We start from the raw sequence: 83,559 nt of genomic DNA on the forward strand, positions 1-83,559 counted from the left end.
GCGCGACTGCTTCGGTGTCGGCCGCCAGCGCCTCCCGATGGTGCCCGAGGTCGGACAGCCGCACGCCGGCCTCGGTCAAGGCGTGAGCCAGGCCGGGCCGGGCGGCGGGGTCGGCCGCGGCCCGGGATCGGTGCAGAGTGACGAGGCGCTGCGCGATGGCTCCACGGCTTCGCAGCAGCATGGCCGGCGCGAGTTTCTGGTCGAGCCGCGTCATTTCCGCGATCGGCGCCTCCAGCCCGGCGATGAACGTGGCCAGGTGCTCGTCGAGCTTCGCCGTGTAGTGGATGGTCGCGTAATCGATCGCGACGTCCGCGAACTCGGCGCCGCCGGTCTGCCAGACCTGCGCCACGATCGGCAGCGCGCCGGGAAAGACGCTCGCCGCCCGGGTGAGCACCTGGAGTGCGTGCCGCCGCTCGTCCTGGTCGAGGTCGGTGAGCAGCCTCGTCGCCAGGTCCGGCTGCCGGATCAGCCGATCGGCGATGAACCAGTCGCCCAGCAGGTCGGGCTCGAGGCGCAGGGCCGGGTACAGATGCGTCACCCACCGCGCGGCGTTGCGCACCTGCACCTCGGGGGCGTCGGAGAGCTCCGGCACCCGTCGCAGCACCCGCACCGCGGCCTCCTCGCCGGAGCCGCCGCGCAGTGCCATCGCCAGGATGCACCGCTGCCGGGCCTGGCTGCCCAGGGACGACACACCCCACGTCTCGGCCGACGCGGACGACTCCCACCACGCCTCCTCGTGGGCGAACAGCTCGCCGATCACCTCGGCCACCGGCGTGTTCCGGCGGGGTTCGGCGGCGAGCGCTGTGAGCAACGCCCGCGCCTGGAGGACCAGCAGCGTCTCGTGGTTCTCGCCGACGTGGCCGGCCAACGCCGTCGGGGAGGGGGCTCGCACGCCCAGCTGCACCGCGAACCGGCCCACCGCCAGCGCGTACCACCGCTCCCGGTCGCCGGCGCCGCCGAACGCGGCCACGGTCAGCACCGGTTGGCCCCGGGTGAGCCACCGTGCGGTGTCCGGCACCCGCGGCCGGAGCCCGGCCAGCAGGGCCTCGCCGTCGCGCGTGATCAGCAGGATCCGGATCCGGGGCTCGGCGTCGTGGGTGGCGGCCGCGGTGAGGAGGCCGGGCAGGTCGGCTCGGGTGTCCGCGTCGTCGACCAGGATCAACGCGGGATTGCCGGCCGCCGCGATGACCCGTACGGCTGAAGCGCCTTGGTCCGGCGCCAGCCAACCGGCCACCCATGGGGTCGGCAGGGAGAGGCCGAATTCCAGAGCGAGACGGGTTTTGCCCACGCCGGCCGGGCCGGACAGCACCGTCACGGCCAGCGGGACCTCCTGGTCGCACCACGTCGCCAGTTGGTCGAGCTCGGCGACGCGGCCCTGACGTGGCATCACCCGGCGAACCGCGACGAGCAGGTCGAACACGCCGCCGCCCGCGGCCGGCTCCACCGTGGTCAGAACCTGGGTGCGCGCCTCGACGACCGTCGCGCGCCGGTCTCGCGCGCGCAGCCGCATCTCCCAGGCGACCCAGCACCCGGTCAGCACGACCAGCCCCGCGGTCAGGCTCCATGACCAGCCATTGGTGGCCACGTTGGTCAGCGCGCCGACCGCGACACCGAGGAGTGTCGAGACGCCGCCAGGAATTCCGTACCGCTCCCACCGCATCCCTACAGGGTTCACACCGGGCAGCGGGTGCGCGATCGCCCGCGAGGGCAGAAATCGACGGCGGTCATCCGGCGACGCCTGCCGAACTGGCCGCGGTGCTCGCCGGTTTCGCCGCCGACCCACCCGGCCCGGAGATCACCCGCCTGGTGTCGGCTCTGTGCCGCCCGGATTGATCAGCGCCGCCCGGGGCGCACAGTCGGCGACCGCGAGCGGGCCGTGGGCCGTCTTCTCCTCGATCGTCGCGCCGCCGAGCGAGATTCGGCAGGTGATGGTCGCTTTCGCGCCGGTGCTGGTGCTGCGCGCGGTCAGCGTCGTGCCCAGCACGAGATCGGACTGCGGCGCGTCGACCGTCTGCGACCACGGGAGCGTCGCGGTGATCCGGGCCGCCGGCGGGCCGTACGAGATCTCCGCCGTGCCGCTGCCGCTCACCTCGAGCTGAACCGGGATCGGCGCGTCCTGAAGCTTGAAGGTATTTGGCGAGGGGCTCGCGCTCGGCTGAGGCACGGGGCTGCCGCCGCCGCTGCACGCGGCGGTGAACAGGACGGCGGCGAGAGCCACGACAGATCGGCGCATGGCGATCATCTTGACGTAGTGAGGGCCAAACCGCGGTCGTGGGCGGTCTGTTCGAACTCGGCGGAGGTGACGACGGCGGCGAGCGGCAGGCCGGCGCCGAGGGTCTTGGAGAGGGTCAGGATGTCCGGCGTCACGCCGTCGCGCTGGAATGCGTACCACTCGCCGGTGCGGCACAGCCCGGTCTGCGCCTCGTCGAGGATCAGCAGGCCGCACGGTAGGAGTTCGGCGTCGGGATCGCGTAGTTGCCGGGCGCGGCCGGACCGTACCCCTTGCGCCCGGAGCTGTAGGTGGCGCTCGCCGCCGCCTGCGTCATGCCGTGCCAGGACCGGGCGAACGAGATCACCTCGTGCCCGCCGGTGACCAGCTTCGCCATCCGGATGGCCGCCTCGTTCGACTCGGCCCCGGTGGTCAGCAGCAGCACCTTTTCCAACGGCTCGGGTAAGGAGGAAGCGAGCCGGCGAGCGAGGTCCACGACGGGGCGCGACAGCATGCCGCTGAACAGGTGGTCGAGGGTGGCGGCCTGCCGCTGGATCGTGCCGACCACGGCCGGGTGCGAGTGCCCGAGGATCGCGCTCATCTGCCCGGACGTGAAGTCGAGCAGCCGCCGGCCGTCGGCGGTGAACACGAAGCTTCCCTCGGCGCGTTCGATGATGTCCGGGACGAAGCGGCCCGCGCCGGAGTAGCGGACCAGGTGACGCTCGGCGTCAGACCAGAACGATGGCATGTGTACGACGCTAGGAAGCTCCCGGGGATCACGTCCAGCTCAGTCTTTCCGGCATGCACGGGCGCTGACTCAGGCGATTGCCGGTGAACGATGCCCCCGTTGGGTATTGGCAGGCATGCCCTCGTCCCGTACCGCCCGCATGAGCCCCGCTCAGCGGCGTCTCACCCGCGCCGCCCCGAACCCTGCCGAGGGCTTCACCAGCGAGACGGCGACGGTGTGCGACCTGCCGCTGCACATCCGGCAGCGCACCGACCCGGACGGTGCCGCGCCGACGTGGCTGCTGCTGCACGGCCTGGCGGTGTCGCACCGCTACCTCATGCCGACCGCCGCGGCGCTGCCCGGCTCGGTGTTCGTGCCCGACCTGCCCGGCTTCGGGCTCTCCGGCAAGCCGGAGAGCGTGCTGACCACCGAGCAGCATGCCGAGACCGTCGCGGCCTGGATGGACACGTCCGGCCTGGCCGCCGTCGAGGTGCTGGGGCACTCGTTCGGCGCCCAGGTCGCGGTCGAGCTCGCGATCCTTCGTCCCGATCTGGTCGGCTCGCTGACCCTGGCCGGCCCGACCGTCGACCCGGCCGGACCGACCGCCGGCGCCCAGATCCGCCGCCTGATCCGTGATCTGCTCGGCGAGGACCCGCATCAGGTGCCGATCGCGTTTCGCGACTTCTGCGACGCCGGGCCGCGGCGCATCCGGCGAACGCTCGAGTACGCCGTGAACCATCACATCGAACGCCGCCTCCCGCTGGTCGAGGCGCCGGTCCTGATCCTGCGCGGGGCGAAGGACCCGATCGTCCCGGCCGGATGGGCCACCGCCGCGGCCGCACTGGCCGGCGCCGGTCGTTCCGCCGAGGTTCCCGGCGCGGCGCACAACGCCGTGACCACGGCCGGCGCCGCGGTCGCCGCGCTCGCCGTCACCCACGCCGCCGCGCCCCGGCCGGACGACCGCCGGATGCCCCTCGAGCACGGCGCCTCGGCCGCCCAGGCTCGGCGGCTCGCCGAGCAGGTCCTGCACGACTGGAACATGACCGACCGGACCGACGAGGTCCTGCTGGTCACCACCGAGCTGGTCCAGAACGTCACCAAGCACACCACCAACGGAGGCGAGCTGCGGCTGAGCCGCCAGGACGACACCGTGCTGATCGAGGTCACCGACTCGGACCCGCAGATGCCGCACGTGAAGCGGTCCGCCCCGACCGTCACCGGTGGCCGCGGTCTGCTCCTCGTCTCGTCCGCCGCCCGCCGGTGGGGCAGCCGGCCGGTCCGCTGGGCCGGGCGCACTGGCAAGATCGTCTGGGCGGAGATCGCCCGGCGGTTACCGAGCTGACGCCTTCGCGCGTCAGGCGGTCAGAAGGCGGCGCCAGCGCGCTTCGGTGTAGTCGAACCGCGGCGCCGAGTCCAGGAAGCGGTGCAGGCCCGGGAGAAGCCGGCCGGGGGCGGTCTCCTGGGGGTAGTGACCGGCGCCGCCGATCTCCAGCACCTGGCAGTCGGTCAGGGTGCCGGCCACGGCCAGGTGGTGCTGCGGCGGGATGACCCGGTCGTCGCCGCCCCAGGCCAGCAGAACCGGCAGGCCGGCGAGTTGCTTGAGGTGCTGGGTCGCGCTGACCGACTGCCCGCGCCAGTTGATCACGGTGCGGGCGGTGCGGAGGAACGTGCGGCGCTCCCGCCGGTCACCGAGCCGGCGCAGGCCCTCGGCCACCGGTGCGGCGTCGGCCCCGGCCAGCAGGGCGGGCGCGATCGCGGCCACTCCGGACAGCAGCCAGCGGGTGAGCCACTCGGGCGCCCGGGCCGCGGCGGCGATGAAGGCACGCGCGCCGGGCAGGGTGGCGGCGCGCAGGGCCGGGGTGAGCTGACGGCCGAGGCCACCGCTGCTGATCAGGACGAGCCGATCCGTACGCTCCGGGAATTGGTAGGCGAACTGCATGCCGATGCCGCCGCCCAGACTGTGCCCGACGATGGTCGCCGACGGGTGCCCCAGGGCCACCAGGAGATCGCGCAGCGACGCGGCCAGCGCCCCGAGCGAGTAGTCACCGGCGGGCGCGCCGGAGTCGCCGTGGCCGGGCAGGTCGGGAGCGATGACGGTGTGCGTGCGGGCGAGCTCGTCGATCAGGTGGTCCCAGGTGCGGCGGGTCGCGCCGAGCCCGTGGATCAGCAGCAGCGGCTCGCCGGCCCCGGCGATGGTGTAGACGATGTCGCCGTCCCCGACCCGGACCCGGCCCTCGCGACGGGTCGTCGCCGGCCGGATCATCAGTTCTGCTGTCATGCGTCCAGGATTCCGGTTGCGCGGCCCGGCGTCAGGAGTGCAGACGCCCCTGATCATGGTGGTGCTAGCACCCAGGAGCGGTGCGGGCATAACCATGCCCGGTGAAACACGCACCGGCGTGTCGATCCGGATAGAGTCGGCGCATCGGACACGATGCTGCCCTGGTCCTCGGCGGTTCCCCAGACGAGGAGAAGGTGCAGCATGAATATTCGTCCTCCGGCAGCACGCCATGGATGAGCGGATCTTCCAGGTGGCCGGGCTCGTCGCCCGTGAGCCGGCCCGCGCCGGTGACGGCGCCGGGGTGGCGGGCGCATTGCGCCGACTGTGCAGCGTCGCCGAACGATCGCTGACCGCCTCGGGGGTCGGGATCAGCGTGATGGCCGAGAACGGGCTGCGTGGGGCCTCGGCCGCCTCCGGGCCGGCCTCCGAAGCCATCGAGGAGCTGCAGTTCACCTTCGGCGAGGGCCCGTGCCTCGACGCGTTCACGACCCGGCAGCCGGTGCTGGTGCCGAACCTGGCCGATGCGGCGATGCGCCGGTGGCCGGGATACGCGCCGGCCGCGCACGGCCGCGGCCTGCGGGCGGTGTTCGCCTTCCCGCTGCAGATCGGTGACGCGCCGATCGGCGTGCTCGATGTGTTCCGGGACCGGCCCGGCGCGCTGTCGGCCGAGCAGTTCCACCTCGCGCTGACCTTCGCCGATGTGGCCGTCACCGCGCTGCTCGACGGACAGGAACAGGCGACGCCCGGCGCGGTGGCCGAAGGCCTGGACGACGCGATGGGGCAACGGGCGGAGTTGTATCAGGCGCAGGGGATGGTGTCGGTGCAACTGGGGATCCCGCTGGCCGACGCGCTGGCCCGATTACGTGCCTACGCGTACGCCGAGAACCTGGCGCTGGGAGACGTAGCCCGGGATGTGGTCGCGCGTAGGCTCGCGTTTGGCGGCGACCCGACATGACCACCGTCCGACGATCGGGCCCGGCTGAACTTCATGGCCGCCTCCGACCAGAGCGCCCGGCTGCTGGAGCTCATCCAGCTCCAGCACGACGACGGACCCTGCCTGGACGCGTTCCGCACCGCCCGCCCGGTGACCAACGTGAACCTGGCGGCCGCCGCCGGCACGTGGCCGAAGTTCGCACTCCGCGCCACCGAGGCCGGCTTCCGCACCGTGCACGCCTTCCCGCTGCGCCTGCGCAAGGAGGTGATCGGCGCGATGAGCGTGTTCGGCAGCAATACCCAGCTCGACGACGCCGACACCCGGATAGTGCAGTCCCTGGCCGACGTGGCCGTCATCGGCCTGCTCCAGGAGCGCGCCGTCCGCCGCGGCGAGGTTCTCACCGAGCGGCTGCAGGACGCTCTGAACAGCCGGATCGTCATCGAACAGGCCAAAGGCATCGTCGCGCAATCCCGCGGCGTGACCCCCGACGAGGCCTTCGCCCTGATCCACCGCTACACCCGCCACCACGGCCGCCGCCTCAGCGACGTCACCGGCGACATGGTCCGGAACCTGCCCGAGCTCCCGGACCTGGACGTCAAGTAACCGACCCGGGCACGCGCATGCCGTGGCGCTGACGACGGCGATCGAACGGCCGAATGTGTGTTGGCGATCGAGGGCGCTCCTTGATACGGTTCTCTGCATAGTCATGCGGAGGTTGGTATGGGGATCCGGGTCGCGGTTGCGGGAGCCAGTGGTTATGCGGGAGGCGAGCTTCTGCGTCTGCTCGCGGGGCATCCAGAGTTCGACCTCGTGGCGGCCACGGCGCACTCGCAGGCAGGGGCGCCCGTCACCGCCGTACACCCGCAGTTGGCCGGTCTTGATCTGACGCTCGGGGTGACCGATGCGGCTGGCTTGGCCGACGCTGACCTGGTGTTTCTTGCTCTTCCGCACGGGCAGTCGGCGGCCGTCGCGGCGCAGTTGCCGGCGGAGGTGAAGATCGTCGATCTGGGGGCCGACTTCCGGCTTCAGGACGGCGCGCTGTGGGAGAAGTACTACGGTGGCGCGCACGCCGGCGCCTGGACCTATGGCCTGCCCGAATTGCCCGGTCAGCGGGAGCTGATCAAGCAGTCGTCCCGGGTGGCGAACACGGGTTGTTATGCGGCCACCATCACACTCGCGCTGGCGCCCCTTCTTAACGGAGGGCTCGCGAGCCCGGCGGATGTGGTCGTGGTGGCCAGCTCCGGCACCTCCGGGGCGGGGCGCAGCGCCACGGTGAACCTGCTGGCCAGCGAGGTGATGGGTGATCTCTCGCCGTACAAGGTGGGTGCGCACCAGCACGTGCCGGAGATCAAGCAGGCGACCGGCGCGACGTCACTCTCGATGACCCCGGTCCTCGCTCCGATGCCTCGCGGCATCCTCGCCACCGTCACTGCCCGCTTCCTCAAGGACGGCGACCCGCGGCAAACCCTCATCGAGGCGTACGCCGATGAGCCGTTCATCCACGTGCTGCCCGCCGGGCAGTGGCCGCACACCGCCGCCACCTCGGGATCCAACTCCTGTCATCTGCAAGCCACCGTCGACCTCGACTCCGGGCGGATCATCGTGGTCAGTGCCCTCGACAACCTAGGCAAGGGCGCCTCCGGCCAAGCCGTGCAGTGCGCCAACCTCATGTTCGGCCTGCCCGAGACGATGGGCCTGTCCGTGTTCGGAGTTGCACCATGACTGTCACCCACCCCAAGGGCTTCCGGGCCAGCGGTGTCGCCGCCGGTCTGAAGGCCACCGGCAACCCGGATGTCGCCCTCGTCGTCAACGACGGGCCCGATTTCACCGCGGCCGCCGTCTTCACCGGCAACCGGGTGAAGGCCGCGCCGGTGCTCTGGAGCCAGCAGGTGCTCAAGGGCGGCATCGTGCGGGCCGTCGTGCTCAACTCGGGCGGCGCCAACGCCTGCACCGGGTCGCAGGGTTTCCGCGACACGCACGCCACCGCCGAGCACACCGCGACCGTGCTGCGTGGCGGCCCCCGGCCGCAGATGGTCGGGCCCGGCGACGTGGCGGTCTGCTCGACCGGGCTGATCGGCGAGCTGCTGCCGATGGGCAAGCTGCTGCCGGGGGTCAGCGCCGCGGCCAAGGCGCTCGACAAGGACGGCGGCGCCAAGGCCGCCGAGGCGATCATGACGACCGACTCGGTGGCGAAGAACGCGGTCGTGCAGGGTCAGGGCTGGTCGGTCGGCGGCATGGCCAAGGGCGCCGGCATGCTCGCGCCGGCGCTGGCCACCATGCTTGTGGTGATCACCACCGACGCCTCGGCCGACAACGAGGTGCTCGACGCGGCGCTGCGTGAGGCGACCCGGGTCACCTTCGACCGGATCGACGCGGACGGCTGCATGTCGACCAACGACACCGTGCTGCTGCTCGCGAGCGGGGCCTCCGACGTGCAGCCGACGCCGGAGGAGCTGACCGCGGCGGTCACCACCGTCTGCCACGACCTGGCGCAGCAGCTCATCGCGGACGCCGAGGGCGCCACCAAGCACATCGCGATCGTCGTCGAGGGAGCGGACAGCGAGGCCGACGCGGTCGAGGTGGGGCGCACGGTGGCCCGCAACAACCTGGTCAAGACGGCGCTGTTCGGCAACGACCCGAACTGGGGGCGCATCCTGGCGGCGGTCGGCACGACGCAGGCCAAGTTCGAACCCGATCGGATCGACGTCGCGATCAACGGAGTGTGGATCTGCAAGGGCGGCTCGGCCGCCGAGGACCGGTCGAAGGTCGATCTGTCCGGGCGGGACGTGACCATCACGATCAACCTGCGTGAGGGCGCGATGGCGGCGACGATCTGGACGACGGATCTGTCGCACGCCTACGTGCACGAGAACTCGGCGTATTCCTCATGACGACACCGCTGGAGAAGGCCGGCGTCCTGATCGAGGCGTTGCCCTGGCTGGAGCGTTTCCACGGGGCGACGGTGGTGATCAAATACGGCGGGAACGCGATGATCACGCCGGCGCTGCAGAAGGCGTTCGCCGAAGACATCGTCTTTATGCGATATGCCGGAATTAAGCCGGTCGTGGTGCATGGCGGTGGTCCGCAGATCAGCCGGATGCTCGACCGCCTCGGGATCGAAAGCGAGTTCCGTGGCGGTCTCCGGGTCACCACGCCCGAGGCCATGGACGTGGTTCGGATGGTTTTGACGGGACAGGTCGGACGATCGTTGGTCGGGCTGATCAACCAGCATGGACCGTTCGCGGTCGGGCTCTCCGGCGAGGACGCCCGCCTGTTCACCGCGACCCGCCGGGGCGCCGTGATCGACGGGGAAGAAACCGACATCGGCCAGGTCGGCGACGTCACCCGCGTCGACACCAGCGCCGTCGACGACCTGATCGCGGCCGGTCGCATCCCGGTCATCGCCTCCGTGGCGCCGGACAAGGACGGCGTCGTGCACAACGTCAACGCCGACACCGCGGCCGCGGCCCTGGCCGAGGCGCTCGGCGCCCGCAAGCTGGTCGTGCTCACCGACGTCCCCGGCCTCTACACCAACTGGCCGGACACCTCGTCGCTCACCACCCGGATCGACGCCGACGCCCTCGAGAAGCTGCTGCCCAGCCTCGAGGCCGGCATGGTCCCGAAGATGGAGGCGTGTCTGCGCGCCGTCCGCGGCGGCGTGCCTGCCGCGCACGTCGTCGACGGCCGCGTCCCCCACTCCACGCTGCTCGAAGTCTTCACCTCCGAAGGAATAGGAACGATGGTGATCCCCTCATGACCGGGCTCGTCGACCGGTGGTCGCAGTCGATGATGAACAACTACGGGACGCCGCAGCTCGCCCTGGTCCGCGGCGAGGGCGCGGTGGTGACCGACGAGAGCGGCAAGCAGTACACCGACTTCCTCGGCGGCATCGCGGTCAACGCGCTCGGCCACGCCCACCCGGCCGTGGTCAAGGCGGTCACCGACCAGATCTCCCAGCTCGGGCACGTCTCCAACCTGTACATCGCCGAGCCCTGCGTGGCCCTGGCCGAGCTGCTGCTGGCGCTGGCCGGCCGGCCCGGCCGGGTGATCTTCGGCAACTCCGGCGCGGAGGCGAACGAGGCCGCGTTCAAGCTGTCCCGCCTGACCGGCCGCACCCACGTGGTGGCCACCGACGGCGCGTTCCACGGCCGCACGATGGGCGCGCTCGCACTGACCGGCCAGCCGTCCAAGGCGGACCCGTTCCGGCCGCTGCCCGGCGAGGTGACGCACGTCGCGTTCGGCTCCCTCGAGACGCTGGACAACGCGGTCACCACCGAGACCGCCATGGTCATCCTGGAGCCGATCCAGGGCGAGAACGGCGTGGTCGTGCCGCCGACCGGTTACCTGGCCGGCGCCCGGGAGATCTGCACCCGCAACGGGGCCCTGCTCGTGCTCGACGAGGTGCAGACCGGCATCGGCCGCACCGGACACTGGTTCCACCATCAGAGCGAGGGCGTCGAACCCGACATCATCACCCTGGCCAAGGGCCTCGGCGGCGGCCTGCCGCTCGGCGCCTGCATCGCCTTCGGCAAAGCGGCCGACCTGTTCACCCCCGGCTCGCACGGCACCACGTTCGGCGGCAACCCGGTCGCCTGCGCGGCCGGCCTCGCGGTGGTCCGCACGATCGCCAGCGAGGGCCTGCTCGACCACGTCAAGCGGGTGGGGGAGCAGCTGCGGCGCGGGTTGGAGAACAACCCGCTCGTCGACCACGTGCGTGGTGCCGGCCTGCTGCTCGGTGTCGTACTCAAGGCACCGGATTCCAAGCGGCTTGCGGCGGCCCTGCAAGACGCCGGATTCCTCGTCAACGCGCCGCAACCAAACGTCATCCGGCTTGCGCCGCCCCTCATCGTCAGTGCCGAGCAGGCCGACGCCCTCATCGCCGCCCTGGATGGACTCTCATGACCCGCCATTTCCTGCGCGACGACGACCTCAGCCCGCAGGAGCAGGCCACGGTCCTGGAGCTGGCCGCCGAGATGAAAGCCTCGCGGTTCGCTTACCGCCCGCTGGAAGGCCCCCGCTCGGTGGCCGTCTTCTTCGACAAGGTCAGCCTGCGCACCCGGCTCTCCTTCGAGGCCGGCATCGCCGAGCTCGGCGGCCAGCCGATCATCGTGGACACCCAGGCCACCCACTTCGGCCGGGGCGAGTCGCTGTCCGACGCCGGCAAGGTCGTCTCCCGCTATGTCGCGGCCATGGTCTTCCGCACCACCGGCGACGACCGGCTGGTCGACCTGGCCTCCGGGGTGAACGTGCCGGTGGTCAACGCGCTCACCGACGGCTTCCACCCCTGCCAGCTGCTGGCCGACCTGCAGACGATCCGGGAACGCTTCGGATCAACAACCAACCGCAAGCTTGCGTACGTCGGTGACGCCGCCAACAACATGGCGCACTCCTATCTGCTCGCCGGTGCAACGGCCGGCATGCACGTGCGCGTGTCCGGCCCCTCCGGTTTCGACCCGTCTCCGGTGGTCGTCTCCCGGGCGGCCGAGATCGCGGCCTGGACCGGTGGCTCGGTCGAGGTGCTGCGCGACCCGTTCGAGGCGGCCGACGGCGTGGACGTGCTGGCCACCGACACCTGGACGTCGATGGGTCAGGAGGGCGACGGCAAGGACCGGCTGACGCCGTTCTGGCCGTACCAGATCAATGAAAAGCTCCTGGCCGCCGCCTCGCCGGAGGCGATCGTCCTGCACTGCCTGCCCGCGCACCGGGGCGAGGAGATCACCGACGACGTGATGGACGGCCCGCAGAGCGCCGTCTTCGACCAGGCCGAGAACCGCCTGCACGCACAGAAGGCGCTGCTTGCTTGGCTGTTGTCGGTGAACGCGGCATGACCGCCTGCACCGAGCGGCACCGCCGCAGGTTGCCCGCTCAGGCCGCAGGCGAGGGCCAGAAGGGCATGCCTGAGGCAGGCTCAGCATGACCGGGCCGGTGACCCGCGCCGGGCGGCATGCCCGGATCGTCGAGCTGATCAGGGCGAAGCCGGTCCGGTCGCAGACCGAGCTCGCCGAACTCCTGGCGGGCGAAGGCGTGCAGGTCACCCAGGCCACCCTGTCACGGGACCTGGAAGAGCTGGGCGCCGTGAAGGTCAGCGGCGCCTACCTCATCCCGGAGGACGGCAAGCGCCCGCTGCGCGACGCCGAGAACGCCCCGGCCCGTCTCCTGCGGCTGCTTCGGGAGTTGCTCACCGGTGTGGACGCCAGCGGCAACATCGCGGTCCTGCGCACCCCGCCCGGGGCAGCGCAGTTCCTGGCCAGCGCGCTGGACCGCTCCGGACTGACCGATGTCGTCGGCACCATCGCCGGCGACGACACGATCTTCGTGGTGACCCGGGATCCCAGCCCCGGCGGCGGCGCTGCCCTCGCCGACAAGCTGATCGGCTGGAGCCGCTCCGACCTCGACCATCTGGAGAGTCACTCGTGACAGCAGAACCGCAGGACTCGCCGGTCGAGATCCACTTCCCGGACTTCGCCGACCACGTGCAGGGCCTCGTCGGCCACCACGTGGAGTTTTTCCTCGCCTCCAACGAGACGCTGCGCTCGCATCTCAACGAGACGCCGTACGGGCACAAACTGACCTGGCTCGACTTCACCGACACGGCGGAGAAGGGCTGGTCGACCCGGGAGTTCCTCAACCTGTTCAACGTGATCAACGGCATCGCGTTCGGCGACCGGGGCATCCCGATGCCGCAGTGGGTGATGGTCGACCTGATCCTGATGCCGTCGGCCGCGGTGATCGCGAGCCTGCCGCAGGACGCGTTCGCCGAGATGGTGGAGCGCTCGACGTTCCGCTTCGACACCGACGTGAAGCGGCTCCTGCGGGAGGTGCTGGACAGCATGCGGGCCGGCGGTTACACCGGCCCGGTGCCGGTCGGCGGCTACTGTGCCGCGCCGAGCGCCGCCCCCGGCACCTGGGTCGGCTGGTCACTCTGGTCGCTGATGCCCGCGGTCGGCCTCGGCCAGGCGGCCAAGGCGCTCGCGCTCTCGGCCTACCAGGCGAAGAAGCTGGACGGCGTGACCCAGTACGACAACAGCGCGTTGAAGGTGCACACCCGGTTCGGCCCGCTGAAGATCCTGGTCGCGACCGTTCCGTTCCACACGTCGCCCGGCTCGTTCGTCTACGAGAGCGACTTCACCATCCCGCCGGCCGGGCCGGGCATGCCCAAGGCGAGCTTCCTGCTCGACCCGTTCGACTACGAGCGCCAGGCCGCCATGCAGAAGACCATCGAGGCCGGGCAGAGTGAGTTCTACGTGCTGCCGCCCGGCCACCTCGCCATCGACGGCACGACGTACGTGCCCGTCCTCGAACTCTCGTGACCACCGACTACCTGGGACCCATCACCATGACCAAGCGCAAGATCGTTCTCGCCTTCTCCGGCGGCCTGGACACCTCGTACGCCCTCGTCTCGCTGCGCGAGCAGGGGTGGGAGGTGCTCACCGCCAACATCGACACGGGTGGTCTGCACAGCGGCGAGGGTGAGTCGGTGAAGGCCCGGGCCGAGGAGCTCGGCTCGGCGGGGCACTTCATCGTCGACGCCCGCGAGGAGCTCTACTCCCGCGTCATCACGTACGGCGTCAAGGCCAACTACCTGCGCAACGGCGGTTACCCGTCGTGCGTCGGCGCCGAGCGCATGATCCAGGCGGAGAAGGTCGTGCAGGTCGCGATCGAGAACGGCGCGGACGCGGTCGGCCACGGCTCGACCGGCGCCGGCGCCGACCACGTGCGGTACGACGCGGTGATCCGGGCGCTCGCCCCGACCATGGAGATCATCACCCCGATCCGGGACGAGCGGCTGACCCGCGAGCAGGAGACCTCCTTCCTGCAGGAGCGCGGGGTCGAGGTCAGCGCGAAGACCACCACCTACTCGATCAACGAGGGCCTGATCGGCACCACGATCGGCGGTGGCGAGACGTACGGCTCCTGGGATTACCTGCCGGAGAGCGCCTGGACCTACACGAAGTCGATCGCCGACGCCCCCGCCGACGGGGTGGAGCTGATCCTGTCGTTCGAGAAGGGTGAGGTCGTCGCGGCCACCACGGCCGACGGCGTCTCGATCGTCGAGCCCGGCTCGCCCAACTACGCGATCCTCAAGGAACTCAACGACCTCGGCGGCGCGCACGGCGTCGGCCGCGGCATCCACATGGGCTCGACCATGGTCGGCAACCTGGCCCGGGTCGGTTTCGAGGCCCCCGGCATGCTGATCCTCATCGCCGCGCACCGTGAGCTCGAGCGGCTCGTGCTGAGCAATCGCCAGCAGAGCACAAAGCAACAGCTCGGCACGACGTACGGCGATCTGCTGCACGAGGCGGTCTACTACGACCCGATCCTGGACGACCTGCGCGCCTACCTCGACTCGAGCCAGTCCCGGGTCACCGGCGACGTGCGGGTCCGCCTGCAGAAGGGCAACGTGGTGCTGCTCGGCAGCCGCAGCCCGTTCAGCCTGCTGGACGCGGCCGAGCGCCAGGGCGTGGTCTACGGCTACGGCTCGTCGATGTGGACCGGGGAGCAGGCGCGGGCGTTCGCCCACATGTACGCGGTGCCGGGCGCCATTGCCCAGGCGGCAGCATCAGAAAAACCCGTCTAGCCAAGCCACTTCAGAAGCTTGGCGAGACTGTCCCGGATGTCCTGCGCCGGGCAGAACTCGTTGTCGGTGTGCGCCAGCAGGGGATCGCCTGGCCCGTAGTTGACCGCGGGGATCCCCAGCTGCGCGAATCGCGCCACATCCGTCCAGCCCAGCTTGGCCTCGACCACGCCACCCACCGCCTCGACGAACTCGCGGGCGGCCGGCTGGTCGAGGCCGGGCCGGGCGCCGGGAGCCAGATCCTGCACCTCGATCTCGAACCCGGCGAACAGCTCGCGCAGGTGGGCCTCGGCCTCTTCGCCGCTGCGGTCGGGGGCGAACCGGTAGTTGACCCAGACCCGGCACTCGTCCGGGATGACGTTGCCGGCGATGCCGCCCTCGACCTTCACGGCGTTGAGGCCCTCGCGGTATTGCAGGCCGTCGACGATCGGCTGCCGCGGCTCGTAGGCGCGCAGGAGGTCGAGGACGGCGCCGGCGCCGTGGATGGCATTGACGCCACGCCACGAGCGGGCCGAATGGGCGGCCACCCCGGGCACCGTGATCTGGATGCGCATGGTGCCCTGGCAGCCGCCCTCGACGGACGCGTTGGACGGTTCGCCGAGGATCGCGAAGTCGCCGGCCAGCCAGTCCGGATGTTCGCGCACGAGCCGGCCGAGGCCGCTCAGACGGGAGGCGACCTCTTCATGGTCGTAGAAGACGAAGGTGAGGTCGTGCCGGGGCTCGGGCAGGGTGGCGGCGATCTGCAACATGACGGCCACGCCGCCCTTCATGTCGACCGTGCCCCGGCCGTACAAAATGTCGTCATTGATCTTGATCGGCAGGTTGTCCTTGATCGGCACCGTGTCGAGATGACCGGCGAGCACCACCCGCGATGGGCGCCCCAGCGACGTGCGCGCCACCACCGCGTCGCCGTCGCGCAGCACCTCGAGGTGGTCCAGAGCCCGCAGAGCGCTCTCGACCGCGTCGGCGATCGCCTTCTCGTCGCCGCTCACCGAGGGAATGTCGCAGAGGGTGCGGGTGAGGGCGACGACGTCGCCGGTCAGGTCCAGGGTCATGAGAAAACCCTAACGGTAGGGTTCACAGCACGTGAAAGGGGAAATCCGGTGTCGGAAAGCGATGTGCCCACGCGGCTCTGGGGCGGACGGTTCGCGGGTGGTCCCGCCGACGCGCTCGCCCGGCTGAGCGTGAGCGTGCAGTTCGACTGGCGCCTCGCGCCGTACGATCTGCTCGCCTCCCGGGCGCATGCACGCGTCCTGGCCGGGGCCGGCCTGCTCGACGCCGAGGAGCTCGGCCAGATCCTCGCCGCGCTCGACGATCTCGACGCGGCGTGCGCGGCCGGCGAGTTCCGGCCCACCATCGAGGACGAGGACGTGCACACCGCGCTCGAGCGCGGCCTGCTGGAACGCCTCGGCACGCTCGGCGGCAAGCTGCGGGCCGGCCGCTCGCGCAACGACCAGGTCGCCACCGACCTGCGGCTCTACCTGCGCGACCACGCCCGCGGACTGGCCGTCTCGCTGGTCGAGCTGGCCGACGCCCTCACTGAGCAGGCCGCCCGGAACGTCGACACGGCGGCGCCCGGCATGACCCACGTGCAGCACGCCCAGCCGGTCACCTTCGGCCACTGGCTGCTCGCCCACGTCCAGCCGCTGCTGCGTGACCTCGACCGGCTCAGCGACTGGGATTCGCGCGCCGCCATCTCGCCGCTCGGTTCCGGCGCACTGGCCGGCTCGTCCCTGCCGCTCGACCCGGCCGCGGTCGCCAAGGAGCTGGGCTTCACGGCGCCCGCGGCGAACTCGATGGACGCGGTCGCCGACCGCGACTTCGTGGCCGAGTTCCTGTTCGTGACCGCGCTGATCGGCGTGCACCTGTCCCGGCTGGGCGAGGAGGTGGTGCTCTGGACCTCCACCGAGTTCGGCTGGGTGGAGCTGGACGACGCCTTCGCCACCGGTTCGTCGATCATGCCGCAGAAGAAGAACGCCGACATCGCCGAGCTGGCCCGGGGCAAGAGCGGCCGGCTGATCGGCGGCCTGGTCGCGGTGCTGACCATGCTCAAGGGCCTGCCGCTGACCTACGACCGGGACATGCAGGAGGACAAGGAGCCGGCGTTCGACGCGATCGAAACGCTCGAGCTGCTGCTGCCCGCGCTGGCCGGCATGATCTCGACGATGACGGTGCGCGTCGACCGGCTCGCCGCCGCCGCCCCGGTCGGCTTCTCCCTGGCCACTGAGGTCGCCGACTGGCTGGTCCGCAAGGGCGTGCCGTTCCGCGAGGCGCACGAGATCACCGGTCAGCTGGTGGCGCTCTGCTCGGTGCGCGGCTGCGAGCTGGAAGACCTGACCGACGACGACCTGAAAACAGTCAGCGGCCACCTCGACCCGTCGGTGCGCTCTGTGCTGTCGGTCGAGTCGGCCCTGGCCAGCCGCACCACCCCGGGCTCGACCGGCCCCGGCCCGGTCGCCGAGCAGCTGGCCACCGTGCAGCACAAGCTGGACAGCTGGCGCCAGTGGGCGGTCGAAAAGGTGGTCCCCCGCTAGGCGGAGCTGACGTATCAAATTCTGCGGATGGTGGTGGCTATGGCCGCCACCATCCAGCTTTTGTCAAGCGATCGAGATCGCGCTATCAGAAGTGTCGGATTGCTGACTGTTCTGTAAGTGCATTAACTCTGCCTATAGTAGCGCGGGGTCGTTGCCGCGAATTTCGGAGGTCGCCGATGCAGGTCGTATCCGTAATGAACTACAAGGGCGGTGTCGGCAAGACCACGCTGACGGCAAACCTGGCGGCGGAGATCGCAAACGTCGGGCATCGTGTTCTCATGATCGATCTAGACCCGCAGGCCAACCTGACATTTTCCTTCTATACCGTGGATGACTGGACCAGCGAAGTGCGTGAGGCGCGCACTATCAAGCGGTGGTATGACGGCGAAATTCCTGGCCGCGATGTTCCGCTTGATCAGTTGATTCTTACACCCGAGAGAGTGAATGATCGGGTAAAGGAGAACGCTGGGCAACTCGATCTCGTCTCCTCCCATCTGGGCCTGATCGACATCGATCTGCAACTCGCCTCGCGTTTGGGTGGCACCACGCTGGCCGAGTCGAAGCGGAAATTCTTGCAGGTCCACGGTTGTCTCAAGGTCGCACTGCAGGCTCCGGCGTTCCGTGACTACGACGTGATCCTGATCGACTGTGCGCCCAACTTCGGACTGGTCACCAAGACCGCGATCGTTGCCAGTGATTTCGTACTCGTACCGGCCAAGCCGGACTATTTGTCGACTCTCGGTATCGGCTACCTGAAAGGCAGCGTGAAGAAACTCGTCGAGGAATACAACGCCTATGTATCTCACGATCCCGGCGGCCGAGATGGTGCGCGACATATATCTCCAGAATTTGCAGGAATAGCATTCATGATGATGCAGATCCATGCCGGTCAGCCGATCCTGCTGCAACGGACTCAGATAGAGGAGTTGCGAGAGGCGGACATCATGCCGATTCTCGAGACCTCGGTGCGCAACAGCCCTCGATACTTCGCGGAGGCCGGGCCGACGGGAATTCCCGCGGTTCTCCACGGTTCTGCCAATGACCCGGTAAGTGCTGAACTTCGCGCTTTGACCAAGGAATTTGTGCACGCGATCACCGGACGGAGGTGAGCGGAATGGCCGTCGATATGGTCGGCACCATTCGCCTGCTCCACCGGGTGTTCGGTTTTCTCACCGGTCTGTCCGCGGACGAGCTCAAGGACGTTGCGGAGGGCCGCCGTGACCTACTTCTGGATGGTCCGCCGCGCCCAGGGAGTACGCCGGCGGGGGTTCCTGTTCAAGTGCGGGTGCCGGCCAATCCGGCGGCAGGCAAACCCAAGCGGGCTGACGTCGTCGCACCCGACGATGCCGAGTATGAGGAGATTGCCGCCAAGCTCCGCGGATTCACGACGCTGGTAGACGGCGAGACCTACCTCAAGGGCCTGCGACTCCGCGGCCGGAAGCCGCTCAAGGCGGACCTGGTCCGGCTGGGTTCTCAAATGGGACTGACTCTGTCGGAGAGTGCCACGGTCGCCGACCTGCAAGGACGATTGGTGAACCACGCGATCGGCGCGAAGAAGAAGTATGCGGGGTTGTCCCAATGGTGATGGTCGATGCTCCTCGTCGATCGATGCACCTGATGGACGGAAGGCGTGTCACGCTCGGCGACCTCATCGAGGCCAAGCTGCTGAGCGTGGGTGAACGAGTACGGTTCACACGTCCGCGGATGGGCCTGGCGTACAGCGCCGAGGTGACCGAGCCGGGAAGGCTCCGTCTCGACGACGGACTTGAGTATCGTTCGCCGTCCCGAGCAGCCATGATCGCTGCCAACATGCGTGCAGTCGACGGATGGCATGTCTGGATCGTGGAGTCGAGCGGTGCCTCGCTCGATGCGCTTCGCCAGGAACTCCTGGATCGGGTGGTCGTCGGCACGGCAGCGGGCCAGGGCCGAGAATCCGGCGGCGACGAGGCAACGCGTCTCCACGAATGGCTGCGTTCGGTACGCAGCCGAGCGGAAGGCGAGACTCCGGAGCAGGTTTCGGTGCGTGAGCTGCTGTCTCGCTGGGGCGCCAAGGACCGCGGGGACCAGATCAGCCGGATCGAGGCCGACCTTGCGAATCATGGTCTGGCCACCCGTCCGAACTTCCGGAGCGTCACCCTCGAAACCGAGATCGTCATCATTACCGCTGCACAGGAAGCCGAAAAGGAGACACAAGAAACTGGCGACACGGGATCCGCATCATCCGATGACTCCGACGAGGACGACGACCGCTACATCGGACTGATGGTGGGCAATTTGCCATCCGCCCTCGGCGGGATCGTCTCGGTCGCTCCGACGGCGACGCTTCAGGAAGCCATGACAAAGATGCTGCTCAACGACTACTCGCAGCTCGGGGTGTTGTCGGGCAGGCACACGCTGGGCGGTGCGGTCACATGGCAGTCGATCGCGCAGGCCCGTCATCTCGATCCGGACGCTTCGCTGTCGGACGCGACCGTGGGCGCGCGGGACGTCGGCTATCGTACCGACCTGCTGGAAGTCCTTCCTGAACTGCAGAAACGTGGCTTCATGTTCGTGCGGGATGCCAACAACGCGATCGCCGGAATCGTGACGGCGGCGGACGTGGCGGGGCGCTACGGCGTGATGGCAAATCCGTTCATTCTGATCGGCGATCTCGATCGCCTGCTTCGCCGAGCGATCGCCCGGGCCGTACCGATCGCCGACGTAGTCGCTCTATGCGACGCACAAGGTCGCCGAGGGATCGTGAGCCATGACGACATGTCGATGGGTGACTATCAACGGGTCTTGGAGAATCCCCACCTTTGGGCCCGAATGAACTGGGACCTCGATCGGCATGCCTTCGTCGGACGCCTTGCCGAGATTCGCAAAGTCCGGAACGACGTCATGCATTTCAATCCAGATCCGGCGCCGGCCAACGTCGTCGAGCAGTTGCGCTCCATCAACGAGGTACTGCGGCGCTACGCGGCCTGATGAAGCCATCCTGCTAGGTGGGGATCACGGCTGAGTAGTCGACGATGTCGGACGGCGCGGGTTGGCTGATCTCGGGGAAGGCCGCGCCGAACTCGGTGAGCCGGACGTTGATGGCGCCGTTCTCGCCGATCGCGATCGGGTACGGTTCGCCGGTCGCGGCGACGTAGAAGGTCTGCGAGCCGTCGGTCAGGGTGATCGCCGGGACGCCGTCGACCTCGGTGGGTGGGCCGAGCGTCACCGCGGTGTTCGGCTTGAGCACCTCGCTGAGGTCCGCCATGAAGAAGATGCCGGTCACGTCGACGTTCTCGTCGGTGGCCCGGACCCAGCGATCGCCGGCGGTCGCGACGGCCTTCCGGCCTCGGACGGGATCGTCGGCGACAACCGTGGTCCACCAGGCCTCGTTGGGCTTCACGTACTTGATGCCGCCGACCGCGAGCATCTCCACCCGGGCCTGCTCGATCTCGCACCAGCCGCGGAGATCCTCGCCGGCCACCTTGAAGTCGATGACCATCTGGTGGCCATCGGTGTCGGTGTTGTCGATGGCCAGGTGGAACGACTTCGCGCTGTTGAGGGCGTGCCGGGCCCGCTCGAGAATCTGATCGGCGCCGACGGCCGCGGCACCGCTGGCGGAGGGCGCCGGTGCCGGCGCCTCCTTCTTCTGGCAGCCGGTGGCGAACAGAGCTGCCACGGTCAGAACAGCAACGACCTTCATGGATATGCATTAGCGCACGACGAAGCCGCCCCGGGCCAGTGGCCCGGGGCGGTGGTTTCTCAGATCAGATGAGCCAGCGGTTCTTCTGGACGATGGGGAGCTTGGCCCAGATCTTGCCGAGGCCCCAGGTCTGGCCGGCGTAGGTGAGGGCGAAGACGATGGCGGCCAGGCCGTAGATGACGTGGTAGTCGACGATCGGGTTCGAGCTGCCGGAGGCGATGGGCCATTCGGCGAACCACATGAAGGCCATCATCAGTGGTGCGGCGACGGCGGAGACGCGCAGGCCGATGCCGAGGATCAGGGCGAGGCCGAGGCCGAGCATGCCGATCATGAAGGCCCAGTTGGCGAAGGGGGTGCCGGCGATGCTGTGGAAGAAGCTCTTGAGCGGTCCGGCTTCGACGGTGGACAGGAAGCCCTTGGTCGGGGAGCCGCCGTGGATCCAGGCTTTGGCCGACGGGGTGGCGTAGCCGAAGCCGAAGGTCTTGTCGAGGAAGGCCCAGAGGAAGATGAAGCCGGTGCCGATGCGCAGGGTGGCGAGAGCACGGGCGGCGGGCTTGGTGAGGATCGCGCCCGGGGCTTCGACGGTCTCGAGCTGGTGGGCGTGAGCGGCGGTGGTGGTCATCGTTGCCTCCGGGTCTCATTTATCTCTCACCACTGAGACTCCTCTGATCCGGCTGTGCGGACCCGGGCTGAAGTCCCCGAACCGGCGGGACCAAAGTCCCGCGCAGGACACCCGCCAGGATCACCACGAGCACGCCCGCCGCCGGCACCACGAGCAACCCGGCGCGCAGGCTGGTGGCGTCGGCGATGGCGCCGACCACCGGCGGCGACAGCAGGAAGCCCAGGCGCATCAGCCAGGACAGGACGGTGAGGCCGGTTCCGGGCCGCAGGCCGGGCAGTTGGTCGGCCTCGTGCATGGCGGCAGGGACGAGCGTGGCGACCCCGAACCCGGCGGCGGCGAAGCCGAGGATCGTGCCGGGGACGCTGGGGAAGGCCAGCGCCAGGCCCATCCCGGCAGCCACGATCACGCCGCCGGCGCGGGCGACCGTGCGCTGCCCGAAGCGGTCGACCAGCCGGTCGCCGATCAGCCGGCCCACGAACTGGGCGCCGACCAGGGCGATGTAGCCCCAGGCCGCCACCGCGGCCGCGGTATGCAGCGAGCCGGAGAGGTACAGCGCCGCCCATGAGTTGCCGGCGTCCTCGACGACCGTGCCGCCGATGGCGATCAGCACCAGGGCGCCCATGATCAGCAGGATCCGCGCTCCGGGAAGCGACCAGCCGGCCGCCGGGCGCTCGGCAGACTCGGGCTCGTCGGGTCCGGGCAGGCAGAACTGGCGGGCGACCAGCGCCACCGTCACCAGCAGGGCTCCGGAGACGGCCAGATGGAGGCCGACCGGCACGTCGAGGGCGACCGCGGCGGCGGCCATCGCGCCGCCGGTGACCGCCCCGATCGACCAGATCGCGTGGAACGAGTTGAGGATCGATCGGCCGTAGCGGCGCTGCACCCGCAGGCCGTGCGCGTTCTGGGCGACGTCGGTGATCGCGTCCATCGCGCCGGCCAGGAACAGCGCCGCGGCGAACACGACCGCGGCCGGCGCCAGGCCGGCGAACAGGACCCCGGCCGCGGTGAGGAAGGTGCCGGCGGCGGCCGTCGTCGCCGAACCGAATCGGCGGATCAGCACCCCGGCGGCCAGCCCGGCCACGATCGCCCCGGTCGGGAACGCCGCGACCGACAACCCGTATGCCGCGTTGCTGAGTCCGAGATCGGCCTTGATCTGCGGGTAGCGCGGGATCAGGTTGGCGAACAGCGCCCCGTTGGTGAAGAACAGGGCGGCGACCGCGAGCCGGGCGCGCCGGTCGGCAAGATCCGGTGTCATGCGTACGATCGTACACATGGTGTGTACGACCGTACGCATAAGCGGCCTTACTCGCCGGACGGAGCGGTAAGCGTCACGCCGAGTCCGACCGGAGTGCCGAAGCTCGGCGTGCCGTCCGCGTTCCAGGTGAACTTCTGCGCCCGGGTCGACCGGTTGAGATCGCAGTTGCCGGCCGAGTTCGTGGTGGCGTGGTAGACGATCCAGTCCTCGGTGCCGTCCGGCGACTTGAAGAAGCCGTTGTGACCCGGTCCGTACACGCCGGCCGCGTTGTTGCGCTGGAAGACCGGAGTGGCCGACTTGACCCACGCCGACGAGCTCAGCGGGTCACCGCCGTTGTAGGTGAGGATGCCGAGCTTGTAGTCGGGCGTGGAGCAGTGCGAGGCGGAGAAGACGATGAACGTCTTGCCGTCGTGCTGCAACACCTCGGCGCCCTCGTTCACCGCGCCGCCGACGGTCTCCCAGCTGTAGGTGGCGGTGGACAGCAGGTGGCGGGTGCCGGCCGCGGTCCAGGGGTTGGACAGCTCACGGATGAAGTTCGGCTGCGACCCGTTGTAGTACGTGCCGAGCAGGTAGAGCTTGCCGTTCAGTTGCAGGATGCTCGGGTCGAGCTCCCACGTATTGTCGGCGGTCGGGTCGAGCAGATCGGCCTTGAACGTGTACGGCCCGATCGGGTCGGCGCCCGCCGACTCGAGCACGTGGATGCGCTGGGTGCCCAGGTTGTACGGCTCCTGACCGGCCACGTAGTAGAAGTACCACTTGCCGTTGAGCAGGAAGAACTCCGGCGCCCACATGGTGCCCGCGCCGTTCGGCCGGGTCAGCGTGAAGATCGTCTGATCGATGGCCGAGGCGAGCCCGCCCAGGGTCGCCGACTTGCGCATCGTGATCTTGTTGGTCCAGGTGGTGGTGGCCAGGTAGTAGAAGCCTCCGTAATAGGTGAGCCACGGGTCGGGGCCCTGCACTTTCAGCGGGTTCGTGAAAGTCTTCGCGGTGCTCGCCGGGTAGCCGGCCAGCCGCCAAACCCGCCCCGCATCCGTGGTGCACGGCAGTTGCACCAGTCCGGTGCCGGAGGCGGCGGTGGCGACGCACCTGCCGGAATGGACGGCAGCCAGTTGGAAGCCGGTGCCGGACGCCCGCAGCTGGAAGCGCTGGTTGCTCTGTCCGTTGCAGGGCCACTGGATGATCTGGGCGTTGTCGGCGGTGCTCACGCCGGACACATCGATGCAGTTGGTGCCGGCCGGGGTGGCGATGGTGAAGGTGTCGGTCGTGCCGGTGACCGGGGTGAAGGTGAACGACTGGGCGCAGGTCGCCTGGGTGAGCTGCAGGCCGGCGGTGGTGGCGCCGCCGGGGACGGTCACGCAGTTGCCGTTCGGCGCGGCGACGGTGCTGGTGAAAGTGGTTGCGGCCTCGGCGCGGGCCGGTGCCACGAGGGTCAGGAGCAGGGCGGCGGCGAGGACGGCCGCGCCCTGTCGGGGGTTTCGGAGCATGGGGATCCCCTGACGTGAGGACAGGGTGGGGGAGCACCTTCGAAAACCTTTTCAGGACGATAACCCTGCACTGTGCAGCGCCGGAAGGTGCAATGTGGACCGAAAAGTTTTCGGGACCAGGATCTCATTCCGGGATCCGGCGCCGCCCGGCGAAACCCAGGTCGAGGCGGTGGTACCACTCGAGCGCGGTGTCGCCCTCCAGCCAGCAGAGCAGGACCGGCACGTCGTCGAGGTCGGCCGGGAAGTCGACGAGCAGGGGAGCGACCCCCTTCAGCTCGGCGCCGGTCTGCTGCACCTCGATCATCAGCTCGTTGAGCCGGGCCTCGGCCGCCTTGCGCTCCGGCAGACCGCCGAGGGGAGTGGGCCGGCCGCCGGGGGTCAACGCCGCGGACAACTCCACCATGTCGGCCCGCACCACGACGATCTCGTCGAGCACGGGCATGAGCCGCTTCAGTTCCTGTCGAGCCTCTGGCACCGTGAACAGACCCATGTTGATCAGTGTGGCATCACCGATCCCGTGATCATCGGACCGGTGACAAGCCGGTAACAAATGTCGTGGGCGTTCGTGCAATCTATGAAAGAACTTGCGGCAACGAAACCGGCGCGATCGCGGTCGACTCCCGGACGACCAGCTCCGGGCGGAAGAGGTACTCCGAATGCGGGGCGCCATGGCCGTTGATCTCGTCGACCAGCGACCGGCAGGCGGCCACCGCCATCGAGGCCACCGGCTGGCGCAACGTGGTCAGCGGCGGGTCGGCGAAGGCGATCAGCGGCGAGTCGTCGAAGCCGATCACCGAGACGTCCTTGGGCACGTCCAGCCCGCGCCGCCGGGCCGCCCGGATCGCACCCAGCGCCATCAGGTCGGAGGCGCAGACGATGCCGGTCACCCCCTGCGCGAGCAGGCGATCCGCGGCCACCTCGCCACCCTCGACGCCGAACAGGGTGAGGGAGACGTCCGGCTCCTCGACACCGAGTTCGCGTTTCATCGCGGCGCGGAATCCGGCCAGCTTGCGCTGGGTGCTGATGAACCGGTTCGGGCCGGAGATCAGGCCGATCCGCCGGTGGCCGAGCGCCACCAGGTGGCTGACCGCGAGGTCGCCGGCGAGCCGGTCGTCGCACGAGACGAAGGGCGCCTCGATGCCCTCGGCATAGCCGTTGACCAGCACGATCGGAAGTGGACGCTCGAGCAGCCGGCGGTACCGCTCGTGATCGGCGGCGGTGTCCGCGGACAGGCCGGAGACGAAGACGATTCCGCTGACCTGACGGTCGAGCAGCATCTCCACGTATTCGTCCTCGGTGACCCCGCCCGGTGACTGGGTGCAGAGCACCGGGGTGAACCCCTGCTGAGCCAGTGTCGACTCGATGACCTGGGCGAACGCCGGGAAGATCGGGTTTTCCAACTCGGGGACGACCAGGCCGACGAGGCCGGCGGAACGCTTGCGTAAGCGTTCCGGCCGTTCGTAGCCGAGGACGTCGAGCGCGGTAAGAACCGCCATCCGGGTTTCATGGGAGACGCCGGGCCGGTCATTGATGACCCGCGACACCGTCGCCTCGCTGACCTGGGCCTGTCTGGCGATGTCGGCCATCCGTGCACGCATGGCGCACACCGTAGCAAGCGATCAACGAATGCAAGCTCTTCCATAATCTGCAAGTGCTTGCTAACGTCCCGGCAACACGGCTGACACAAGGTGATCAATACCTGTCGCCGTTCGCAAGTTCTTCCGAAGAAATAGACGACAGGAGCCCCATATGCGCATCCGTACCGCGGGTGTCGTCGCCGCTGTCACCGTCTGTCTGCTCGCGAGCGCCGCAGGCTGCGGCGACAAGGACTCCCCGAGCGCGAGCACGCCGTCCGCGAAAGCGGCAACCGGCGAGCTGGTGATCTGGGCCGACGACAAGCGGGCCGCCGCCCTCAAGCCGTTCGCCGACAAGTTCGGCACCGAGAACGGCGTGACCGTCAAGATCCAGGCGATCTCCAAGGACCAGCAGACCACCTTCGTCACCGCGTCCCAGCAGGGCAGCGGCCCCGACGTGATGGTCGGCGCGCACGACTGGATCGGCAACCTGGTGCAGAACGGCGCGATCGACCCGGTGCAGCTGTCCAGCGAGCAGTCGTCCGGCATCGCCGCCAACGCCCTGAAGGCCGTCACCTTCAACGGGCAGACCTACGGCGTCCCGTACGCGACCGAGAACCTCGCCCTGATCCGTAACACGGACCTCGCCCCCGAGGCCCCGAAGACGATCGAGGACCTGGTCTCGACCGGGCAGAAGCTCAAGACCGCTAAGAAGGCGTCCGAGATCCTCGCCCTCCAGGTGGGACAGACCGGCGACGCCTACCACCTGTACCCGCTGTACGCGTCGGCCGGCGGCTACCTCTTCGGCACCAGCGCGAACGGCGACTACAACGCCAAGGACCTGGGCGTCGGCAACGCGGCCTCGCAGGCGGCGTTCAAGAAGATCGCGACGCTCGGGGAAAAGGGCTCGGGCGCCCTCAAGCGCTCAATCACCTCGGACAACTCGATCGCCACGTTCACCGGCAAGAAGAGCGCCTACCTGATCTCCGGCCCGTGGGCGATCACCGACGTCAAGAAGGCCGGCATCAAGTACGACATCACGCCGATCCCGCCGTTCGCCGGTGGCAAGGAAGCGACGCCGTTCCTCGGCGTGCAGACCTTCTACGTCGCCTCCAAGGGCAAGAACAAGGCCCTCGCCCAGGAGTTCGTCACCAACTACGTGACCACCCCGGAGCTGGCCGTCGCCCTCTACAACGCCGAGCCCCGGCCGCCGGCGCTGACCGCCGCCTTCGACCAGGTCAAGGGCAGCGACCCGGACCTGGCCAAGTGGCAGGAAGCCGGCCAGGACGCGATCCCGCTGCCGGCGATCCCGGAGATGGCCGCCATCTGGGACCCGTTCGGCAAGGCCGAGGCCGCGATCATCGGTGGGGCCGACCCGGCCAAAACCATCGAGGCCGCCGGCAAGACCATCTCGGGCTCGATCAAGTAGGAGCGGCTCTCTCGGGTCTGCCCGAGAGATTCCCGGCTCGGACCGCATCCGATCCACCGTCCCGGAGGGAGGCAATCGCATGTCTGATGTCGTCGGCACCGGCACGGTTGCGCTCAGCCGTGGCGAGGATCGTCCTCGCGGCGTTGACGTCGCGGTCTGCGGTGTAGCCGCAGGCCGCGCAGTCAAAGACGCGGATACCCAGCCCGAGGCGTTCCTTGGTTCTCGTTGCGCACTGCGAGCAGGTCATCGTGGTGTAAGCGGGCGGTACCAGCACCACCTTCCGGCCCGCCCGCTTGCCCCTGTTGATCAGCTCTCGTTTGCAGGCGCCGATCGCTGCGTCGGCCGCTTTGCGAGCCATCCGCGACTTAGCCAGAAACGCTGGCTTGAAGTCTTCGATCGCGATCAGCGCGTGGTGGTCGACCACCCTCTTGGCCCAGGCCCGGGCATCGTGGGTGTTCTGTCGAGCCGCTCTCTTCTCGATCCGAGCGGCCTGTCGTTTGGCCGCCAGGTAACCCTTCGACGGTGCGACTCCCGCAGGTCGGCGGCGCCGGGTCATCCGGCGCTGGGCCTTGGCTCGCTCAGCAGCGCACCGTTTGCGGTGGCCGAGGTGTGGCAAATCGAATCGGGGGTCGGTGGTAGTGGCGGTAGTCCTGACGCCCCAGTCGATCCCGATGCCTATCAAGTCGGCATCCGGAATCGATGTGACCTTCCGGCGCACGACGAACGACGCATACCAGTGGCCGAGGTTGTCTCGATAGACCCGGACGCTGGAAGGCGCCGAAGGCAGATCACGCGACCACACGACCGGGACGGTCACCTTGTTCGGCAGGCACAACCGACCGTCCCTCATCCGGAATCCACGTGTTGTGTATTCCAAACTCGGCCGCGCTGTCTTAAGCCTCTTCGCCCTTGGTCGACGGCGGCCTTTGACGGTGAACGAGTGTTTGAGGGCGATCGCATAGGTGCGCAGAGTCTGCTGTTCGGCGACCTGCGACCCCGCCCGCAGCCAGTCGTTATGTGCTCGGACTTCGGTGAGCAGTTTCGACAGTTTGCTGAATGTCGGCCTGCGGCCTGTCCTCTGCTGGTGGACGGCCTCGTTCCACAACCAGCGGCAACGCCCCCATTCGGCGAGCAGTTCCGCCTGCGCCGCGCGGCCGGGCCGCAGCCGGTAGGTGTACCGCACCGTCTCCAGCATGTTGAACATCATACCTACGTACCACCATCAAAAGATGTGCCAAGACTGACGGTCATCATGGAAGGCGATCGATGACGATACAGCTCGGGAGGCCACCCACGCGGGCCCTCCCCGCACCCGAGAAGGACGAGCCCCCGGCTCGCTTAGCTAGCCAAATCATCAAGGTCGTCCTGCTGGGACTGGTTGTCGCGATCGCTGTCTGGGCCGCTTTCCCGCTGGTCGCGAACGAGGCCTGGATCGGGCTCGGCCTGGTGATCGCGACCACGGCCGTGCTGCTCTGGCTCTACCTCACCCCGCGGCACATCCCGGCGAAATATCTCGCGCCGGGCACCCTCCTGCTGATCATCTTTCAGATCTTTCCGGTCCTCTACACGGCCAGCACCGCGTTCTCGAACTACGGCGACGGCCATCGCGGCAGCAAGGACGAGGCCGTCGTGGCCATCGAGAGCGGCTCGGTCACCCAGGTGCCGGGCTCCATCCAGTACGCGTTGAGCGTGGCCACCACCGGCGATCCGGCCACCGGACCACTCGTCTTCCTGATCACCGACCCGGTCACGAAGCAGGTCTCGGCCGGTGACGCGGACGGGCTGAAGAAGATCGACGACGCCACCATCACCAGCTCCGGCAAGGTGACCGCGGCCGACGGCTACACGATCCTCAGCGCCGGTCAGGCCAGCCTGCGCAGCAAGGAGATCACCGCGCTCGCGGTGCCGGTCGACGGCGGCGGGATCCGCTCGTCCGGTCTCTCCCGCGCCTACGAGGGCAAGGCCGGCCGCGCCTACGACCAGGCGTGCGACTGCATCCGGGACACGACCACCGGCAAGACCTGGACGGCGGACGAAAAACAGGGCGCGTTCGTCGCCGCCGACGGTGACCGGCTGGCCCAGGGCTGGAAGGTCGGTGTCGGGTTCAGCAACTTCACCCGGGTGATCACCGACCGGTCCGTCTCCGGCCCGTTCCTGTCGACCCTGGTCTGGAACTTCGCGTTCGCGCTCGGTTCCACCGGCGGCACGTTCATCCTCGGCATGCTGGTCGCGCTCGCGCTGCATTCGAAGAAGGTGCGCGGCCGCAACCTCTACCGGCTGCTGCTGGTGCTGCCGTACGCGATGCCGGGCTTCGCCATGCTGCTGGTCTGGCGGGACATGTTCAACACCGACTTCGGCCTGATCAACAACCTGCTCGGGCTGCACGTCAACTGGATGGGTGAGACCGGCACCGCCCGGCTCGCGGTGCTGCTCGTCCAGCTGTGGCTGGGTTATCCGTACATGTTCCTGGTGACCACCGGCGCGCTGCAGGCCATCCCGGCCGAGCTGAGCGAGGCCTCGCGGATCGACGGCGCCGGCGCCTGGCAGAGCTTCCGCCGGATCGTGCTGCCGCTGCTCATGGTCGCGCTGACCCCGCTGCTGATCTCGTCGTTCGCGTTCAACTTCAACAACTTCAACGCGATCTACCTGACCACCGAGGGCGGCCCGTTCCCGGCCGACAACCCGATGAACGGCGCCACCGACCTGCTCATCACCTACACCTACCGGCTCGCCTTCGGCGGCTCCGGCGCGCAATACGGCTACGCCGCCGCCATCTCGATCTTCATTTTCCTGATCGTCGGCGTCGTCTCGGCGATTGCCTTCCGAAGGACAAGAGCACAAGAGGAGGTGTACGCATGACCGCCTGCACCGAGCGGCACTCAGCCGGACCTGCGGACGGCGTCGCAGGCGAGGGCCAGAAGGGCATGCGAAAGGTGGGCTCAGCGTGAAGCGCTGGATCAAGCAGGTGGGTTGGCGGCACGCGGTCGGACTGCTGGCCGTGGCGTTCTCGCTCGGGCCGATCCTGTTCGTGGTGTCGTCGGCGTTCAACCCGCTCGGCACGCTCTCCTCCAGTGAGATCGTGCCCACCGGGTTCTCCCTCGGCAACTTCAGCAAGTTGCTGACCGACACCGACTTCCCCAAGTGGTTCGGCAACTCGGTGGTCATCGCGGGCGTGGCATCGGCGACGTCGGTGTTCCTGTCGGCGCTCGCCGCGTACGCCTTCAGTCGCCGCCGTTTCCGCGGTCGGCGGGTGGGCCTTCTCTCCCTGCTGCTGATCCAGATGTTTCCGCAGTTCCTGGCGGTGGTGGCGATCTTCCTCATCTTCGGGACGATCACCGATTACTGGCCCGCGATCGGCTTCAACACCTGGTGGGGCATCATCCTGCTGTACCTGGGCGGGGCGCTCGGCGTGAGCACCTGGCTGATGAAGGGCTTCTTCGACACCGTTCCGCGCGAGCTGGACGAGTCGGCCACCGTGGACGGCGCCTCGCACGTGGAGATCTTCTTCCGGATCCTGCTGCCGCTGGTGGCGCCGGTGCTCGCGGTGACCGGGCTGCTCGCGTTCATCAGCACCATCAACGAGTTCGTGCTGGCCAACATCTTCCTGACCGACTCCGGCTCCAAGACGCTGTCGGTCGGCCTGTGGGGTCTGGTCGCGGCCGAGCAGCGCAACACCAACTTCGGCGTGTTCTGCGCCGGAACGCTGCTCACCGCGATCCCCACCGTGCTGGTCTTCCAGCTGTTGCAGCGCTACATCGTCGAGGGGCTGACGGCCGGAGCGGTGAAGGGATGATTCCGCACCACGACGGCTCCGAGCTGTATGTCACGAACCCGGCGCCGGCGCTCGGCGAGACGGTCAGCGTCTTCGTCCGGGTGCCGGCCGGGATCCGGGCGAGCCGAATCCACCTCCGGTGGCTCAGCGACGGCGAGCCGGTCTTCACCTCGGCCGTCGTGGACCGGACGGACAAAAGAGGTGACGTGTGGTGGCGGGCCGAGATGCCGGTGCGCAACCCGGTCACGCCGTACCGCTTCCTGATCCGCACCAGCCAGGGCGTCCGCTGGCTGACCGGCCTCGGCCTGACCCATTACGACGTGCCGGACAACACCGACTTCCGGCTGGTCACGCACCCGGCGCCACCGGCCTGGGCGCGGGACGCCGTGATCTATCAGATCTTCCCGGACCGGTTCGCCCGTTCCGACGCGGCGATCGACCGGGAGCTGCCGGACTGGGCGACCCCGGCCTCGTGGGAAACTCCGGCGCTCCGGGGGTCCACGCAGGTCGTCTACGGCGGCGATCTGGACGGCATCCGCAAGAGACTCGACCATGTCGAGGCGCTCGGCGCCGACACCCTCTATCTCACGCCGTTCTTCCCGGCCCGGTCCGCGCACCGCTACGACGCGTCCAGCTTCGACCGGGTCGACCCGCTGCTCGGCGGCGACGCCGCCCTGACCCGGCTGACGCAGACCGTGCACGAGCGGCGCATGCGGATCCTCGGCGACCTGACCACCAACCACACCGGGATCGCGCACCCCTGGTTCACCGAGCGGCCCGATTTCTATTACCAGAAGCCCGGCGGCGGGTACGAGTCCTGGCTCGGCCACGGCTCGCTGCCCAAGCTGAACTGGGGTTCGGCCGAACTGCGCCGCCGCTTCGTCGAGATCATTCAGCGCTTCTCCGCGGAGCTCGACGGCTGGCGCATCGACGTGGCCAACATGACCGGCCGCCGGGGCGCCGACGACTGGACCTATGAGGTGGCGCGGCTGTTGCGCGAGGCCGACCCGGGTGGCCTGCTGCTCGCCGAGCACGCCCACGACGCCACCGGTGACCTCGACCGCAACGGCTGGCACGGGACGATGAACTACTCCGGCTTCACCCGCCCGGTCTGGGGCTGGCTGCGTGCCGAGGAGCTGCCGTTCGACGACTTCCTCGGCGTGCCGGGGGAGGTGCCGGTCCGGGACGCGGCGGCGACCACGGCCACCATGATGGCGTTCCAGGCGCAGATGTCCTGGCGATCCTGGAGCTCCTCATGGTCGATCCTCGGCTCGCACGACACCGCCCGGATCCGCACCGTGGTGGGCAGCGCCGAGCGGCAGGAGGTCGCGGCCGGGCTGCTGCTGACCCTGCCCGGCACCCCGATGATCTTCGCGGGCGACGAGATCGGGCTGACCGGCGACAACAACGACACCGCCCGGCAGCCGATGCCGTGGGACCGGCCCGAGTCGTGGGACCGTGCCACTTTCGACCGCTACCGCCAACTGATCAAGTTGCGGCGAGCACACCCGGCGCTGAGCCGGGGCGGTCTGCGCTGGGTGGCCGGCGACGCGGACACCCTGCTCTTCCTGCGGGAGAGCGCCGACGAGACGGTGCTCGTGCTGGCTCGTCGTCGGGACAGTGAACCGCTGCGGATCACCGACCTGCCGGCCGGGACTCGCTGGGAGAACCTTTACGGCGGCGCGAAGCCGCTGTACACCGAACCAGATGGCTCCACCACCATCGATGGCTACGGCCCGGCCTTTCAGGTGTGGGCAGCACATAACTAAGGGGACAGTGTGGTCGCGAAAAGGCTGTTAGCTGCCTTATTGAGTTTGTTCCTTCCGTTCCTCGTCGCCGTGCCCGCTCACGCCGCCGCCGATACCGCCAAAGCTCCGAGCGACGCGGTCATCGCCGGTTGGGGCGCCGACCGGCTCACCACCAACGAGCAGTACTACTTCGTCCTCCCGGACCGGTTCGCCAACGGCAACAAGGCGAATGACAAGGGCGGGCTGAGCGGAGACCGGCTGAAGACCGGCTACGACCCCACCGACAAGGGCTTCTACCACGGTGGCGATCTGCAGGGCGTGATCGACAAACTCGACTACATCCAGGGTCTCGGCACGACCGCGATCTGGCTGGCCCCGGTGTTCAAGAACCGTCCCGTGCAGGGCAGCGGCACCGACATCTCGGCCGGCTATCACGGTTACTGGATCACCGACTTCACCCAGGTCGACCCGCACTTCGGCACGAACGCCGACCTCAAGCGGCTGGTGCGGCTGGCTCACCAGCGTGGCCTGAAGATCTACCTGGACATCATCGTCAACCACACCGCCGACGTGATCCAGTACGCCGAGAACAAGTACGACTACATCGACAAGGCGACGTCGCCCTACCAGGATTCACAGGGCCGCGCGTTCGATGACCGCAACTACTCGGACGGCCAGAACGGCTTCCCTTCCGTTTCGGCAGCGACGTCGTTCCCCTACACGCCGGTATTTCCGAATAAATCGGACGCGTCAGCGAAAACACCGAGTTGGCTGAACGACCCCACGATGTACCACAACCGCGGGAACTCGACGTTCGCCGGGGAGAACAGCGAGTACGGCGACTTCTACGGCCTCGACGACCTGTGGACCGAGCGCCCCGAGGTGGTGCGCGGGATGACCAAGATCTACGCGGACTGGATCAACTCGACCGGCGTGGACGGTTACCGGCTGGACACCGTCAAGCACGCCGATCTCGACTTCTGGCCCCAGTTCACCAGCGGCCTGGCGAAGCAGACCGGCAAGAACGTCTTCATGTTCGGCGAGGTCTACAGCGCCGACCAGGAGATCGAGTCGACCTACGTCCGCGAGGGCGGGCTGCCCGCCACCCTCGACTTCTCCTTCCAGGCCGCGGCCCAGGGCTTCGTCACCGGCAACGGCTCCGGGCAGGCTCTCGCCGACGTGTACGCCAAGGATCCGCTCTACACGGCCCGCGACACCGACGCCGACCGGCTGCCGACCTTCCTCGGCAACCACGACATGGGCCGGATCGGCTCGTTCATCGAGTCCGGCAATGCGGATGCGGCCAGCTATCTCCGACGGGACGAGCTCGCCCACGAGCTGATGTTCCTGACCCGCGGCCAGCCGGTCGTCTACTCCGGCGACGAGCAGGGCTTCACCGGCCCCGGCGGCGACAAGGACGCCCGGCAGGACATGTTCGCGTCGAAGTCGGCCGACTACCTCGACGACGACCTGATCGGCACCGACCGCACCCACGCGGTCGACAACTACAACACCCAGCACCCGCTCTACCGGACCATCGCCTCGCTGGCCGCCCTGCGCAAGGCCAACCCGGCGCTGACCAGCGGTGAGCAGATCACCAGGTTTGCGGCTGCGGATAAAGGTGTCTTCGCCGTCTCCCGGGTCGACCGGACCAAGCGCAACGAATACGTCGTGGCCGCCAACAATGCCACCACCGCGCAGACCGTCACGTTCGACACCTCGTCGGCCGGCGCGACGTTCCGTGGCATCTACGGCGGCACCGGCGTGATCAAGGCGGCGGCCGAGGGGAAGCTCACCGTCACCGTGCCGGCTCTGTCCACTCTGGTGCTGCGGGGCGACACGCCGATCGGTATCGGCTCGGCCCCGGCGATCACCATCACCTCGCCGGCCGCGAACGCGCTCGTGCCCACCCGGGCCGCGGTCACCGCCCAGGTCACCGGCGACCCGCTGTCGACCGTGACCCTGGCCGCGCAGGTCGGCGACGGCCCGTGGCAGCTGGTCGGCACCGCCACCAAGGCGCCGTACACGATCTATCACGACCTCGACGGCCTGGCCGGCGGCACGACGGTGCGGTACAAGGCAGTGGTGCGCGACAGCAAGAACCGGCTCGCGTCCACCACCAGCTCGATCGTCGTCGGCACGCCGGTCGTCGGGACCAGTCCCGGCTACGCGGTCGTGCACTACCAGCGGACCAGCGGCAACTACGCCGACTACGGCCTCTACGTGTGGGGCGACGTCGACGACTCGATGGCCACCACCTGGCCCGCCGGGCAGCCGTTCATCGGCGAGGACGCGTACGGCAAGTTCGCCTACGTGAAGCTCAAGCCCGGCGCCAAGACCGTGAACTTCATCGTGGTCAGCAAGGACGGCGTCAAGGACACCGAGGGCGACCGCTCGTTCGACCCCAGCAAGAACGGTGAGGTCTGGCTCAAGCAGGGCGACACGACCGTCGCCACCAGCCAGGACTACCCGGCGCAGGACCAGAACACCGCGATCATCCACTACCACCGGGCCGACGGCGACTACAGCGGCTGGGGTCTGCACGTCTGGGACGGCGCCGCCTCCGGCACCGACTGGGGCTCGCCGCTGCAGCCGGCGTCGACCGACTCCTTCGGCGTCACCTTCCGGGTGCCGCTCGCGGCCGGGGCGACCGGATTGAACTACATCATCCACCAGGGAGACGCCAAGGATCTGCCGGACGACCAGCACCTCGACTTCGCGACCGCGGGCCGGGAGGTCTGGCTGCTCGGCGGGGTCGCCGACCGGCTGCTGCCGATCGTCAAGAAGGCCGGCGCCGGCGGCGTGATCGATCTGACCAAGGAGAGCGCGGTCTGGATCGACCGGTCGACCATCGCCTGGAAGCCGAGCGAAAACACCGACGGCAAAAGATACGAGCTTGCGTACGCCCCGGAAGGCGGCATCGGCGTTGCGGACGGCGAGCTGACCGGTTCGTATTCAACGGTCCCGCTGAAGGCTCGACGCGACGGTCTCACCGAGGCCCAGCGCACGAAGTTCCCGCACCTGTGGCAGCAAGACGCCTTTAAGGCAAATATCGGAAATGTCGGCCAGGTGCTGCGCGGGCAGGTGGTAGCCGTCGAGCGTGACGCTGCCGGAAAACTGCTCTCGGCCACCGGTGTGCAGACCTCCGGAGTGCTCGACGACGTCTACGCCGCGGCCACGAGCGCCCAGCTCGGCCCGGTGGTCGACCGAACCCGCACCACCCTCGCGGTCTGGGCGCCCACCGCCACCATAGTTGATCTTCAACTGTTCGATACGCCGACTTCGGCGGCGCAGAGCGTCGCCATGAGCCGGGATGACCGCACCGGAATCTGGACGGCGCGCGGACCGGCGAGTTGGAAGGGGAAGTACTACAAGTACCGGGTCACCGCCTGGCAGCCCGCCGCCGGCAAGATCGTCACGGCAGCCGTCACCGACCCGTACTCCATCGCCCTGTCGACCGACTCGAAGCTGAGCCAGATCGCCGACCTGAATGATCCGGCACTCGCGCCGGCCGGCTGGTCGTCCTTGCGCAAGCCGGCCGCAACCAGCCCGGCAAAGATCCAGATCTCCGAGCTGTCCGTGCGAGATTTCTCCATGGCGGACGCGACGGTTCCGGCCGCCGAGCGCGGCACCTACGAGGCCTTCACCGACCCGAAGACCGCGGGTATGAAACACCTTGCCGCACTTGCCGCGGCCGGCACCACGCACCTGCATCTGCTTCCAGTTTTCGACTTCGCCACCATTCCGGAGAGCCGGGCGAATCAAGCCACGCCGGCCTGTGACCTGGCATCCCTCCCGCCGGACTCGGAGGAGCAGCAGAAGTGCGTTGCCGCGGTGGCGGCTACGGATGGCTACAACTGGGGCTACGACCCGCTGCACTACACGACGCCCGAGGGTGGCTACGCCGTCAACCCGGACAACCGGACCGCCGAGTTCCGGCAGATGGTGCAAGGCATCAACAAGGCCGGGCTGCGTGTGGTCATGGACGTCGTCTACAACCACACCTCGGCCGCCGGCACCGACCCTAACTCGGTGCTCGACCAGATCGTGCCCGGCTACTACCAGCGGCTGCTCGCCGACGGCACGGTCGCCAACTCCACCTGCTGCGCCAACACCGCGCCGGAGAACGCGATGATGGGCAAGCTGGTGGTCGACTCCATCGTGACCTGGGCCAAGGCGTACAAAATCGATGGTTTCCGCTTTGACCTGATGGGTCATCACCCCAAGGCGAACATCCTCGCGGTGCGCGCCGCCCTCGACAAACTGACGCCGGCCAAGGACGGCGTCGACGGCAAGAACATTTATGTGTACGGCGAGGGCTGGGACTTCGGCGAGGTGGCCGGCAACGCCCGCTTCGTGCAGGCCACCCAGGCCAACATGGCGGGCACCGGGATCGGCACGTTCAACGACCGCCTTCGGGACGCGGTGCGTGGCGGCGGCCCGTTCGACGCGAACCCGCGGATGCAGGGCTTCGCGTCCGGCCTGTTCACCGACCCGAACGGCGACACCGCCAACGGCACCGCGGCCGAGCAGAAGGCCCGCCTCCTGCACGACCAGGACCTGATCAAGGTCGGCCTGAGCGGAAACCTGGCGGCGTACAGCTTCACGGACTCGTCCGGGGCCACCGTGACCGGCTCGCAGGTCGACTACAACGGTTCGCCGGCCGGTTACACGAAGCAGCCGTCGGATGCGATCACCTATGTGGACGCGCACGACAACGAGATCCTCTATGACGCGCTCGCCTACAAGCTTCCGCAAGCCACGTCGGCGGCCGATCGGGGGCGCGCTCAGGCGGTTGCGCTCGCCACGACCGTACTCGGGCAGGGTGTTGGTTTTGTGGCGAGCGGCAGCGAGCGGTTGCGGTCGAAGTCGCTGGATCGGAACTCGTTCAACTCGGGCGACTGGTTCAACCAGATCATCTGGGACTGCAACCAGGGCAACGGTTTCGGCCGGGGCCTGCCGCCCGCCGCCGACAACGCCGACAAATGGGTCTACGCCAAGCCGCTACTGGCCGACGCGAAGCTGATCCCCGGTTGCACGAACATCAACCAGACCGACTCGACCTTCCAGGAGTTGCAGCGGATTCGCAGCTCCTCGCCGGTCTTCGGTCTCCCGAGCGCCGCCGAGGTGCAGAAGCGGCTGTCGTTCCCGCTCAGTGGTTCCGCCGAGACCCCGGGGGTCATCACCATGACTCTGGACGGACGGGGTCTCGACCGGAACTACCGATCGGTGACGGTCGTCTTCAACGCCACCTCGGCGGCCACCAACCAGACCGTGGCCGCGCTGGCCGGGAAGCAGGTCAGTCTGCACCCGATCCAGCGGGCCTCGGCCGACCCGGTCGTCCGCACGGCGTCGTTCGCCCGGTCGACCGGCACGTTCACCGTCCCGGCCCGGACCGTCGCGGTGTTCGTCGAGGGATAAAGACGGGTTAGAGCTGGACGCCGGTCGTCATGCGTTCGATGAGCGTGGCGACCGGCTCCGGCCGGCCCAGGAAATAGCCCTGCGCGTAACGGCAGTCCATCCGGGTCAGCAGGTTGAGCTGCTCCTCGGTCTCGATGCCCTCGACCACGACCTTGAGACCGAGCGTGTGCCCGAGCTGGATGACCGCGCTGACCAGCTCCTGCTGCCGGAAGTTGCCGGCCAGGTCGGTGATGAACGAGCGGTCCACCTTCAGCACGTCGACCGGGATGTCGCGCAGATAGCCCAGCGACGACCAGCCGGTGCCGAAGTCGTCGATGGCGATCTTCACGCCGAGCTCGCGCAGCTCCTCGAGCCGGGCCGCGGTGACCGCGAGGTCGCGCATCAGCACCGTCTCGGTCAGTTCCAGCACCAGGCAGTGCGGCGACAACCCGGTGGTGGCCAGGGCGTAGGCCACCCGGTCGGTCAGGTCGGCCAGCTCCAGCTCGACCGCCGACAGGTTGACGCTCACCCAGGCCGGCGACGCGTCCGGGGCCAGGTCCTGCCAGCGTTTGACGGTCAGGCACGCCTCGAACAACACCCACCGGTCGATCTCGGCGATCAGCCCGGTCTCCTCGGCGAGCGGGATGAACGCGCCCGGCTGCTGCAGCCCGCGCTCCGGGTCCTGCCAGCGCACCAGGGCTTCCACCCCGCCGACCCGCCGGCCCGGCAGCGCCACCACCGGCTGCAGGTGCAGGCGCAGCTCGCCGCGGTGCACGGCGTCGCGCAACCGGCCCTCGAGGTCGAGTTTGTCGAGCAGCTGCTCGTGCATCTGGCTCTCGAAGACCTGGAAGCAGCCCTTGCCCCGGCCCTTCGCCGCGTACATCGCCACGTCCGCGTTGCGCAGCACCTCCTCGGCGTCGGCGTAGCCGGCGATGCCGGTCACCAGGCCGATGCTCACCGACACCACCGCCTTGCGGCCGTGCACGACGAACGGCTGGGTCAGCGCGTCGAGGCAGGACTGCGCGTACTGCTCGGCGGTCGCCTGGTCGGCCCCCTCCAGCAGCACCGCGAACTCGTCGCCGCCGAGCCGGGCCACCGTGTCGTGCGCGCGCAGCGCCGAGACCAGCCGGTCGCCGGTGGTGCGCAGCAGTGCGTCGCCGGCGTTGTGGCCGAGGCTGTCGTTGACCTTCTTGAAGCCGTCCAGGTCGAGGTAGAGCACCGTCGCCGAGCCGCCGGCGGTCCGGGCCCGGCTCATCGCGTGCTCGAGCCGGTCGAGGAACAGCTTGCGGTTGGGCAGGCCGGTGAGTCCGTCGTGCAGCGCCTGGTGGCGCAGGTCGTGCTCGAGGTCGCGCTGCCGGGTTACGTCGCGCAGCACCACGACCGCGCCGCCGTCCTTGGCGATCGGGCTGATCGTGTAGGCGACCCGAACCGACGAGCCGTCCGCCCGTTCGATCATGACCTCGCGCTCGGCGTCGTCGCCGGCCGGCAGTAGCTCCTGGGCGTCCCGGCCGAGCAGGCCCGCCACGCCACGGCCGGTGATCCGGCCGGCCGCCTCGTTGGCGAAAATGATCCGGTTGTCCGCGTCGACGCCGCAAATGCCCTCACCGGCGTTGGCCAGGATGCTGTCGGTGTACTCCTTGGCGAGGATCTCCCGGGCCGAGCGTTCGAGCCGCTCGGTCATGTCGTCGAAGGCCTGCCCGAGCCGGCCGATCTCGTCACCGTCGCGCAGCCCGACCCGGCGCGAGTAGTCGCCGTCCCGGATGACCTCGACGGCCCGGGTCAGCGCCTCGATCCGGCCGGTGATCGACCGGGAGATCAGCAGGCCGAGCAGCATCACCAGCAGGATGCAGACCAGCCCCGCACCCACGATGATCTTCCGGGTGGTCGCGGTGGCCGCCATCATCTCCCGGTAGAGCTGCGTGTACTCGAGGATCACCGCGCCCTTGATGATGTTGCCCGGCCCGCCCACCGGCACGACCACCTGGAGCATCGGCTCGGGACTGTCGTCGCTGTTCTCGGTGAAGATCCGGGTCTTGCCGTCGGTGATGGTGGCCTCGACCTGACCGCCCTCGTCCTCGGTGTAGAGCTTGCCGACCTCGTCCGGCTCCACGTCGGCGAGGATCCGCTCGTACTTGTCGACGACGACCATGTCGCGCTGGTGCAGGTCGTGCATGCGCCGCAGGTAATAGGCGAGACCCCTGGGGTTGTAGAACAGCGGGGTGGCGGTCTCGTCCGAACCGGTCAGCGGCAGGCCGTAGGCGACGTCGCGGGCGATGCTCAGGGCCAGCTGGCCGGCCTCGCTCTCGGCGGCGTGCCGCACCGACAGCGAGTTGGCGCGCAGCACGACCCCGCCGGTCCCGGCCACCAGAGCGGCCGCCGCCAGAAACGCGCCCAGCAGCTTGCGCCGTACGTCCATCCGCCGCCCGTCCGTCCGGTTGATCCCCGTCTTCCTGATCGGCGGACGCGGCCGGGGTTTGAGGAAGATCAGATCTGCGGGACGGTTCGGGGGATCTCGGCCGGGACGGACAGGAGCAGGGCGATGTCCTCGCCGGCCATCGGGCGGGCGAAATGAAAGCCCTGCGCCAGCCGGTAACCCATCTTGTGCAGCCGGTACGCCTGGTCGGCGGTCTCCACACCCTCGGCCACGGCCTCGATCTGCAGGCCCTCGGTGATGCCGATCAACCCGTCCACGATCACCGCCTGGGCGCTCGATCCGGTCACCCCGTCGACGAACGACTTGTCCACCTTCAGGACCTTGACCGGGCAGTCCACCAGCAGGCTCAGCGACGACTGGCCGGTGCCGAAGTCGTCGAGGGCAATGCGAAGACCAAGAGCATGCAGCTCCCGTACGGCGTCGAGCGCCTCGCCGGTGCCCAGCACCGCGGTCTCGGTGACCTCCGCGACCAGGCGGTAGGGGTCGATGCCGGAGCTGCGCAGCAGGTCGGCGACCTCTGCCGGGAAGCCGGGCTCGCGCAGCTGCCGGGCCGAGATGTTGACGCTGACCTTCTCCGGCGCGTTCTCGCCGTACTCGCGCTCCCACTCGGTGGCCTGCCGGACCGCCTCGCGCAGGATCCACCGGCCCAGCTCGACGATGTAACCGTTGCGCTCGGCCAGCGGGATGAACGTGGCCGGGGAGACCAGGCCGTGCTCCGGGTGCCGCCAGCGGACCAGCGCCTCCACCCCGGCGAGCCGGCCGTGCGGCAGCTCGACGATCGGCTGGTAGAGCAGGAACAGCTCGTCCCGCGCGATCGCGTGGCGCAGGTCGGTGGCGAGCTTGGCGTCCGCGTCGGCGAGCTGGTCCATGATCGGGTCGAACCAGGTGCAGCGGCCGCCACCGGTGTTCTTGGCGGCGTACATCGCCACGTCGGCGCGGCGGATCAGCTCCTCCGGCGAGTCGCCGGCCCGGGCGGTGGTGACGCCGATGCTCACCCGCGGCTCCAGGTCGCTGCCGCCCAGCGAGAGCGGCTCCTGCACCCGGTCGAGCACGAGGCGCATCAGCCGGGCCGCGGCCTCGTCGTCGAGACCGGGCAGCAGCAGGGTGAACTCGTCGCCACCCTGCCGGGCCACCGAGTCCTGCGGTCGCAGGCTCTCGTGCAGGCGCCGGCTGACCGTGCGCAGCAGCGCGTCGCCGGTGCCGTGCCCCATCCGGTCGTTGATCACCTTGAAGTCGTCGAGGTCGAGCATCGCCACGTGGAACGGCTCGCCGGTCGCCAGCATCGCGGTGACCTGCTCGGCGAACCGCTGCCGGTTCGCGATGCCGGTGAGCGCGTCGTGGCTGATCTGGTGGTCCAGCTCGGCCTGGTAGTCGCGCAGCTGGGTGAGGTTCGCGTCGACCGTCGCCAGCAGCCGGGTGTTGTCGCGCAGGGCGCTGATCTGCCGGATGACCACGAGCGCCGTGATCGCGGCCACGCACAGCGCGACCGTCAGCTCCTCGGGACCGTCGTCGGACTCGCCGGCCAGCAGCATCGCGGTCATCGCCGCCACCGCGACGTACGGCAGGATGCTGAACCGCAGGCCGGGACGCCGGTCGCCGGCCGGCTCGGCCGCGGCGCGCAACTGCCGCCGGGCCGCGATGACGGTGGCCAGGCACGCCAAGGGCCCGGACAGCAGCGAGGTGGTCAGGTGCGGGTGCTCGGCGAAGGCCGGGCTCAGCGCGCCGCACCCGGCCGCCACCGCCACGCCGGCCGCCAGGATGTTCAGCGCTCCCCGGTCCAGCTCGGCGGTGCCCGCGAAGGTCACCTTGACCAGGGCGGTGACGGAGACCATGGCGAGCGCGCAGACCGCGAGCATCGCCAGGTTCTGCCGGGTCCACTCGCCGCCGGTGTGCAGCCAGAGGCGCCACAGCAGCCCGCCGCAGGTGATCAGCAGAACGCCGGCGTCCAGCGCGAACCGGGTCCAGTCGCCGCGGCCCTGCTGCCGGACCGGCAGTCGCAGCATCGCCCAGATCAGGATGAGCACCACGACGACCAGCAGGCCGAGGGTCAGCGGGCCGATGTACTGGGTCGGCTCCGGGCCGCTGAGCGCGTCGTGCATGTTGCTGATCTCGCCGACGGTGAGCACCCCGCAGGCCAACGCGAGCGCCCGCCAGAACCGGCGGGTTGCCGCGGCGAGATCCATCCGGATGGAGACCCGCCAGCAGGCGTACGCGGCGGTCGCCGCCGTCGTCACCACGGGAACCCACCCGAGCCCCGGCGCCGACCACACGTGCCGCAGCCCGAGGAGCACCCAGGCCGCCTCGAGCACGACCAGCGCCAGGGTCAGCGCGGTCGCACCGCCGATCCGGCGGAGGTGGGGAGCAACGGACACGGTTGCCAAATCGGAGCGATCGCGTCGAATATGAGGAGTTCACGCCCTTGAACAGCTCTCGACAGCCCGGCGAACATCTCTTCGGCGCGCCCTAAGTTACTGGCGAGTCCAGATATATAGAACGGCATGACTGCAAGGCGCTCACCTCCGGTGGGCGCCTTTGCCGTTGGCTGGGTCACAATCGGCACTGGAGATCGCCATACGGAGGCAGGAGCGCTAGTGTACGAAACAGTTTCGTTTCGCATGGCCGTGAAGACGGGGGGTTCGTGATGGCTGAGACCACAGCCGGGCGCACCCGGCGGCTCGACGAGGAGCGGGAGCAGGCGATCCTGCGCGCCACCTACGAGTTGCTCGGCGAGGCGGGCTATCAAGGCCTACGGGTGGACGCTGTCGCAGCGCGAGCCCAGGCCAGCAAGGCCACACTGTATCGGCACTGGCCCACCAAGGCCGGTCTGGTCGCCGACGCGGTGCGGTGCTGCAAGGCCGAGTCGCCGCCGCCCGCCGACACCGGAAGCCTGCGCGGCGACCTGATGGCGTGGTTCGGCGAGATCGGCTGTTTCATCACCGGCGAGGAAGGACCGATCCTGGCCGGGCTGTTCATGGCTCTGCACACCGACCCCGCACTGGCCGCGGAACTGCGGTCGATGCAGGAGTCGAAGGTGCCGTTCGCGGAAGCCATCTGTGAGCGGGCCGAGCGCCGCGGGGAACTGCGCCCCGGCTACGACGCCGGCTTGATCGACGAGATCGTGCCTGCCCTGCTGTTCATGCACTGTTTCGCTCTCGGGCATTCGCTCGACGACGGTTACATCGCCCACGTCGTCGACGACATCGTCCTCCCGCTCCTGACCAGGTCCTGACTCTCTTCCCTGACGGACCCCGCGGCCCTGCATGCCGCGCGGGTGATCTCCGCGTGCCCTTTTAGGGGGAATCTCCATGTCCATCACAGCTTCTGACGCCCGCGTTGCGCCGGATATATCCGGTAAATCACCATCGAAGTGGCTCGCGCTCGCCGTCATCGCCGTGTCGCAGCTTCTCATCGTGCTCGACGCCACGATCGTCAACATCGCCATGCCGACGGCCCAGGTCGCGCTCGGTATCAGCGACGCCAACCGGCAGTGGATCATCACGGCGTACACCCTGGCCTTCGGTGGTCTTCTTCTTCTGGGTGGCCGGATCGCCGACTTCACCGGGCGCAAGCGGGCCTTCATCATCGGCCTGCTCGGCTTCGCCGTGGCGTCCGCGCTGGGCGGCCTCGCCCAGAACGCCGAGACCCTGTTCGCCGCCCGTGCCCTGCAGGGAGCGTTCGGCGCGTTGATGGCCCCGGCCGCGTTGTCCCTGCTCACCGTCACCTTCACCGAGGCGAAGGAGCGGGCCCGCGCGTTCGGCGTCTACGGCGCCATCGCCGGTGGCGGCGGCGCGATCGGTCTGCTGATGGGTGGCGTCCTCACCGAGTACGCCTCCTGGCGCTGGACCCTGCTGGTCAGCACCCCGATCGCGATCGTGGCCGCGCTGGCCGCCGTCCGCTTCGTCGGCGAGAGCAAGGCCGAGGGCAACACCCGCTACGACCTGCCCGGCGCGCTCACCTCGACGCTCGGCCTGGTCTCCCTGGTCTACGGCTTCACCAAGGCCGCCAGCGACGGCTGGGACTCGGCCACCACCATCTCGTTCCTGGTCGCCGCGGTGGTGCTGCTGGTCGGCTTCGTGGTGATCGAGCTGCGCTCGTCGCACCCGCTGCTGCCGATGCGCGTCATCCTCGACCGCAACCGGGGCGGCTCGTACCTCTCGGCGCTGCTGGTCGGCGCGGGCATGTTCGGCGTCTTCCTGTTCCTCACCTACTACCTGCAGCTGACGCTGGGTTACTCGGCCCTGAAGACCGGCGTGGCCTTCCTGCCGTTCACCGCGGGCATCATCGCCGGCGCCGGCCTGTCGGCGCAGATGCTGACCCGGGTCGGCCCGCGCATCCTGATGTTCGCCGGTCTGCTGATGACCGCGGCCGGCATGGTCATGCTGACCCGGATCGGCCTGGACACCGGCTTCTGGAGCCACGTCCTCCCGGCCGAACTGATCATCAGCTTCGGCATGGGCGTGGTCTTCGGCCCGATGTCCAACACGGCATTGGTCGGCGTGGCCGACCATGATGCCGGCGTGGCCAGCGCGCTGATCAACACCACCCAGCAGATCGGTGGCTCGCTGGGCACAGCCCTGCTGAACACCATCTTCACCTCGGCGGTGGCCGGATACATCACCTCGCACGCCACGGATCCCTCGCAGATCCCGGCGCTGCAGGGCGTGGCCACCGTGCACGGTTACACGGTGGCGTTCTGGGTGAGCGCCGCGGTGATCGGCGTGGCCGCGCTGACCGCCCTGGTCCTGGTGAAGGCCAGCCGTCAGGACGTCGCCGCCGCCGACGCCACACACGTGGCGGTCTGACCCGATGCCCCCGCGGCCGGCAGCGTCGCCGGCCGGGGGTCAGCGGGGCAGCAGGGCGTTGACGACGTCGGTGAGCGGGCCGATCAGGTCCTGCTCGTCGGCGGAGGCGATCGGGGTCAGGCGCAGCGACGAGCGCAGCAGCGTGATGCCGATCGCGGTGCTCAGCACCACCTGCGCCCGCAGCAGCCGCTGGTCGTCCACCGGAGCGCCCCCGGCGGCGGCGAGTTTCTCGCTGACCGCCTCGAGGATCTCCCGCCGCATGTCGTTGACCCGCTCATCGCCCGAGGTGCGCAGCAGCAACATCAGCGAATCCTGGAGCCGGGCATCGTCGGTGTCGCCGGCGAGCCGCTTGACGATCCGCTCGGTGATCTGCTCGAGCGTCACGTTCTCGGTGTTGCTCCGGATGTCGTTGACCGCCATGCCCAGGCAGGCCTCGAACAGGCCCTCCTTGGACGTGAAGTAGCGGTTGATCAGGGCGACGTTGACGCCGGCGTCGTCGGCGATGTCGCGAACGGTGGTCGCGGCGTAGCCGTCGCGGATGAACCGGACGCGCGCCTTGTGCATGAGCAGTTGCCGGGTCTGGGCCGCGTTGCGTCGCCGGCGCTCCGGTTGAACGGCCTGGGCGCTGGGCTCACCTGACACGTCGGGCCACCTCTCACTGTTGCCCGCCAGCGTATCCGACAGCCCGGCGCTAAGTAAGCAACCATTTACATATCTCGTCACGCGCCGCATGTGATCAACCACTCGTCAGCATGTAAACGCTTGTTGATGTACCGTGCCGGAGTCATTGCACGTTTACCCAAAGTCAGGTGAAGAGGATGAGCCGCCAAGCCGAGGCAGGGCACGCGCCCGCCACGCCGGCGGAGCTCGATCGGTCGGCGGCGCTCGATCAGTCGGCGGCCGGGCTCGACCGGTCGGCCGCGGGGCTCGATCAGCCGGTCGCCGGGGGAGCGCTGGCCGCAGTTCGTAAGTCGGTGCTGGCCGCGTCGCAGCGCTGGTGGGTGCGGGCGTTGTTCGCACTGGTGGCGGCCCTGATCGTGGTGGTGACGCTGCGCGGGCGCATGCCCGAGCCGGCCGACATCCTCGCGGCTCTGCGCGACACGGACGCCCGGTGGTTCGCGGCCGCGATCGTCCTGCAGGTGTTGTCTCAGGCGGCCTTCGCCTGGCAGCAGCGCGTCATGCTGACCGCCTTCGGGGTGCGGATGTCACCGCCCGTGGCGGTGCTGATCGCACTCGCCCGGTCGGCGATCAGCCTGGCGTTCCCGGCCGGCGGGGCCGTCTCTGCCGCCTACGCGGTCGGCCAGTACCGCCGCCGCGGCGCCGGCCCGGCCGGTGCGGCGACGACCATGCTGCTGTCCGGCGCGGCCTCGGTCGCCGGCCTGCTGCTCACCTACGGCGGCGTGGCCGGCTCCAGCCATCCGGCGACCGCGGTCGTGGTCGTGGTGCTCCTGCTTGCCGCCGGGACATTCGTCGTCGCGGTCGTCCGGACGCGCTCCCGCCGCGCCGTGCGTCCGCCCCGGCCCGAGCCCGCCTTCCACCTGCCCCGTGCGAGGCGTTCCGGGACGGCCGGCTCCGGGCGCGCTCCTCACCTGTCCCGCGCCGGGCGCGCCGTTCCGCCGGTTGAGGCCGGATCTGCTTTCCGGCTGCCCGGGGCGGGGCGGGCCACCGGGGCTGCGTGGCGGCTCTTTCGCGAGGCGCGCGCGGTGCGGGCACGGCATCTTGCGGTGACGGTCGGATTCGCCGTACTCAATTGGCTTCTTGATCTTGCTTGTCTGGTTGCCGCCGCTCGCGGGTGTGGCCTGTCGTTGCCGGTGGCGCACCTGGCGACCGTCTATCTCGCGGTGCAGGTCGTGCGGCAGATCCCGATCACGCCCGGCGGGTTCGGGCTGATCGAGGCGAGCCTGCTCGCCGGGCTCGCGGCCGCCGGGGCGCCGCACGCCGCCGCGGCCGCCGCTGTGCTCGTCTACCGCCTCGCCTCCTGCTGGTTCGTGCTGCCGCTGGGCCTGGTGTCGCACCTGGTCCTGCGCCTCGGCGCCCGTCATCCGGCCGGGGTGTGACGTAAGCAATTGTTGACTTAGGTAGAGTGCTGCCGATAATTAGTCAGCAAGCGTTTACATCGAGCGTGAGGGACCGACATGACGCAAACACTCGAGGCGGACGGGTCGGCCGCCGTCGACCGCCCGCGTGGCGGCAGCATGCTGGTGCTGTACCTGTCGCTGGGCGGCCTCGCCTTCGCCGTGCTCCAATCGCTGGTCGCGCCCGCGCTCGGCACGATCGGCCGCGATCTCGGCGCCGACACCAGCAGCGTGAGCTGGGTGATCACGGCCTACCTGCTGTCGGCGTCGGTCCTGACACCCATCCTCGGCCGCCTCGGCGACATGATCGGCAAGCGCAAGGTCCTCATCGGGGTGCTGATCGCCCTCGGCGTCGGCACCCTCGTCGCCGCGCTCGCGCCCAACCTGGCGGTGCTGATCGTCGCCCGCGCGCTGCAGGGCGCGGCCGGTGCGATCCTGCCGCTGTCGATCGGCATCGTCCGGGACGAGATGCCGCGCGACCGGGTGGCCGTCATCGTCGGCCTGCTGTCGGCGATCTTCGGCATCGGCGCCGGCGTCGGCATCGTGGCGGCCGGCCCGATCGTCGAGCACCTGTCCTGGCACTGGCTGTTCTGGCTGCCGCTGGCGCTGGTCGTGGTCGCCCTGCTCGGCGCGGTCTTCGGGATGAAGGAGTCGCCGGTGCGCACGCCCGGCAAGCTCGACGTGCCCGGCGCCGGCATCCTCTCGGTCGGGCTGGTCGCGCTGCTGCTGGCGATCAGCAAGGGCCAGTCGTGGGGCTGGGGCGAGGCCAAGACCATCGGCCTGCTCGCGCTCGGCGTCGTCGCGCTGGCCGCGTTCGTCCTGGTCGAGCTGCGGGTGCGTGAGCCGCTGGTCGACATGCGCCTGATGCGGGTCCGCGGGGTGTGGGCCACCGACATCGTCTCGCTGATCCTCGGCTTCGCGATGTTCGGCACGTTCCTGCTCGTCCCGACCCTGCTGCAGCTGCCCGCGATGACCGGTTACGGCTTCGGCAAGTCGGTCTCGCAGTCCGGCCTGTTCCTGCTGCCCACCGTCGTGACCATGGTGATCTTCGGGCCGCTGGCCGGCATCCTCAACCGCAAGTACGGCCCGAAGCTGCCGATGTTCCTCGGCGCGGTGTTCGTGGTCGCCGCGTTCGCGGTGCCGGCCGTGGCACACGGCTCGCTGTGGCAGGTCGTGCTCTCCGGCGTGCTGGCCGGCGCCGGCATCGGCCTGGCCTTCGCGGCCATGTCGAACGCCATCATCGAGAGCGTGCCGGCCACCCAGACCGGCGAGGCGACCAGCGTCAACACCATCGCCCGGACGATCGGCAGCAGCATCGGCACAGCCGTGGTCGCCGCGGTCATCACCTCGCACACCACGGCGCAGGGCCTGCCCACCGACGACGCCTTCACCTACGGCTTCGGCGCCTGCGCGGTGGTCGCGGTCATCGCGGTGGCCGCCGCCCTGGCTCTGCCGTCGGCCCGCCGCCGGCACGACCAGGCGGTCGCCGCCGGCGTCGGCGACCTCCCGCCCGAGCCCGCCGAACTGCACGTCCCGCACCTGGGCCGTTAGTCCAGGTACCAGGCGGCGGTCGCGCCCGCGATCGTCTCGGTGCTGACCACCGGGCCACTGGTCAGCACCGGGCGGGCGCCCCGCACCGCGGCCGGCAGCGGGGCCGGGTCCTCGCCTACGTTCACCACGCAGACGAGACCCGGCTCCCGGCGGAACGCCAGCACCTCCGGCGCCGACGGCAGCCAGGCCAGCGGGCCGTCGCCGAGGGACGGCAGCGCGCGGCGGTGGCGTAGCGCCGCCCGGTAAAGGCCGAGCATCGACGCCGGGTTGGCCAACTGCCGCTCGGCGGTGAGAGCGGCCCAGTCCGACGGCTGGGGGAGCCAGGCGGCCGGGCCGGGGCCGAAGCCGTACGACGGTGTCGTCCCGGACCACGGCAGCGGCACCCGGCAGCCGTCGCGGCCCGGCTCGCGGCCGCCGCTGCGCCGGAACTCCGGATCGCGGCGCACCTCGGCGGGCAGGTCCGTCACCTCCGGCAGGCCGAGCTCCTCGCCCTGGTAGATGTAGGTGCTCCCGGGCAACGCCAGCATCAGCAGCGCGGCCGCCCGGGCCCGGCGAACGTTGCCGTACCGGCTGACGTGCCGGACCACGTCGTGATTGGACAGCACCCAGGTCGGCGGCGCACCCACCACCGCCAGCGTCCGGATGGTGTCGTCGATGGCCGTGCGCAGGGCGTCCGCCTCCCACGGCGCCGCCAGGAACGCGAAGTTGAACGCGGTGTGCAGCTCAGCCGGGCGCAGATAGCGGGCCAGCCGCTCGGGGCTCTGCACCCAGATCTCACCGACGAAGACCCGATCCCCGGGGTACGCGTCGGAGATCCGCCGCCAATCGCGGTACACCTCGTGCACCTCGTCCACATCGAAGTGCGGATGGCGGTCTTCGGGTCGAAGAGGTGCATGCGGCGGGTGTCCGCCCAGAACTCGCCCTCGTGGTTCTCGCGCAGCCGGCTCATCGCGTCGATCGAGATGATCAGCTGGCTGCGCAGGGCCTCGCTGTCGAGCTCGGCGAGCTGCTTGGCCACCTCGGGGTTGGCCTTCGTACGCCGCCAAGGCGAACTGGCCGGCCGCATGCTGCTGTCCCTGCTTACCGGCGCCGCCACCGGCGACGACATCACGGTGCCGACCCGCCTGGTGATCCGAGGCTCAACCGCACCCCCGTCCCGAGGCTGACACCGGGGCTTCCGCTGCCTCCCCTCGATGCGCTAGCGTTCTTCTTGAACACGTTCAAATACCGCCGGCGCCGGGACCGCTGGGCCGTTGCCGGTACGGACAAGCGCCGAAACGGGGCCAGACATGGATCACTTGAGCGGGCCTGGTTGGGCCGGGTTGCACCTGGTGGTGGCGCTATGCGTACTGACGTTCGTCCCACTGGGCCTGGGAGCCCTGAGCCCGGAAAAGCTGGGGCTGGGTCGCCTCCTGGTGCGGTGGTGGCCGGCCGTGGCGGTGCCGGCGGCTGGGTCGCTGCTGCTGCCGCGCGGGGCGGTTGCGGCGCTGCTTTGCGTGCCCTATCTGGTGGCCTGCCTGGCGGTGCCGGTGGCGCTGCGTCGCGACCGGCTGGTGGCCTTCGCCGCGGCCTGCCTGCCGGTGGCGGCGGCCGGGCTGCTGGCCGAACGAGCCGGAGTCACCCTGCTCGGATTCCCACTGGGCGTCCTCGGCCTGACCGCCGCCCACTTCCACGTCGCCGGCTTCGGCGCCCTGCTGCTCGTCTCGCTGGCCCGAGGCCCGGCCCGGTTCCTGGCCCCGGCCGGCGTGGCCGTGGTCGGTCTCGGCTTCCTAGCCGGCCGCACCCCACTGGGCCAGGACGCCGGCGACCTGATCGAACTGATCGGCGCCGGCCTGCTGAGCGCCGGCCTATGGCTGGCGATCGCCTCCCGCCGAGGCCGGGCCGCCCGCCTGCTGCTGGCGCTGAGCATCATCACGATGACGCTGGCCCTGCTCTACGCGTCCGGCCAGCTGCTCGACATCCCGCACCTGGGCCTGACCTGGATGGTGCTGACCCACGGAGTGCTGAACACGGCCGCCGTCCTGACCGCACTGATGGTCGCCTGGGCCGACCGCGAGCAGGCACACCACTGGTCGCACCGCATCGGCCAGGGCCGGGACCGTTTCGAGGCAGCCTCAACCGAGCTGCTGACCTGGCAGATGCACCGCCGGGCCGGCGCCGGTGTCAAGCCGGAAACCCCGGAGGCAACGGTGGGCCTGCACATGGTGTCGCAGATCGGCATCGGCCGGCTGCGGCTGGCGGAGCCATGCGAGGTGACCGAGGTGATACGCGACCCGGACCGCACCTCCATGCACTACGTAGCGCTGCCCGGCCACACGTTCCAAGGCGACGAGCGCTTCACCGTATGGCTGGACCCCGACAACCAGGTCCACTTCGAGGTGGACGTGCGCTCCCGCCCCCTGCACCCCTTGGCCCGGCTGGGTGGCCCGCTGACGACGGCCGCGCAGAGGCTCTTCATAGCAAGATGCGCAGCAGCCCTACGCCGAGCACCAGCGCCCGCAACACAGCGGACCTGACTTCCCGCGTGCGCGCTCAGGTCAAGGACTCGCCGGGGCGGACGATCCCGCGTTGGTAGGCCAGCACGACCAGTTGCGCGCGATCGCGTACACCCAATTTTGTCATTGCTCGGTTGACGTGGGTCTTCGCGGTGAGCGGGGAGACGTGCAGGCGTTCGGCGATCTCCTCGTTGGAGAGGCCGTGCGCGACCAGTACGAGGATCTCCCGCTCGCGGTCGGTGAGCGCGGCCAGCCGGCCGAGGTCCGGTTCGGGCAGCGGCTCGAGTTCGGGGCGGCTCAGGAACCGGCAGATCAGCGAGTGGGTGGCGGCCGCCGAGAGCAGCGACTCGCCCGCCGCGACCGTGCGCACCGCGTGGACCAGGTCGTCCGGCTCGACGTTCTTGCCGAGGAAGCCGCTTGCCCCGGCCCGGAGCGCGCGCACCACGTTGTCCTCGTTCTCGAACGTGGTGAGCACGAGAATGCGTACGCCATCGAGGTCTTCGTCGGCAACGATGCGCCGCGTCGCTTCCAGGCCGTCCATCGCAGGCATGCGAATGTCCATGAGTACGACGTCGGCCCGCGTGCTCCGGGCCAGGTCCACCGCCTCGGCGCCGTCGCAGGCCTCGCCCACGACGTCGATGCCGGGTTTGCCGTCGAGGATGAGCTTGTAACCGGCGCGGATCAGCGCCTGGTCGTCGGCGAGCAGGACCCGGATCGTCATGGCTGGTCTTTCGGGGTCGGGGCGGGCAGGACCGCGCGCACCCGGAAGGTGCCGTCGGGCCGGCGCTCGGTCTTCAGGGTGCCGCCGGTGGCGGTGGCGCGTTCCCGCATGCCGACCAGGCCGTAGCCGCCGGCCGTGCCGTTCGTGCCGACCCGGTTGGTGACTTCGAGGACAACGTGGCCGGCGGTGTATTTGATCGCGAGGCCGGCGGATCCGGTGCCGTGCTTCTGCGCGTTGGTGAGTGACTCCTGCAGGATGCGGTAGGCGGCCATGTCGACCAGGGCCGGCAGCTCGCGGACGGCGCCGTGCTGGTGGTGCTCGACCTGCAGGCCGGCCGCGTTCGCCGTGCCGAGCAGCTCGGACAGGCGGGCGAGCCCCCGGGTCGGCTCGGTGACGGCGTCGGGGTCGTCGGCCTCGCGCAGCACCCCGACGACCGACGCGAGCTCGCGGAGCACGGTGTCGGAGGCGCGCCGGATGTGGTCGAGCGCCGAGCCGGCCGCCTCGGGCTGGTGGGCGAGCACATGCCGGGCCGCGCCGGCCTGCACGTTGATCATCGCGATGTGGTGGCTGACGACGTCGTGGAGCTCGCGGGCGATGCGGATGCGTTCCTCGACGACCCGGCGGCGGGCCTCGCCGTCCCGGGTCTGTTCGGCCCGGCGGGCGCGTTCCTCGACCTCGGCGACGTACGCCTGCCTGGTCCGGCTGGCATCGCCGATCGCGGTCGCCAGGCCGATCCAGGCGAGCACACCGAGGTTTTGCGGGGCCCACCAACTGCTGTCCGAGGTGTAGGCGGTGACGGCGTAGAGCGGCAGCGCGACGACCGCGGCAGTGACCCACATGCGGAGCCGGTCGAGGTCGGCGGCAACGGTGTAGACGACGACCACCAGGGCGATCATGAGGTCGGGCTGCTGCGCGTCGGCCCGGAGCGTCATCGTGACCGCGGCGACCGTGGTGATCAGCAGGATCGGGATCGGCCAGAGGCGGCGCACGCCGACGACGGCCCACACGAAGAGGCCGATGTCGATGCCACCCGGCCGTGGTCCGCCGGCGAAGTGGTGAGCGTCGGTCGCGGCGATGAACGCGGGCAGGGCGAGGACGGCGCCGAGACCTGCGTCGATCAGCAGCGGGTGCCGCATGGCGCTTCGGCGGATCCGCGCGGCCACCGTGGTGAACACGGTGACGACGGTAGGCGGTGGGTGGGCGTCACGCGTCCTCCCGAAGTGGTAGCGGGCAGGTGACCGGCCTACCGCGACGGTGGTACGGGGCGGCTCACCGTAACGGCGGTTCCTGGGAGCCAGCTCAAATACTGCGTTCGCAGTATCGACGGGACGGCCAGTTGTCTACGGATGGACGACGCCAGGCATCGACCGTTCGGTCATCGTTATGCCGAGTTCCATACATTCGCCGTTCATGATCTGTTCATGACCGGGGCATCCAAAGATTGGCATCGCATGCGATCGCTGTTCCGCCGTGGCCCGGCACCGCCGGAACCGGCCGTTGATCTCCCGGGCGAGACGGCGGTCGAACACCGCAGTGACGACCACATCGGACACTCGCTGCGGGCGCCGAGCGCGCTACATGCCTTCAACCGCTACGAGATCAAATACCTCCTGCCGAGTACGCGGATCCCCGAACTGCGCGCGGAACTGGTCCACCGTCTCGACGTCGACAGCCACGGTGCCGACGGCGGTTACGGCGTGTGGAGCACCTACTACGACACGCCGGATCTGCGCTTCTACTGGGAGAAGATCGAGGGTCTGAAGTTCCGGCGCAAGCTGCGGCTGCGGCATTACGGTGACCGCTTCTCGGTCGGCGAGCAGAGCACGGTCCACGTCGAGATCAAGCAGCGGGTCAACCGGGTCACCCAGAAACGGCGGGTCGCTCTGCCGTACCGGCAGGCTCTCGAGCTCTGCGACAAGCGGATCATGCCGGACCACGAGCCGGGTCAGCGCGCCTTCCTCGAGGAGGTCCTCGAGCTGGTGTCACTGCTGGACCTGCGGCCGGTGGCGATGACCGGCTACCAGCGTGAGGCTTACGTGGGGAGCGGCGCCGACGAGGGCATCCGGGTCACCCTGGACAGCCGGATCCGCGGCCGGGACCGCGACTTCCACTTCGCCGCCGAGGCGGAGAACCGGCTGGTCGTGCCGGCCCAGCTCTCGGTGATCGAGTTCAAGGCCGACGAGCGGGTGCCGTACTGGCTGACCGATCTCGCCGCCCGGATGAGCATGTCGATCGTCCGGGTCTCCAAGTACTGCCAGAGCGTCGAGGCCTACGGCCGGGCCCCGCGCTCGATCTTCCACATCCCCGATTCCGAGCTCAGTGAGGCCTGACGCCATGCCTTTCGACATTCAAGACCTGTCCGGCACGTTCAGCGTCGGTGACATCGCGATCGCGATGCTGCTGTCGTTCGTGCTCAGCGCCGGGATCGCGTGGGTCTACCGGTTCACCCACCGCAACGTGTCCTACAGCCAGTCGTACGTGCAGACGCTGGTCATCCTCGGCATGCTGATCTCGCTGATCATGCTCGTCGTCGGCTCCAACATCGCCCGGGCGTTCGCGCTGGTCGGCGCGCTGTCCGTGGTCCGGTTCCGCAACGCGATCAAGGAGACCCGGGACGTCGGGTTCATCTTCCTGGTGATGGGCGTCGGGATGGCCACCGGCACCCGGTTCTACACCCTCGCGATCGTCGCGGCCGTTGTGATCTGCCTGGTCATCGTGGTCATGTTCCGCTTCAACTGGTTCGCCTCCAACGTCCAGCGGCAGGTGGTCAAGGTGCAGGTGCCGCCGGACGGCAACTACACCGAGAACATCCAGGACGTCCTGATCGCCCATACCAGCGAGTTCGAGCTGATCAGCATCGAGTCGATCCGCGGCGGCGCCCTGACGGAACTGATGTACACGGTGCGACTGAAGAAGGGCCACGAGCCGGGCGGCCTCATCGCCGCGCTCGGTGAGCGCACCGGCGGCCAGCGGGTGACGGTGCTGACCGGGTACGACCAGACGGATCTGTGATGGCGCTGAAGCACCGGATCCCGGTCCGGATCCGGCACTACTGGAAGCTGCTGGCCACCTGTGCCGCGGTCCTGCTCACCTTCGGGGTCCTGTTCAGCACGGTCCGGGTGGCGCCGCTGGTCACCAGCGCGAGCGACAAGTCCGCGGACGAGGTCACGCAGAACATCAAGAGCTCGACCGACCTCTTCGACGCGACCCGGGCGCACAGCATCGGGCTGACTTTCCGGGACGCGGACTACCAGCGCCTGCTCGACTCCTACTTCAAGGACGGCGACAAGGACTGGCTCGAGGCCGACCTGACCGTCGACGGCGTCACCATCCCGAGCGTCGGCATCCGGCTCAAGGGCAACTCCACCCTCGGCCAGCTCACCCGCAACGGAAAGGCACGCGAGGGCGGCCGCGGCGGCCCCGGCGGCGGCGGACAGCGCCCGCAAATGCCCGGGGGCGGCGCCGCCCCGCAGATGCCGGGCGGAGGCGGGTTCGGTGGGTTCGGCGTCGGCGGCAGCGGTCTGAAGGCGGAGGAGCCGGAGAACCTGCCCTGGCTGATCCGCTTCGACGAGTTCGTCGAGGGCCGCCGCTACGAGGGGCACCGCGAGGTCACGATGCGCGTCTCCGGCATGGGTGGCGGCAAGACGGTCATGAACGAGGCGGTCTCGCTGAACGTCCTGGCCGCCGCGGGCGAGGCCGCCCAGCGGTACGCCTACACCAGCTTCACCGTGAACGACCGGCCGACCGTGGCCCGGCTCGTCGTCGAGCACCCGGACGAGAACTTCGCCGACCGGATCGGCCGGTCGGGCGTGCTCTACAAGAGCCTGGCCACGAGCTCGTTCACGGATCAGGGCGACGACCAGACCGATTACGCCGACGACTTCAAGCAGATCAACATGATCGGCAGTCAGGATCTCGAGCCGGTCATCAAGCTGATCCGCTGGGTGAACACCGCCGGTGACGCCGAGTTCGACCAGCATCTTGCCGAGCACGTCGATGTCGAATCGTTCGCCCGCTACGTGGCGGAACAGAACCTGCTGCTCAACTTCGACGACATGGCCGGCCCGGGCAAGAACTACTACCTCTACTACGACCTGGGGACCAAGAAGTTCCAGGTCGTCGGCTGGGACTACAATCTCACCCTGACCGGCGAAGCGGAGCAGGATCCGACGCAGACGGTCACCATGGGCGGCCGTGGCTTCGGTGGTGGCGGCCAGGGTGGTCTCCCGGACGGCATGCAGCTTCCGGAGGGGATGCAACCGAACAACGCCGGTGGTGGCGGCCGGGGCATGGGCGGCTTCGGCGGCAACAAGCTGAAGGAGCGCTTCCTGGCCAGCTCGGCTTTCCAGCAGATCTATCAGGAGGCATACCAGGACGAGTACCGGAAGATCTACGCGAGCGGGGCCGCGACGAAGGCCCTCGACGCGGCGCTGACGGTGCTCGACGACGTCAAGGGCTACGACCAGGCGGCCGGCGCCACCGAGGCGGACGGCCTGCGCACCCTGATCGACCAGCGCACGAAATTTCTCGCCGGCACTGCAACCGTCAAGGGCTGATGGCCGCGCGCCCCGACGTGCCCCGGCTCCTGCTGGTCGGCGGGGACCGGGACGGCACGCGACATCTGGAGGCGGCGGTGGCCGCCGAAGGCTGGGATGCCTGGACCGTCAGCACCGGGGCGGACGCGGTGACCGTCGCCGTCAGGTTCCGGCCGCACCTCGCCGTCATCGACATGGTGCTGCCGGACCTGGACGGACTGCAGGTCATGCGGCGGCTCCGGGCCGACCGGCCCGACCTGCCGGTGCTGTTCGTGACGACGATCGCCGGCGTCGAGGCCCGGGTGCAGGCTTTGACCGCCGGCGGCGACGACTGCGTGACCAGGCCGTTCTTTCTGCCTGAGCTCGTCAGCCGGCTGCGGGCCCTGCTGCGGCGCTCCCGCCCGGCGAACCCGGCCGCGTCGCTCTCGGTCGGCGATCTCACTCTGCACGAGCCCAGCCGGGTGGTCCGGCGCGGCGGCCGGACCCTCGCGCTGACCATGACCGAGTACGAGTTGTTGCGCTACCTCATGGCCAACGCGGGCCGGGCGCTGCCGCGGGAGCAGATCTTCGAACGAGTCTGGCAGTTCGACCCGAAAAGCAGCTCCCGCACGGTCGACTTCCACGTCGCGCATCTGCGCAGGAAGGTCGACGCGGACGGCCCGCCACTGATCCACACGATCCGCGGCATCGGCTACATCCTCGAGGAGCGCTGATGGACGTACGGATATTGGCAGTAGTGCTGTTATGACCATGTCGCTACGCTGAGTACATGAAATGCACGTTCTCCACCGATCCGGCCGGGTTGAGAAGGCCGTCTGTCGTCGCGGAGCGTGGCCGCCGGGGCTTCGCGTGAGTTAGCCATGCTGCCGCAGTGGTTGAGCGAGCTGATCGGGGAGTCGGGGTCGACCGCCCTCCCCGTCGTCGTCGTGTATTTCAGCTACCGCCTGACCTGCCGGGTGCTGGCGCCCCTGACCATCGCCTCCCTGGTCGTCCTGGTCGGCAGCAAGGAGCGATCCGAGCGAGCGCTGAAGCTGGTCGAGCTCCTCGAGTCGCCGAACGAGCCGTCAGACCGCGGCCTCGGCCGCGGGAGCCTCGGTGATCGCCTGGTCGGCCGAGTTCGGGATGAAGGCGGCCATGGCCAGGATCAGGGCCGCGACGATCACCAGGCCGATGAAGATGCGCTGCACGGCGGTGGTCAGCGCGACCGGCGAGACCGTGGCTGATGATCCGACGGTCGCGTTGGCCACCGCGCCGAAGACGGCCACGCCCACCGAGCTGCCCACCGAGCGCAGGAAGATGTTGCTGGCCGTGACCACCCCGCGCTCCGCCCAGCCCACACTGGACTGCGCGGCGATCAGGGTGGGCGATGCGGTCAGGCCCATGCCCAGGCCGATGATCAGGCAGAAGAGCGCCACCTGCCAGACCGGGGAATGGCCGCCCAGCAACAGCAGCAGGGCGCAACCGGCCAGGACCAGCGTGGTGCCGATCAGCGCGCACGCCCGGAAGCCGAGCCGCAGGTAGACCCGGCCGGCCTGGCTGCCGGAGATCGGCCAGCCCAGGGTGAGAGTGGCCAGGGCGAAACCGGCGATCAGCGGGCCGGTGCCGAGCACGTCCTGCGCGTAGGTCGGGACGTAGGAGCTCAGGCCGTACAGGATGGCGCCGATGCCGACCGAGATCAGGCCGCTGGTGACCAGGAGCCGGCGCCGGAAGATCCAGAGGGGGAGCACCGGGGAGGCGGCTCGTCGTTCGACGAGGACGAAGGCCACCAGGGCGGCGAAGCCGCCGGCGAGGATGAGCACGCCGGTGAGGGAGTCCCAGGCCCACGCCTGGCCGCCTTCGAGGGCGCCGAGGATGACCAGGACCAGTCCCAGGGCGAGCAGCCCGGCGCCCTGGTAGTCGATTGCCGGGTGGCCTCGTTCGACGCGTTCGTGGAAGCGGCGGGCGAACACCGCGGCGGCCAGCAGGCACAGCGGGATGTTGACGAAGAAGATCCAGCGCCAGGAGACGTACTCGCTGAAGACGCCGCCGAGGGTGGGGCCGACGACCGAGGCGATGCCCCACACGCTCGCGACGTACCCCTGGACCTTGGCCCGTTCCCGGACCGAGTAGAGGTCGCCGACGATGGTGATGGTGGTCGGCAGGATCGCGCCGGCGCCCAGGCCCTGCACCACCCGGAAGACGATGAGCGCGCCCATCGACCAGGCGACACCGCACATGATCGAGCCGAGGAGGAACAGGCCGATGCCCCACAGGATGACCGGTTTGCGGCCGAAGAGGTCGTTGAGCTTGCCGTAGATCGGCACCGAGACGGCCTGCGCCAGCAGGTAGATCGAGAAAAGCCAGGGAAACTCCGTGAAACCGCCGATGTCCTTGACGATCGACGGGACCGCGGTCGCGATGATCGTGGAGTCGATGGCGACCAGGGCGGTGGAGAGCATCACGGCGGCGAGGACGGGTCCTCGCTCGGACCGCAGCCCGATGTTGTTTCCCGGCACTCCGATCAAGCTACCCGAAACCCAACCTGGGGCGATTTGTCGGCTTTAGGCTCAACGGGTGGCGCTAGTAGTCGTGGCCGAGGACAACCTCGATCATCAGCGGGTCATCGCCGAGGTCGTCCGGCGGCTCGGCCATGACGTCGTGGTGGCGAACGACGGCCGGACCGGGCTGGCGGCGATCACCAAGCATCGGCCGGACCTGATCGTCGCCGACGTCGACATGCCACAACTGAACGGGCTCGAGCTCTGCCAGGCCGTCCGGGACGATCCGGAGCTGACCACGATCCCGGTGGTCCTGGTCACCGCATATCTTCTACCGGGTGATCCGCGACTGAGCGCGACCGGCGCGGCCGGAGTGATCGGCAAGCCGTTCGGGGTTCCGGAGCTGAGCGAGGCACTCCGTGGCCACCTCAACGCGCTCAAGACGCCGCACGTCGGCCATTCCCTGCTCGATGCGGTCCTGGACTGCGTCGACACCGGGGTGATGGCGTTCGACCTGCGAGGCCGGCAGTTGCTGGTCAACCGGGCGCTCAGCGACGTGTTCGGCGCCGATGACCCGGGCGCTCCGGTCGAGGACGTGGCGCGCCGGCACCGGATGCGCCGGCCGGACGGCGCCGAACTGCCGGCCGAGGAGTGGCCGATCTGGCGGGCCATGCGGGGCGAGGACGTCAGCCACGTCGAGCTGATGACGAGCGATCCGCATGGCCGCCCGCACTGGTATCTGGTCAACGCACGCCCGGTGCGCGATCAGGACGGCAGGATTGTGGCCGCCGTCTCGACCGCTCACGACGTCACCACAAGACATCGGACCCGCCAGTACGAGGTGTGCAAGAACAAGGTCCTCAAGGTGCTGTCCATCCATCCGGACGCGCCCGACGTCGGCGACCAGGTGCTGGCCGCGATCGGCGGCACCCTGGGCTGGCCGTGCCTGCGGTTGTGGCTGGCCGACGAGGAGTCGGACATGTTGCGCCCGGCCGCGGTGCACAACGCGCCGGGGGAGCCGTCGCTGCCGATGCCCACCGCCATCGGCCGCGGACAGGGCCTGGCCGGGCTGTGCTGGCAGAGCGGCGATCTGATCTGGGTCCCGGACCTGCACGCGCCGGACGCGCCGGTGCTCCCGGAGGTCGCCCAGAGCGACGCCTACCGCTCGGGCGGCGCGGTTCCGGTGCGCAGCGGCGAGCGGGTGGTGGGCGCGATGTCGTTCTTCTCGCGGACCCGGCAGGAGGCCGACCCGGCGCTCGGCATGTTGCTCACCGGCATCGCCGCGCTGATCGGCGCGTTCCTGGAGCACCGCCGGGCCGAGGTGCTGGCGCTGCACCTGGCCGCCGCGACCGACGAGTACATGGCGCTGGCCGGGCACGAGCTGCGCACTCCGCTGACGTCGATCGGCTCGTACATCGACCTGATCGCCGAGTCTTCGCCCGAGACGCCCTTCAGCGAGCTGCGGGAACTGTTCGAGGTGGTGCACCGCAACAGCACCCGGCTGCGTGAGCTGGTCGACCGGCTGCTGGACGTGGCCGGCCTCGAGTCGGGTCACATCGTGCTGGAGGAGGAGCCGGTCGACCTGACCGCGGTGGTGACCGAGGCGCTCGCGCCGGCCGGCGCCGGCCGGGACATCACGATCCGGCGGAACCGGATGGACGACGTGATCGTGCCGGGGGACCGCAAGCGGCTGCGGCAGGTGGTGGAAGCGCTGGTCAGCAACGCGGTCAAGTTCAGCCCGGCCGAGTCGACGGTCGGGGTCAGCCTGGTCGACCGCGGGCACGAGGCGGTGCTCACGGTCAGCGACACCGGCGTCGGTGTGCCGGCGGCCGAGCAGCCGCGGTTGTTCCGGCGGCTCTATCGGGGCGGCAACGCCCGGCACACCGGCATCCCGGGGTCGGGGCTGGGGCTGGCGCTGTGCCGGGTGGTGGTGGAACGGCATCGCGGCACGATCGCGCTCTCCTCGGACGAGGCGAACGGCACGACCGTGACGGTCCGCCTCCCGAAATGATGATCACTTAGGGTAGCGCCCGCCTGACACCATGCGGTGGTGACCCCGCAGATCCTGGTCAGTCTGGCGGCGCTGATGGCGTCGATCCTGGCAGTGAGCCTGTCGTCCGGGCTCGCGCTCCGGCAGCAGCGGCTGGCGAAACAGGCCAACCAGCTGCCGGTCGTCGACTATCTGTGGATCATGCGGTCGCCGGATTTCCTGCGCTGCGAGGAACGGCTGTGGGACGAGCTGCCCAAGCAGGACCAGACGCTCCGGTTCGCCGAGCTGCCGCAACCACTGCGCGACGAGACCGAGGCGATCTGCGTCTTCTACCAGAAGGTCGCCTACCTGGTCGGCCTGGAGGTCGTCGACGAGCGCCTGGCCATCGTCCCGCTGGCCTACCGCGGGCCGCGCAGCTGGGCCGCGATCGAGCCGTTCGTGGCCAACGAGCGCCGGGCCCGCAACGACGAGCTGTCCTTCTACAACGCCTTCGAAGACCTGATCTGCCGCATCCGCCGCGCCGACGTGCCCCGCATGTCGAGGACCATGTTCCCGGGCAATCGCCGCTGACGCGCGTGGATCAGCGCAGGAGGCCCTGGGCGGACAACGCCAGCCATAGCTGCACCCGGTCGGCGGTGCGGGTCAGCGAGCGGCCGGTGAGCTTCTCGATCTGGTCGAGGCGGTACCGCACGGTGTTGCGGTGCACGATCAGCCTCTCCGCCACCTGCGCGACCGACCCGTCCGCGTCCAGATAGGCGCGCAGCGTCGCGACCAGCGCCCCGGCGTGCGCGGCGTCGAAATCGCGCAGCGGCCGCAGCATCTCGCTTGCCAGGTCACGCAGCGGCACGTCCTCGCTCGCCACGATCAGCCCGGAAAGACTCATCTGCTCGCGCTGGTTGATCCCGGGCCCGCGGTTCATCGCCTCGTGCGCCTCGTAATAGCTCCACCGCAGTCCGGTCGTCCCGGCATACCACCCGCCGATGCCGACCCGCACGTCCGAACCCTGCCGCCCCAGATAGTCCTGCAACAGCAGCGCCGCCTCCCGCGCCGATTGGCCGGGCTCCAGAACGACAATCAGGCAATCATCGAGTACGGCGGTGGTCGCACCGCTCATCGGCGGGCTGCTCACGAGGCGTTTGCGCAGATCACCGCCGCCGACCGCGGGAGACAAGGTGGCGACGAGCAGCGCGTGCTCATCCTCGGCGCGGATGCCGAACGGGGACAGCCGGCGCTCGGCCTCGGCGCCACCGATGGTGCCCCGCACGAGATCCTCGAGAACCTGTCCGGCCAGGCGGCGCTTACCGGCCAGCTCCGCCTGACGGCGGGCAAGTTCCAGACCGACCAGACTGACGGCGTACGGGAGGACGTCCGCCGAACGACGAGGACGGCGGCAGCAGAGGTACGCGACCACGGTGTCCTCCACACTCACCGGCACCGCCATCGGGGTGTCGCCGCCGGCGCCGGCCTTCGCCGCGAACAGGATCTGCTCGACCGGCCACGCCGCGCTGGCCGGCGCGGTGGCGAGCACCCGCCCGTAGACATCGACGACCATCGCCGGTGCGCCGAGGATGTGGTGCAGCGACCCGATCAGCGCGCCCAGCCCGCGGCCGGACAGCAGCGCGCGGGCCAGCGTGTCGTGCTCGTCGAGCAGGTCGGCGAAGCGGCCGTACTGTTCCTCGAGGACCCGGTCGGCGACGAACCGGTCGACCGCGATGAACGGCGTCGAGTAGGGGATCTCCAGCACCGGCAGCCGGCGGTCGCGGGCCTCGGCAAGGGTGCCGGCCGGGATGCCGTCGTGGGTGAGCCCGATGCCGAAGCCGAGCCCGACCGCCCGCCCCTGCGCGACCCGGGCCACGAACTGCCGCTGTGCCGCGTCGTCGAGCTGACTCAGCCCGGTGGTCAGCACCAGCTCGCCGCCGGAGAGGAACGGGCGCGGATCGGCCAGCTCGGTGACCGCGCACCAGCGCACCGGCTGATGGAGTGCGGCCGGGTCGCCGTCGGCCAGCCGCAGGCTGAGGTCGGGGTCGGCGAGCACGTCGGCCAGGCGCAGGGTCACCGCGCGACTGTACGACTGCACAATGCGCGCGCGTAAGTCCTGTTCCCACGTCCATTTACGGTCGTGGCTGTATCCCAATACGGTGTCCTGCAACACATCGCGGTCGCCCCCGGGGAGGTCTCCTTTTGATGCAGGTGCCGGCCCGGATCGGCGGCCGCCCGGTGAGCGCCGGCGAGTGGATCGAGGTGCTCAGTCCGTGGGACGCGGCGCCGGTCGCTCGCGTCCCGGCTCTGGGCGCCGAACACGTCGCCGAGGCGGTGGCGGCCGCCTCGGCGGCCCTCGCCCGTCGCGACTTCCCGCAGTACCGCCGGGCCGAGGTGCTCGACCGCGCGGCCGAGCTGCTGGCCGAGCGCACCGAGGAGTTCGCGGTCACGATCGCCCGCGAGGCCGGCAAGCCGATCCGGGACGCCCGCGCCGAGACCGCGCGCTGCGTCGACACGCTGCGCTTCGCCGCGGTGGAGGCCCGCAAGCTCGGCGGTGAGGTGATCCCGATGGACGCCTCGGCGAGCGGGGCCGGCCGGCTCGGCTTCGCGCTGCGCCACCCGATCGGTGTGATCGCCGCGATCTCGCCGTTCAATTTCCCGCTCAACCTGGTCGCGCACAAGCTCGGCCCGGCGATCGCGGCCGGCTGCCCGGTCGTGCTCAAGCCGGCCGAGCTGACCCCGGTCTCCGCGATCCGCCTGGTCGACCTGCTGGTCGAGGCGGGCCTGCCGGCTGACTGGATCTCGGTGGTGACCGGCACCGGCCCGGACGCCGGCACCCCGCTGGTCACCCACCCGGTGCCGGCGCTGGTCACGTTCACCGGCAGCGTCCCGGTCGGGCGGCGCATCCAGGAGCTCGCGCCGCACAAGCGGGTGCTGCTGGAACTCGGCTCGAACGCGCCGGTGATCGTCGAGCCCGACGCCGACCTGGAGCGGGTGGTCGCCGGCATCCGCCAGGGCGGCTTCTCCTACGCGGGCCAGAGCTGCATCTCGACCCAGCGGGTGCTGGCCCACGCCGACATCTACGACAAGCTGCTGCACGAGCTGATAAACGCGGTCAAGACGCTGCGAGTGGGTGATCCGCTCGACGAGGACACCGAGGTCGGGCCGTTGATTTCCGAGGCGGCGGCGATTCGGGTCGAGGCGTGGCTGACCGCAGCGAAGAACGCCGGCGCCGGGGTGACCGGCGGCGAGCGCCACGGCACCACGATCACCCCCGCCGTCGTCGCCGATCCGCCCCGCCACCTCGACGTCTATCGGCAGGAGGTGTTCGGGCCGGTGATCACCGTGACTCCCTACTCCTCGCTCCACGAGGCGATCGGGTTCGCGAACGACAGCGATTTCGGCCTGCAGGCCGGAGTCTTCACCGCCAACCTCGCGGCCGCGCTGCGGGCGGCGCGCGAGCTGGAGTTCGGCGGGGTGCTGATCAACCAGGTGCCGACGTTCCGTGCCGACCAGCAGCCCTACGGCGGGTTGAAGGACGCCGGAAACACCCGGGAAGGACCGGCCTACGCCGTGCAAGAAATGACCGAACTTCGATTCGTGATGGTGAGCTCATGACAACGCCGGCAATCCAACTCACCGGTTTGCGCAAGTCGTTCGGTCCGGTGGAAGCCGTTGCCGGGATCGATCTGACGATCGAGGACGGCGAGTTCTTCTCGATGCTCGGCCCGTCGGGCTCGGGCAAGACCACGGTGCTGCGGATGATCGCCGGGTTCGAGCTGCCGACCGGCGGCACAGTGCAACTGAGTGGCCGCGACGTCACCAAACTTGCGCCGTTCGAGCGGGACGTCAACACCGTCTTCCAGGACTATGCCCTGTTCCCGCACATGAGCGTCATCGAGAACGTCGAGTATGGACTGAAAGTCCGCAAGGTGTCCCGCAAGGAGCGCCGGGAACGAGCGGTCGCGGCCCTGGCCTCCGTACGGCTGGAGGGTTTTGAATCTCGCAAGCCGGCGGCAATGTCCGGAGGTCAGCGGCAGCGGGTGGCTCTTGCCCGTGCGTTGGTCAACCGGCCCAAGGTGTTGCTGCTCGACGAGCCGCTCGGCGCCCTCGACCTGAAGTTGCGCGAGCAGATGCAGGTCGAGCTCAAGGAGATCCAGCGCGACGTCGGCATCACGTTCGTCTTCGTGACGCACGACCAGGACGAGGCGCTGACCATGAGCGATCGGGTGGCGGTCTTCGACACCGGCCGGATCGCCCAGGTCGGAACCCCCGAAGAGGTCTACGAGCGCCCCTCCACGCCGTTTGTGGCCGGCTTCGTCGGGACATCGAACCTGCTCACGGGATCGGTTGCCGAGTCTCTCGTCGGAAAAAAGGGGACATTTTCGATCCGGCCCGAGAAGATCGCCCTCGTCGAGGAAGGCATTCCGGGCACCGTCGCCGAGGTGATCTACGCCGGCCCGATCACGCGCTACGTCGTCGATCTGGACGCGGGCGTGCGGGTCACGGTCGTCGAGCAGAACCAGCGCACTCCGACCGCGGCGCTGGCCGAACTGCGGGGGAAGCCGGTTCATCTGACCTGGCACGAAGAGCACGTGATCGAAATTCCCTCTGGTAAGGAGAACGCGGATGCGGCATAGAGGTTTGATGGCAGCGCTGGCGGTCGGCGTCCTCGCGCTCGCCGGGTGCGGCGGCAGCAGCGGCGACAGCAAGGGCTCCGGCCCGGGCGGCCTGACCGTCCCCAAGATCGACAAGCTCGCCGCGCTGGGCGCCGGCGAGGGCGAGGTCAACATCATCTCCTGGGCCGGGTACGTCGAAGACGGCTCCACCGACAAGACCGTCGACTGGGTTTCCGACTTCACCAAGGAGACCGGCTGCAAGGTCAACAACAAGGTCGCGGCCACCTCGGACGAGATGGTCACGCTCATGAAGACCGGCGAGTACGACGTGGTCTCCGCCTCCGGCGACGCGTCGCTGCGGCTGATCTACGGCGGCGACGTGGCCCCGGTCAATACCGACCTGATCGCGAACTACAAAGATGTCTTCGACGGTCTGAAGAACAAGCAGTGGAACTCGGTCGACGGGGTCGCCTACGGCATCCCGCACGGTCGCGGCGCCAACCTGCTGATGTATCGGACCGACACGGTCAACCCGGCGCCGACCTCGTGGAGCGCGGTCTTCGACCCGAACTCGCCGTACAAGGGCAAGGTCACCGCGTACGACTCGCCGATCTACATCGCCGACGCGGCTCTCTACCTGATGAAGACCAAGCCGGAACTGAACATCAAGAATCCGTACGCGCTGGACGACACCCAGTTCAAGGCGGCCACCGACCTGCTCACCCAGCAGAACGCGCTGATCGGCGAGTACTGGTCGGACTACACCAAGGAGGTGCAGGCCTTCAAGGCCGGCAACTCGGTGCTCGGCACCACCTGGCAGATCATCGCCAACCTGGCCGAGGCCGACAAGGCGCCGGTCAAGGCGATCCTGCCGACCGAGGGCGCGACCGGCTGGTCGGACACCTGGATGATCGCGGCGAAGGCCAAGCACCCGAACTGCGGCTACCTGTGGATGAACCACATCATCTCGCCGAAGGCCAACGCGGCCGTCGCCGAGTGGTTCGGTGAGGCGCCCGCCAACAAGCTGGCCTGCCAGCAGACGGCGGACAAGAGCTTCTGCACCACGTTCCACGCCGACGACGAGGCCTACTTCTCCAACGTCTGGTACTGGACCACGCCGATCGCCCAGTGCCTGGACGGTCGCACCGACGTGACCTGCAAGGACTACTCGGCCTGGACCCAGGCCTGGACGACGATCAAGGGATAACGTGTCCACTCTCGTCGAGGGGCCCGGCCGCAAGGCCGGGTCTTTCCTCCACCGCCATCCCCGGCTTCGCCTCGCCGGGCTGCTGTCCGCGCCGCTGATCTGGCTCGTGGTGGCCTATCTCGGCGCGCTGGCCGTGCTGCTGATCTCCGCGTTCTGGTCCGTCAACACCTTCACCGGCCAGGTCGTCAAGGAATTCACGCTGGCGAACTTCCGCACGCTGGTGACCGAGGAGGTCTACCGCAACGTCACGTTGCGCAGCCTCGGGGTGGCTTTCTCGGTCACGGTCATCTGTGTCGTGCTGGCCGTTCCGATGGCTTTTTACATGGCGAAAGTTGCCTCTCCTAAAAGCCGGAAATGGCTGGTCATCGCGATTCTCACTCCACTGTGGGCGTCGTACCTGGTCAAGGCGTACGCGTGGCGGATCCTGCTGGCCAACGACGGGCCGCTCGACTCGATCTTCGGCGGCCCCGGTTACGGCCTGTTCGCGGTGATCCTGGTGCTGTCGTACATGTGGCTGCCGTACATGATCCTGCCGATCTACGCGGGCCTGGAACGGCTGCCCGACTCGATGCTGGAGGCGAGCGCCGACCTGGGCGCGCGGGCCGGCCGCACGTTCCGCCGGATCGTGCTGCCGATCCTGATCCCGTCGGTCTTCGCCGGGTCGATCTTCACGTTCTCGCTGTCGCTCGGCGACTACATCACCGTGCAGATCGTCGGCGGCAAATCCCAGCTGATCGGCAACCTGGTCTACGCGAACATCGGCGCCGCCAACAACCTGCCGTTCGCCGCCGCGATCGCCACCGTCCCGGTCGTGATCATGGTCATCTACCTGATCGCGGTCCGCCGCTCGGGCGCCCTGGAGGAGCTGTGACGCTGTCGCCGTATGCCAGATGGGCGTTGCGTGCCTTCATGGGGCTCGGGCTGCTCTTCATCTACGTGCCGCTGATGCTGGTGCTGGTCAACTCGTTCAACGGCGACCGCACCTTCGGCTGGCCGCCGCACGATTTCACCACCCGCTGGTGGTCGGCGGCCTGGGACAACGCCGGCGCCCGGGAAGCCCTGCTCACCTCGGTCAAGGCCGGCCTCGGCGCCACCGCGATCGCGCTGGTCCTGGGCACGATGGTGGCCTTCGCCGTGCAGCGCTTCAAGTTCTTCGGCCGCGACACCCTCTCGCTGCTGATCGTGCTGCCGATCGCGCTGCCCGGCATCGTCACCGGCATCGCGCTCGACAGCGCCTGGCGCTCGGTGATCGAGCCGCTCGGCATCGGCAAGGGCCTGTTCTCGGTGATCGTCGGGCACGCCACGTTCTGTGTCGTGACGATCTACAACAACGTGCTGGCCCGTCTGCGCCGCACCGGCACGTTTTTAGAAGAGGCCTCGGCCGACCTGGGTGCTTCGCCCGGTCAGACCTTCCGGTACGTGACGTTCCCGCTGATCCGCTCGGCGCTCCTGGCCGGTGGCCTGCTGGCGTTCGCGTTGTCGTTCGACGAGATCATCGTGACCACGTTCACCGCCGGCCCCGGCGTCACCACCCTGCCCATCTGGATCTTCAACAATCTGTTCCGGCCCAACCAGGCGCCGGTGGTCAATGTGGTCGCGGCGATCCTGGTGGTCCTCTCGGTGCTGCCGGTGTGGTTCGCCCAACGGCTGGCCGGTCCCGAGGCGGGCGCAAGCCGCACCTGAGGTCGCCCGATTTGCAACACTTGTCAGCATGGCCGTCAGTTGGCGTTTCGATGGCGATGACCTGCTCAGCGGCGTGGGCGCGGAGTGGGACGACTTCGCGCTGGCCAACGACGGCGACGCCTGCGTGCCGCCGCCGATCGGACAGGGCCTGATCGGCTTCGTCAGCAGCGCCGACCTCTGCGTGGTGTGGCACGCGATCCTCGGCCACACCCGCCGCGACCCCGGCCGGCCGGTGACGCTGACCTACCGGTGCGACGCCCCGGCCGAACGCCGCCTCATGACCGCGACCGTCACCAGCGACGCCCACGCCGAGGTGGAGATCTTCAGCTCGGTGACGCGCCGCGAGCCCCGCGCCGAGGTGCCGCTGCTCGGGTCGCCGGCCGCCCGCACCACCGACATGATCCGCATGTGCGGCTGGTGCTCCCGGATCAGGGTCGACGGCTGGGTCGACGTGGAGGAGGGCTGCCGCCGGCTGGGCCTGCTGGAACTCGAGCCCGGCCCGCTGCCCCGCGTCACCCATGGCATCTGCGACAACTGCCGGGACACCCTGACCAGCGGCATCGACCTGGAACCGGGCCTGCTGAGCCGTTGAGGCCCGGTGGCAAGCTGGGCGGGTGGCGGACAGGATCGCGCGGAGCAGCGGATGGACGCCGGCTTCCGGCGCGCCGCCGGCTATTTGCACGAGTTCGCCGGCTTCGCGGCCCGAACGACGTGAGCTGCTGTGCCTGAGCCACCCGCAATCAGGCGAGCGGCATACCTGCCGATTGGGTGTGGGTCGGCTCCGGGGCGGCGTGGTGGGTGAGGACGGCGGCGGTGGTGAACACGCCGCCGACGGCCAGCGCGCCCAGGATGCCGAGCGAGATCTGCTGCTCGTGGTCGAGCTGGCGATCGTAGTCGTCCTGGTTGATGACGGTGACCCGGCCGTTGTTCTCGATGACGTACTGCCCGTCGCGCATCTCGGCGTTGCCGTCCAGGGCGGCGAAGGCCAGCACCACGGACAGCCAGAAGCCGAAGAAGATCACGCCGGCCAGCATCGACGCCCAGTGCGGGACGTGCGGCGGCACCCACGAGGTCAGGCTCCAGCGCAGGCGTGGCCGGGTGGTCCGGTAGTACCACCGGTTGCCGATCACGCCGGCGATCACGCCGGGCACGGTGAGCAGGGCCGCGATACCGACGGCGGCCGGCGTCGGCACGAGCCGGGCTCCGGCGAGCAGCCCGGCGATCAGCACGGCCGACCAGAGCATGCCGGCGGAGCACATCGCGCTGCACACGACCAACAACCGATGCGGGATCATCACGTCGGACGCTAGCCGCCCGCGCGGTCCCGCGTGGCGGTTTCCCGCCGACCGGGCACTTCGACCGGCTCCGTCAGGCGAGGACGCGAATCTCGATGTTCTTGAAGGACACGCGAAAAGGGCCCTTCTTCGTGGCCGGATCGCTGATCAGGCCGAGGTCGAAATAGCCGCCGGCCAGGTCCTGCGCGTCCGGTAGCGCCTGTTTGCCGACCAGGATGCCGTCGTGGCCGACACCGACCTCGCCCTTCTGCACCACCACCTGCAGACGCAGATCTTTGCCCACCCCACCCGCCACGCCGGTCCACTCGTGCAGGAGGGTGCTGTCGCCGTTGCCCTGGTTCTCGGACCGGAGCTGCCATGTGTTCTGGCAGGCGTCGAGCCGGTATCTCATCGCCATCGTCGAGGCGATCCAGAGGCCCAGGCAGCTGCCGGCCCGCTCGATGCGGCCGGTCACCTCAACGGCGAAGTCGCCCTTGGTCTGCAGCTCCGGCCCCGAGCAGAGCCAGATGCCGGCCACGGTGTTCTGGATCTGCAGCTCGTCGTCGGCGAAACGGCAGTACGTCTTGCCGTTCTGGACCGAGGACGCCTCCCACTTGTACTCGTCGTTCAGCGGGTCGGAGAGCTCGAGGGTGCCGCTCGGCAAAACCATCGCCGCGGGCGCCGTCCCCGTGGACGCGGTCGCCGTGGGCGCCGCCGCCTGGGCGCGCTTGTCCCACCAGGCGCCGCCGGCCCGGCCCGCGAAGGCGAGGCCCCCGGCGAGCACCAGCGCCAGGACCACGACCGTGCCGATCAGGGCCTTGGACCCCCGGTTCCGGCGAGCCCGCTCCGGTACGACCGGGTGCGCGCGCATCTCGTGCACCGCGGTGAGCATCTCGGGCTGCCGCTCGAACACGTCGCGCAACACCGTCGTCCGGTCGGTGTCGGGGTCGAGCAGGACTTCGACCAGCTCCCGGGCCGTCGGCCGCAGCTGCGGTGCCGCGGTCAACGCTCGTTGCACGAGCTTCCGCAGCGGGCCGCTCAGCCCGTCGAGGGTGGCCACCCCGCTCATGATCCGGCCGAAGATCCCCACCGGCGTGTCGGCGTCGAACGGCGGACAACCCTGACCCGCGTACGCGACCACGCACGCCCACGCGAACACGTCCGCCGCCGGGCTGCCGGGCTCACCGAACCGCTCCGGGGCCATGTAATTGATGGTCCCGACGAACTCACCGGTCTTCGTGTGCTGGGTCGTCGGCTCGAGCGCCCGGGCGATGCCGAAGTCGATGACCTTCGGGCTGCCCGGCGCGAGCAGCACGTTGTGCGGTTTGAGGTCCCGGTGGACGACGCCCGCCTCGTGGATCGCGGCCAGCGCCGTCGCGACCCCGATGGCCAGCCCGTGCAGGTTGGCCGGGCTCAGTGGCCCGCGCCGCGCGACCTCCTCGGCCAGCGACGGCCCGTCCACGAACTCGACCACCAGGTAGGGCCGCGCGGCCTCCGGGTCGGCGTCGAGCACCTCGGCGGTGCAGAACGGCGGCACCTGCCGGGCCCGCGCGACCTCCGACCGGAACCGCGACCGGAACTCGGCACTGCCGGCCAGTTCCGCGTGCACCACCTTGACCGCCACGAGCCGGCCGTCGGCCGCCCGCGCCTTGTAGACCACGCCCATGCCGCCCGACCCGAGCCGCCCGACCAGCTCGTAGGCCCCGACGTGCGAGGGATCCTCCGGGACCAACCGGGTCTCGCTCATCTCAACTCCAGCGCTCCAGCGTGGACGATCCGCGCCACCCTACCGGGTCATCCAACGGCCGGAGCATTCTCCGGGCTGGGCCGTCTCGGCCGGCTCTCTGCTTTCCTGGAAGCATGACCTACGCCTGGCTCGGTTCGCCCGCGGCTGCCGTGGCGGAAACGGCGCGCACCCTCCTCGGCTGGCTGGCTGTTGCCAACGGCGTGACCATCCGGATCACTGAAACCGAGGCCTATCTGGGCTTGGGCCAAGACCCCGCCAGCCATGCCCATCGAGGGGAGACCTCGCGTAACGCGGCCATGTTCGGGCCGCCGGGCCATCTCTATCTTTACCGCATCTACGGACTGCACACCTGCGCCAATGTGACGTGCGGTCCGGCGGGGCAGCCGGCGGCAGTTCTCCTGCGTGCCGGGCAGGTGATGCTCGGTGCCGACGTCGCCCGTTCGCGGCGGCCCGCGGCAAAGCGCGACATCGATCTCGCTTCCGGGCCGGCGCGCCTCGTCGAGGCGCTTGGCCTGCAACTCGCGGACTACGGCACATCGGTGGTTGACGGCACGGGCCCGCTGACCTTGCATCCCCCGACCGAGCCGGTCCCCGCCGAGCGCGTCGTAGCCGGTCCTCGGGTGGGCGTAACTGCCGCGCTCGATCTGGCCTGGCGATTCTGGATCGCCGGCGACCCGACCGTCAGCGCCTACCGTCGCCACGTCCCGCGCAGCACACTTGCCAGCAAGCAACAATTGCACAAAAATGAGTAAATGCCGGTAATGCGAATGGCACTGGCCCGCTCCCGCATCTCCCGAGCGCGCCATTACGGCTTGCCGGCGACCACTCCGAAGATGGACGCCTCGACCGGCGTCGGGTGCTCGGTGTCGGAGGGGTCGGGCCGCCACTCGCTGACCGCGACCAGCCCCGGGTCGACCACCTCGAGCCCGGTCAGGAACTCCTCGACCTCGGCCCGGGTGCGCGGGTAGACGTCCGACCGCCCGGTGCGTAGTGCCTCGTCCCAGTTCGCCTTGAGCTCGGGCGTGAGGAAATCGGTGGTGGCGCAGGACATCACCAGGTGGCTGCCGGACGGCAGCGCGCCGAGCAGGGTGTGCACGATCTCGCGGGCCTGCTCCTGGTCGGCCAGGAAGTGCACGACCGCGACCAGGTTCAGGCCGACCGGCCGGCTCAGGTCGAGGATGTCGGCCTGCGCCAGGATCTTCTCCGGGTTGCGCAGGTCTTCCTCGAGGTAACGGGTGAGGCCGGCCGGCGTGCTGGTCAGCAGCGCCCGCGCGTGCACCATCACCATCGGGTCGTTGTCGACATAGACGATGCGCGAGTCGGGGGCGACCCGCTGGGCCACCTCGTGCGTGTTGTCGGCGGTGGGCAGCCCGGTGCCGATGTCGAGGAACTGCCGGATGCCGGCCTCGGCAGCCAGATATCGCACCGCGCGCTTGAGGAAGCCCCGGTTGGCCCGGGCGGCGATGCGGGCCGCCGGGTACGACTTCGCGAGCAGGTCGCCGGACTCCCGGTCGGCCGCGAAGTTGTCCTTGCCGCCGAGCCAGTAGTTGTAGCGCCGGGCCGGGTGGGCCACGCCGGTGTCGAACCTGTCGCTCATGGCGTGGATCCTAAATGGATCTTGCCGATCTCGCGAGGGTCGTTCACATTTTGGCATTCACAGCTAGCGATTGAGTGGTTACTGTGGGCGCACGAGAATCTCGGTCGGGGATTCTCGCTGTCTCGAAAGAGGCGTTCGGATCGTCTCGTTCGAGACACTCAAAAGAACAGGGAGACGCATGTCCGAGACCGGGTCGACCGTTCCCCGCCGCCAGGTCGGCCGCCTGATGCGCCAGCTCCGCGAGCAGGCCGGCATCTCGCTGATGGCCGCGGCCGAGGAGCTGGAGTTCTCCCGCGCCCGGATGTACCGGATCGAGAACGGCGAGGTCCCGGTCCGCAAACATGACGTCATCGCGATGTGCTCGGTCTACTCGGCCACCCAGCGGATGACCGAGGTGCTCATCGGCCTGGCCCACGAGTCGAAATCAAAGGGCTGGTGGCACGCGTACGGCGATATCGTCCCGGCCTGGTTCGAGCTTTATGTCGGGATGGAGCAGGCGGCCAGCCGGCTCCGCTCGTACGCCCCGAGCGTCATCCCCGGCCTCCTGCAGAGCCGGGAGTACGCGGAGTGCGTCTTCGGCCGCTGGATCGGGTCGGACAAGGCCGCCGTCGACACCGCCGTCGCCGTCCGCCTGGAGCGGCAGTCCCTGCTCACCCGCAACCGGCCGCAGGCGCCCCGCCTCGACGTGATCCTCGACGAGGGCGTGCTGCGCCGCGCGATCCCCGACTCGCTGGGCATGCGCAAACAGTTGTCGCACCTGGTCAATGTCTCGACCCGGCCGAACGTGAGCGTCCGGGTCATCCCGTTCGCCGCCGGCCCGCACAAGGCGTCGAGCTCCGGTCAATTCACCGTGCTCGAGTTCCCGGCTGTCGGAACCGCGTCACCCGAACCGACGACCATCTATTGCGAGAATCTCACCGGTGCCCTTTACCTGGATAAACTCGCCGAAGTGGAGACGTACGAGTCGATCTGGGCCGAACTGGAGAACGTCACTCTCAGCCAGGCCGAATCGGACGATCTCATCAGCGCGATCATCAAGGAGGCCGATGATTGACCTGTCCGGTGCCGTCTGGCACAAGAGCAGTCGCAGCGGAGGTAACGGCGGCGACTGCGTCGAGGTCGCGGTGAACCTTCCGGGCATCGTGGCCGTAAGAGACTCCAAGAGCCGAAACGGCGGAACCCTCTTCTTCGCTCGCAACGAGTGGCGGACCTTTGTCGAAGGCGTCCGCGGCGGAGACTTTAGATCTCCATGATCCTTTTCTTAAGGGAGCTTTAGGTGGCGGGTGCGCGCGGGGGCGCGCACCCATAGTTAACGCGCGCCGTCCCCACCGGCGCCGTAACCGTCCACCACCAGCCCCTGAGGTGCCCTGCCGTGTCGATGACCGCCGCCGCTCGTTTCCGCTACACGATGGTGGCCGGCGCCACCGCCGTGGTGATCGGATCCGGGTTCACGGTCCTCGGCCTGAGCCGCCATGCCGATGCCGAACCAGCCGCGGCCAGCGCCGCCGACCAGACCCTGGCCCAGACGGCGGCCGAGGGCGACCAGCCCGTCGACGCAAGCACCTCGACCTCGGCCACGCCCTCGCTCACCCCGTCGGCCACCAAGTCGCCGTCCCCCAGCGCGACCCCCAAGAAGACCGTCACCACCCGTGCGACCGTGAAGCCGAGCAAGACGACGAAGGCCGCCGAGTCGGCGCCGAAGACCGGCGACGCGATCCTGGACGCGGTGCTCAGCCACATCAACGCGGCCCGCACCGACGAAGGCCTCGGCGTGCTGACCCTGGACACCAACCTGTCCAAGGCGTCCGCGCTGCACAACCAGCTGATGATCGGCGGTTGCGGGCTGTCGCACCAGTGCTCCGGCGAGAAGGGCCTCGGCGACCGGTTCAGCGCGCAGGGCGTGAAGTGGAGCTCGGCCGGCGAGAACATCGGCTACGGCTCCAGCGGCTCGAGCAACGCCGAGATCATCAAGGCGGCGAACGGCCTGACCGACAGCATGCTGGCCGAGACCCCGCCGAACGACGGCCACCGCAAGAACCTGCTGAACACCGGCTTCAAGCGGATCGGCCTGAGCGTCGTGCGCGACAGCAAGGGCATCACCTGGTTGACCCAGGACTTCGTGAACTAACCCCGCCAGGCGTGGCCCGGATGCACCAGATCCAGCGCCGCGTCCAGCCAGGCCCGCTGCGCCTCGGTCAGCACCGGCGCCAGCAGCGCGTGGTCCGCCTCGTCCTTCGGCCGGCGATGCTTCGCCTTGAAGAGCAGAACCACCTCGGGGCTGAGGTAGGGAATCCCGTCCCGGCTCAGGCAGACAATTGAGGTGTACGGCCGACGCAGGCTCGCGTGACGCCGAGAGACCCAGGTGTCCCCGTCGTGCGGCTCCCGCATGACGTCGAACCGCCACAATTCGGCCGCCGCGTCCAGCGCCCACGTCTGATATTCGGCGTCGAGCGCATCCGGCGTGGCCGGCACGACGCGCCCGCTCCCGGCGACGTAGAACGCCAGCTCCGGAAACCGCCCGGCGACCTCGGCGAACCGCTCGCGGGGCACCCCGATCTCCAGGTCCTCGTGCTCCCGGGTGGTGCGCCCGAGATGCAGGTCAACCGCCCAGCCGCCGGCCACGTACCAGGGCGTCGCCACCCCGGCGAGCCGCTCGGCGACCACGGCCGGATGCCACGACTGCCATGCTTCGATGTCCGGAGTCACCCCGTGACTCTAGAGTGCAGCGGTGTCCAAGATTCTGAAGTCGCTGCTACGCATGCTGACCCCGGCGAAGCCGGCTCCCACTCGGTCGACGCCGAAGCCGGCTCCCACTCGGTCGACGCCGAAGCCGGCTCCCACTCGGTCGACGCCGAAGCCGGGGCCCAGAGGCCGGCACCTGGAATACGCGCCGAACCCCGACGGCGATGCTGACCCGGGCGAGATCGTCTGGACCTGGGTGCCCTACGAGGACGATCCGGCGCAGGGCAAGGACCGGCCGGTGCTGGTGGTCGGGCGGGAGGGCAGCGACGTGCTCGGCCTGATGCTGTCCAGCCAGAGCGAGCGCGACGGCCAGCGCAACTGGTTCGCCCTCGGCCCCGGCCACTGGGACCGGGAGGAACGGCCCAGCTGGATCCGCCTCGACCGGGTGCTGCACATCGACCACGACGGCATCCGCCGCGAGGGCGCCGTGCTCGACCGCGCCCGGTTCGACCAGGTCGCCACGAAGCTGCGCAAGGAGTACGGCTGGGCGTGACCGGACAGTCGCCCGCGCTCTCCGGATAGCGTTGTCGCATGGACGTGATGGTCGGTTTCGGTGGCAAGCAGGCGTGGCTGGCGGTGGCCGGCACCGACGCCGCCACCCTGTTGAAGGCGTTGGGCCTGCACGATCTGGGCGAGGTGCCGTGGCGGGACGGCATCGACCTGGCCCATCTGACCGACGACCGGGTGGCGGTGACCCCGCCGCTGCCCGGCGCGCGGGAGACGCTCTGGACCTTGGCGACTGGCCGCTATTTGCTCAGCCCGGCGACCAGGACCGATGTGATCGAGCTCTCCGCCACCCTGCACACCGAGGTGCAGTTCTTCGCGACCCACCGGGTCACCGAGCTGCACCGCTGGCAGCGGGCGGTGGACGGCGAGCTGGTCCGGGCGTTCGGCTATGTCGGCCAAACCGGCGAGGTGACGTCCTGGCACGGCGAGCCCGGCCCGGCCGAGCGTGACGCGGGCCTGCCGGCCGAGCTGGACGAGGAAACGACCGTTCTGGTGGACGAGAAGGATGTGCTCCGAGTGGCCGATGCCTGGAGCATCGACCCCACCACCTTGACCGGGCGTCCGGCGTCCGGTCCACTGCGTCTCGGCGCGACCGACTGAGAGAGGCCATCCGATGCGCAAGTTCGTGATCATGGGCGTTCAGGGCAGTGGCAAGGGCACCCAGAGCGAGTTGCTCTGCGACGACCTCAAGCTGGTGCACATCTCGGTCGGCGACATCTTCCGGTGGAACGTGCAGAACCACACCAAGCTCGGCGCCCAGGTGCGCCGCATCATGACCGCCGGCGAGCTGGTCGGCGACGACCTGGTCGAGTCGGTGGTGCGCGAGCGGCTCGACCAGCACGACTGGAACTACGGCTTCGTCATCGACGGCTTCCCGCGCAACGGCCGGCAGGCCGAGTTCTTCATGGAGAGCTACGACATCGACGGGGTCATCCACCTCGAGCTGCCCGAGGAGGAGGTGCGCCGCCGGGTGCTCAGCCGCCGCCTCTGCCCGAACTGCGGGATGGACTACAACCTGATCGCCGACCGGCCCAAGGAGGAGGGCCGCTGCGATATCTGCGGTCACCAGCTGATCACCCGGGAGGACGACACCCCGGAGGCGCTCGACGCCCGGCTGCGCGACTACAACGAGAAGACCCGCCCGGTCCTCGACCTGTTCCGCCGCAAGGAGTTCGTGCACGACATCGACGCGCGCCCGCCGGCCGAGGAGGTCCAGGCGTCAATTCGCGACGCCCTGCACCTCCCGGCCTACAAGGCGACGGTCTGACGCCTTCCACCTCACGATCACCGCGATCGTGGCAACTGCCAGGACCGCCGCGAGGACCCGGTGGCCCACCGCCGTCCCGGCGGTGAAATCGGCGGCCGAGCGCAGCCGAGCCCCAGCCCCGCTCGGGGCCCTCGATGATGCCGTAGAGCAGGGCGAACAACCCGCCGGTGAGCAGCGCCGTGCCGATCGGGTCGACGTTCGCGTCGTGTCGTGGCGCGCGCGGCACCCAGGCCGCGATGCCCGCCGCCAGCAGCAGCGCGACCGGCACGAAAACGCCGAACAACCGCTCGTAGCCCCACGAGCGCAGAACGACACCGGCGACGAGGCGGCAGGCGGTCGGCGCCCTGACTCAGGGCTGATGGCGCTCCTGGAAGTCGACGATCGCCTCGCCGTTGTCCCGGGCCCACGCGGTGAGCATCTTGATCGGCTCGACCAGGGTGCCGCCGAGCGCGGTCAGGCTGTATTCCACGCGGGGCGGCGCCTCGGCGTAGGCGTGCCGCTCGACCAGCCCGTACGCCTGAAGCCGGCGCAGCGTCTGGGTGAGGACCTTGCGGGAGATGCCGCCGATGAGCGTTGCCAGGTCGCCGGGTCGCTGGGGTTCGAGGCTGAGTGCGAACAGCACGATCACCGCCCACTTCTCGGCGATGATCTCGACCGCCAGGCGGGTGGGGCAGTCGGCGAGGAAGACCTGACCGGAGGCGTTGTGCACAAGACCAAAAGTTACCAGCGGGTTCCCATCGGCTCCGTAGCGTCTTTTCTCGAACCCCCTGGGAGCAGAAGGAGCCACCCATGCCACGAGTAGTTGTGTTCGACGAGACCGGCGGTCCGGAAGTCCTGCGCCTCGCCGAGGAGCCGGTCGTCGAACCCGCCGCGGACGAGGTACGCGTCCGGATCGAGGCCTTCGCCGTCAACCCGCTCGACCAGATGATCCGCGCCGGCCAATCACCGCGGCCGGTGCAGTTGCCGCACGCCCGGCTGGGTGTCGAGGGGACCGGTGTCATCGACGCGCTCGGTTCCGGCGTTACCGGCCTGGCGGTCGGCGATCCGGTCCTCCTCATCGCCATTCCCGACTTCGAGACCAAGGGCTCGTACGCCGAATACACCACGGTGCCGGCGAGCCGGGTGGTGCCCCGGCCCGCCGGTCTGGACGCGGTCGGCGCGGCGGCGTTCTGGGTGGCGCACTTCACCGCGTACGGCGCGCTCGTCGAGAGGTCCGGGATGCGGCCCGGCGACCACGTCCTGATCACCGCGGCGTCCGGCAGTGTCGGCCGCGCCGCGATCCAGGTCGCCAACCAGATCGGCGCCGTGCCGATCGCGGTCACCCGGCAGACCGGGAAGGTCCGGAGCCTGCTCGACGCCGGCGCCGCCGCGGTGATCGCCACCGACCGCGAGGACGTGGCCGAAGCCACCCGGCGGCACACCGGCGGGGCGGGCGCCGACCTCATCCTGGACGCCGTGATGGGCCCGGGCCTGGCCGAGCTCTCCCTGGCCGCGCGGCTCGGCGGCACCCTGGTCACGGTCGGCTGGCTCGACCCGCGGCCGGCGTCGTTCCCAGCGAACCCGTCGTTGACCATCCACCGCTACATGGGGTTCGCCGACCTGGCCGACCCGGCGATCGTCCGGCGCGCGGCCGCCTTCCTGGCCGCCGGCGTCCGCACCGGCGTCCTGCGGCCCACGGTCGACCGGGTGTTCGGCCTGGCCGACATCGTCGAGGCGCACCGCTACCTGGAGAAGGGCACCCAGGCCGGCAAGATCGTCGTGACGGTCTAGTTGCGCACTCGCGCGTGCTTCTCGGCGTACATCGCGGCGTCCGCCTCGGCGAGCACGTGGTCGGGGGAGAAGCCGGGGCCGCCGAGCGCGCAGCCGACGCTGCCGCCGACCCGCACCGGGCCGGTGGACAGCGGCACCTCCCAGCCGAAGCACTCGCGGATGGCGGTCGCGACCTCGGTGGCCCGGCCGGCGCCGGTGTGCGGCAGCAGGGCCGCGAACTCGTCGCCGCCCAGCCGGGCCACCGTCGCCTCCGGCCCGCACACGTGGCGCAGCCGCTCCGCGACCCGGCACAGCAGCTCGTCGCCGGCCAGGTGCCCGTAGGTGTCGTTGACCGCCTTGAACCCGTCCAGGTCGACGAGCAGCACCGCGTACTCGTCGTCGGCCGCCTCGGCGAACTGCCGCCACAGCTGCGCCCGGTTCGGCAGGCCGGTCAGCGGATCGTGGAAGGCGGCGTGCTCGAGCCGGTGCTCGTAGTCGCGCTGCGCGGTCACGTCGAGCAGCGCCAGGATCGTCCCGTGCATGGTCGGCACCGTCTCGGCCAGCGCCTCGACGACCCGCCCGTCGGCCCGGGTGATCCGCAGCTCCAGGCCGGACTCGCCCGGCGCGAGCCGGCGCAGATCCACCGCGGTGCCGTCGGCGAGTTCGGCGCGCGCCCCGTCGAGCGGCCCGGTCAGCCCGCCGGCCGCCGGGTTGGCCAGCACCACCGCGCCGTCCGGGCCGGTCACGATGACCGGGAACGGAAGCCGGGTCAGCACGTCGGCGAGCAGATCCTCGTGCCGCTGCTGCTCGATCTGCATCCGCTGGAGCATGCTTCGCATGGCGTACACCAGCGACGGAATGATCACCATGCCGATGTAGAGGCCCACCGGGAGGCGGATGTCGGTGGTCGCGAAACCGGCCACGCAGACACCGATGTAGCCGGCGATCATCGGCAGCACCCGGCGCAGCCGGCCGGTCGCGGCCCGGAACATCAGGATGAAGAAGATCGGCCCGACCACCGGGTCCTGCGCCCGCACCTGGGACAGCATCACCGCCACGGCCGCCAGCTCGAGGATGTCGATCAGAAACGGGACCAGCGCGCCGAGCCGGAACTCGGCGACCCGCAGCAGGAAGACCGCCCCGATCACGGCCGCGCTGATCGCCAGCGCCCCGCGTGACACGTGCGCCAGCTGCACCTGCAGCAGCGAGACCGCGCCGACCACCACCATCGCCGTCAGGAACAGCAGGCGAAGGGAGCGGAGCGGATCCCGGCGGATGAGGGCGGACATGCCATCAACGGTGGTCCGGCCCGGGGGCGGTAGCGGTATCGGGCGGGTAGCGACTCGGTTAGAACGTAAAGCCGCGCTGCGTCAGTTCCGCCTCGATCGCCTCGCAGACCGCCTCCACCACGGCGAACCGGGCGTAGTGCTTGTCGTCGCCGGGGATCACGTGCCAGGGCGCCCAGGTCGGGTCGGTGCGCTCCAGCATCTCCTCGACCGCCGACTCGTACTGCGGCCGCTTCTCCCGGTTGCGCCAGTCCTCGTCGGTCAGCTTCCAGGTCCGCAGCGGATCGGTCTTGCGGTCCTCGAACCGGCGCAGCTGCTCCTCGGGGGAGACGTGCATCCAGAACTTGACCATGATCATCCCCTCGGCGACCAGGGTCCGCTCGAACTCGACGATCTCGCCGTACGCCCGCTGCCACTGCTCCTTGGTCGCGAACCCCTCCACCCGCTCGACCAGCACCCGGCCGTACCAGGAGCGGTCGAACACGCTCATCCCGCCCCAGCCGGGCAGCTTCGGCCAGAACCGCCACAGGAAGTGGTGCCGCTTCTCGTCGTACGTCGGGGCCGCGAACTGCGACACCCGTACGTGCCGGGGGTCGAGGGGGGTGACCAGGCGCTTGATCGCCCCGCCCTTGCCGGACGCGTCCCAGCCCTCGAAGACACACGTCAGCGGCGGGCCGATCCGCTTCTCGCCGATCTGACCGCCGAGGATCAGCCGCAACCGGAGCAGTCGCTGCTGCGCCGCCTCCAGCCGGGCCTCGGCCTTCTTCTTGGAGATCTCGATCGGCGGTGTGGCGCTACCCAGGCGGCTCATCCGTACAGCATGGCCAAACCCGGTTTCAACTGCACGTGCGGGTGCGGGAGAATTCGGGTGTGACTCTCGTAGACGACCTGACGTGGCGCGGCCTTCTCCAGGATTCCACCGACCTGGCTTCGCTGACCGAAGCCCTCAACGGCGGAAACCTCACCTTCTATGTGGGCTTCGACCCCACCGCCGCCTCGCTGCACGTCGGCCATCTCATGCAGGTCATGACCGCCCGGCGGCTCCAGCTCGCCGGCCACAAGCCGCTGCTGCTCGTCGGCGGCGCCACCGGCCAGATCGGCGACCCCAAGGAGTCCGCCGAGCGCTCGCTGAACCCGCCGGAGGTGATCGAGGGCTGGGTCGCCCGCATCCGCGCGCAGCTCCAGCCGTTCGTGACCTACCAGGGCGCCAACGCCGCCGAGCTGGTCAACAACCTGGACTGGACCGGCCCGGCCTCGGTGATCGAGTTCCTGCGAGACGTCGGCAAGCATTTCCCGGTCAACAAGATGCTGGCCCGCGACGTGGTGCGCAATCGCCTCGAGACCGGCATCAGCTTCACCGAGTTCAGCTACCAACTGCTACAGGCAAACGACTTCTACGAGCTGCACGTACGCCACGGGTGCGCGCTGCAATACGGCGGCTCCGACCAGTGGGGCAACATCACCGCCGGCGTCGATTTCATTCGCCGCCGCGGCGCAGGCCCGGTGCACGCGTTCACCACGCCCCTGGTGCTCAAGTCCGACGGCACCAAATTCGGTAAGAGCGAGGGCGGCTCGGTCTGGCTCGACCCGGCCATGACCTCGCCCTACGCCTTCTACCAATTCTGGATCAATTCCGACGATCGTGACGTCACGCAATACCTGCGTTTCTTCAGCTTCAAATCGCACGAAGAACTCGAAGAGCTGGAAAAGGCGACCGCGGAACGGCCGCAGGCCCGGCTCGCGCAGCGAGCCCTGGCCTACGAGGTCACCGCGCTGGTGCACGGCGAGGAGGAGGCGGAGCAGGCGGTCGCTGCTTCGCAGGCCTTGTTCGGGCGAGGTTCGCTGGACTCACTCTCGGCGGGCACGCTGCAGGCAGCGTTGTCCGAGGCAGGCCTTGCCTCAGTACGCGGTGAGCTCCCCACCATGACGTCGTTGCTCCGTGAGTCCGGCCTGGTGGCGTCGGCCAACGAGGCTCGGCGCACGATCGCCGAGGGCGGGGCGTACCTGAACAACGAGCGGATCACCGACGGCGAGGCCGTTCTCGATTCCGCAGCGCTACTGCACGGTCGCTACCTGGTGCTGCGCCGCGGAAAGCGGACGTTCGCCGGCGTCGAATACGAGCGCTGACCTGAGGTTTTTCACGATCGGCCCACTGTGACCCGCCTCGCAGGGGGCCGATTTGGCATCCGGGTCCCGGGGCCTGTAATGTTTTCCGAGCCGCCAGGGAGACGGGCGAGCAAGCGGAGATCTTCGGATTGCCGCCGCGGCCGTCCTGACGGAAACCCTACGAATTGCACCGACATTTCGTCGTGTACTGTTCCGCGGGACTTGAGCTTTTTTGCGAGTGATTTCCGGAGAATTTCCCGGATTTGACGAGCGGGTAAAGCGAGGGTAAAGTTTTGGAAGTGCCCCGAGGGCAAGATTGCTTCGGGTGCGGTTGTTCTTTGAGAACTCAACAGGGTGCTAGATAAGCCAGTGCCAAAAGTTTTATCCCTGGCCAAGCTTTAGGGTTTGGCTGGAATTCCTTTGGCAACAATTTGGTTTGTTGCCGGGACATTTTTTCCACAGATTTTGTTGGAGAGTTTGATCCTGGCTCAGGACG

The 83,559-nt window shown here is 69.4% G+C and carries 76 protein-coding genes (1 of these 76 cut by a window edge); 48 read left to right on the forward strand and 28 right to left on the reverse strand.

Going from position 1 to position 83,559, the window contains the following annotated elements; genetic code table 11:
* The 4 genes from AB0E90_RS24640 to AB0E90_RS24655 form a co-directional block, all read right to left on the reverse strand.
* Nucleotides 1–1,660, reverse strand: partial view of a tetratricopeptide repeat protein gene (locus AB0E90_RS24640; RefSeq protein WP_360409927.1) — the 5' portion only. Its footprint begins 1,208 nt before the window's first position; 1,660 of the gene's 2,868 nt are visible here — the first part of the coding sequence; its start codon is at nucleotides 1,658–1,660; its stop codon lies beyond the left edge, outside the window.
* A 135-nt stretch (nucleotides 1,661–1,795) separates the two neighbouring features.
* A complete protein-coding gene (locus AB0E90_RS24645) occupies nucleotides 1,796–2,233 on the reverse strand; it encodes an MmpS family transport accessory protein (RefSeq protein WP_360409930.1) in 438 nt (145 codons plus the stop codon).
* 5 nt (nucleotides 2,234–2,238) lie between these two features.
* Nucleotides 2,239–2,439 (reverse strand): aminotransferase class III-fold pyridoxal phosphate-dependent enzyme, encoded by a 201-nt coding sequence (locus tag AB0E90_RS24650; protein ID WP_360410178.1) that lies wholly within the window; start codon nucleotides 2,437–2,439, stop codon nucleotides 2,239–2,241.
* Nucleotides 2,433–2,957: an aminotransferase class III-fold pyridoxal phosphate-dependent enzyme gene (locus AB0E90_RS24655; RefSeq protein ID WP_360409932.1), complete on the reverse strand. Its 525-nt coding sequence runs from the start codon at nucleotides 2,955–2,957 to the stop codon at nucleotides 2,433–2,435. The genes AB0E90_RS24650 and AB0E90_RS24655 overlap by 7 nt, the downstream gene beginning before the upstream one ends.
* A 115-nt stretch (nucleotides 2,958–3,072) precedes the next feature.
* Between AB0E90_RS24655 and AB0E90_RS24660 the strand changes: the two genes are divergently transcribed.
* The gene (locus tag AB0E90_RS24660) at nucleotides 3,073–4,278 is read left to right on the forward strand and encodes an alpha/beta fold hydrolase (RefSeq protein ID WP_360409935.1); all 1,206 of its coding nucleotides are present in this window, start codon (nucleotides 3,073–3,075) and stop codon (nucleotides 4,276–4,278) included.
* A 12-nt stretch (nucleotides 4,279–4,290) separates the two neighbouring features.
* On the opposite strand, the gene AB0E90_RS24665 is transcribed toward AB0E90_RS24660, so the two are convergent.
* On the reverse strand, nucleotides 4,291–5,214 hold the full coding sequence (locus tag AB0E90_RS24665) for an alpha/beta fold hydrolase (RefSeq protein ID WP_360409938.1): 924 nt from the start codon (nucleotides 5,212–5,214) through the stop codon (nucleotides 4,291–4,293).
* 229 nt (nucleotides 5,215–5,443) lie between these two features.
* Between AB0E90_RS24665 and AB0E90_RS24670 the strand changes: the two genes are divergently transcribed.
* The 10 genes from AB0E90_RS24670 to argG all read left to right on the forward strand — a co-directional run bounded on the left by AB0E90_RS24670 (nucleotide 5,444) and on the right by argG (nucleotide 14,726).
* Nucleotides 5,444–6,169 carry a GAF and ANTAR domain-containing protein gene (locus AB0E90_RS24670; protein WP_360409941.1) on the forward strand — a complete coding sequence of 242 codons (726 nt, stop codon included), beginning with the start codon at nucleotides 5,444–5,446 and terminating at the stop codon, nucleotides 6,167–6,169.
* A gap of 33 nt (nucleotides 6,170–6,202) precedes the next feature.
* The gene (locus AB0E90_RS24675; protein ID WP_360409944.1) at nucleotides 6,203–6,751 is read left to right on the forward strand and encodes a GAF and ANTAR domain-containing protein; all 549 of its coding nucleotides are present in this window, start codon (nucleotides 6,203–6,205) and stop codon (nucleotides 6,749–6,751) included.
* Between the two features lie 117 nt (nucleotides 6,752–6,868).
* Nucleotides 6,869–7,870: an N-acetyl-gamma-glutamyl-phosphate reductase gene (gene argC, locus AB0E90_RS24680; protein ID WP_360409947.1), complete on the forward strand. Its 1,002-nt coding sequence runs from the start codon at nucleotides 6,869–6,871 to the stop codon at nucleotides 7,868–7,870.
* A complete protein-coding gene (argJ, locus tag AB0E90_RS24685; protein WP_360409950.1) occupies nucleotides 7,867–9,039 on the forward strand; it encodes a bifunctional glutamate N-acetyltransferase/amino-acid acetyltransferase ArgJ in 1,173 nt (390 codons plus the stop codon). Before argC ends, argJ begins: the two co-directional genes overlap by 4 nt.
* Nucleotides 9,036–9,905, forward strand: a complete 870-nt coding sequence (gene argB / locus AB0E90_RS24690) for an acetylglutamate kinase (protein ID WP_360409953.1) — start codon at nucleotides 9,036–9,038, stop codon at nucleotides 9,903–9,905. The genes argJ and argB overlap by 4 nt, the downstream gene beginning before the upstream one ends.
* Complete coding sequence (locus AB0E90_RS24695) at nucleotides 9,902–11,050, forward strand: acetylornithine transaminase (RefSeq protein ID WP_360409956.1); 1,149 nt, start codon at nucleotides 9,902–9,904, stop codon at nucleotides 11,048–11,050. The genes argB and AB0E90_RS24695 overlap by 4 nt, the downstream gene beginning before the upstream one ends.
* Nucleotides 11,047–11,976, forward strand: a complete 930-nt coding sequence (gene argF / locus AB0E90_RS24700; RefSeq protein ID WP_360409959.1) for an ornithine carbamoyltransferase — start codon at nucleotides 11,047–11,049, stop codon at nucleotides 11,974–11,976. Before AB0E90_RS24695 ends, argF begins: the two co-directional genes overlap by 4 nt.
* A gap of 85 nt (nucleotides 11,977–12,061) precedes the next feature.
* Nucleotides 12,062–12,565, forward strand: coding sequence for an arginine repressor (locus AB0E90_RS24705; protein ID WP_360409962.1), 504 nt, complete (start codon nucleotides 12,062–12,064; stop codon nucleotides 12,563–12,565).
* On the forward strand, nucleotides 12,562–13,458 hold the full coding sequence (locus AB0E90_RS24710) for a hypothetical protein (protein WP_360409965.1): 897 nt from the start codon (nucleotides 12,562–12,564) through the stop codon (nucleotides 13,456–13,458). The genes AB0E90_RS24705 and AB0E90_RS24710 overlap by 4 nt, the downstream gene beginning before the upstream one ends.
* A gap of 26 nt (nucleotides 13,459–13,484) precedes the next feature.
* Complete coding sequence (gene argG / locus AB0E90_RS24715) at nucleotides 13,485–14,726, forward strand: argininosuccinate synthase (protein ID WP_360409968.1); 1,242 nt, start codon at nucleotides 13,485–13,487, stop codon at nucleotides 14,724–14,726.
* Here the strand turns inward: argG and dapE are convergent.
* Nucleotides 14,723–15,778: a succinyl-diaminopimelate desuccinylase gene (gene dapE, locus AB0E90_RS24720; RefSeq protein ID WP_360409971.1), complete on the reverse strand. Its 1,056-nt coding sequence runs from the start codon at nucleotides 15,776–15,778 to the stop codon at nucleotides 14,723–14,725. The genes argG and dapE overlap by 4 nt on opposite strands.
* A 48-nt stretch (nucleotides 15,779–15,826) precedes the next feature.
* On the opposite strand from dapE, the gene argH reads away from it, so the two are divergent.
* From argH to AB0E90_RS24740, 4 genes are all read left to right on the forward strand, one after another.
* Nucleotides 15,827–17,257 carry an argininosuccinate lyase gene (argH, locus tag AB0E90_RS24725; protein WP_360409974.1) on the forward strand — a complete coding sequence of 477 codons (1,431 nt, stop codon included), beginning with the start codon at nucleotides 15,827–15,829 and terminating at the stop codon, nucleotides 17,255–17,257.
* A gap of 176 nt (nucleotides 17,258–17,433) precedes the next feature.
* Nucleotides 17,434–18,366: an AAA family ATPase gene (locus AB0E90_RS24730; protein WP_360409977.1), complete on the forward strand. Its 933-nt coding sequence runs from the start codon at nucleotides 17,434–17,436 to the stop codon at nucleotides 18,364–18,366.
* Nucleotides 18,367–18,371: 5 nt separating this feature from the next.
* Nucleotides 18,372–18,842 (forward strand): hypothetical protein, encoded by a 471-nt coding sequence (locus AB0E90_RS24735; RefSeq protein ID WP_360409980.1) that lies wholly within the window; start codon nucleotides 18,372–18,374, stop codon nucleotides 18,840–18,842.
* Entirely contained in the window at nucleotides 18,836–20,224 is a 1,389-nt protein-coding gene (locus AB0E90_RS24740) for a hypothetical protein (protein ID WP_360409983.1), read from the forward strand. Before AB0E90_RS24735 ends, AB0E90_RS24740 begins: the two co-directional genes overlap by 7 nt.
* Nucleotides 20,225–20,237: 13 nt before the next feature.
* Here AB0E90_RS24740 and AB0E90_RS24745 read toward each other — a convergent pair whose 3' ends face one another.
* From AB0E90_RS24745 to AB0E90_RS24770, 6 genes are all read right to left on the reverse strand, one after another.
* A complete protein-coding gene (locus AB0E90_RS24745) occupies nucleotides 20,238–20,936 on the reverse strand; it encodes a hypothetical protein (RefSeq protein ID WP_360409986.1) in 699 nt (232 codons plus the stop codon).
* 64 nt (nucleotides 20,937–21,000) lie between these two features.
* The gene (locus tag AB0E90_RS24750) at nucleotides 21,001–21,558 is read right to left on the reverse strand and encodes a hypothetical protein (RefSeq protein WP_360409989.1); all 558 of its coding nucleotides are present in this window, start codon (nucleotides 21,556–21,558) and stop codon (nucleotides 21,001–21,003) included.
* A 19-nt stretch (nucleotides 21,559–21,577) separates the two neighbouring features.
* Entirely contained in the window at nucleotides 21,578–22,813 is a 1,236-nt protein-coding gene (locus tag AB0E90_RS24755; protein ID WP_360409992.1) for an MFS transporter, read from the reverse strand.
* A gap of 47 nt (nucleotides 22,814–22,860) precedes the next feature.
* Nucleotides 22,861–24,297, reverse strand: a complete 1,437-nt coding sequence (locus tag AB0E90_RS24760) for a family 43 glycosylhydrolase (protein ID WP_360409994.1) — start codon at nucleotides 24,295–24,297, stop codon at nucleotides 22,861–22,863.
* A 124-nt stretch (nucleotides 24,298–24,421) separates the two neighbouring features.
* The gene (locus AB0E90_RS24765; protein WP_360409996.1) at nucleotides 24,422–24,787 is read right to left on the reverse strand and encodes a DUF2203 domain-containing protein; all 366 of its coding nucleotides are present in this window, start codon (nucleotides 24,785–24,787) and stop codon (nucleotides 24,422–24,424) included.
* 82 nt (nucleotides 24,788–24,869) lie between these two features.
* Nucleotides 24,870–25,895 (reverse strand): LacI family DNA-binding transcriptional regulator, encoded by a 1,026-nt coding sequence (locus tag AB0E90_RS24770; RefSeq protein ID WP_360409999.1) that lies wholly within the window; start codon nucleotides 25,893–25,895, stop codon nucleotides 24,870–24,872.
* Between the two features lie 151 nt (nucleotides 25,896–26,046).
* On the opposite strand from AB0E90_RS24770, the gene AB0E90_RS24775 reads away from it, so the two are divergent.
* Nucleotides 26,047–27,300: a maltose ABC transporter substrate-binding protein gene (locus AB0E90_RS24775; RefSeq protein ID WP_360410002.1), complete on the forward strand. Its 1,254-nt coding sequence runs from the start codon at nucleotides 26,047–26,049 to the stop codon at nucleotides 27,298–27,300.
* On the opposite strand, the gene AB0E90_RS24780 is transcribed toward AB0E90_RS24775, so the two are convergent.
* Nucleotides 27,293–28,495: a transposase gene (locus AB0E90_RS24780; RefSeq protein ID WP_360410005.1), complete on the reverse strand. Its 1,203-nt coding sequence runs from the start codon at nucleotides 28,493–28,495 to the stop codon at nucleotides 27,293–27,295. The genes AB0E90_RS24775 and AB0E90_RS24780 overlap by 8 nt on opposite strands.
* Before the next feature lie 71 nt (nucleotides 28,496–28,566).
* Here AB0E90_RS24780 and AB0E90_RS24785 point away from each other — a divergent pair, with 71 nt between their 5' ends.
* The 4 genes from AB0E90_RS24785 to pulA all read left to right on the forward strand — a co-directional run bounded on the left by AB0E90_RS24785 (nucleotide 28,567) and on the right by pulA (nucleotide 38,241).
* Nucleotides 28,567–30,159 carry an ABC transporter permease subunit gene (locus AB0E90_RS24785; protein WP_360410008.1) on the forward strand — a complete coding sequence of 531 codons (1,593 nt, stop codon included), beginning with the start codon at nucleotides 28,567–28,569 and terminating at the stop codon, nucleotides 30,157–30,159.
* A gap of 85 nt (nucleotides 30,160–30,244) precedes the next feature.
* Entirely contained in the window at nucleotides 30,245–31,093 is an 849-nt protein-coding gene (locus tag AB0E90_RS24790) for an ABC transporter permease subunit (RefSeq protein ID WP_360410011.1), read from the forward strand.
* Nucleotides 31,090–32,841, forward strand: coding sequence for a glycoside hydrolase family 13 protein (locus AB0E90_RS24795; RefSeq protein WP_360410014.1), 1,752 nt, complete (start codon nucleotides 31,090–31,092; stop codon nucleotides 32,839–32,841). The genes AB0E90_RS24790 and AB0E90_RS24795 overlap by 4 nt, the downstream gene beginning before the upstream one ends.
* 39 nt (nucleotides 32,842–32,880) lie before the next feature.
* Entirely contained in the window at nucleotides 32,881–38,241 is a 5,361-nt protein-coding gene (gene pulA, locus AB0E90_RS24800) for a pullulanase-type alpha-1,6-glucosidase (RefSeq protein WP_360410017.1), read from the forward strand.
* 7 nt (nucleotides 38,242–38,248) lie between these two features.
* Here the strand turns inward: pulA and AB0E90_RS24805 are convergent, their stop codons facing one another.
* Both AB0E90_RS24805 and AB0E90_RS24810 read right to left on the reverse strand, forming a co-directional pair.
* A complete protein-coding gene (locus tag AB0E90_RS24805; protein WP_360410020.1) occupies nucleotides 38,249–40,636 on the reverse strand; it encodes an EAL domain-containing protein in 2,388 nt (795 codons plus the stop codon).
* 68 nt (nucleotides 40,637–40,704) lie between these two features.
* Nucleotides 40,705–43,026 carry a bifunctional diguanylate cyclase/phosphodiesterase gene (locus AB0E90_RS24810; RefSeq protein WP_360410023.1) on the reverse strand — a complete coding sequence of 774 codons (2,322 nt, stop codon included), beginning with the start codon at nucleotides 43,024–43,026 and terminating at the stop codon, nucleotides 40,705–40,707.
* A gap of 269 nt (nucleotides 43,027–43,295) precedes the next feature.
* On the opposite strand from AB0E90_RS24810, the gene AB0E90_RS24815 reads away from it, so the two are divergent.
* Together AB0E90_RS24815 and AB0E90_RS24820 are read left to right on the forward strand one after the other, a co-directional pair.
* A complete protein-coding gene (locus AB0E90_RS24815; protein WP_360410026.1) occupies nucleotides 43,296–43,883 on the forward strand; it encodes a TetR/AcrR family transcriptional regulator in 588 nt (195 codons plus the stop codon).
* Between the two features lie 76 nt (nucleotides 43,884–43,959).
* A complete protein-coding gene (locus AB0E90_RS24820) occupies nucleotides 43,960–45,456 on the forward strand; it encodes an MFS transporter (protein WP_360410029.1) in 1,497 nt (498 codons plus the stop codon).
* Nucleotides 45,457–45,495: 39 nt separating this feature from the next.
* Here AB0E90_RS24820 and AB0E90_RS24825 read toward each other — a convergent pair whose 3' ends face one another.
* Nucleotides 45,496–46,098, reverse strand: a complete 603-nt coding sequence (locus AB0E90_RS24825; RefSeq protein WP_360410032.1) for a TetR family transcriptional regulator — start codon at nucleotides 46,096–46,098, stop codon at nucleotides 45,496–45,498.
* A gap of 176 nt (nucleotides 46,099–46,274) precedes the next feature.
* On the opposite strand from AB0E90_RS24825, the gene AB0E90_RS24830 reads away from it, so the two are divergent.
* A complete protein-coding gene (locus AB0E90_RS24830) occupies nucleotides 46,275–47,513 on the forward strand; it encodes a lysylphosphatidylglycerol synthase transmembrane domain-containing protein (protein WP_360410035.1) in 1,239 nt (412 codons plus the stop codon).
* Nucleotides 47,514–47,591: 78 nt separating this feature from the next.
* Entirely contained in the window at nucleotides 47,592–49,082 is a 1,491-nt protein-coding gene (locus AB0E90_RS24835; protein ID WP_360410038.1) for an MFS transporter, read from the forward strand.
* Here AB0E90_RS24835 and AB0E90_RS24840 read toward each other — a convergent pair.
* Complete coding sequence (locus tag AB0E90_RS24840; protein WP_360410041.1) at nucleotides 49,079–49,918, reverse strand: alpha-amylase family glycosyl hydrolase; 840 nt, start codon at nucleotides 49,916–49,918, stop codon at nucleotides 49,079–49,081. The genes AB0E90_RS24835 and AB0E90_RS24840 overlap by 4 nt on opposite strands.
* Before the next feature lie 3 nt (nucleotides 49,919–49,921).
* Here AB0E90_RS24840 and AB0E90_RS24845 point away from each other — a divergent pair, with 3 nt between their 5' ends.
* Both AB0E90_RS24845 and AB0E90_RS24850 read left to right on the forward strand, forming a co-directional pair.
* The gene (locus AB0E90_RS24845; protein ID WP_360410044.1) at nucleotides 49,922–50,248 is read left to right on the forward strand and encodes a hypothetical protein; all 327 of its coding nucleotides are present in this window, start codon (nucleotides 49,922–49,924) and stop codon (nucleotides 50,246–50,248) included.
* A 123-nt stretch (nucleotides 50,249–50,371) separates the two neighbouring features.
* Nucleotides 50,372–51,598: a YndJ family transporter gene (locus tag AB0E90_RS24850; RefSeq protein ID WP_360410046.1), complete on the forward strand. Its 1,227-nt coding sequence runs from the start codon at nucleotides 50,372–50,374 to the stop codon at nucleotides 51,596–51,598.
* A 16-nt stretch (nucleotides 51,599–51,614) separates the two neighbouring features.
* Here the strand turns inward: AB0E90_RS24850 and AB0E90_RS24855 are convergent, their stop codons facing one another.
* Nucleotides 51,615–52,298 carry a response regulator transcription factor gene (locus AB0E90_RS24855; protein WP_360410049.1) on the reverse strand — a complete coding sequence of 228 codons (684 nt, stop codon included), beginning with the start codon at nucleotides 52,296–52,298 and terminating at the stop codon, nucleotides 51,615–51,617.
* The gene (locus AB0E90_RS24860) at nucleotides 52,295–53,473 is read right to left on the reverse strand and encodes a histidine kinase (protein WP_360410052.1); all 1,179 of its coding nucleotides are present in this window, start codon (nucleotides 53,471–53,473) and stop codon (nucleotides 52,295–52,297) included. The genes AB0E90_RS24855 and AB0E90_RS24860 overlap by 4 nt, the downstream gene beginning before the upstream one ends.
* Before the next feature lie 276 nt (nucleotides 53,474–53,749).
* Here AB0E90_RS24860 and AB0E90_RS24865 point away from each other — a divergent pair, with 276 nt between their 5' ends.
* The 4 genes from AB0E90_RS24865 to AB0E90_RS24880 are packed head-to-tail and all read left to right on the forward strand — an operon-like array spanning nucleotide 53,750 to nucleotide 57,546.
* The gene (locus AB0E90_RS24865) at nucleotides 53,750–54,628 is read left to right on the forward strand and encodes a polyphosphate polymerase domain-containing protein (RefSeq protein ID WP_360410055.1); all 879 of its coding nucleotides are present in this window, start codon (nucleotides 53,750–53,752) and stop codon (nucleotides 54,626–54,628) included.
* Between the two features lie 4 nt (nucleotides 54,629–54,632).
* The gene (locus AB0E90_RS24870) at nucleotides 54,633–55,310 is read left to right on the forward strand and encodes a DUF4956 domain-containing protein (RefSeq protein WP_360410058.1); all 678 of its coding nucleotides are present in this window, start codon (nucleotides 54,633–54,635) and stop codon (nucleotides 55,308–55,310) included.
* Nucleotides 55,310–56,854, forward strand: a complete 1,545-nt coding sequence (locus tag AB0E90_RS24875) for a CotH kinase family protein (RefSeq protein ID WP_360410061.1) — start codon at nucleotides 55,310–55,312, stop codon at nucleotides 56,852–56,854. Before AB0E90_RS24870 ends, AB0E90_RS24875 begins: the two co-directional genes overlap by 1 nt.
* Nucleotides 56,854–57,546, forward strand: coding sequence for a response regulator transcription factor (locus AB0E90_RS24880; RefSeq protein ID WP_360410064.1), 693 nt, complete (start codon nucleotides 56,854–56,856; stop codon nucleotides 57,544–57,546). Before AB0E90_RS24875 ends, AB0E90_RS24880 begins: the two co-directional genes overlap by 1 nt.
* Nucleotides 57,547–57,897: 351 nt before the next feature.
* Here AB0E90_RS24880 and AB0E90_RS24885 read toward each other — a convergent pair whose 3' ends face one another.
* Nucleotides 57,898–59,328 carry an MFS transporter gene (locus AB0E90_RS24885; RefSeq protein WP_360410067.1) on the reverse strand — a complete coding sequence of 477 codons (1,431 nt, stop codon included), beginning with the start codon at nucleotides 59,326–59,328 and terminating at the stop codon, nucleotides 57,898–57,900.
* 58 nt (nucleotides 59,329–59,386) lie between these two features.
* On the opposite strand from AB0E90_RS24885, the gene AB0E90_RS24890 reads away from it, so the two are divergent.
* Nucleotides 59,387–61,321 (forward strand): ATP-binding protein, encoded by a 1,935-nt coding sequence (locus AB0E90_RS24890; RefSeq protein ID WP_360410070.1) that lies wholly within the window; start codon nucleotides 59,387–59,389, stop codon nucleotides 61,319–61,321.
* A 39-nt stretch (nucleotides 61,322–61,360) separates the two neighbouring features.
* Complete coding sequence (locus AB0E90_RS24895) at nucleotides 61,361–61,870, forward strand: hypothetical protein (RefSeq protein ID WP_360410073.1); 510 nt, start codon at nucleotides 61,361–61,363, stop codon at nucleotides 61,868–61,870.
* Nucleotides 61,871–61,880: 10 nt separating this feature from the next.
* Here the strand turns inward: AB0E90_RS24895 and AB0E90_RS24900 are convergent, their stop codons facing one another.
* Entirely contained in the window at nucleotides 61,881–63,356 is a 1,476-nt protein-coding gene (locus AB0E90_RS24900; RefSeq protein WP_360410075.1) for a helix-turn-helix domain-containing protein, read from the reverse strand.
* 128 nt (nucleotides 63,357–63,484) lie between these two features.
* Between AB0E90_RS24900 and AB0E90_RS24905 the strand changes: the two genes are divergently transcribed.
* From AB0E90_RS24905 to AB0E90_RS24930, 6 genes are read left to right on the forward strand one after another with little or no spacing between them, the layout of a single operon-like run.
* The gene (locus tag AB0E90_RS24905) at nucleotides 63,485–64,897 is read left to right on the forward strand and encodes an aldehyde dehydrogenase family protein (protein ID WP_360410078.1); all 1,413 of its coding nucleotides are present in this window, start codon (nucleotides 63,485–63,487) and stop codon (nucleotides 64,895–64,897) included.
* Complete coding sequence (locus AB0E90_RS24910; protein WP_360410081.1) at nucleotides 64,894–65,919, forward strand: ABC transporter ATP-binding protein; 1,026 nt, start codon at nucleotides 64,894–64,896, stop codon at nucleotides 65,917–65,919. The genes AB0E90_RS24905 and AB0E90_RS24910 overlap by 4 nt, the downstream gene beginning before the upstream one ends.
* A gap of 7 nt (nucleotides 65,920–65,926) precedes the next feature.
* Entirely contained in the window at nucleotides 65,927–67,105 is a 1,179-nt protein-coding gene (locus AB0E90_RS24915) for an ABC transporter substrate-binding protein (protein WP_360410084.1), read from the forward strand.
* A 1-nt stretch (nucleotide 67,106) separates the two neighbouring features.
* Nucleotides 67,107–67,976 (forward strand): ABC transporter permease, encoded by an 870-nt coding sequence (locus tag AB0E90_RS24920; RefSeq protein WP_360410087.1) that lies wholly within the window; start codon nucleotides 67,107–67,109, stop codon nucleotides 67,974–67,976.
* The gene (locus AB0E90_RS24925; protein WP_360410090.1) at nucleotides 67,973–68,788 is read left to right on the forward strand and encodes an ABC transporter permease; all 816 of its coding nucleotides are present in this window, start codon (nucleotides 67,973–67,975) and stop codon (nucleotides 68,786–68,788) included. The genes AB0E90_RS24920 and AB0E90_RS24925 overlap by 4 nt, the downstream gene beginning before the upstream one ends.
* Nucleotides 68,789–68,816: 28 nt before the next feature.
* Complete coding sequence (locus AB0E90_RS24930; RefSeq protein WP_360410093.1) at nucleotides 68,817–69,380, forward strand: hypothetical protein; 564 nt, start codon at nucleotides 68,817–68,819, stop codon at nucleotides 69,378–69,380.
* A 148-nt stretch (nucleotides 69,381–69,528) separates the two neighbouring features.
* Here AB0E90_RS24930 and AB0E90_RS24935 read toward each other — a convergent pair whose 3' ends face one another.
* Entirely contained in the window at nucleotides 69,529–70,083 is a 555-nt protein-coding gene (locus AB0E90_RS24935; protein WP_360410096.1) for a hypothetical protein, read from the reverse strand.
* 73 nt (nucleotides 70,084–70,156) lie between these two features.
* Nucleotides 70,157–71,809 (reverse strand): serine/threonine-protein kinase, encoded by a 1,653-nt coding sequence (locus AB0E90_RS24940; protein WP_360410099.1) that lies wholly within the window; start codon nucleotides 71,807–71,809, stop codon nucleotides 70,157–70,159.
* Between the two features lie 113 nt (nucleotides 71,810–71,922).
* Here AB0E90_RS24940 and AB0E90_RS24945 point away from each other — a divergent pair, with 113 nt between their 5' ends.
* The gene (locus AB0E90_RS24945) at nucleotides 71,923–72,561 is read left to right on the forward strand and encodes a DNA-3-methyladenine glycosylase (RefSeq protein ID WP_360410102.1); all 639 of its coding nucleotides are present in this window, start codon (nucleotides 71,923–71,925) and stop codon (nucleotides 72,559–72,561) included.
* Nucleotides 72,562–72,614: 53 nt separating this feature from the next.
* Here AB0E90_RS24945 and AB0E90_RS24950 read toward each other — a convergent pair whose 3' ends face one another.
* Entirely contained in the window at nucleotides 72,615–73,406 is a 792-nt protein-coding gene (locus AB0E90_RS24950; RefSeq protein WP_360410105.1) for an SAM-dependent methyltransferase, read from the reverse strand.
* A 178-nt stretch (nucleotides 73,407–73,584) separates the two neighbouring features.
* Here AB0E90_RS24950 and AB0E90_RS24955 point away from each other — a divergent pair, with 178 nt between their 5' ends.
* The 3 genes from AB0E90_RS24955 (at nucleotide 73,585) to AB0E90_RS24965 (ending at nucleotide 75,534) form a co-directional block, all read left to right on the forward strand.
* Nucleotides 73,585–74,460: a helix-turn-helix transcriptional regulator gene (locus tag AB0E90_RS24955; RefSeq protein ID WP_360410108.1), complete on the forward strand. Its 876-nt coding sequence runs from the start codon at nucleotides 73,585–73,587 to the stop codon at nucleotides 74,458–74,460.
* Entirely contained in the window at nucleotides 74,453–74,659 is a 207-nt protein-coding gene (locus AB0E90_RS24960; protein ID WP_360410111.1) for a DUF397 domain-containing protein, read from the forward strand. Before AB0E90_RS24955 ends, AB0E90_RS24960 begins: the two co-directional genes overlap by 8 nt.
* 125 nt (nucleotides 74,660–74,784) lie before the next feature.
* Nucleotides 74,785–75,534, forward strand: coding sequence for a CAP domain-containing protein (locus AB0E90_RS24965; RefSeq protein WP_360410181.1), 750 nt, complete (start codon nucleotides 74,785–74,787; stop codon nucleotides 75,532–75,534).
* Here AB0E90_RS24965 and AB0E90_RS24970 read toward each other — a convergent pair.
* Nucleotides 75,531–76,112: a hypothetical protein gene (locus tag AB0E90_RS24970; protein ID WP_360410114.1), complete on the reverse strand. Its 582-nt coding sequence runs from the start codon at nucleotides 76,110–76,112 to the stop codon at nucleotides 75,531–75,533. The two genes, AB0E90_RS24965 and AB0E90_RS24970, sit on opposite strands and share 4 nt — an antisense overlap.
* A gap of 22 nt (nucleotides 76,113–76,134) precedes the next feature.
* Here AB0E90_RS24970 and AB0E90_RS24975 point away from each other — a divergent pair, with 22 nt between their 5' ends.
* The 4 genes from AB0E90_RS24975 (at nucleotide 76,135) to AB0E90_RS24990 (ending at nucleotide 78,215) form a co-directional block, all read left to right on the forward strand.
* Nucleotides 76,135–76,641, forward strand: a complete 507-nt coding sequence (locus AB0E90_RS24975; RefSeq protein WP_360410117.1) for a type II toxin-antitoxin system PemK/MazF family toxin — start codon at nucleotides 76,135–76,137, stop codon at nucleotides 76,639–76,641.
* Nucleotides 76,642–76,679: 38 nt separating this feature from the next.
* A complete protein-coding gene (locus tag AB0E90_RS24980; RefSeq protein ID WP_360410120.1) occupies nucleotides 76,680–77,255 on the forward strand; it encodes a hypothetical protein in 576 nt (191 codons plus the stop codon).
* 13 nt (nucleotides 77,256–77,268) lie between these two features.
* Nucleotides 77,269–77,922 carry a nucleoside monophosphate kinase gene (locus AB0E90_RS24985; protein ID WP_360410122.1) on the forward strand — a complete coding sequence of 218 codons (654 nt, stop codon included), beginning with the start codon at nucleotides 77,269–77,271 and terminating at the stop codon, nucleotides 77,920–77,922.
* A 167-nt stretch (nucleotides 77,923–78,089) separates the two neighbouring features.
* A complete protein-coding gene (locus AB0E90_RS24990) occupies nucleotides 78,090–78,215 on the forward strand; it encodes a hypothetical protein (protein ID WP_360410125.1) in 126 nt (41 codons plus the stop codon).
* A gap of 56 nt (nucleotides 78,216–78,271) precedes the next feature.
* Here AB0E90_RS24990 and AB0E90_RS24995 read toward each other — a convergent pair whose 3' ends face one another.
* On the reverse strand, nucleotides 78,272–78,631 hold the full coding sequence (locus AB0E90_RS24995) for a helix-turn-helix domain-containing protein (protein WP_360410128.1): 360 nt from the start codon (nucleotides 78,629–78,631) through the stop codon (nucleotides 78,272–78,274).
* Nucleotides 78,632–78,711: 80 nt separating this feature from the next.
* Between AB0E90_RS24995 and AB0E90_RS25000 the strand changes: the two genes are divergently transcribed.
* The gene (locus tag AB0E90_RS25000; RefSeq protein ID WP_360410131.1) at nucleotides 78,712–79,692 is read left to right on the forward strand and encodes a zinc-dependent alcohol dehydrogenase family protein; all 981 of its coding nucleotides are present in this window, start codon (nucleotides 78,712–78,714) and stop codon (nucleotides 79,690–79,692) included.
* Here the strand turns inward: AB0E90_RS25000 and AB0E90_RS25005 are convergent.
* The gene (locus AB0E90_RS25005; RefSeq protein WP_360410134.1) at nucleotides 79,689–80,960 is read right to left on the reverse strand and encodes a GGDEF domain-containing protein; all 1,272 of its coding nucleotides are present in this window, start codon (nucleotides 80,958–80,960) and stop codon (nucleotides 79,689–79,691) included. The genes AB0E90_RS25000 and AB0E90_RS25005 overlap by 4 nt on opposite strands.
* Nucleotides 80,961–81,018: 58 nt before the next feature.
* Nucleotides 81,019–81,768 (reverse strand): UDP-galactose-lipid carrier transferase, encoded by a 750-nt coding sequence (locus AB0E90_RS25010; protein WP_360410137.1) that lies wholly within the window; start codon nucleotides 81,766–81,768, stop codon nucleotides 81,019–81,021.
* Nucleotides 81,769–81,827: 59 nt separating this feature from the next.
* Here AB0E90_RS25010 and tyrS point away from each other — a divergent pair, with 59 nt between their 5' ends.
* Nucleotides 81,828–83,084, forward strand: coding sequence for a tyrosine--tRNA ligase (gene tyrS, locus AB0E90_RS25015; protein ID WP_360410140.1), 1,257 nt, complete (start codon nucleotides 81,828–81,830; stop codon nucleotides 83,082–83,084).
* The last annotated feature ends 475 nt before the right edge of the window (nucleotides 83,085–83,559 follow it).

Source organism: Actinoplanes sp. NPDC026619 (assembly GCF_040638295.1).
In the GTDB taxonomy this organism is placed as follows: domain Bacteria; phylum Actinomycetota; class Actinomycetes; order Mycobacteriales; family Micromonosporaceae; genus Actinoplanes.

Bases quoted from the DNA above. Each gene is read 5' to 3' on its own strand.
- AB0E90_RS24910 (WP_360410081.1), top strand. From the start codon at position 64,894: ATGACAACGCCGGCAATCCAACTCACCGGTTTGCGCAAGTCGTTCGGT.
- AB0E90_RS24955 (WP_360410108.1), top strand. From the start codon at position 73,585: ATGTCCGAGACCGGGTCGACCGTTCCCCGCCGCCAGGTCGGCCGCCTG.
- argF (WP_360409959.1), top strand. From the start codon at position 11,047: ATGACCCGCCATTTCCTGCGCGACGACGACCTCAGCCCGCAGGAGCAG.
- argC (WP_360409947.1), top strand. From the start codon at position 6,869: ATGGGGATCCGGGTCGCGGTTGCGGGAGCCAGTGGTTATGCGGGAGGC.
- AB0E90_RS24735 (WP_360409980.1), top strand. From the start codon at position 18,372: ATGGCCGTCGATATGGTCGGCACCATTCGCCTGCTCCACCGGGTGTTC.
- argJ (WP_360409950.1), top strand. From the start codon at position 7,867: ATGACTGTCACCCACCCCAAGGGCTTCCGGGCCAGCGGTGTCGCCGCC.
- AB0E90_RS24980 (WP_360410120.1), top strand. From the start codon at position 76,680: ATGGACGTGATGGTCGGTTTCGGTGGCAAGCAGGCGTGGCTGGCGGTG.
- AB0E90_RS24795 (WP_360410014.1), top strand. From the start codon at position 31,090: ATGATTCCGCACCACGACGGCTCCGAGCTGTATGTCACGAACCCGGCG.
- AB0E90_RS24870 (WP_360410058.1), top strand. From the start codon at position 54,633: ATGCCTTTCGACATTCAAGACCTGTCCGGCACGTTCAGCGTCGGTGAC.
- AB0E90_RS24665 (WP_360409938.1), bottom strand. From the start codon at position 5,214: ATGACAGCAGAACTGATGATCCGGCCGGCGACGACCCGTCGCGAGGGC.
- AB0E90_RS24675 (WP_360409944.1), top strand. From the start codon at position 6,203: ATGGCCGCCTCCGACCAGAGCGCCCGGCTGCTGGAGCTCATCCAGCTC.
- AB0E90_RS24750 (WP_360409989.1), bottom strand. From the start codon at position 21,558: ATGACCACCACCGCCGCTCACGCCCACCAGCTCGAGACCGTCGAAGCC.
- AB0E90_RS24760 (WP_360409994.1), bottom strand. From the start codon at position 24,297: ATGCTCCGAAACCCCCGACAGGGCGCGGCCGTCCTCGCCGCCGCCCTG.
- AB0E90_RS24780 (WP_360410005.1), bottom strand. From the start codon at position 28,495: ATGCTGGAGACGGTGCGGTACACCTACCGGCTGCGGCCCGGCCGCGCG.
- AB0E90_RS24950 (WP_360410105.1), bottom strand. From the start codon at position 73,406: ATGAGCGACAGGTTCGACACCGGCGTGGCCCACCCGGCCCGGCGCTAC.
- AB0E90_RS24850 (WP_360410046.1), top strand. From the start codon at position 50,372: ATGGATCACTTGAGCGGGCCTGGTTGGGCCGGGTTGCACCTGGTGGTG.
- AB0E90_RS24645 (WP_360409930.1), bottom strand. From the start codon at position 2,233: ATGCGCCGATCTGTCGTGGCTCTCGCCGCCGTCCTGTTCACCGCCGCG.
- AB0E90_RS24755 (WP_360409992.1), bottom strand. From the start codon at position 22,813: ATGACACCGGATCTTGCCGACCGGCGCGCCCGGCTCGCGGTCGCCGCC.
- AB0E90_RS24670 (WP_360409941.1), top strand. From the start codon at position 5,444: ATGGATGAGCGGATCTTCCAGGTGGCCGGGCTCGTCGCCCGTGAGCCG.
- AB0E90_RS24705 (WP_360409962.1), top strand. From the start codon at position 12,062: ATGACCGGGCCGGTGACCCGCGCCGGGCGGCATGCCCGGATCGTCGAG.
- AB0E90_RS24770 (WP_360409999.1), bottom strand. From the start codon at position 25,895: ATGCGTGCACGGATGGCCGACATCGCCAGACAGGCCCAGGTCAGCGAG.
- AB0E90_RS24960 (WP_360410111.1), top strand. From the start codon at position 74,453: ATGATTGACCTGTCCGGTGCCGTCTGGCACAAGAGCAGTCGCAGCGGA.
- AB0E90_RS24875 (WP_360410061.1), top strand. From the start codon at position 55,310: ATGGCGCTGAAGCACCGGATCCCGGTCCGGATCCGGCACTACTGGAAG.
- AB0E90_RS24775 (WP_360410002.1), top strand. From the start codon at position 26,047: ATGCGCATCCGTACCGCGGGTGTCGTCGCCGCTGTCACCGTCTGTCTG.
- AB0E90_RS24835 (WP_360410038.1), top strand. From the start codon at position 47,592: ATGACGCAAACACTCGAGGCGGACGGGTCGGCCGCCGTCGACCGCCCG.
- AB0E90_RS24985 (WP_360410122.1), top strand. From the start codon at position 77,269: ATGCGCAAGTTCGTGATCATGGGCGTTCAGGGCAGTGGCAAGGGCACC.
- AB0E90_RS24660 (WP_360409935.1), top strand. From the start codon at position 3,073: ATGCCCTCGTCCCGTACCGCCCGCATGAGCCCCGCTCAGCGGCGTCTC.
- dapE (WP_360409971.1), bottom strand. From the start codon at position 15,778: ATGACCCTGGACCTGACCGGCGACGTCGTCGCCCTCACCCGCACCCTC.
- AB0E90_RS24965 (WP_360410181.1), top strand. From the start codon at position 74,785: ATGACCGCCGCCGCTCGTTTCCGCTACACGATGGTGGCCGGCGCCACC.
- AB0E90_RS24730 (WP_360409977.1), top strand. From the start codon at position 17,434: ATGCAGGTCGTATCCGTAATGAACTACAAGGGCGGTGTCGGCAAGACC.
- AB0E90_RS24930 (WP_360410093.1), top strand. From the start codon at position 68,817: ATGGCCGTCAGTTGGCGTTTCGATGGCGATGACCTGCTCAGCGGCGTG.
- AB0E90_RS25010 (WP_360410137.1), bottom strand. From the start codon at position 81,768: ATGAGCCGCCTGGGTAGCGCCACACCGCCGATCGAGATCTCCAAGAAG.
- AB0E90_RS24905 (WP_360410078.1), top strand. From the start codon at position 63,485: ATGCAGGTGCCGGCCCGGATCGGCGGCCGCCCGGTGAGCGCCGGCGAG.
- AB0E90_RS24805 (WP_360410020.1), bottom strand. From the start codon at position 40,636: ATGGACGTACGGCGCAAGCTGCTGGGCGCGTTTCTGGCGGCGGCCGCT.
- AB0E90_RS25000 (WP_360410131.1), top strand. From the start codon at position 78,712: ATGCCACGAGTAGTTGTGTTCGACGAGACCGGCGGTCCGGAAGTCCTG.
- argG (WP_360409968.1), top strand. From the start codon at position 13,485: ATGACCAAGCGCAAGATCGTTCTCGCCTTCTCCGGCGGCCTGGACACC.
- AB0E90_RS24740 (WP_360409983.1), top strand. From the start codon at position 18,836: ATGGTGATGGTCGATGCTCCTCGTCGATCGATGCACCTGATGGACGGA.
- AB0E90_RS24880 (WP_360410064.1), top strand. From the start codon at position 56,854: ATGGCCGCGCGCCCCGACGTGCCCCGGCTCCTGCTGGTCGGCGGGGAC.
- AB0E90_RS24945 (WP_360410102.1), top strand. From the start codon at position 71,923: ATGACCTACGCCTGGCTCGGTTCGCCCGCGGCTGCCGTGGCGGAAACG.
- AB0E90_RS24915 (WP_360410084.1), top strand. From the start codon at position 65,927: ATGGCAGCGCTGGCGGTCGGCGTCCTCGCGCTCGCCGGGTGCGGCGGC.
- AB0E90_RS24655 (WP_360409932.1), bottom strand. From the start codon at position 2,957: ATGCCATCGTTCTGGTCTGACGCCGAGCGTCACCTGGTCCGCTACTCC.
- AB0E90_RS24940 (WP_360410099.1), bottom strand. From the start codon at position 71,809: ATGAGCGAGACCCGGTTGGTCCCGGAGGATCCCTCGCACGTCGGGGCC.
- AB0E90_RS24855 (WP_360410049.1), bottom strand. From the start codon at position 52,298: ATGACGATCCGGGTCCTGCTCGCCGACGACCAGGCGCTGATCCGCGCC.
- AB0E90_RS24695 (WP_360409956.1), top strand. From the start codon at position 9,902: ATGACCGGGCTCGTCGACCGGTGGTCGCAGTCGATGATGAACAACTAC.
- AB0E90_RS24935 (WP_360410096.1), bottom strand. From the start codon at position 70,083: ATGATCCCGCATCGGTTGTTGGTCGTGTGCAGCGCGATGTGCTCCGCC.
- AB0E90_RS24830 (WP_360410035.1), top strand. From the start codon at position 46,275: ATGAGCCGCCAAGCCGAGGCAGGGCACGCGCCCGCCACGCCGGCGGAG.
- AB0E90_RS25005 (WP_360410134.1), bottom strand. From the start codon at position 80,960: ATGTCCGCCCTCATCCGCCGGGATCCGCTCCGCTCCCTTCGCCTGCTG.
- AB0E90_RS24865 (WP_360410055.1), top strand. From the start codon at position 53,750: ATGCGATCGCTGTTCCGCCGTGGCCCGGCACCGCCGGAACCGGCCGTT.
- AB0E90_RS24745 (WP_360409986.1), bottom strand. From the start codon at position 20,936: ATGAAGGTCGTTGCTGTTCTGACCGTGGCAGCTCTGTTCGCCACCGGC.
- AB0E90_RS24785 (WP_360410008.1), top strand. From the start codon at position 28,567: ATGACGATACAGCTCGGGAGGCCACCCACGCGGGCCCTCCCCGCACCC.
- AB0E90_RS24815 (WP_360410026.1), top strand. From the start codon at position 43,296: ATGGCTGAGACCACAGCCGGGCGCACCCGGCGGCTCGACGAGGAGCGG.
- AB0E90_RS24765 (WP_360409996.1), bottom strand. From the start codon at position 24,787: ATGGGTCTGTTCACGGTGCCAGAGGCTCGACAGGAACTGAAGCGGCTC.
- AB0E90_RS24820 (WP_360410029.1), top strand. From the start codon at position 43,960: ATGTCCATCACAGCTTCTGACGCCCGCGTTGCGCCGGATATATCCGGT.
- argB (WP_360409953.1), top strand. From the start codon at position 9,036: ATGACGACACCGCTGGAGAAGGCCGGCGTCCTGATCGAGGCGTTGCCC.